Origin of the sequence: Mesorhizobium escarrei, from assembly GCF_935825525.1 — a bacterium.
GTDB lineage: Bacteria > Pseudomonadota > Alphaproteobacteria > Rhizobiales > Rhizobiaceae > Mesorhizobium > Mesorhizobium escarrei.
Map to the genome: position 1 here is coordinate 1 of NZ_CAKXZT010000126.1, position 94,497 is coordinate 94,497.

Sequence of the window (94,497 nt, forward strand, 5' to 3'; positions counted from 1 at the left end):
ACCACGCACCATGCCTGGCGCACAACAAGAAGCGCCGCGCCAAGCTCGACGCCATCCGAGACGCCTGCCGTGCGTATATCACAGGGCCGCTGAGAGACTTCCTCACCGCTCAACTAGCGGACGGTACCAACGGGGTCGGCCGCGTGGAAGTCGATGAAGCCGATCCTGATGGGCAGACGCTGCTGCTCTGGTACCCCGAGGTGGAGCCGCGTGACAGCGCCTATGTGCGACCGGCCATACGCCTCGAGTCCGGGGCGAAATCGGCGCTCGATCCCAATCGCCCCATCACGATCACGCCCTATGTCGCGGAGGAAGTGGCAGGCATTGATCTCACCGTCGCCAACGTGACCACGATCGAGGCGACCCGCACCTTTTGGGACAAGGTAGTGATCGCCCATGGATTGCGCGCCGCTGGCACGAGCGGCGCGGCGAACTGCGGCAGGAAGGCCAGCGGGTGTCTCGGCACTACTATGACTTGCACTGTCTTCTCGGATCCGAGACCGGAAAGGCCGCGCTCGGCGATCTCGATCTTGGTGCCGATTGTGTCCGGCACGCACGAATGTTTTTCGACCGTCCCGACTATGACCTCGCCTCAGCAGTCCCGGGCAGCTTCGCGATCGCGCCCGCTCCAAAGATGGTGGACGCGCTCACGCGCGACTATGCCAATACCGCGGCCATGATCTTCGGCACTCCGCCGAGTTTCGATGACATTCTGGAATCAGCACGGCAGATTGAGCAGGACATCAACACCCATTCCTAGTCGCCTGGCCACGTCGCCGGGGCATCATCAATCCGTTGTCGAGCAAATGGTCTGCTATTTCAAACCCGAGAACATCGAAAAACTTCACGCTGGCCGAGAAGCGACGATCGCGGCAGCGGCTGTTGGGTTTCGAGCCGCTGCTCGTCCGCCGATCGTTGAACCAGCTCGCGCCTGCCGTCCACCACGAAGACGCCGCAATCAACACCGTTGTCCTGCTGTGTCGGACTGTACTTAAACGTAAGAAGGCCGCCCTGGCCTCGTTGCCGCTATGCGCCGGCAAGGCCGCCAACGTCCATGCGCAACTGCGCGCCCCAGGCCGACGCCATCTTGCGCGGCGCGAACTGCTCGATCCGATTGTTGAGGTACTTGCTCTTGCGGATGCGGATCGGCTTCAGCGCTCGTCGCGATCGATTCCGCAGACGGTGTTCGGCGTCGCAGGAAATGATCGCCTCATGATTGGTCGGGCTGCCGTCGATGACGATGCGATCCGGTCTGCCGTGGCGCTCCAGGGCCTTCCGGAAGAAGCGCTTGGCTGCCGGCAGGTCGCGGTGTTCGCTGAAGAAGAACTCGGACCATGTCGCCGACGCCGTCGACGGCACGATAGATCCATTGACCGCGTATCTTGATGTATGTCTCGTCCATGTGCCACTTGCCGGTGAGGGCGCGCGCTTGCGCCCGTTGAAGCGCTCCCGAAGCTGGGGCGAGAAGTGAACGACCCAGCGGTGCACAGTCGGGTGCTGGCAGGAAGACCGATGCGCGGGCGTGGATGGATCAAGGCGTTGCGACACGACAGGCTCGGCAGGTGCGTGCGCGCATTGCGGAACTGGAGCGCGACCTCATAGCGCCCACACCTCAAGGACGCCATCGACGTTCCGAAGCCGGACATGAACTTCGCAATGCGAAGTTCCGCCTGGCGCGTCTCGAGGAATGCATCTCCGAAATACCGGAGAAACATAGGCGTTAGCGGGAAGCTTCGCCGCTCTCAATGCTTGTAGCCGAACATCATCTCTCTGCTGAGGTCAAATCGATCCTCAGAAAATGCGGAAGGGAAGGCGGTCCAGCCGGGCGCGATGGCTGGCCACAGCACCAAGTTCAGTCGGCTTTGCAGTCTTGTACAAGGATTCCGAAAGCCACCTGTCGCTCGCGTCTCCTGTGTTTTCACACTGCCCGTCGATAGGTCCAGAGTTGTGCGGGGGGAACATTGCGAACGACGAAATCATAGTGAGAAACGATGTACCGGTCGGGCATTTTGAGCACCGGTGACAGAAGACCGTAGGTGATTTGGATCACAGGTCGCCCGGCGGGGATTCGTGCAAGCAAATCCTCGAGTAGTGTGAGGCGCTGTTGCATCGGAAAGCTCAACATCGGCACTGCGCTTATGACACAATCGAACTTTTCCCGGCGCTCCCCCAGAATTTCTTCCAAGGCAAACGCATTGCCCAAGCGGAAATCCACTCCCGGAAAGCGTCGCACCAGGCCGTCATAGAAATCCTTGGAATATTCGACCGAAGTCAACCGATGCGGTTTGATGCCTCTTTCCAGGATGGCCCTGGTGATGACACCAGTCCCGGCACCAATCTCCAAAACCGGCAATCCAGAATGCGGGTTGACCACACTGGCCATGCGGCGCGCCGCATGGATCGACGTGGGCATGAGTGCGCCCACACCTTTCTTATCCTTCTGCCAACATTTGAAGAATTGCACTTCTTCCTCAAGTTTCTTGCCAAGTCGCTCTTTCAATCGAAAGACCATATCTGCTCCCTTCTCCCGATCCGAGTCGGAGCGACTTTTTGTCGAAGTTTCGCTATATAAACAAGCCTGACTCACAGGGATGAATGCCGCGCTGGAGGCGCGAAACGCCCGCGCCGGCTGACACGCCTTTCCATGATGACGTTTTCTCGCTCAGATGCGCCAGCTCTTCCTGTATGGAAATCATGGTCATGGCCTCGAGAGCCCCTCGCGGCTCGTCGAGCAGCCGTATCTCGGGCTGCACCATCAGCGCCCGCGGGACCCACGCAGGTTCTCATCTGCTGCGCGCTTCGCCAAGCGCACAGCAGACAGCGAGGCCGCTACGGCCGCGAAAAACCCGCGACGGCGGCTCGATTCCGGGACCGGTCCGCCATTTTTGGCAGGTGATCCGTGCAAGTGCGTGGCGTGGATCACCCCAGCTATCTCGTGGCCGTCCCATTGCCAACGTCCTCTTTTCAACCGGCCGAGCCTCCCAGTCGCCGGATCAATGATGACGATCCCCTCTGAATAGTTTTTTGAAGAGCCTGACGGTCTACGCCGTCTTACTGTGGTTCCGGCTTTGCCATAGCCTTCTCTGCCGCGCAGGCGGCAAAGTGCTATGACTCTACCGTGCATTGGCCTTAGAAAATACGACGGCTGGACCACAATAATGAGGTTTAGGCTGAAGACTTTTCAGAGAAACCCCCAAAAAGGAAACAGCAGCTCTTCCGGTCCTTACGAGCCCGGCCGTTCCTATCGGCCGGTAATCATCGCAGGCCATAGTGCCTGTCCTTCCACGACCGGAGCCGAAGCGATTTTTCTGCTAGCAGCTTCACGCTGGTCCTGTTCCAAGCCGAACTCGCTGGCAAGGCGCATAGGGCATCAGGAACCGCTTTTGGCGACGACGTGAGTTGGCGCCGGTCAGAACGCGACCTGCTCTGCAGCGCCCTAAGCCGCCTGTTGTTGGGCGGCGCGTGCTCCGAATGAGCATTCGAGGCGAACAGCGTTTCCTTTGGGTGGCAAAGAACAGCACCTCATACTTTATAGTCTACCAAATCGCTGGACATACTAGCAGCGAAATTCGGAGCCTTCCCAAAACTGGAGCAAGACGATGGTGTTAGCTGTGAAGAGATTTTCAAGAAGGAGGTTTGGTGGGTTCGTGACCGCGTTCGCGGTAGGCTTGGTCGCTTCTTTCTCCCCCCTCATTGCCCACGCGGGTAGCCCGGACGCTGGCAAACTGCCGACCAAAATCCCGGCGGGCATTGTGCTTCGTATCGGCGATCCCGAGACGCAAAGGGCCCTGGAATTATCGGGGCTGATCGATCAACTGCCGTTTGAGGTCGAATGGGCCAATATCAGCGGCGGTCCACAGACAATCGAAGCTTTTCGCGCCAACGCATTGGACGTCGGATCCGTTGCCGACATTCCACCCATCCACGCGACCTGGACGGGGCTCAAGGTCAAGATCATTGCCGCGAAGTTCCGCAAGGAACCGGTTGCGCACCCGATTTATCAACTCGGCATTGCACCGGGAGTCGAGGTCAAGACACTCGCGGATTTGCGCGGCAAACGGATTGCTTTCAGCCCCGGTCAGGCACAAGGCGCGCTGGTGTTGAGGATCCTGCAGGCCGCCAGCCTGGAAAAGGAGGATGTAGATCTCATCGAACTGCCCAGCAAAGGCGATGCCTATCCGGTGGCACTTGCCGGCAAGCAAGTCGACGTCGCGCCGATCTCGGGCGTCCTCATCAAGCGCTATCTCCGCCAGTATGGCGCCAACGGCGCTGCCACCATCCCGCACGGCTTGCGCGATGATCCAGCCCATCTCTATGCCCCACAAGCCGTGCTTGACGACCCGGCCAAAGCAGCCGCTCTCGGCGAATATGTGCGCTACTGGGCGCTAGCCGCCCGTTGGGTGGAAGAGCATCCCAAGGAGTGGATCGAGGGATACTACGTCGCCACCCAGGGCCTCAACACAGAAGATGGCCAGTATCTGGTCGACGCTGATGGTCGGTTCGACATCCCCTCCGACTGGAACGACGTGATCGTGCGCCAGCAGGCGACGATCGATCTCCTGGCCAAGGAGTTGAACAAGCCCGCGATCAAGGCCGAGGACCTGTTCGACAGGCGCTTCGAGGCGATCGCCACAAACGCGCTGAACGCTTCCTGACGCCTCCTTTCCGAGACCGGAGACGACACCGATGAACGCATTCTCCAACACCGCCGCAGTTGCCGCCGCCTTTCCTGCCGCATCGGATGAAAGGTTGTTGATCCCGCCAGCCGTGGAGCCCCGCAAGACCGGGACGAGGCGACTCGCGCTTGGGCGAACGATCCCGTTTGGCGCGCTGATTGGGCCTGTACTTCTTCTTGTGATCTGGTCCATCGGCAGTATCGCCGGCCTGATCGATCCAAGAACGCTGCCGGCGCCTTGGTCGGTTGTCGGCACCGCCATCGATCTCATCGCCGAAGGGAAGCTTCAGCATCATTTGATGACGTCTACCTGGCGGGCAGCACAGGGGCTGGTGTTCGGAATCCTGATCGGGACCATCCTTGCTCTCATTTCAGGTTTGTCGCGGCTTGGTGAGGCCATCATCGACGGCCCTGTTCAGATCAAGCGGGCGATACCGACGCTCGCTCTGATCCCGCTGCTGATGCTGTGGTTCGGCATCGGCGAGGGCATGAAAGTAACGACCATCGCGCTGGCTGTCCTGATCCCAATCTATATCCAGACCCACAGCAGCTTGCGCAGCATAGACAGCCGTTATGTCGAACTGGCCCAGACCTTGCGAATGGGCTACGGCGAATTCATCCGCCAGGTCATCCTGCCCGGCGCCCTTCCAGGGTTCTTCCTTGGCCTGCGTTTTGCGGTGACCTATGCCTGGCTGTCTCTGGTGGTGGTGGAACAGGTCAATGCCACCAGCGGCATCGGCTACATGATCGATCTCGCACGCAACTACGGCCAGACCGACATCATCATCGTCGGCCTCGTCGTCTACGCATCGCTCGGTCTAGCCTCCGACGGCATCGTCCGCTTCTTCCAGGAAAGGTCCCTGTCATGGCGTCGCACCTTGGCGGATTGAGCGGCGCGCCGGTGGTGCGGGTCGAGAGCCTTGTGAGAAGTTTCGGGCCGCGAACCATCCTCGACGGCCTCAGCCTCGACATCGAGAAGGGGGAGTTCGTCGCCCTTCTCGGCCGTAGCGGGTCGGGCAAGAGTACATTGTTGCGCGCGCTCGCCGATCTCGACGACAAAGTCTCCGGCTCCGGCCGACTCGAAACACCCGACAAGAAATCGGTGGTGTTCCAGGATGCCCGGCTGTTGCCATGGAAACGAGTGCTGGAGAATGTGGTTCTTGGCCTCGACCTGCCGGAAGCCGCCGAACGCGGACGGGTAGCTCTCGAAGAGGTTGGCCTGAGCGGCCGCGAGAACGCGTGGCCGGTCGAACTCTCTGGTGGCGAGCAGCAGCGGGTGGCATTGGCGCGCTCGCTGGTTCGTGATCCTGAGCTGCTGCTAGCGGACGAGCCGTTTGGCGCGCTCGACGCGCTGACCCGCCGCCGCATGCACGATCTGCTGCGCCAGCTCTGCGCCCGTCACCAGCCGGCCGTGCTGCTGGTTACCCATGATGTGGACGAAGCCGTAACGCTGGCGGACCGGGTTTTGGTGCTCGACAACGGCGCGATCGCCGCCGACATCGCGATCGATATCCCCACGCCACGCGATCACGGCGATCGCCGGTTCGGCGAGATCCGCTCCCAACTTCTGCGTCATCTCGGCGTCGAGACAAAGCCTGTGTTGCCCGTCTGAACGGCCCCCCAAGACCTGTCGCTCAGCATCACCAGCCCAGGAAGACGAACTATGCCCGCCGAAAAACGACAATTGAATCTCAACCTTTTCATCTATCCTGGCGGCCATCATGAAGCCGGCTGGCGCTACAAGGATTCCGCCCCTGAGAGAGTGCTCGATATCTCCTATTATCAGGAACTGGCGAAAAAGGCCGAGGCGAGCAAATTCGACGCGCTGTTCTTTGCCGATGGGCCCGCGCTTGCCGACAACATTCGCTACGCAAGCCGCTTCAGACTGGAGCCGCTGACATGGATTTCGGCTCTCGCTGCTGTGACGGAACGCATCGGCTTCATCGCCACGGCTTCGACCACCTACAACGAACCCTACAACCTGGCCCGGCTGTTTGCTTCTTTCGATCATTTGAGCGGCGGGCGCGCCGGCTGGAACATCGTCACGACGGGCGATGCGTCCGCAGCTTTGAATTTCGGCTTTGACCGACATCCAACCCACGCCGATCGTTACGAGCGCGCCGGCGAGTTCGTTGATGTGGTGACGAAGCTCTGGGACAGTTGGGAGGACGACGCGCTCGTCTCGGACAGGGAGTCCGGAATCTTTGCCGACACCGACAAGATCCACCCAATCAACCACATCGGCAAATACCATCGGGTGAAGGGACCGCTCACGCTTCCGCGCTCGCCGCAGGGGCGTCCGGTCTACGTCCAGGCAGGTTCGTCGCAAGACGGACGGTCATTCGCAAGCCGCTATGCCGAGGCGATATTCACAGCCCATCAGACACTCGGCAACGCGCAGGAATTTTACGCTGACATCAAAGCGCGCGTGAAGTCGGTTGGCCGCAACCCTGACCACGTCAAGGTCTTGCCCGGCATCAGCCCCTTCATCGGTTCCACCGAGGCGGAAGCCCGCGCGCTGCATGACGAGTTCAATGAGCTGACGCAGCCGGAATATTCTCTTCACCAGCTACGCCGCATCGTAGACGCCGACCTTTCCAGCTACGATCTGGACGGGCCATTTCCGCGTGAGCTTACCCACGTAGAGGGCGAGCGCGGTGCGAGCAGCCGCTTCCACGTCGTCCTCGACATCATCGAGCGCGAAAATCCAACTATCCGCCAGTTGCTCCACCGCCTCGCCGGGGCGCGCGGCCATTGGGTCCAGGCCGGGACGCCCGAACAGATTGCCGACAAGATCCAGGAATGGTTCGACAATGGTGCCGCGGACGGCTTCAATATCATGCCACCCTATCTGCAAGGCGGGTTCGCTATATTCGCCGAAGAGGTGGTACCGATCTTGCGCAAGCGCGGACTTTTCCGGCACGACTATGACGGGGCAACGCTGAGAGATCATTTCGGTTTGCCGCGCCCGGAAAATACGTTCAGCCGGCCGCAAAAGGCGACCGCCTGAGCTACCTTCGCATCGGGCATTCAACCTAAAAGCGTTACGCCAACACCATTATGGCTTGCTGCCGGGCCATCGTCCCAATCTGTCGCGATGCGTGAGTAAGGCGGTGTTCATCGCCTTTCGCCAGGGGGCCGTTGGAAGTCGCTGACGCGACATCCCCGTGGCAGAAATCGAACTTAAGCGGCGGCCTCCCGGCGGTGCTGTTCGACGGCAGAGCCATCGGACGAGCTGCATAGGCTGAGAGTTGGCGCGTGGCCATCGCCGAACCGTCGGCCGGGGTGACCTGGCTCGGCCGCCCTGCGGCCACAACCGACGCTTTCCGTCCCTGCTGCCCAGACATAGCCCTCCGAAATGAGTTGGTCGAATGCGGCGGTCACAGTCTCCTCGAAACACCCAGTTCTTCCGCAAGCGAGCGACTTGAAGGTAGAGCGTCACCGACACCGTCCTCACGCCTCGATCTGCTTGACCAAGGATTGATAAATTCGACGCGTCGCTCCCGTCCTGCGAGAACCCTCCTTATACTGGACCAATGAAAATCTCCAAAAGTGGCAGTTTAATTTGGGCCAGCCAACTGCAATGTTAGCTTGTAGTCAAGGAAGCGATCGTCACTGGTCGCGCGGCTCATGGATTGCTTGCGCTTGAATTGATGGAGTTGCCTGGATGTTTGAGGGTCCCATCATCGATGGTCGAATTCAGAATATTGCATCGGGATTTAGGGCGTTGGTAACCATGCCCGACGAAGCGCTGCCGGAGGCGACGGATGCCCTGGTCGAAGGGCTGAACGCGTTGATGCCGGGCTACAGGATCGTCAGCCAAGCTATCGCCATCACCAAATGACGTTTCCGGTCGGTCGCATTTATTGATTTGAATGAGAATTTCAAGGGCTCCGAGAATGAATGTCGATCTCCATCTGTTGCTCATTGTCTTTGCTGCATATGTCATTGCCGCGGGAAGCCCGGGCCCCAGCAACATGCGCATCATGGGCGTGGCGTATGTAGTTTCGAAAAGATAGATGATGACTTTGTTTCGTGGCCTGTCGGCGTTCCCCCTCACGCCAACCGATACGGAAGGGCATGTCGACACCGAGGCACTGGCTCGTTTTCTCGAGCGCATTCACCACGCGGGAGCAGACTCCATCGGGCTGCTCGGAAGCACGGGCAACGGTATTCCGATAACCTTGGTGGCGTTGTATCTGCGAAGTGGGCAGGTTCGGGTCTCGCTGCAGAAATGCTGGAAGGTCGGAGTGCTCGGGGGCATGATTTCTCTGTTGGCGTATAGAGGTGAGACCAGAAAGTGTAGCTTTCTGCGCTTTCGGCAAGACGGGCGCCTAAACCATCTACGACCGTATATCCGGCGATAAATACGCCCGTGCCCACCGTATACAGCATTGCTTTTGGTTCCCGGAAGCCTCCCGCGCCACGCGTCAGAGTTAGGCTCATGATACCCAGTGCGATAACAAGAACCGAAAAGCCAGCCTGCATGGTCAGTGTTTCACCCACGATCGCGACGGAGATGAACGCTACGACCAGCGGTGAGCAACCCCGAGAAATGGGGTAAACGTGGCTCAGACCTCCATAACGATATGCATTGATCAGAAATACGCAGTAGGCAGTATTAAGCACACATGAAGCCCAAATATATGGCCAGCTTTCTTGCGTCGGGAACGCCACAAATGGGACAACCACCATACCGACGGCAACCTGGCTCATCATCATGACTGCTATCATGACTAGCCTGTCGGCATTCACCTTGACCAAGACGTTCCATGCCGGATGCAAAACAGCCGCGCCAAACACCATCGCAAACACTCCCGTCGTCATATCAAACTCCGTGTTTGGTAGTGTCCCACCCTAGTGTCCATCTCAGCTCGTCTCGGTTTTAGCCACTAACTCCTGCAACGTAGCGGGTTGTAGGAGGTTTGCGACAAAGCCTTGTTCGACCTGGATTGCCGGCCATGACGACGCGGATCGCCACTACAACGTCGGCGCCAACTCGTCCGCTCGGCCGAGGCGCGCGGCGGCCACTGGCGCGACGTCGTCGATGAGTTGCGGCCACACAAACAATCGATCTGGCAGAGTTGGTCGATTGCCCAAAGGTTCTTCCGTCACCTGAAGGCCTGATGGGATATCCACGGGCATCGTATGGCGCCTCAGGTAAGCGAGCGCCTGTCGGAGGCAAACGCCAAGGGCCACGTCGGAAATGCTCGCTACGCCGGTCGACTGATGCCCAGTCGCCTCATTTCCCGATAGACAGTCGATCGGCCGAGACCCAATGCCTGCGCTATACAGGCGGCGTGGCCGTTGCACGGGCGAAACGGAAACGCTTTGCGAACTCTCGATCTGGGGAACTTCAAGGGCAAATCGTGACCCTGAGTTGCCCTTCATATTTCGCTGCCTTATAGCTGCCATTCACGGCAAGCAGTACGATTGACTCAAACGAAATTGACTGAACGAAGATCCTTCACGCCTTGATTGAAGATTGGCAGTTTTGCGTGCAAAGACGACGTCGGAGTCGTCCAAGAACCCAGCTGTGGCTATCGCCAAAATTTAGCCCGCTACCGACAAAACGGGCTAAGGTTTTAGCGAAATGGATGGCTGGTTGAAGAATAAGAAGCTGGAGAAGCGAGCGCGCCGTGGTACGCCCATCGCACAGGTTGCCGCATTGCCTTATCGCCGTACTGCAGACGGAGACGATGAAATCTTGCTGCTAACGTCTCGGCAAACAGGCCGCTTCATCTTGCCCAAGGGGTGGCCGATGAAGGGTCGACAAGACTGCGAGGCTGCAGCTCAAGAGGCGGGTGAGGAAGCCGGCGTAGTGGGTACTTTGCATGAGCAATCCGTTGGCAGCTTCCATTATTGGAAGCGATTGAAGGACACGTTTGTCCCGGTAAGTGTTGAAGTATACCCGCTTTATGTGCAGCAGGAGCTGGATGAATGGAAGGAGCAGAAGTATAGAAGACGGGCCTGGCTTAAGCCGGATCAAGCAGCACTCCTGGTCGATGAACCTGAGTTGGCTGCCCTATTGGAATCTATAGCGCCTGAACTGGCTCATTTCTGAACGCTAGGATAAAACATGCTCAATTACCTGGCTCACCCGCATCGCTCTCAACGAGGCGCTCCGGCGAGCGTGAAAGCGTTGGCCTTCCGCTGAACTGGCGGAACTGAATGACGGAGGCTCGGTGTTTCTGTCGCAAACGGAATGGCAGCCATATCTGGGACGAAGCCCTCTCTTTTTCGGGGAGCCCGCTTGTTATGTTCAAAGGGTGTCATTTCGACCGATCAGTGATCTTGCTGTGCGTGCGCTGGTATCTGGCCTACAATCTCGGCCTGCGCGTCCGGAGGAGATGATGGCCGAACGCGGCCTGAACGTCGACCATTCGACTGTGCACCGCTGGGTCGTCCACTTCTCGCCCCTGCTTCTGGAGCGCTTCAACGGGCGCAAGCGCGCCGTCACCGGCAAGTGGCACATGGACGAGACATACATCAAGGTACGCTGCCAATGGATCTATCGTGCCGTCGACGGCGTCGGCGACATGGTCCGAGTTTTTCTTCAGCGAACACCGCGACCTGCCGGCAGCCAAGCGCTTCTTCCGGAAGGCCCCTGGAGCGCCACGGCAGACCGGATCGCATCGTCATCGACGGCAGCCCGGCCAATCATGAGGCGATCATTTCCTGCGACGCCGAACACCGTCTGCGGAATCGATCGCGACGAGCGCTGAAGCCGATCCGCATCCGCAAGAGCAAGTACCTCAACAATCGGATCGAGCAGGACCATCGGCGCATCAAGCGCCGCACGTCTAGGCAGCGGTCTTGATCTCGGCCATGACGCCGACGATGTCGTTCACCACCGTCTCGACCAGCTTCTGGTCGTTGCCCTCGGCCATAACCCGAATCAGGGGCTCGGTGCCGGAAGGCCGGATCACTAGGCGGCCGGACTTGCCGAGCCGGTTGCGGGCATCCTCGATCGCGGCCTTGACGGGTGCTGTCTCCAGGGGCTCGCCGCCGGAAAAGCGCACATTCTTCATGAGCTGCGGCACCGGCTCGAACTTTTTGCAGATCTCGCTGACCGGCTTGTTCTGGCGCTTGACGCAGGCCAGCACCTGCAGCGCCGAGACCAGCCCGTCGCCGGTGGTGGAGAAATCAGACAGCACGATATGGCCGGACTGCTCGCCGCCGACATTCAGCCCATGCGCGCGCATGTGCTCGACCACGTAACGGTCGCCGACCTGGGTTCGGTGAAGTTGCAGGCCGGCTTCACCGAGGAAGCGTTCGAGGCCGAGATTGGACATGACGGTGGCGACGACGCCGCCGCCTGCCAGGCGGCCGCTCTGATGCCAGGATTCGGCGATCAGCGCCATGATCTGGTCGCCGTCGACGACAGCGCCGTTCTCGTCGACGATGACCATGCGGTCGGCGTCGCCATCGAGCGCTATGCCGATGTCGGCGCGCACTTCATGAACCTTCTTGGAAAGGCCCACCGGGTGCGTCGAACCGCATTCCTCGTTGATGTTGAAGCCGTTCGGCTCGTTGTTGATGGTGATGACCTCGGCGCCGAGTTCCCAAAGCGCTGCCGGCGCCACCTTGTAGGCGGCGCCGTTGGCGCAATCGACCACGATGCGCAGGCCCGCCAGCGACATGGACCGCGGCAGAGTGCGTTTGGCGAATTCGATATAGCGGTCGTGCACGCCGTCCACGCGCTTGGCGCGCCCGAGCCCATCCGCGTCGGCCAGCGAAATGTCGACATCCTGGTCGAGCTGCGCCTCGATGCGCATCTCGATCTCGTCCGACAGCTTGTAGCCGTCGGGGCCGAACAGCTTGATGCCGTTATCGTAATAGGGATTGTGCGAGGCCGAGATCATCACGCCGATATCGGCGCGCAGCGACCGCGCCAGCATGGCGACCGCCGGCGTCGGAATCGGCCCCAGCAGGAACACATCCATGCCGGCGGCACAGAAGCCCGCGACCAGCGCGTTCTCGATCATATAGCCCGACAGCCGCGTATCCTTGCCGAGCACGACGCGATGGCGATGGTGGCCGCGCTGGAACGACAGGCCGGCAGCCATGCCGACCTTCATCGCAACCTCGGCGGTCATCGGAAATTTGTTGGCCCCTCCCCGGATCCCGTCCGTTCCGAAATATCGTCTCGTCATCTTACTCGACGTGCCCATATATGATTCACCCAAGTGTCGCCTCGTGGACATTCCCACAGGCAGCCAGTGTCCGAGTGACTGGCCGCTTGCCACTCCGCATCTTCTTTGCAGGATACCATGATTGTCAGGACGAAAGGTGTCCTTAGCTCACAATCTGGGGTGAGGACAAGAGCTGTACAAAATCTTGCGCTAAGCCCGAACGGATCGTGAAACTCATGCGGCTCGCCGGGTTGGGGTCGGTAGCCTAAGGGTTCGAAAGCCTTCGGGCATCTGATGCTCGGTGTCCCAGATGTAGATGCCTGTCAGGTTGATATGTTCCCAACTCAGCGGCGAGATATGCTTCAACAGCGTATCTGGAATGTTTCGCCCTGGCCTGCCGGCCATCTCCCCCGCAAGGAGGGAGATTGGCAGCTTCGCCGCTGCGCCCATCTCTGCAACATTGATGATTGGCGAAAGCATTAGTGACATATAAATGCCGGTGCTGCCGAGCAGGCCGATGGAATCGACCTCAGCCGCGATCAGCCGGCTGACCAGTTTCCGTAGCGCGTCAACGTCGACCCGGCCGGAACGATCGGCGGGGGTGATCGGAAAAGCAGACAGGCCGTTCGCGAAAAATCATGGTTCAATTCCTCGATCGGTGGGGACGAAACCCGGCCAGTAGTGGCCGTCAGGCGTCGGCCGCTTGCCGAAGATGGCCTGACCGACGCGCACGACAGTGGCGCCTTCCTCGATGGCTTCCTCGAAGTCTCCGGTCATACCCATGGAGAGCCCGGTGAGCGCGGCGTTGTGCTTCACGGCTTTGTCCCGCAGCCGGCGCAGCAGAATGAAGCAAGGCCGCACCTTGGCCATGTCGGAGGAAAACAGCGCAAGTGTCATCAACCCGCATGGCCGGAGACGGGGAACCTGATCGAAGGTCTCCACGAAGGGCAGCAGTGCGTTCGGATGGAGGCCGAACTTGCTGTCCTCGCCAGACGTGTTGACCTGCACATAGACGTCGAGGAAGCGATCTTCGCGCTCCAGCCTCGTGTTCAGAAGGTCGGCGAGCCGCAGGCTGTCGAGCGCATGAAACTCACGCGCGAAGCGGGTCAGATATTTGGCCTTGTTGGTCTGCAGATGTCCGACGATGCTCCAGTCGATGGCGAGATCGTGAAGCGCCTCGCACTTTGTCATTGCCTCCTGGATCTTGTTCTCGCCGAAGGTGCTGATGCCGACGTCGAAGGCATATCGCAGGATATGGGCCGGCACCGTCTTGGTGATCGGCAGCAACCGCACGGAGGCACGGTCGCGCCCGGCCCTTGCGCAAGCAAGCGTGATGCGCTCTTCAACCGACGCCAGATTGGTGCGGAAGCTGGTAAGGGGATCAGGCCCGAAGCGTTCGACGTCCTCGGGCGAAAGCGGCGGATTGTTCGTGCCCATTGTGATCTGCCCCTGTCGTAGACAAGCTCGTCGGCCTTGAGCCACGTGTAGCCGACGCCACTAAGAAACACGAGGCTCTTGTCGGGCGCTGCATAGATGGTCCGATCCGCCGCCGTAGCCACGGCAGACAATGTGCAGACGGTGGCGAAAGCAAGAATTGCAACTGATGAGGTGCAGCGATTCATGGGGCGGCCTCCTTGGCCCCCCAGGGATCGGGATAGCCCGTTTGTGATTTTCCGTTAAACGTCGGCGGCTCTCAGCGCCTGTACGCGGGGAGTTGTTTGTCGCGTCGACCATTCCTGGGCATTGGTGCAAAGACGTTGAACTCCGATGCGATGTCGAGGACGGCTTTGGTCATTGCCCTTTGTCTGGTGCGCACCGCGCTCGTTGCCCGTTCTACATGGGTAGCGGTGGGCTGCCTTGAGCTGGATCAGTTTTAGGGCGAACGGCCTGGTTGAATTCCGGCTCGCGACCGCGTTGCGGGGCCAATTGCAGCGGCGTCGGCAAACGAGCCACCCCCCGGCCTTGCCGGTCATGCGTTCGCTGACCCCAATTCCCGAAGCTCGTCGAGCATGGCGACGTCGAGCCGGCTGGGGCAATCTGCCATGCGCCCCTGCTCCTCGGCGTGTTGCCCGCGCCGTTGCGGACCAGAGGCCGCGATAGCACCGGCGCAATTAACCAGCGGTGTTGCGCCACCCAACTCTTGTACCACGCCTTGTGACCCGGTCCGGATTGCACCAGACGGAGTTTCCAATGCGTTTTTCGACTCGGCTCACCCCTCGTATCGTAAGCTTCTGTGTCCTTGCACGTTCGGGCACCGCCTCAGCAACACGCTTTGTGTCCCGCGTCCAATCGTCGACGACAGTGTGGAACGGTCGGAGACGAAGTCGAGCGATCACTACTGCTTAAGACTCGGCAGTACCAGCATCGGCACGGCGGCGGGCGGTCAGCTTCTCGCGATAGAACCGAAGAGCTCTTGTGGCATCTCGTCGCCCATTCCCACACATTTGCGACGGAGGCGGCGAAAGCCGAGATTTGTCTAACGCGAACATGCCCGCTCTCTACGACAACAGCCAAGCATTGCGAGCAGCGCGGAGCCGTGACGAACGATCTTCCAGTCGGCTTATCTCTCCTCGGAACTGTCGGCAATGTGGCCGCCGGTCTGCCGCCGCCACAGGCGGGCATACAGGCCGTCGCGTTTGAGTAGCTCCGAGGGGGAGCCCTCCTCAACGATGCGCCCTTTGTCCAGCACGACGATCCTGTCCATGCTGGCAATCGTCGACAGGCGGTGGGCAATGGCGATCACCGTCTTGCCCTCCATTATAAGCTCGAGTTTTTCTTGGACCGCCGCCTCGGCTTCACTGTCCAGGGCAGAAGTCGCCTCGTCTAGAAGGAGGATTGGCGCGTCCTTAAGCAGCACCCGAGCGATGGCGACCCGCTGACGCTGGCCGCCAGAAAGCTTCACCCCGCGGTCACCGACGAAAGCATCGTAGCCGGTGCGGTTTTCGCTGTCCTTGAGATCGGCCACGAAACCGTCCGCATCGGCCAGCATTGCGGCGCGTTCGACCTCCTCCGGCGAGGCATCCGGCCGGCCGTAACGGATATTGTCCCCGACAGAGCGATGGAGCAACGAGACATCCTGGGTCACGACCCCGATATTCTGACGCAGGCTTGCCTGCGTCACCGAACGGATATCCTGGCCGTCGACGACGATTGCGCCATCGTTTACGTCGAAGAACCGCAGAAGCAGGCTGACAAGCGTTGACTTGCCGGACCCCGACATGCCGACGAGCCCGACCTTCTCGCCGGCGCGGACCCTGAGCGATAGATTCTCGATTACCCCTTTTCCTTGCCGGTATTCGAACCGGATATCCCTGAACTCGACCGTGCCGGCGACAACGGCCAGCGGCCTGGCTCCGGAGACATCGGTTACCGTTGAAGGCGTGGTGATGACCGGCATCGCGTCGCGTATCGTGCCCACAGCCTGGAATATCTGCTGTCCTAGCTGGAGAAAGGCCAGGGAGTTGGCGTTGAGCCGCTGAACGAGTGCGATTGAAGCAACAAATTGGCCGGTGGTGACAAAACCGGCCACGAGTCCCCAGAGCCCGACGGCGATGTTGGTCAGCGAAAGAAGGACGTTCAGCAGGACGACGCTGGTGTCGGTTGTTAAGTGGATGCGCCGTTCAAGCTGTTGCGTCTCGATGGCATCTCCCATGATGGTGCGCATTGCGTCCGCCTCGCTGTCTTCGGCCGCAAACAGCTTGACCACGTGGATGTTGCTGTAGAGGTCGGTCATGGCGCCGACGACGAGGCTGCGCGCGCGGGCAGAGTGGCGGGACCGCACGGCAAAATATGGCACTGCCACAACCGCGACTGCGACGTTCGCCATGATCCAAAAAAATACCGGAAGGGCCAGCGGCCAGGACAGCGTGGCAAGCAGCAAAAGCGAACCGAGAAACTGCACGAGAAAATACGGTATGCTGGAAGACGCTACGACGATCTGCTGCTGCACGGCGGCGGCGAGTTGCGAAATGCGCGACGCCACCTGGCCGGCGAAGAGATCGTGGAAGAATGCAAGGTCCTGACGTTCGACCGCCTTGTAGCCATGCCATTGCATAGCCGCGGGCATGCATACGGACACTGCCTGGGAACCCAATGTCTTGGCGATGAACATCAGCAGCGGTTGCACGGGGAACATCAGCAGGCCGAGGAACGTGAGCATAGGCCAAGCTTCCTCAAGGAAAACCGCCGCACCGTTCGTGCTCACCCCGTCCACAATGATATACATGCCCCAGATCACCGCGAGGTTGATTCCCTCGACCGCCATCATGAAGACGGCGATGGCCGCCAGCACGCCACGGAACATGCGTGCGAAATGCAGAAGCAGCGCAAACGGACCTGTTGCCGGCAAAGGCGCGTAGGGGATATCCAGCGGGCGGATAAGCGTCTCAAAGGGACGATAGATGAAATGCAAAGGCGACATGGCGGGTCAAACCGGCTGATCAGAAGAATGGGTGCGGCGCATCGGAGGAGTGCGAGAGCGCTCGCCCCCTGAACTGCCAAGCGCACGTTCCTCGTCCACACACAATGCGTTCCTGGCGCGCTTCGAGCGGACCACGCAAGGCTGAGGGGCGCACTTGAATGTACATGCGCGCTGTGGCCACGTTCGAGAGCTGCATAGGGTGGCCCTCGTAGTGCTGGTGGACGGCTTGGCTGAAGGAGGCGCGATCTACGAGGAGGCGCCGCGGCTGGCTATAGCGGTCCAGCTCCCCACGTGTGGCTGGGTTCATCGTCCTGTTCTGGCCGTCTCATTGCGGGCATCGAGCACGCTCCTGGTTGATTTCTCGGTCCTCCACGACGCCCTGCCGACGTCTCACTTACGAGATCAAAGCAATTTGCGTGCCGGATTTGCGCTCCGTTTCGTTCCACCGCTTGCTCGCCAGCCGGTGCCTGGCTGTAACGGCCAGCGGGTGGGGCTCCGACATTCTTGTTCAGTTTCGGACACAAAAAGGTCGCTATAGACACGCTCGGGAAGACCGAATGGAACCTCGAGCATGTAATCGTCGCACCCGAGCCGAATTTCATCCTCACTGGCTCCCGACCAGGGCGCTTGCTGAAAAGAGCGCTTGCTGCGCCAGCCATGGGTTCGCGGTAACCGCCGCAACCTTTTTACTTCTGATATCGACCTGCTGGTTCACGGAAGAAGCCGATCCCGCGCGTCGCGCGATCGAGCGACTGCCGATCATCTGCGGGGAAGGGACATTCCCTCACGACCTGATCTTTGCATCGGACATTTCGGTCGAACGAGTGCAGGAGCTACTCCATGACGGCGTTTAGGAGCCGGGGTCGCTAGGCTGTCGCTGAAGATCGACCACGTTGCGAAAGAGCGGCAGTTTCGCCAGATCGAACTCGTCGAAGGTCGGGCCGTCGTGCTTGCTCACCGCGCAACGCACCGGTCCGATATTCTCCTCCAGCACGAAGATGCCGGTCGCCTCGCCAGGGAGTTCAGCACCACTGCAAGCGGAATTCCGGTTTATAAAATTAAAAGGGTTCATGACCTTCACACTGATCCGATTGCAGTTAAAATGGAGAATCCGAGCTACGCCACTCTCGCAATCAACTGCCAAACCTGACCGAACGACTGCGTTCTCACTATTAACTGCCAAGCGACACTTCGTGGATTTCGCGCCGGAAGGCTTCCGAGCCGAGATAGCGGTGAGAAAAATGGTCTTGATTGCCTTGCCGAGTTGGGCCAGCGCCTTGTAGCTCGGGCGCTGCACGCTCGCCCGCGCAAAGCGGCGCAGGATCGATTCCGCATCGGCCGTGCGGTGCTGCAGGGCCGCCGCATATTTGATCAACTCGTCATACTGATGCTCGATAGGTTCCAGTCGATCGCCCGTGTCAGGATCGGCAGAAGGTTCGGGAGCTCGCGCGCCATTTCGGTGTCGGGCACCCCGCACTTCATCGGCAAGAGAACGGGCGACGGTTCCGGCGACGGTCGCCAACCATCTGGTGGCGCACCGCGACGGTCCGGCTCTTATGCTACGGCGAACTGGGGAGCACATGCGCCCCCTGCCATGACGCAAGCATCCAGAAGGAAGAAGTGAGAGGTTACGCGAACGGGTGTGATGGAGTGGGAGGCGCATCGCGTCCGACCATCCGTGGAATCGGCAGCCTTGATTAAGGTCTGCGACGTCTGACCAAGGCCATCCATGGCGGAGTGCTCTCGCTGAGGTTAAAGGCAGCCTCTTCGGCCTCGTACCGGGTCATCCCGGTGAGCGGCCGACCGTATCTCTCGGCGGGAAGCCCTGTCAGGCTATCGATCACAGACCACAGCCCTGATTCCGACGGCAGAATCTTGTAGCGCCTCATCGAGCCCTCGCTTGCTAGAAGCACAGAGAACTCCCGCCTTACCGCAAAGTTCCGCAGTGCAGCATCAAAATGTTGCGACGCACTACGAAGGATGCAGTACATATGACGGGCGGGGTCCTTTTGGCGCGCTGCCCGGCTGCCGGGTGCTGGTCGCCGGCCCGGCCGGCCTTGATAGGGACAGCCCTGGGATGGGACGCCTCACGCACCTCCAGCGTTCCGGCACGAGCGGCACGGCCAGCTCGTGTATGCGCGCATTGGGGCAAACCCGCCGGGCGATATCGCAAAGATGCTGGTGATGCGTCAGATAGATTACCTGCCCCACTTTCGCGATGTCGGCGAACAGCCGGAAGGCGTTCACGGCACGGAAGTCGTCGAACGTCTTCATGATGTCGTCGGCGATGAAGGGAACAGGAGTTCGAGATTGGGCGAACTCGTGGTAGCCGGCAACCCTGAGCGCGAGATACAGTTGGAAGCGCGTCCCCTTTGACATTTCCTGAGCCAGCTTGGAACTCCCATCAGCCCCGATGCCAATAAGGACTTCGGTGTCCATGTCGGGCTGGGTCGCCAGACCACGATAGGCGCCCCAGTTGATAACCTGAAAAGCCGCCGAGGCGCGAAGCATCATCGAACTGCGGTGCTTGCGATAGAGGTGCAAGGCCTGCTCGGCCGCGACGATGCCGGCCCTGAGGCGGAAGTAGCTGAACGCCTTATCCTCGATTTCCAGGAGAACGGTGCGCCTTTGCTCATCAAGAGCAGCTACGGCACTATCGCCGTCGACGGCTTCCACCTCGTCGGACGCTTTGCTGTATGCCGTAAACAACTCTCGTACGCGCCGATCCTGATCCTCGATCCGGGGCCCTGAGTTCTACCTGCTCGGCCTCCAGCTCCGGCCGATCCGCGGCGTCAAGCATCGCTTCGACATCGCCCATGTCCTGGATTGATAGCGCCTCTCGGATTTCATGTTCGATGGTATTGCAACGCCGTCGCAAGTCTCTCCTTTGCTCGATCATGCGCAGCTTTTTTCTACGTCCTGCAAGGAAGATACACCGAACAGCTGCGTCATTTCAGATTTGCGTCGCTCGCAAATCGCGATTTCCGCCTCCAGGTCCCGGATTTTGAGACTCTGATCCTAGAGAGAAAGCTGCTTGGATTCCCTTTCTGCCTTTTTCGTCCGGGCCTCTTCCACTCTGGCGTACATCAGTGCCCAAAGTCTCAGGGCACTGTCTGCTGGTCGCTCCAATCCGAGTTCTGCAGCCATGACGGCAAGCTCGCGCAAGAAGCGAGCCTGATCTTCTTCCATATTGGCGATGCGATCTGCCAGACCGGCTGGACGATGCGCAGCCGGACCGAGTTCGGCAAGTCTGTCCATGACCTCCTTGACGGTCGCGAGGCTGGGGATAGTCCCTCCAGCGCCGAGCCAGCAGCTCCTGCAAACCTCAGCCCATGACGCGTCCCATTGCGCCTCATACGGCGGTCCGCCTCTTTTGCCGCCAAGATTCCCGCGTATGCCAGGCTGCCGGTCGCCTTGTTGGGAAGGGACAACGACTAAAGACGGCGGCAGGATAACACCAGCCTGCGCCGGATGCGGCTGATCTCCGAGGAGAATGACGAGCGTGCAATCACGGAAACGGCTAGGCTGCGCAGGGCGAAGGTCGCGGCCATGTGGGCAGATAGGAGGGTCAACTTGTAAGGGAGCGCGGCGGTGTCTCAGGCTTGGCCATTAGGATCAACATCGAGATACCGTGCTAATCGAATTTTTTCAATTTTTCCGCCAACGCAGCCATCTGTTGCGGTTCCAGGCCCGATATAGATCGAGATTACCGCCAAACACCCGAGCGCCCCTCCTACTAACGCCAAAGGAGCGTATGGCCGATGCCGCCAAATGGCGGCGAGGGAGCTCCCACGGGCCAAAGCCAGGTGCATAGAGCGAACGGGCTTCCGGGCTCCAGTCGGAGGCGAGAACCTCACGGCACGGCGCTGACAGAAGCTACGCAACAGCCGCTTTACTCCTACGATTGCCGAGGGAGTCGGTTATTTCAGCTAGCGATTTTGGTGGGCTGAATAGATATCCCTGAACCTCGTCGCAACCTGTAGCGCGAACAATTTCTAGCTGGTCCTCAGTTTCTATTCCTTCAGCCGTGGTCTTCATGCCCAAAGCATGGGCCAAACTGACAATCGCGTGCACGATCGCCATGTGATCCTGATTTGTGGAGATTTGCTCCACGAAGGAACGGTCTATTTTGATCTTGTCCACGGTATATTTTCTGAGATAGCCGAGCGAGGAATAACCGGTGCCAAAATCGTCGAGTGATATGCGGACACCCAGCGCACGCAAGTCCCGCAGCGCACAGCACGACCGTTGGCTGTCCTCAAGCAACAACGTTTCTGTCACTTCCAGTTCAAGGCGATTAGCAGGAAATCCCGTAGCGGCGAGTACTCTGGAGACCATCTCGACGACATCGCCTCGCATGAACTGCGTTGGTGATAGATTAACGGCGAAATTGAGCTCGCCCGGCAATTTTACAGCTGCTCGACAGGCTTTTTCCAACACCCACTCGCCCAGGTTGACGATCAAGCCCGTGTCTTCGGCGATGGCGATGATTTCCTCCGTTTCGACCGGTCCGTGTCTGCAGCCCGGCCACCGCAACAGTGCTTCAAGTGTGGTGACTTGCAGCGTGTGAATGTTCACTATCGGCTGGAATACTACATCGAACTCCTGGTCAAAATCGGCGGCACGCAAATCGAGTTCAATCGTCCGACGGCGCTGAAGACGCGCATCCATCTCGGGCTCGAAAAAGCGATATGTGCCACGCCCGTGTTCTTTGGCCCGGTAGAGCGCCAAGTCGGCATTTTTCAGAAGCGTGTCAGGGTCGTCGACAATCCCTGACGTCACGGCTACGCCGACGCTCACCCCGATAAGGACCTGATGCCCATCGAGCTGGTATGGTTCGCTAAGAACCTCGAGTATACGTTGGGCAAGTTGGTCAACATCCGCTGGCTGTGTGACATCCACCTGCAGGATCACGAATTCATCGCCTCCCAGCCTAGCCACAGTGTCCTCTCGGCGAACGAGGGTTGAGATGCGGGCAGCAACCTGGCGGAGTAGCCGATCGCCTATGGAATGTCCGAGCGTGTCATTGACGTTCTTAAAATGATCGAGATCCAAGCAGAAAACCGCGGCAGAGCGCTGATGCCTTTGGCACCGAGCCAGCTCACTCACCATCCGCTCACGAAGCAGAATTCGATTAGGTAAGTCAGTGAGAGCGTCATGGCGCGCCATGTGCACCATTTGGGCCTCAGCGTGATGGCGTTCGGTAATATCGTCGTAAGTAGCCAGCCAGCCTTCATTGTTCATCGGTTGATGCAAGATTGAAATCACGCGACCATCGCTCAGCTCCTGCAGTAACGTACCCCGCTTCTTTCGAGCAATCAGGCTAAGTTGTTCCGAATGGATATTCTCGGCGTTGTCCCGGGAGCAGATACCCGTCTGGACCGTGAGCCGTATGATATCCTCAAGGGTACTCCCCGGCCGCAGCGATTCCGGAGACAGACCATACATGGCGGCCAACCTGCGATTGCTAACGATAAGCCGGCGGTCTTCGCCGAACATGCAAAGCCCCTGCGACATGTTGTGTAGTGCAGTATCGAATAGACGGTTTTGCGTAATCAACTCATCATTTGCAGCGAGCGCTGCAGAATTGGCCTTCTCGAGGTCCTCGCTCGTTTGCACCAATGTCGCATTGAGCGCGTGGAGTTTTTGCTGAGCCTGGATAAGAAGTCGGTGCCGTCTTTCCAAAAGTACAATAAGCACAAACGTGCAGAGCACGAGGCCCCAAGCCAGGGCAGAGAACGTCCAATGCAGTTGCAGAAGTTCTTGTTGGTCGCGCGCGACCTGTTGACCGCCGTAATTATTGGCCTCCGCGGCGAGACCGATGAGGTCTCCTTCCAGAGGGACCATTTCTGATAGGATGGCTCTCGCAGTTGCGGGAATCTCAACCTGCTCGATCAGCATCTCGGCGCGATGGAGGAAGTTGGATAGTGATTCAACCGTCCTTTGCCGGTCGTCCGCTTCCAGCACAAACGGCTGAAACTCGCCGCTGCGAAACAGCTCAAGCCGATTCTTGACAATTTCAAACCGAAGCTGCGCCTCTTGCTTCGAGCCTTCACCGGCCGCCAATTCGCTGACGCGCTGACGCAGCCGCAAAAACTCGTTCACGCCCTGACCTGCGCTCCAGGCCACATTGTAGCGCGAGACCTTGGCGAGCATCTCCTGACGCTCGAAAATGAGCGTCGAAAGATAAACTGCGCCAACGCTGAGAACAATGATCGCGGTGCTGAGACCTATCTTTAAGGGGTGAAAAGCGCCCACTGGAGGACCCCGCAACAACGCATAAATTATCTCTTGTTCATCGCACAATCAGGCGTGAAAGTTGCCAAATCGAACGTGCATAGTATTTTTGGGCATGCAATTCTGGAGCGCTGTCGTAAGGATACACTACGAAGAGGGGCCCCTTATCGCTAACCGGCATGTATTGCTTATCGCGCTTCAGCGCCAATAACACATCGAAGTCGTCAAAATCCTTAAGAGGAATTGTCGTACGGTAGTCGTTCAGAGCTATGCCGACTACTTCCGTGCCGTGCGCTCCGACAAGCGCCATAATCCGTTTGAGTGAGACGCCCTCAAACTCGACCGGTCCGGAAAACCAAGGGGTGGTGGTGGTCAACGTGGTCATACCGAGCTTCTCGAGCATCCCACGATCGAACTGCGCCATACCATCGGCGTTAGTCACTCGGATCTTGCCCTCGATCGACAGGATTGGCGTCTCCTTTGGCGGCAACAGCTGTTGATCCTGAACGTGCCCCGGAGATATGGTCAGCAGCATAAGCGCAACAGCTAAGGCAAGTGCGCCGCGAATCCTTGACATCATTTTATCCTTTGCCTCACTGCACTACCCGCTTTCAATGCGTCGCGATCCTTGAACGCCGCGTTAACTGCGCGCGTAAAAATCACGGGCTAATGCCTCTTTCCATTGAGCCAGGGGCCGGCTCAGCCCGTTTGACACTGATCAATCACAATGTCAGAAGCTTTGCCCTCGGCATTTTAAGGAGTGAATTTTGGAACGTTCTGCCAGCGTCGCCATGGTCGAGACATACAAAGAGTTCACATTCGAGGCCGCCCACCAGCTACAACCATTTTCCGGGTTACACGGCCACACCTTCAGGGTTCGAGTCCACTTTAAGGGCTCACCTGATGCAGTGTTCGGCTGGCCGGCCAATCTTTACGAGGTAGAACCGAGAATTAGTTCGGTGCAAAAAATCCTGGACCATACATACCTGAACGACATTGACGGTTTGGCGGTGCCATCCTTGGAAAACATCGCCAAATGGATCTGGGAGAAGCTGGCGCCTCATTCCCCGCGAATTGATCGCATCACCGTCTCGCGCGGCCCGGATGGGCAGGCCGAAGGCTGCATATATTCGAAGAGCCCGTGATTGCCGGGTGTCTATCGGCCGTTTAATTGCGGGTGATGGTCAAGCCATTTCTCCGTTCTTTCATGGACGAGATCTGTGGCGGAGGTGTTTGGCGGTGTTCCGTTTGAGTGCCTCAGCTATGCAACGAGGCCCCGGACAAGCCAACCTCAGCCGAATTCGACGAGGTCATCGCAGCAGGCCGGGCAGAAGCATTGTGTCAGCCTTCAGTCCGGTTTGTCGTCGCCGGGGTCACCCGAACCGCGGCAACAGGCGCTGAGCGCCGCGCGGACACAATCTGATGGCGCGACCATCTCACCAAGCCGATCCCGCCCACCGTCGACAGGTTGAAGCGTTGGCCGGCTATGGCGTTCCCGAACTCGGCTTCGCCAGGTTGATCGGCGTCGACCCGAAGACGCTGCGCAAGCACTACCGCTCCGAGCTGGATCTCGGTCACCTCAAGGCAAACTCGGCGGTGGCGTTCCACACTGCCAATTATGCGACTTTTCGAGCACAAATGGCGAACATACAGCAGGCTGAACGTCAACCTTTTGGCGCGTTCAATAGCGTTTCCAACTGTCCGACGCTTTCGAGCACCAAGTTGAAATTCGGCACAGGCCCAAAGATCATCGCGGCCATGGCAACATAATCTCGCCGCAGGGCGTCACCATTTCGTCATGTGGCAGCAAGGCGAAGGTCGGCGGTTCGGCCGATGCAAGGTCGTAGTCCTTGCGGTTGAAAAACATGCGAGCATGAGCGACGCAGTCGGTGCCAAGATCCCTATTCGCGATTGCCCGGCGGCCGGTTTCGGACTCCATGAGCCGATGAATGTCATAGTAGTGGCGCGAGATCCGTTGGCCGTCACCACGCAGTTCGCCCCGACGCTCAAACCAGCGACGCAGACCATGAAGGATCACGACCTTATCCCAAAAGGTCCGCTCTGGATCGACCGTAGTGACGTTGGGCACGCTCAGATCGAGACCTGGCGCATCTTCATCGACATAAGGTCGAATGGTCTGCGGCGTGTTTGGGTCGAGTGCCGACTTCGCGCCTGACTCAATCTTCACTGCCGGACGGACATACGTCTCAACAGGCGTTGCGGTCGGATACCAAAGCAGGAGAGTCTGCTTGTCATCGTCGTCAGCTCGTACCTGAAAGTCTTCGAGCGACAGTCCCGTGCGCTCTGCGGCGGCAGCTACCAATTCAGTCAAGGCCGCCGCTATCGGTCCTTGGATATAGACCGTACAGGCGTCCTTGATGGCATCGAGTTTCGCCTCCCGCTTGGTGCGACTGAGATTCTGAAGTTCGGCGACCGATGCCCTTTCCCCTAAATCACCGCGAAACACAGTAACGTCGATGTCCTCGGAAAACCGGCTGATAAGGCCGAACCCCTTGGAAAGGGAAGTGCCGCCCTTGAAGAGTAGCCTTGGACTGTCGGTAGGCAGGCCATTGAACAGGGCGTCCAAGGTCCAGCAGACCCAGAAGTCCTTTTCGATATTCTGCGGCGTGGAGTTAAGACGCTGAGCTGTTGTTGTAAACAAGCCCATTCTTGTCTCGGTGTCGGCGCTCAGGACCCGGTCGTAAGCAGAATTCATTGGCTCGGCATTCTCGGAGGCGTAATCCCGCTCGGTTGGAGCCGGCCTTGGGATACCTCAGCGGCTTCCTGCAGTAGGGGCTTCAACAGAACTTGCATCCAGGCGGGAAGGGTTGGCAGGCCGTCGGCCAAGTCGGCACGGAGGCGGTCACCTTGGTCGGGATCGTTCAGCAGTCGGCGCAGGCGCCGTAACAGTTTCTGGTTCCCTTCATCTTGGCCTAGCATATCGCGCATCCAATGCAGCGCCTGGACGACGCGCATTGCCGGACGCCCAGCCCAGTAGAGTTTGCTGGCCGACGTGGGCCGGAAGGTGATGTCGAGGTTGCCAAGGCGAATCGGCCGCAACCGTGCGTCGGCGTGTACGACAATGCGGGCTGGCACTGCGTCAGTCAGGCCGAGGTCATTTGCCGCGGTCATGCCGTCAACGAGAACCCGGATCTGATCGCGCCGCGCCACGGCGTCGATGACGCCACGTGGGTCTGGTGGGCTTTTCTGCTGGGTCAAGGTGTTGAATGTCGGTCGATCGTAGAGCCCGCGATCAATCCGCCGCAGTTCAGCCGCCTTGACCATCCGCTGCAGCACCTTATCCACCGCATCGCGATTGCCGAGGTCAAGAAAATCCGCAGGCGTCCAGACCGTGCGGGGTGAACTTACCGCCATGCGATCTTGGATTAGAGCCTTCAGGTCTGATCGAGTCTCACCCATGTCCGAAATATGTATACGTATTTCGGACAAATGTCAACCTTCGAGTGTCCGAAAACTGTCCACATATTTCGGACCAGCATGGCTCTGGCTAACTTGCTACTAACAATCCAAGTAGCTGCCGAGCTCGACGTCGTCATCAAATGTTTGGTAGGGCAAAAAGCCCTCATCGACGTGGAGCGGTACGACACAATCTCCCATCGCTATCCAAGTTCGTGAATCGCTACGCCCGGCACTACAGCCTTGGCGATCTCACAGAGGTGCTGGTGATGCGTCAGGTAAATTACCTGTCCTGCACTCGCCATTTCGCCAAACAACCTGAAGACCTCCTCGGAACGGACATGGTCGAAGGTTTCCATGATGTCGTCTGCGATGAAGGGCACGGAGGGCCGAAACTGCGCAAACTCGAAGTACCCGGCAAGCCTCAGGGCCAGATAGAGCTGAAAGCGCGCGCCCTTTGACAGCGCGTCGGCGACCTTGGATCGCCCATCGCGCTGCAATGCGATGAGCACTTCCCCACCCTTCACAGGTTGAGTTGTCAGGCCTGAGTACTGGCCGCGCGTCATGAGGGCGAATGCGTCTGATGCGCGCTCCATCATCCCGGAGCGGTGACGCTCGCGGTAGAGACGCAGAGCATTTCCAGCCGACATTATTCCCAATTTCAGCTCGATATAGCGGACGGCCTTTTCCTCGATTTCGAGAAGGACGGTGCGCCGTTCGGCATCTATGCGGGCAACAGCGCTGTCGCCGCCAATGGCGTCCAGCTTGTCGGTCGCGCGCGTCTGCCGAATAAGCTGGTGCTGTATTGCCTCGTCAGAAGCGCGAAGCCGTTGTTCGGCCTCAGCCTTCTCGATTGCGAGACTGTCGAGATCGACAGCATCCAATATCGAACGCGCCTGCTCGAACCCTTCCACCGCGAGCTCGGACGATGCCTGCTCTTCAAGCTCGGCCACGGCTGTGCGCAGGCGATCTCGGTCGCGCAGCAGTTCGTCGCGTTGCACGACGTCCGCTAGCGTGGCCACGCCAAAGACGCTCAGGACCTCGTTCTTGCGGCGCTCATGTGCCGAAATCTCAGCATCGAGCATTTCACGCGCATCCTGTAGGCGCTGCAGGTCATTGACGAGACTTGCCTTGGCCTCGCGCGTGCGCTCGCCGCGCTCCAGGCGCTCGGTAAGCCGGGTCGCCAGCTGTTCCGGTTCGTCGTCGTCGGCCGCCTCGCCCGCTTCGGCTGCAACGGCGGAAACCTCGACCAGAAAATTGTCCCTGTCGGCCTCCATCTTCGCGATGCGGAGCTGCATGGCGTCCCGGTCCTGAAGGCTCTTGGAGAGTTCAGCCAGTTGATCAAGGACACCGCCCATGCCGGACGCCGAGATGCCGCTCTCGAGCCAGGTGCCCTTGAGCGCTTCGGCAATACCGGCCTGCCATTCATCCTCACGCCGCTCCGCGACTTCGACAGCTCGGCGCCTGGCGGCTAGATCCTCTAGCCTTGTGCTAACCGTCTTAAGCGCCTCGGTACGCTCTGCGTCCACCTTGAATTGGTCTCTCAAGGAACAGCTCTGCCACGGCCATGACCCTCTCCAGGCTTTCACCAGGACCCGAACCAACACCAACGCTCGCCAGCGCCCCGCTCAACTCCAGGCGTATTCGCCCTTCCTCATCAACCGCCCGCTCGGCCTTCTTGCGGGAAAGCTCGATCTCTTCCCAGGCCGCGAGCGCATCGATCCGGGCAGCGATGCGATTCTCGATCAGCTCGATCAGCTGCTCGGGGGATGTTTCCTGGCACGGTCCGAGCAGCTCTCTTGCCGCTGCGCGAATTTCAAAGAGCACAGCCTCCCGATCTGAGCCGTTGCGTGCAAGTTGATCACGCGCATGCGCGATGGTGGCCGCGGTTTCTGCGAGGTTGCGGTTTGTGCTGCGAATCTCGACCAGTTCCCGGGCGTTGGCCAAACGGCCTGCTCCGACACTGTCGTCTCGGGCCAGTGCTGCCGCGAAATCATCCGCCGTATCGCCAGTCAGGTCACCGCGATGCCTTGCCCAGGCCTCGTCGCGGGCGCGCCGAATGACGTCCGCCGCATGATCGTCGGTGACATCGACCGAGGCACGAAGGGCTATCAGCCGCGCCGAAAGCAAATCGTGATTGCCTTGGTGCTCGGCAAGACGTTCGCAAAGGACACCCCTGCTCTTCCCAAGCTCTGCTGCCAGCGCCTTCCATGCGCCAAGTTGTCCGGCATTCGGAATGGCGAGCCTGGCCAATGCCTGAGCATCGCCCGACCAGGGATGCAAGCGCGTGATCGCGGCCTCCCATCGAACTGCACCTGCATCCGTGGCCTCGAGTGCCGCCTTGGTCTCCCTCATGTACCCGCTGGCTTTTGCCGTAGACAAAGCCGAAACCAGCCTTGCCCTGGCAGGCTCTGGGACAGCCCGTTCTTCTCCGACCCGCTCGCGTGCCGTCTGGAGCGCATCAGCAGCTGCCGCGGCCTCCCCGCGCGCAACGCGCACGCTGGTCACAATCCCGGATCGCTGCTCGACCATGGTGCGCACAGCGCCAATGGTTGCAGCAGGCAAGAGCAGTTTGGCAGGATCTGGCTCGGAGGACCTTCCCAGTGCGGCAAGGCAGGTCGCCATGGCATTGTCGAGGATTTGCAGCTCCGTCCTGCGGCTTGGCAGGTCCAGGCCGGCCGAGACGTGGCGCACCTTTCTGTCGGCCAGGCCGCGAACCCGTTCGGAAATCGCAAGGATCACCGCGTCCACGTCGACCGAGGCGATTTTCGTCGTCACCCGTTCGAGCTCTTCCACACTCGCGGAAAGCCGCGTTCTCAGACTGGCGTCGGCCTCGATCATGTCGGCGACACTGCCGGTCCAGGTCCGTGCCGGTGACGCGATCTCAGGCAACTCGGCCAGTTGCGCTTGCTTGCGCCGGATATCGGCAAGAATCGGGATCGCGCGAAGATACTTCGCGATGGTATCGAGCCGAGCCGACAGCACCGACCGTTCGGCGATGCTGCGGTTGTATTTTTCCGTCGCGTCGAGGCGCTCGGCTTCAAGGCTCTCATAAGTCGATGCCAAGGTGTCGACCGCGTCCTTATCGGCCTTAAGTTCCGCAAGCCGCTTCTTGAGCAGCGCAAGTTCGGTTCCGTGTGCCTGCTTGCGATAGAGCCTGTCTGCTTCGGCCTCGAGCACGCTCAATATTTCGCTTGCGTGCCCGAGGCCGGCGCTGGCCGTGAACAGCAGCTTGCCCAAGTCGCCGCGCGATTCCAGGATTGATTTTCCACCTGCTTCCAGCGTTTCGTCGTCCAACGAGAACATGGTCTCGTATGAGTCGCGAGACAGCCCGGCCAGATGCGCTGATATCGCCATTTCGCTGACCGGTTGGCCAGTCTCGTCCAACAATGAGTTGGTGCGCTGTTTCGTGCGTGTGAAGGTGTGCTCCGCGCCGCCGAGTTCGAGCACCCCGCCAATGCGCATCGCACTGTACTCGTGCAGGAAATTGTAGCGGCTGCGTTCCTCGATGCCAAACAGCAGATCGAGGTAACCGGAAAGTGCTGTCGACTTGCCGGCCTCGTTCAGGCCGAAGACGATATGCAGGTCGGGTCCCGACTCGGGTTTCTGTCCGAAGTCGATCGTCCTGTCGGTAAACTTGCCATAGCGAATGAGGTCAAGGCGGCGCAGCCTCATTGTGATCCACCGGCCTTGAGGCGGGCGGTGACCAGGTCTGCGCCGTTGGCAAGCACCCTATCGAGGAACAACTCCAGCTCAGCCTCGTCCTTGCCGGCGAAATCGCGCCCATCGGGCGGAAGATCCGCGATCATCTTCTGGACCAACGCCCTCGCCTCAGCTCGGAACGCTTCCGAGCCGGCATCGGCGCGCATGGATTGAGCGAGTTCGAAAATCGGATCAGCGATGCCGTCGGATGTTTCAGCTGAGGGTGGAGAGACGTTAAGCTCGAGCTTCTCCACCCATGTGTCCCCCACCTGTTCCGCGACCTGCTCAGCTTCTGCGAGCAGCAGGTCGCGGTCACGGATCAGCGCCCAGGATAAAGGTGAAGCCCCGGTCAGGCCGAGGCGAACCACGGCATGGCGGGATCTGACGGAGGCGCGCACATCTTCGAGCGCGGAGCGGACTCGCCCGACGACTTCGGACCATTCCACCGTTTCGGTCACGTCGACGTTCACCCGCTCGAATTGCGCGACACTGGTCAGCCTCTCCTCGATCTCGACGGTGCGGTCGTCGCGTACCGTCACCAGGGTGACGGATTTCTCCCCGGCCTCGTTGATGTCCCTGCCCTGCGGAATTCCTGGCATCACAACGGTGCTCGCGCCGGGATGGACTTGGCGGACATGGATGTGCCCGAGCGCCCAGTAATCGAACCCATGGCTGTGCAGATCTGCGACGCTGCAGGGGGCGTAGACGTCGTGGCCGGGCGATCCGGACAGGCTGGTATGCATGATGCCAACATTGACCGCGCCTTCACGCGCAGCTGAATATTTGGGGAGCAGACTGTCCGGTGCCTTGGGGCTGGCAAAGCTCAAGCCATGGAACATGACGTCGAGCCCGCCGGTGGTCTGCAGCACTGACTGAGGACGGCCACCGAAGATCGTGACCGTGACCGGGAACACGAGCTGTTTCGAGATCCGCGACATGGCGTCATGATTGCCACGGATCTTGAAAACCTTGATGCCGGCCTGGTGAAGTCGTGTCATCTGTGACGCCAGAAACCGCGCCGTTTTCATCGACGTCTGATCGCCATCATAGAGATCGCCGGCAATGATCAGGGCATCGACACGTTCCGCAAGGCAGAGATCCACTATCGAGACAAATGCCTGACGGCTGGCGTCTCCGACAAGTTCGGCAAGGTCGGGGTTTCGCATCGCCAGCGAACGCAGCGGCGAGTCGAGATGGATGTCGGCCGTGTGTACGAATCGAAATGCCATTGAGCGGTCTCCGGCTGTGAACATACCGGTGTTCGACCGAGGCTCGATAGAAGAATTTCATAGCAGCGGTGTTGGCTTTCTATCACGTTGGACGGTGTGATTGTTGAAACTCAGCCGAGCCCGGCAAGGGGGAAACGTGAGGTTGGGTTCAGGGCGTCACAAAAAACCACAGTCGGCATTTACTGGGCGTTCAAGTGTTGGACACAAGAAATAGTACCCGCCTGTTTCGTTGGAGATTGACTTTGTACCCGATTACTTATCGGAATGGCGGCTGATCGGGGGGAGACAAATTGACAGTTCAGGACGTGCAGGCGGCACCGCCCTCTCAGGCGACGGTTTGGGATGAGCTGGAGATTTGGGCGAAGGATTTCTCGCCCTGGCAAAAGCTGACACTTGCTTGGGCGGTGCGCTATGGCGCTCTTACTGGAGAGCAAATCGGGCAGGTCTATAGTGTCTTCCTGCATGGATTTGGACTGGCGGATGAACCAAGTCCAAAGATTGAGATTCCGGCAACAATAACCGGCAAAGCGAGCGGGCTCGCCTCCCAAAAACCCCGGCTCTTGCGAATTCATGACGTCAGCGGCGTAAATGCCCTGACCCCAACTGCCGAGCTGGTTTTTTCGCCCCAACTGACGCTCATCTATGGTGGAAATGGTGCCGGAAAAAGCGGCTTTGCGCGCATCCTGACGAATGTGTGTTTCAGCAGAACTCGGCACGCGATCATTCCCGACATTTACGACGATACCGCTCCAAGAAAAGCCTCGGCCACCATTGTCTTGGTCGATCACGCTGGCAACGAAATCCCTCTCGTCTTCGATGGAACGACGGAGCATGCCGAACTGAAGAGGTCTTTTGCAGTTTTCGACAGTTCAGTGGCGGGAAAGCATTTGACGGACTCGGGGCCTCTCGGCTTTAAGCCGGCTGGCTTTGACGTATTTCCCGAGATGGCGAGGGTGTATGGTCTGTTGGCTCAGAGGCTGGCCGCCGCCATCGATGCGCGACCAAAGCAAAATCGCTTCGTAAACGCTTTCATTGGAAACGTAACGGCCGCTTCGGCGGCTGTAGCTGAACTCGGGCCAAAGACCGACCTGGCGGCTCTACGGAAGCTAGCGGAGTACGGCAAGGACGAACATGCCCGAGTTGAGGAAATCCAGCGTTTAACGTTGGAATTGCAGTCCACCTCGCCGGAGGAGAGCATTCGACGGCTCACAGAAGCGCGTATGCCAGTCGAGGTTCTGCGTGACACCTTAAAGCAGCTGCGCGCGGGTCTATCGCAGACTGAGCGGGATGGGGCGAAAAGCCTACTTGCGGAATTCAACGACACCGCCAGGAAGGTAGCGGCAACCGGTACGGCATCGTTCAAGTCGGAAAAGTTGAAGGGTGCCGGTGGGCTGGAATGGGAAAAACTCATTACAGCCGCTTACAAGTCGGCTGCCCTTGAACACGATCATTATCCAAACGACGGCGACAGTTGTTTGCTTTGTCAGCAGCCATTAGGCGACCAGGCCGTTGAACTTTTTGGCCGATATTGGGAATTCCTCACCAGTACGGACCGGACGGCGCTGGTGGCCTTGGACGACCAGATCACGGCCAAGATCAAGGGTTTCGAGAGCCTAACCCTCGATATTTTCGGCGAAGACACGGTTGCCCGAACATATCTCAAGACTGCGCATCCCTCGCTCAATGACCAGATTGTTCAGCTCCTTGCCACCCTCAAGCTTGACCGGGATGCCATCGTAGTAGCCTTGCAAAAGGCAGGAGAGACGTTTCGAGGCGACGGCACCATGGATTTGACACCGGCTTTTGAGGCTGTGATTACAAAGATTGACGCGGATATAGCAGATTTGAAGCTTCTCAGCGTGGCGGATGCCATCGCCAAGCTCGACGCCGAGAGGGTGGAGCTTCGTCATCGCGAAGTTCTAAGCAAGAATCTCGATGACATCGAAAAATTCGTAGCGGATCTCAAATGGTGTGAGGTCGCTGACTCTAAGGCCAAGCCGGCTTTGAGCCCCCGCCGCCTCACCGAGAAAGAGGGGGAACTGTTTTCAAGGGTCATTGCAGAAACCTACAGATCGCGACTCGGACATGAATGCTCCGGACTCGAATGTGCCATCCCGGTTGAGTTTCGCACCAAAGGCCAGAAGGGGCAGACGATCCGCTCGCTCGCCATCAAGGAATTCGCTTTGGATCAAATCCTGAGTGAGGGTGAGCAAAGGGCCGTTGCCTTGGCAGACTTTCTGACCGAGGCCGCTCTCAATGAGCTCAATGCCGGGCTAATTTTTGATGATCCGGTCAACTCCCAGGACCATCAGCGCAAGGAACGTATCGCTGGCCGGCTGGTTGAGGAGGCCAAGAGCCGGCAGGTCATCATATTCACACACGATCTCTTGTTCTTCACCAAGATTTGCGGCGCAGCGGAAAAAGCCCAGATCGAACCAATGATGCACTGGGTTCAAAGAGGCATCAACGACAAGCCTGGATTCGTCAGCCTCAACGACGCCCCGATTTCCACGCCCCAGTATCTCAAAACCAAGCTGGCGGAAGAAACGTTGGCCCAAGCGCAACAGCTCCTCGGCTCGGCTCGGGTAGATCTGGTGCGCAAGGGCGCCAACCAGCTACGGCGCACAATCGAGGAGGTGGTGCCGCACCTATTGCTCAAGCAGGTTGTGAAACGTTGGGACGACCGCATCATGGTGACGGCGCTTCGACGCGTGATGTGGGATCAGGATCTGATTGAGGAAATCATTGATGTGTTCGAGATGTGTTCTGCCATCATGGAAGGCCATAGTCACACTGAGGCAGGTACAGAAGCGCCCCCGACCATCGAAAGGTTGGGGCAGCTTGTCGAGCGCGCCAAGGCAATCATCACCAAGGCAAAACCGGATAAGCCTAAGAACTAGAAATTTGGATGCAACGCGCTCAGCAATCAAGGTCGCCTTCGAGAAGCCCTCATACGCTCTCAACGACGTGAATGGCAGCTTTGTGCCTCGATTTCGGTCCTCCCCATCACCCGCTTTTGTTCCTGAACGCAGTCGGTCTGGTTCGCCATTGACCACGTCCGTAACCCTTCACAGGAGCGGACGTTACAACAGAAAGCAGCACCGCAATACTCCGCGATCAGGTGATTTGATACTTCAGTCGACGTTGTACGAAGGCGGGCCGCGAACCTTCGAGCACCCTTACGATATGGCCGTTGGTATTCGGGTTCTCGATCGCGCCGCAATCATAGCTGAACCTGTAACCGTTCACCTTGTCCAACCGGACATAGACGATTTGTTCGGCGTCGGCTCCGATCGCGAGGTTTGGGTTATGCGTCACCAATATGACCTGCCGGGTTTTCTTTGCGTCGCGAATACACCTTGCGAGTACCGCGAATATGCTGTCGTTGTCGAGATTGTCCTCGGGTTGGTCGATGATGAGGGGTGAGCTGTCGGTGTCCAGGTGTAGGTAGAAGACCAGCAGCAGAAGCCCCTTCTCTCCGGGGGAAAGCTGGTTCAGGTCTTTGCCTCCCAGTCTCAACTCGTACCGGGGTTCGAAGTATTCGAGGGAATAAAGGAAGTCGTGGAATTTCTTGACGTCTTTGGTCTGCCGTCTGATGCCACCCGATTTCATCGATCTGACCACATCGTCCACAAAGGAAAAGATGCTTTCGAAGGAGTTCCAGTCGACTATCGATAGCTTCTGTTGAAGAGCGCGCGCGCCTTCCGCGACTCCGCGGAAGGGACCGCTCACGTTTTGGTTCAGGTGGTTGAAGAATTCTTCACCGAACTTGGGAGACGGTACAAAAGACGCGTCGATCGACACCTTGAAATCCCCGGTACTCACCGCGGTGAGCCGCGACTCGACCTTGCTTTTCAAACCCCCGTAGAACGTTCTTATCTTGTGCTTGCTTTCGAAGAGGGCCAAGCACAGCGCCCTACGGTCTTCATACGCCTTGGACAACTCACCCGGCAGATCGTTGTCGATCCGGGCAATGCGGGCCTCTAGTTCTGCGATCGTCCCTAGTTTCGGCGAGTCCTTTTGACCGACGATATTGCTGATCTGCTCGGATATCTCGCGGACGGCCTGCACATACCTTTGATAGCGCTGTTGAGGTGCCGAGAGAGCGGCGCGCGTCTCGGCGATGCGATCGGCAATATATTTCTGCGCAGCACGCAGTTCGGGTATACTGGCGACTTTGGAAAGATCGGTCTTTGAATCGAAAACCATGGCGCTCTCGCGCTCAATCGCCACGATTTCTTCGTTCACAGCCTCAATCTTCTTCGTGACCTCTTCGAGATTAACGGTAAGACTAATGACCTGGTCAACATCTAAGCCGAGACCGCTATACTTGGTTTTGAAAACTTCCTTGTCGCCTTGCACACGGCTTTTCAGGGCATTTACGGCGTCCTTGAATTCGCTGGCCTCTTGCAAGGTAGTCTTGTGCCGACCGAGCCGCGTGACGGCGCTCTTTTCACGCGCAGCAAGGTCGTCCAGCAACCGGGTTTGTGACGCGATTTCTTCTGTCGCCGCTTTCTGTTCCGCACTCTGAGCAGCCGGGGCAGCTTCCTCCGGAGGCTTCGACGCTTCGAGTGTGGATACCTGCTTCTGAAGGACCCCTAGTTCCGCCTGCAGTTTGGTTTTGAATTCAGGTTCGCTCTGGTCCTCGAGTTCGAGAATCCTGATGTTGAGTTCCCGCAGCTTCGTTTTGATCTGGCTAGCTTCCTGTCGACTGTTCAACGTCTTCCGTTCTTCGAGATCGTGGAAGCTCTTGGCGTCCATCTTGTCGCTGATGTCGACGTGCGAAAAAACGACGTCTTCGATTTCCCGACGCAGCGCCTGGACTTCGATTTCGTTCGTCAGGCTCTCGAAGTAGTTTTGTGGCAGGTATTTGACCGCCTCCGGCGAAAGTTCATCGACATCATCGTTCAGAGTCCGTTCGACAATGCTCCCGCTCTTCCATACCAGACGACCCGAAAAATTCTCGGCGAACCCGGGCCGCTTGAATTTCCTGTTCGCCTGACTGTCGGTTAGAAACGAGAAATATTTAGCTTGGCGAGTATTTCCGAGCAGTGCGACAATATCCGCGACAGCGCTTTTGCCGCTTCCCTTGTTCCCAATTATGGCAGTCAGCTCAGGGTTGAACGGGATTTCGACGTTCCGAAACCAGGTGCCGTTATGACCGGCATAGGCGGCGAGGGGATTGATCTCCAGCCTGTCAATGAACTGCGTCGCCTCGCGCTCGAGCCGGACGAGAACGGTTGGACGGTCTCCGACAAAGACGCGATGTTCCGGTTCGAAGATCGTCTGACGGAGACCTCGGAAAGTCAGATTGGCCTTGATCCAGGTCGATTGATAGCTCGGTTCGTCCCCTGTCAAACGTCCGAGGTCCTCGAAGGAATGAGCGTCACTGGCGTCATAGAGGGGCTTAGGCTCCGACTTCGACGCGTCCTCGTACCGGGAGTCACTCAGGAAGAATGCCGTGCTATTCGACTTCCCAAAGAAGGCGCTACTGATCCTGTCGAGTTCATCGGAAATGGATTTGCTACGCTGGGAATTTTTGGCGGTACCGCGCAGGCCATCGTTTCCGGCGGCGGTGACGATAATGTATTGCTCCGGCGCGAAACATCCTTTTAGCGAGTCCTTGACATCATGTACGCTGACGGTGGCCGCCGCGTAATTCGCAGACGTCAGTTCACTGCAGCGTAACCGTCTGCCACCAACGGATATGTGCGTTTCCAGGTCGTTGAGGAACTTGCTCAAGGCTTCGGGCGTCGCGACAGCCGGGTCTATCAGCACATGTGTGTTGACGTTTTTGCCGTCGATGCTGACCGTCTCGGTCAAACGCAGCTCCAGGTTCGGGATCACCAGCTTGGCCGAGTCCGGATACGATTGGCGATACCACTTGACGGTGTTCAGGTAGCCGTCGAACGAAAAATAGTCCGTTATGCCAAAGGCCTGGACCTCGGATTGTTCGAGAATAGCCACGAAGCGTTTCCACGTCGCTTCGTCCGGTTTACCATATCCGCAAGAGAGCTTCGTACCGGGCGCGTGTAAATGCAGGTCCCACTTAAGCCACTGCGATCCTCGATGAGCCTCTCGTTTGGTAGCACGCGGCGTCGGGGACTCGCTCATCCGAAGCACTCCAGGTAACGGTTTTCCGATCCGAAGAAGCCATACCTGTCGTCCGGCAGGATCACGAATCTGCGACTAGATGAAAGCGCGGGTGCAATTTAGCCGGGTGAAAAAAGCAATCAAGGCGTGTTCTCACCACCTTAAAGCACAATGCACCGCCTGTCGCCGAAAGATGAAAATCTGTGGTCGAGCAAGCCTCGCCAATTTGGACAAGGCTCCATAAGTAGTGAAGCTTCGAAGGATCGGTGTCGCAAACGGCGAGGCGACGCTCCTCCTCCGCCCGACGAGCGTCTGCCCACCTCATCTTGTCCCATTCGGTCCAATACCGTGCCATAGACTTCCGGCCTGATCGGCACTGGAAGGAACACGTCTGGTAACAGGCTCCGGAAGGCGAAGGCCAACGTCCCTTCGCCTTAGCTACCTGGCGTCGGGCTCGCTGTGGCAGCTTTCAGAGCTGCCGGGCCGAAAAAATCGCCATCTCAGCCGTGTCCAGATCATTTCTGTAATCACCGCTTAGTGCCGACCGCAGACCTTGACGCTTAACTCCATGGTGTCCGCGTCGCGTGCCCCGTCAGCGGACGGTCTGCCGTCGGCCCAAACGAGACGCTCTTGTGTGGCGCTGAGTGTCTGCAATTGGCGCACGCAGACCCGGTCAATTGCCGATGCGTCCTCTATAGCAGCCTTCGACATATGCGAGGGCTGCCAGCGCAGAGAGCGAGCAACCGATCCCGGCGGTTATGCGACTTCATGCGTCGTATGGATTCCCAGTGCGTTGGCGGCGATCAGTGGCAAGTCCTTGGCGCTGATTCTCTCCACCATTGTGACCAATGTCATCAGGTGATCGCTCAGGAACGTGTCGAACTTTGCCAATGCCGGTTGCGCCAGTCGTGCAGCAAGTTCTTTACCGTCTGGCGCCGGCGAACCAGCTATGTCCTGCAGAGTTTCGATGGCTTTCTCGGCCTCGCATTCCTGAAGTTCAATCCCATGCCCGAAATGCGATGCTTTGAACTCGCGCGACAGCAATGCCAGGGTTAGCGTCTGTAATTTCCTGGTTCCGACCCAGGGCAAAATCAGGACGCCCTGCCCATGCGCTATGATTGAACGGCTATCCAGCTGCAGGTCGAGGAAACAACTGCGGGCCTCATCCAGCAGCCGGTTGGCGGCAGGATCGAGATAGGGGTACGCCTCATCGGATGCGAGAACCGCGCGCATTGTTGCCACCACGTGATCGTGGATGGCCGCCCCCTTGCCATTGAAATGCGGTGGCTTTCCAGCCCGTGTCTGCTTGACCATGATGACCCGAGCGCGATCGTCGATTTCGCTGACTTGCCAGCGGCGCCCCGCAAAAATGATGGTTTCGCCCCGTGCAAGCGGAGAGCTCAGCGGATAGGTGCCGAGCGTGCGTGCATCGTGAATGATCCGGTATTCTCGTTCCGTAGCGAAAACAGCATAGAATTCGTACGATTCCGTGATCTTTTCGCCGGTCTCTCCGATCATGAGCAAGCCTTCTGGGGCCTGCTCTATCAACTGGTTTTCAGGCGTGGCCATACACCGAAGCAATTCGGCAAACAGCGTCCTGCCCACGGCTCGGAAGGGGCCGCGCTCGCACAACAGTTTCCAGGCGACTATCGGGCTTACGCCGCCGGTCTGCACGATCAGTGCCATCACTTGATGGAGGAGCGTCGAAAGATGCAATCCAGCTGGCAATGGCGGCTCACACCATCCCGCCCGCAGGCACTCGACCATCGCGATCGACTGAACCAGATCCAGGCGAAGCCGGTCGATTGGGTGTCGTCCCCTACCAATGGGAGGCTCGATGACGAACATACGCAGCGTTGCAGGCTTTCCGGCCCTGCGGCCGGATCGGCCGAGGCGCTGGCGCAGTGACGCGACCGAAAAACCCGGCCCGATCTGCGCGATGGTCTCCACCTCGCCAATGTCGATTCCGAGCTCCAGTGTGGTGGTCGCGACCGCCGTGGTCGGGCGCGGATCGTCTCGAAGCCGCGCTTCGATCTCCTCGCGCATGGCTCTTGCCAGATTGCCATGATGCGGGAAAAACTCATTTGGAAAGCTCGCTTCGTCGCACATCGAACGCAGCATGTCGGCATAAACCTCGACATTGGCGCGAGATCCGGCAAACAGCAGATTGCTCTGGCCGCGCAGCAGACGAAACAAGTCGGCCGCAAGCGCCGCTGGCACCGTCGATTGTTCAAAAGGTTCGGCCGGCTTTCCCGTCGGATCGCCATCGTCTGTGGTGGGCGTGAGATCGCCTGGTGCGGTGCCGTCCAGCAGATAACCCCGGATCTGCAAACGGACCCCGTTTCCCTCGTCCTTGCCTTCCACGATCGTGACGCTGGCCCCTTTGCCGGGTCGCAGCGCTTCGGCAGCCAGGCTCATGTCACCAAGTGTTGCCGAAAGACCAATTCGATCGATCCGGTCCCGCACGGTCGCCACTTCGATCCTGTTCAGGATCGACTGCAGCTGCATGCCTCGCTCGGTGCCTATGAAGGCGTGCAACTCGTCGATAACCACCGCATCGAGGCGCGAAAACATCTGCGCAACCTCCCCGCCCCTGCGGACGAGCAACGCCTCAAGCGATTCCGGAGTGATCAGCACGATACCCGAAGGTCGTTTTCGTGCACGGGTTTTGGCATCCGCCGACACGTCGCCATGCCATTTGTGCAGGAGGACGCCGCTGCCTTCGCACAGGCTTTCCAGCCGCCGGTGCTGATCGTTGATCAGCGCCTTCAGCGGGCTGACATAGAGGATGGCGAACCCATCGGCGCTGCCTGCGTGTTCGGCATGTCGGGTCAACAATGGCAGGAAGGCGGCTTCGGTCTTGCCGGCGGCAGTGCGTGCGGAGATCACGACATCGCCACCCGCGAGGATGACCGGGATAGCTTTTTCCTGAACGTCCCGTAGCGACGGCCATTTCCGCTGCCAAATCCAGCGCCTAACGGGCTCGGAAAGCGTGTCAAATGCGGAGGGTTGCAAGCTCGTCGTCCGCTTTCCCTTCGACGTCGTCGATGGGCTGGTCGCCTGCACCGCCTCGATCTTCCGCGACGTCCAATGCGCCGAGCATGTCCTTCCAATCTGTGCCGGGGTTTTGCTGGAGAATCGCGAGCAGATCGACGAAGGCTTTCACCGTGTTGCGCGGAGTCCGAAAATAGGCCTCGCCGATCCGGTTGGCGCAATGGTCCATGAAGGCGTGGAGTGCGGCGTCTGGTACGAGCCATTTCTCCTGATCGCCCGCCGCGAAGACGTCGCGTAGCCGCTCCAGGAGATGGTAGAGTTCCTCCGGCGTCAAGTTCGGCAGATTGACCACCGGGCCGGAATAGTCGGTCAGGCCATTGCCGGCAAAACTGTTTCCCGCAAGGCGGGACTGCAAGGCCTCGTAGGAGTAGAGCCCGCGCCGCGTGTCGAGCAGAAATTCCGGTGTACCGCCCAGAATGAAACCGATGCCCTGCGTTGTGCCCTGCAGGACATCGTTGAAGATGCGCAGGATCTGCTCGTAATTCTGTTTACGGGCCTGGGCGCTCTGCAGCTTGTAGAGATTGACGAGTTCGTCGAGGCAGACCAACAGACCGCCAAAACCAGCGAGCCTTGTGAAACGGGCGAGCAGTCTCAAGCCATCGTAGAAGGACGCGTCGTCGATGATGGTACGCACGCCCAGATCGCCTCGCGCCTCTGTCTTGGTCGAGTATTCGCCGCGCAACCAACGTAGCGCAGCGTCCTGCAAATTACTGTTTCCTTCCTCGTAGCCCCGCGCATAGGCAACGATGACGTTTGCGAAGTCATAGCCACCGACCATCTCGCGAAGATCGCCAAGGCCTTCCTTGATGGCGATTTCAATAGTCGTCCCGGTTGAGGAAGCGCGTTCCGATGCTTTTTGTATGTAGCTTTCCAGAATGTTTCTGAGCGCCCCTCCGTCTGGAGCGGTACGGGTCGCAAGACTGGTGGCGAGCTCGGCATAAAGCGTACGCGCCTGCCCGCCGGTGGCGTGGATGCGGCGATCCGGAGAAAGGTCGGCCTGACAGACGGAGAGCTTGCGCTGAAGTGCGATCTGCCTGATGAGAAACAGGAAGAAGGTCTTGCCGGCACCATAGGCGCCTATGACGAGACGGATACTCGACCCGCCGTTGCCGATCCGCTCTATGTCCTGGATCAGCGCTTCGATCTCGCGCTGGCGCCCCACCTGAATATGCTGGAGGCCGATGCGCGGCACGACACCGGCACGCAAGGCGCTGATGATGGTGTCTCGATCTCTTGGTTTGATAGGTGGAGGTTTTGTCGTCATGCTGACATTCCTTCGGCAGAGACGGTAAGCGATGGAGACTGGAGAGTAGCCTCGGAAAACAGGCTGGCGGTGACGATGACAGGGTCCTCGCCGTCCAGGACCAGTTCGTCGAAGCGGTCGAGCGACCAATCGTTGAGTGCTTGCTTCGCCGCGCCGGGCATCAGATCGGCAACGCGCACCAAACGCTCAAAATCCGAAGCCGTCCAGGTTTCCCGCTCGATCAGTTGCGACAGAAGCCACGCATAGCGTCGCTCCAGCCCGTCGAAGCGCGAATCCCCATTGGGCGCCGCGATTTCCTCGATCGCGGGCTGAAGCTCGATCGGCGGCTCTGCTTCGTCCACGAAGATATCGGCAAGGACGCTGGACGTGCTGCGGGTTTCACGTCGGATCGCTTCGAGACGAGAGATGTCGACACGCGTCGTAGGCGCCCTGGGAGGCGCCGGCGACACCGAAATGCCGGGCGGCTGGATCCACATAGGGATAACAAGGGGGAGGTCGTCGTTTCCGTCGCGCGGCCTGTTTTGCGGCGCGACACTCCCCTGCAGTCGCAAATACAGGGAGTTTTGGTCCAGATCCATCTGTCTAAACAGCTTCTCGAGCTGCGACACTTCCCGTGCGTGAAGGGTTCCGTCTGCCACGGCGACTGCCACCAATTCATCGGCAAGATCTTCGCGGCGGTGTTTTGGCACGTCGCTTATGCGTTTAGTCCAGTCCACTACGCGGCTGGCATCGGCGGCGCAGACCTTGATCTCGGCTTTGAGGCGTACACGTTCGTGCATCGAGAGGCCGGGCGCCTCGTCGACCTTGTCGAAGAGCCTGCGTTCTTCCAAGGGGTGGAGGAGACCGTCAGCGAAAGCGATCACCATGCCCAGCATGATCGACAGTTGCATGGGGCGGTAATGCTGGCTCGGTTCGGGATCAGCTTCAGCTTCACGTTCCAGGCCAAAGACCATCGCCGGTTCGTCTGGTTTTGCCGACCTTAGGGAAAAGGAAGGGTCGGCGGTATGACCATAGCCAAAGGCTGCCAGAATTGCGGCCAGTTCCTTCTGCTTTGCCCGCGGGGAAATTTTATTGGGCTCCATCCCAGCCAACTCAGCGAGCTGTTGGATCGATATCAGCGCATCATGACTCGACAGTTCTCGCAGCCGCCTCAACGGCAGACCAGGCAGCCCTTCACCATTCTTCACGCGCAAACCCAACGGTAGCTGGGCAACAGCCGCAAGGCTAGGCCTTAGTCCTTCCGAACGGCCGAGCATGCGACTGTAGTCGTCGAGCCGATCCGTGCAGTCGTCGAAGATGCGGCGTGCACCGCCTATCGGTTCGCTGCGGTTTGTGATATCCGGCAGGTCACCGCCAAAGGGGCGGATTGCAAGATCGAACGTCCCGCTGCAGGCACGGTAGTTGACCTTCAGTTTTCGCACTCCGGCGGCCGGAACGCGCACGCCATTTGGATATTGCTTCTCCACCGCTTCCGCGAACAGCTCTCGCAAGAGAGTCTGTGCCCGTCGCGCCGGCGTTCGCACCCTCGTTTCGGGGTCGGCAAGAACGTAAGCCAACAAAAGGTCCGGCTCGATCGCCTCTCCGCTGCGCACCCGCATCCCGAGGGCGACCTTCAGCTTTATCGGGATCTCCTAACTATTTTCCTCGACCTCCAGATCAAACTTTTCCGGCAACTGAGCCGACTTTAGCTGGTAAGCCGAAAGCAACTCACCAGCGTAACGCTTGAACGAACCATTCCCTCCATACACCTGCAATAGCCGGCAAACCTCGGCAACGATACCATCGGCGTCGGGTGGGCTTTCCTCCAACATGAGGCGGCGTTCGAGACCGTAGAAATAGAGGAACACGTATCCGATATAGGCGTCGGGATCGGATCGCGATCCGGCAAGCCAGTCCAGATAGGATTTTCGCGCCGTGGGCGAAATGCTTGAGTAAGACGGCCAGTAGCCCATCGTTTGCCCCAGCGGATCGCCGTGAATGGCCACGGACAATCTTGGGTCGATCAGGCAGTTTTCCGCGTCGATTGAACTGCCCTGCCTCGGCAGGTGCTCACCTACGTAGATCATGCCGCCGGAAATGTTATGGCTTCCCACCATTGCTGCTGTATTCGCAGGAATCCAATGTGCCGACTGGCGCGCGGCAGGGCTCGCTCGCACTGCGGGTAGCCGGTCGAACCACCGCGGCTGGTCCGACCCGGCGGTGTTGGGAACAATAATAGGGCCGCGCTGCCGAATGAGATCCGAAACCTGAGCATTATGCGATGCGAGCGATCCTTCGGTTGTCGGCGCTGCGGAAGCGACCTTGGTGTCCTCAATGCTTTGCCAACCCGCTTCTGCGGCTGAAGGATTGGGCACTGGTGTGGGCGGTCTAATGGCTCCGCGTTGTCTGATGAAGTCGTGGACAGCTCTATTATGTGCCGCGACAGAACTCGCAATATCTGATGCTAAGGCTTGTTTCTGTTCGACCGGTTGTCTTTCAACTACAGTATTGGCTGGAACGATCGGATCGTTCCGAACCAAGAGGTGCCTGTTGCTTCTGTCCGATTGGTCGACACCGGTATCAAGTTGGCTGCCCTTGCTTTCGGAATCCGACGGCTGCGTCTGATCCGTTGCGGCCGTAGGTAGAATGAGAACAGGACCGCGATGTCGAATGGATTCCGCTATCTGAGCATTACGCGATGCGAGCGATCCGTCGCTTGTTGTCGTTCCCGGGTTGACCTTGGTAGCCTCTAAGCTTTCCCAACTCGTTTTTGCGGGAGTTGCCGGCTGCCTGGCTGAAAGATTGGCCCCTGATTTGGGCCCTCGGATTGCTCCTCTCTGACGGATGAAATCGTGGACAGCGGCGTTGTGTGCCGCGATTGAAGCCGCCATGTTCGGCGACAGGATCGGCGTTTGTTCGACTGGCTGCCTTCTATCAGCAATGCTGGCTGGCACCACGCGATCGTTCGGAATACGCAGGCGGTGCCTGCTACTTCTGATCGACAGGTCGAGACCGTGATCAGGTTCGCTGCTCTTGCTTCCGGACCGTGCTGGAACCGGGTCCGCGCCCGGCTTTCTTCGCCGTCTCCGCAAGAAGAAGAACGCGGTTGCGACCGCTAGCAGGCCCAAATAGATCAAACGCGGTCTGGGGGTGGTTGGCGCCTCGCCGACCTTGTTGGGCTCGGGCTCCAAACGATCGGATTTAGCTGACGCCCCCTCAGTGTGCGCCGCCAAAGGCGGCGCCTGGTGGACATCGCCATCAGCTTGCCGGGCTTCACCCTGACTTGTTTGTGGAGTTGTCTTCTTTGGAACACCAGGCTTCTCTAAGCGACGGGTGCGAGTGCGTGGCTATGGGCGTCAACGGGCCACGCGTCACCTGGGGTTGCGGAAAAAGTGCGGCTGACGTCGCTTCGTCCAAAGTACCGGTCTGACGAAGATTGTTCGCTTTCTGGAAAGCCTTGAGCGCACTGATGGACCGACGTCCCCAAATTCCGTCCGCGGTCCCGAGATCGTAGCCATGGTCGGCAAGCGCTTGTTGAATCTGCCGAGCGGAATGTTGAGATTCCTGTGAAGTTGCGGGGTCTGTGACGCTCAGTGCTGTCGCCAAGGCGACCACCACAGTCCAAGAAAATGGCAACCTCATCGCTTTTGCCCCGCCGTCCCAGTTTAAGCATAGCTGGGATGAGTTCCTTTGAGAACTCGCGCTATTACATTTCCTCCGAATGAGGGCGGACGTTCAACAGCAGAAACTGCCGGTCTCATTTGATTGCACTCTTCCCCCTCGAACTCGTCCTCGTTCAGCCCGAACAGGATCTCCATTCACAATAGCCGATCCTGCGATTACAACGATGGGCCCTAAGGCCGGGCCAAACGAGGCCGGGCCAAACGAGGCCGGGCTAAATTTCGACCCATGTCCGAAATACGCCGCAAATTTCGGACAATGCGCCACCTGTCGGTCTGCCCACTGCTTATCGCCGATCGATCTCTTGATCAGGTACAAGCAGACGCAGCGGTGGTTCCGTCGTCAGGGTCCAGCTATTCGTCGGCCTCGACTTCAACGGCCTCCTGGCCGAGGAGGGAAAGGCAGACAAGCTGAAGTCGCCGCCAATCGAACAGCCGACGCTGCCGCCCGCAACCCAGCCAATCCAGATACGTTCGATTTCTTAAAGTTCGCCAATCGCCAAGTGACCTTCGCTGGCAGCACTTGGCAACTCGAGTCCGGTCATCATTTTGACAGTGAGAAAGCTCCAACTTGGGACAGCGCTTGGTGCTACACGCGGAGGCTGGCAAACACCGGAGTCGAGGTTCAGGTAAGTCTTGTCAACAGAGCCTCACCTCGAAGCCGCAGGCACCGTTGTCATCAATCGAGACACTTGCGTCGGTGGGCCTTGACGACAATTCGGCGCGAGAACTCGCCAGCCGTTGCCTCTGGCTCGACGAGGCCAATTTCGCGCCAAACGATTTCGACATGGACCATGAGCGGAAAGAAGCAGCTGCGGCGGCCCAAGAACTGTCTGTGCAGGACGGATGGGACGCGATCGGTAACGATTTGCCGGGTATGCCCGCTTGGAATGTCTCGCTTGAACAGTGTCGGGCCCAATGCGAAGCAGATCAGCGCTGCTTAGCACTCACCTAGGATAAGAAGCACGCCGCCTGTTTCATGAAAGACAATGGTTCGATTCTGGTTAGGAGTCCTGACGCAGTGATGGCGGCGAAGGGGGCCATCCAGGCGAATCTCCAGTACTCCAGCCTCGTTTTCGCCAAGGACACAGTAGTCGTTGGGGCGCTTACCCGAATGTGCGGAGCAGCTATGCCGACTGCATACTGGCCTGCGCCGCTGATCAGAGATGTCTAGGCTTCAATTTTGATGGTCCGAACAAGATGTGTGCCATGCTTGACAACGTGACATCATCCTCTCCTTTCAGGGGCGTGACGTCGGGCGTTAAAGCCACCCGCAGTTAGGGTCTTTGATGTCATCCAAACGGCTGCGTGAACGAAGGCGTATGGCGCCTTCTTGTTCTTGGGCACGCCGGCGATCCAACGATCCAACTCGGATAGTCTGGATTTCTGCGGCGTTAGTATCGAGTAAGCCACGGCGGCGACCTGCATGTGCCCGCCGTCCCACCAGGCCAGCGCAGGAGCCGATGATAGGATCAACGAAAGAACGGAACCAACGACGAGCGCACCACGCATGTATTCCTCCCCGACGCCGATACTTTGCTGATCTATCAACTGTAGACGACGCGGCAATGACGGCAATGGTGCCTTCAGGAAAAGTCGAACCTCTTCTGGATTCGACAACAAAAGACAAATGGCGCATGATCTTGCCTGGGTTGGGGAAATTCATTCATGGGCGTGCGTGAATTTTCGTGCGTGTTGTGCGCTGTGCTCTTCTCGGGCTGCGCAACCGACTACTTGAACCATTACGATACAGTGACACTCGCGGCTGGCGACGTCGGCCATATAAATCTGCTTCTCCTAACGGCCGATCCGTTCAATCCGAACAGTCAGAATACGCATATCGAGGGCGACGGCGTGGACGCTGCCGCAGTCGTCAATAGATATCGAGGGGTGTCGGCAGCGCCCTCGCAATCGTCACGGGCGGGCGGCGGCGATTTGGATTGCGCAGGCGGCAGGGGAAATAATCCCGTCGTGGTTGGTCCGGTGAAGATCACCAACGGCGATCGCAACAAGCTGGACCGCGATCACGACGGCGTCGGGTGCGAGTAGGGGCGACGGACGTTGGACAGCTCTCGCTACGACAATCGATCTGCCCAATGGCGCAAACGAAGTGGCGCCAAGCTGCGGCGTGTGCGCCAATTGGCCGGCATTCCAAAGCGACTGGTCATCGTAACCGTGGCTGCGATGGCGGCCTATGCAACGCAGTTCGTCATGCAGCACTTTGACGGCATGCCTGAGCTCAATCTGGCGAACTGGACCAACACGAGCCCGGCGCCGATCGCCGGTGTTGCGTCGGTGATCGATGGCGACACGATCGAAATTCACGGACAGCGGATCCGCTTTAACGGAATCGACGCGCCAGAAAGCCGGCAGTATTGCGACGACGCCAAGGGCTTCGAATATGCCTGCGGGCGCCAAGCCGCCGAAGCACTGGACAAGTTCCTGGCGGCCTCGAGGCCAGTGCATTGCAGCTTCGTCACCTGGGACCGTTACGGCCGTTTTGTCGGCGACTGCCGGCGCGCCGACGGCGCCGGTGTCGCCGCCTGGATGGTCGAGCACGGCCAGGCGCTCGACTGGTTTCGCTACAGCCACGGCGCGTATGCAGCGCAGCAGACCAAAGCCGAGAAGGCGAAGGTCGGCCTGTGGGTCGGAACGTTTCAGGAGCCATGGAATTGGCGCGCTGAGCATGCGGATGGTCAGCAGCCGGCCGTCAGTCAACCGCTCGGCATCATCAGCCGCCGGCAGGTGGCGCAAAGCTACTCATGCCAGCCGCGGCGGACTTGTTCGCAAATCGGCTCCTGCGACGAAGCCCAATGGCATCTCAGCAATTGCCCATGGGGCCGCAAGTTGGATCGTGATGGCGACGGCGTTGCATGCGAAACGCTCTGTTAAGGAACGACAAACGGCAACTGAATCTTGGCGGATTGAATAATTTGGGTGGGAGGGTAAATGGAAATCGGCCGGCGTGCCGCAGCTTCGGCCGCAGTAATTTTTGCGCTTGCAAACGCATCATGCACAACGTCCCAAGAGGCGCTGAACAAGAACCCTCAGGCAGTGAGCACTTCCGCCCTTTGCAGATCACATGCATCGGCGAGTAGTCAAGGCTTCCGTGACGATCTCTATACGGAGCTTGCTCGGCGGTCGGTGACGCCACAACAATGCGCCGACATGATCAGAAAGCAGAACCAGGCGATCGCCGCGGGCGTGGCGATCGCCGTGGTAGGCGCTGCCATCGCGGTTTGCTCGAACAACAACTGCGGCGGCGGCGGATATGCAAAGCCGAACTATTACCAAGGTGCCGATTGGGATGAATTCTACAACCAGTACGGCCAATTGGTTTGGGCGTGCCGTGACATCTCTAGCGGACAGTTCGTCAAGTACAGCAACTGCTACGGCAAGGCGCAAACGGATTGGCGTTGGCCTGCAAAGTACGCATGAGTACTGGGTTTCTTGAAAGAGGGAGGTCTTAGTGGACGACAAATTTTACAATCGCGTTGGCGGTGATCGCATCTCATCGCGTCAAGTCGACGAACTCATAGGACTTGCGCGCGGCCTAGCCGCGGATGGAACCATCAACAAGGCCGAGGTCGAATTCCTTCAAAAATGGTTGGCGGCGAATGCGGAGATCAGCAACCAGCCACTCATCCGAACCTTGTATCGGCGCATCAACGATATTCTCGCAGACGGCGTGCTCGATACGGATGAACACGCCGAACTTCTGGACACGCTAAACAGCTTTTCGAATCGAGATTTCGAACTTGGGGAAGTGCTAAAGCCTACAACGCTGCCACTCTGCAGGCCGGCCCCAACTTTGACCTTCGCCGGCCGGCTGTACTGCTTCACAGGTACATTCAATTTCGGTCAGCGAAAACACTGCGAACAGGCCATTGCAGATCGTGGTGGCTTCGCGGGAGGTCTGAGCCAGAAGACAGAGATCTTGGTGATAGGGGCCTATGCCACCGAATCTTGGAAACACTCGTCATTTGGCGACAAGATCGTTAAGGCGACCGAGTGGCGCGACCAGGGATTGCCAATCTCGATTGTGGCCGAGAGCCATTGGGCTAGCTTTCTCTGAGAGCGGGAGTTCACACGGCACGAACCTTAGACGAGGGTTCTCCCGGCTATGGCGGGCCTTCCCCGAGCGGCGTGTCGCCACCATCATCTCCCAGTCGACCTCCTCCGCTCCCTCGGCTGAACGCTGCGTGTTCGCGTCTGCTCTGATGAGGCTGGCATCGACGGCGGGTCCTCGTTGCCGACGAGACCTTCGTCGATGCAGCGGCGCACCGTAGTCTCGAACAATTCGCGCAGCAGACCGCTGTCCCGAACGCGGCCGTGCCGGTTCTTGGAGAAGGTGGAATGGTCCGGGACATCACCCTCCAGGCCAAGCCGGCAAAACCAGCGATAGGCAAGATTGAGATGCACTTCTTCGCAGAGGCGGCGCTCGGGGCGGATACCCAAGCAGTAGCCGACGATCAGCATCGGGATCATCAGTTCCGGATCGAACCAGGTTGCCTGCTACCCATCCGAAACAAGGGCGACTTGCAGTTACCCGTATTTTGTGAGGTGTATTCGCCGGCGTGTCGTAAACTGATGTTTACTTTATGCGAGCGCATGAGTAATATTTCGATTGAAGTACATTGCCAAGTGTAGATTTCGGCTGAGTGGTTGCGGCCGTTATGGAGCTACGAAAGATATTACGTCCTGGCGTGTCCTCAGGTCGATGGTCGCATGCTCGACGCGTGATGCCCTATTGACTTGTCTGGAGTAGTCGAATCCCATTTGATGTTTGGATATTTTCTAGGGAGACGAGAGTGGCAAGCACGTCGGCCGGCAGCAACCTCATCCCTGAACCGCTCTCGCGCAAGCTGCGCGTCTTCGCCTTCGACCCCAGTGTGGCGGCGCAGTTCGATATGGCCGGCATCAGCGAGATGACGATCGACGTGCCCTGGGAGCGCAATCTGCAGCCCGGACCGGTTGGCGATTACATCGAGGTCATCGATGCCGATCCGGCGAGCGGTGCCTTCTATCGTCCGGTGGACCTCAACGATCCGCGCGTGCTCGCGCAGCAGGGCTTGCCCCCGTCCGAGACCAACCCGCAATTCCATCAGCAGATGGTCTACGCCGTCGCGATGGCCACCATCGTCCATTTCGAGCGGGCGCTGGGGCGTGTAGCCCTTTGGTCGTCGCACCACGACAAGGGCAGCCCTGAAGAAAGTTTCGTACGCCGGCTGCGCATCTATCCGCACGCCTTGCGCGACCGAAATGCCTTCTACAGCCCGGAAAAGAAGGCACTGCTGTTCGGCTATTTTCCGGTCGGTATCAAGGACGCGAACAACACCCCAGGCACGCTGGTTTTCACCTGCCTGTCGCACGACATCATCGCCCACGAGACCACGCATGCGCTGCTCGACGGCGTGCATCCACGCTTCAACGAGCCGATCAATCAGGACGTCCTGGCCTTCCACGAGGCCTTTGCCGACATCGTTGCGCTTTTCCAGCACTTTTCCTATCCCGGAGTGCTGCGCGACCAGATTTCGCGCACCCGAGGCAACCTCGCCAACGAGAACCTGCTCGGCCAGTTGGCGCAGCAGTTCGGCCGCGCCAGCGGGCGCGGCAATGCGCTGCGCGACGCGCTCGGGGACATCGACCCCAAGACCGGCAAATGGAAGCCCAAGGAGCCCGACGTTCGCATCCTCGAGCGCACCGCCGAGCCGCACGCACGCGGCGCCATTCTTGTCGCAGCGGTGTTCGGCGCCTTCCTCAAGGTCTATCGCAGCCGCACGCTGGACCTTTACCGCATCGCCACCGAGGGTACCGGCGTGCTTCGGGAGGGCGATATCCACCCGGACCTGACCCGGCGGCTGGCCGATGAGGCCGCGCGCACGGCGAGCTACGTGCTTCAGATGTGCATCCGCGGCATCGATTATTGTCCGCCGGTGGGGGTAACGTTCAGCGATTATCTGCGTGGCGTGATCACCGCCGACTACGACCTCAATCCCGACGATTCCTCCGGTTACCGCCTGGCCTTCGTGGAAAGCTTCCGGCAGTGGGGCATTCACGCCCATGGTGCGCGCAGCACATCGGTCGATACGCTGTTCTGGCCGACGGGCGAGACGGCCTTCGCCGAAATGCCAGAGCGTGACAGTGCGCCGGTCGCAGTGCCCGGTCAGGCTGCGCCGATTGATGACCTCACCGTCGAGGACTACCAGCGTGCGGAGACGCAGGCGATTCTATCGCTGCTCAACGACCAGGAATCGACGGCCGGGCCGGACCAGATGAGCCCTAAACGGCAGTCCGCGCGCACAGCCCGCAAGCTCGGTCAGGCAAGCGTCGAACTCGACCGCTACGAGGCCTGGGCGGAGATCGACACCAATGCTGCCATTGTCTGGAACTGGCTGATCGAAGGCGACGGGCGGCAGTTCGCCCGCAGCTTCGGCCTTGTGCTGGAGGAAGATGATCCCCCGCCCACCGTCTTTCGCTCGGCAACCAACCCCAACCGCGTCGCGGTGGAGGTGCATTCCGTGCGCTTGGCGCTGCGGCGCGGCTTTCGCGACGTGATGGACACCAATCTGCTGATCGAGGTGACGCAGCGCCGTCGTGGCTATTTCGACGCGGCTGAGCAGAAGCGCATGGACCGGTGCGGCAACACCGAATTCGCCAGGGCTGGCGACTTCAGTTACCGTGCCGGCTGCACGCTTATCATCAACCCATCCGACCTTTCGGTACGCCGGGTCATAAAGACAGCGGGCACAATCGCCGACAACAAGGAACTCGATCGCATTCGGAGCTATCTGGGCGGCGGTCTGGAGCCAGCGAACGCCTTCGACAGCGCTCGCCAGTTGCTCAAGGCGCGCGAGCCCTTTGCCCTTTTGCATCGCGACGGGGAGGGCTGACACGTGGCCAAGACGACAGCCAAGAAGAAGGCTGCGGCCGTTGGAGAGGTTGCGGCGCGGCTCTTGCCCAAGCCGGGCGAGGTCATCGTGCGCATGTACCGCATCGGCCATGGCGACTGCTTCCTGCTCGCTTTCGAGGGCGATGCTCCCGATAAGCCGGTCTATGTGCTGATCGACTGCGGCTACAAGCCCGGTTCGTCGAAGCTGGTGCATTTCAAGGAAGAACAGGCTCGCAATGTCGTCATCGGCCCCAACAAGATCAAGGACATCACCCAGAACATCCGCGACGCCACCGGTGGCCATATCGATGTCGCGGTGATCACCCACGAGCACCAGGACCACGTCAACGGCATCACCGCCAAGAATTTCGCTGGGATTTCCATCAGCGAAACCTGGTTCGCATGGACAGAGAATCCAGAGGACGAGCTCGCCAATGCTTTGCGCGTAAAGTTCAAGGATCAACTGATCGGGCTTATGGGCGCCCGCAACCGCCTTGCGGCGGTTGATCCCGACGCCACCGAGAAGATCGACCGGCTGATCGAATTCGAACTTGGGGGCGAGGACGAGCAGTTCAACGCTGTTAACGCAGTGCACGCGCTCGGAGCAGCCGCGGCCGGTCTGGAAAACTCTGCTAACAAGCAGTCGATGAAGCTGTTCAAGGATCTCGCCCGCAAGGAGGGCGGGATAAAGTATCTCAGGCCGCATGAGAAGGTCATCGCCGTCCCTCGCGCCAAGGCGCTGCGAGCCTTCGCGCTCGGCCCGCCCCGGGACGAGGCTTTGCTCGAAAGCCTCGACCCGAAAGGCCGGGAAGAATTTCACGGCGTGGGCCTGGCCTCGTCTGGCAACTATTTGGCGGCGGCGGTGGCCGGCGGCGCAGCGGGCGGCGACTCGCCCTTCGCCAAGCGCTACCGGCTCGACACCGATAAGGCATTCGCCGACCCGCAGCATGGCGCGTTCTTCATCACCAACTACGGCCAGGACGCTCCCGTTGGCGCTGGTGTCCAGCCGTCACCCTCGTCTTCTGCGCCTGAGTGGCGGCGCATTGACAAGGAGTGGCTGTATTCGGCCGAGCAGCTGGCGCTCGACATGAACAACGCCACCAATAATGCCAGCCTGGTGCTGGCCTTTGAGCTCGGCAAGGGCGGCAAGGTTCTACTGTTCGCCGCCGACGCGCAGCGCGGCAACTGGCTGTCATGGGGGCGGAAGAACTGGCGCGACGGCAATGACGTCATAACCACGAAGGACCTGCTGTCGCGGGCCGTACTCTACAAGGTCGGGCACCATTGCAGCCACAACGCCACGCTGAATGGCAAGATCAGCGACGAATGGGCCAATCTGTCTTGGATGGCGACCGGCGACGCCGCCGGTGAGTTTACCGCCATGATCACCGCGGTGCGCGCTTGGGCGGAAACCCAGAAGGGCTGGGATCATCCGCTGAAGGCGATCAAGGATGAACTTTTAATGAAGGCCTCCGGCCGCGTGTTTCAAACCGACACCGCCTTTGCCGCAATGAAGCCGGATGACGCGGTCGAGGCCGACTGGACCACCTTCGAGCAGCGCCTAACCGAGACTAAACTGTATTTCGACTACCGCATCAGGTGTGAGGGCTGCGAATGGCAGCCGGCGCGGCGACCCTGAACGCCAATGCGACGGCTGTTGAAGCCTGACCAACATACGATGAGCTTGAACGAATGGCGAAGAAGGTGAAACCGGAAAACTGGGACAGTCCCGCGCTAGCGCTTTCGGGCGGCGGCTTCCGGGCGACGCTCTACCATTGCGGGGCGCTGATGCGGCTGAACGAGCTTGGCTATCTCACCAAAATCACCCGCTTCTCCAGCGTCTCCGGCGGCTCCATCACCAGCGGCATGCTCGCCGCCGCCTGGCCCCGGCTGAAAGTTGAAAACGGCATGGTAACCAATCTCGATGCCGAGGTGATCGCGCCACTACGCGCCTTTTGCCGCCGCTCCATCGACACGATGGCCGTTGGCTGGGGCGCCGTGCTGCCGGGCAAGTCGATCGGTGACGTGCTCGCCGATGCCTATGACGACATGTTCAAGAAAATCACGCTGCAAGATTTGCCGGACAGCCCGCAATTCGTGTTCGACGCGACCAACCTGCAGACAGGCCGGCTGGTGCGGCTGATGAAGAAGCGGCTTGCCGACTTCACCATTGGTGAAATCCGCAATCCCCAGGTCCGGGTAGCCGTCGCCGTCGCGGCGTCCAGCGCCTTTCCGCCGGTGCTGTCGCCAGTCGACATCAAGGTCGATCCGAAGAGCTGGGTGGAGCTGGATGGCGCGATCCACCATGGCGATCCCGCCTATACTCGCACCCTGTCGCTGACCGGCGGCGGCGCCTACGACAATCTCGGGCTGGAGTCGATCGACGACTTCAGCACGGTGATCGTCAGCGACGCCGGCGCGCCCTTCGGGACTGAGGAGACGGCCTCGACGCTTTGGCCACAGCAGGCCATGCGCGCGCTGGACATCGCCACCGACCAGGCTCGAGCGCTGCGCAAGCGCCTGCTGTTCGCGCAATGCGCGGCGGAAGACCGCCTCGCCGTCTACAGCGGCATCGACAGCAACCCGGCCGAATATCCGGCCGCGCAGACGCTGAACCCGGATTTAGCGTTCACGACCAAGCTGGCGCGCATGCGCACCCGGCTCGACCCTTTCTCGGACCAGGAGCAGGGTCGCCTGATCAACTGGGGCTGGCTGATGATGGACGTTGCGATGCGCAGCTACGTGACCAAACAAGCACCGCCGCCGTCCAGCCTGCCGCTGCCGAAATACCCGCTTCGATGATCGGCTGTTGAATCTCAAGACCCGCGGTATCCACCCGGCGTTAGTCCGCAAGATTCTGCGATCAATCCACGAGAACGCCCGACCTGGCTGCCGCCGGTGCGTCCGTTATCTCACGCCGCAAGCAGCGTGCCATGACTATCTACTAAGGCAACATTGGACCGACGCGTTACATTCGCGCGCCGAAAACCGGTCCCTTCCCGCACGATTCCCGGAATAGTCACGATCACGGCAACACTCTGCCACCCGACCGGCGTCGACCCCCATCAGCCTCGCAACTACACTCGTGCCGGTCTCGAACCAACGTTTCGGCCACATGAGGGAAAGCGCAAGGACCCGAAGCAGGTTCATGCCGACAGGAAAAGCTTCTCGGCAAGACGCAAAGGGTCTTATGAAGGATGAACTGAGGCGCGATGCGTGGAAATGGGAGAATTGTCTCCACACGTCCGTTTCATTCCTGGGCAAAACGCTACACAACCCCGTGCTCGACACTCACTACAATGCGCGAATGGGTGGCCGCAACTTCACCCCGCAGGTCTAGCTCCCCTACGCTCTGGTCGTTAGTGTCCAAGCCAGGCAGCTCACCAACCTCTATGATCGCGTTGTGACAAAAGACGCTCAGCAGCTTGAGGCGTTCCAGCCGATGATCGAAATCCCAGTGGCCGTCTGAAATCAGCGTACCCAACCATCGGCTGACTTCAGTCCAACAATTGGCGTCTAACAGGATATCCAAAGTGGCGAGCTGTCAGGTAAATCGATGAGCGGCAGCCCTGCGAGTAACGTGTTCTCTGGGGTCGGGCGGCTTTCCTGCCGTTCCGGCTATCGCCGTGGGTCGTCTCAATGGCCGTTTCTAAGCGTAACCGCAACCTCCAGCTGGTCGTCGGTTCCGCCTTCAGGCGATGGCGAAGCCACCCCAACGGCCAAGATCAGGCGCAGCAGCCATCCGTTCCCACGACTCTTTTTTGATCAGACGCGGTCCTGGGCGGATGCTTCGCATCCGAACAACCCCTCGCCTGAACTCGCGCTGAGTCACCTTCTGACCCGGCCCCCCCAAAGATACTCAGGCGGGAGTGTCTACACTACTCAAGACCGAGAGCTTGGCGCGATTGTGGTTCGTGGTTGTAGCGGGGTAACAAACTGTGTAACAAAAAGCGCGAAAAGACCAATTTTTTCATGGTCATAGGCGTTAGATCGAAAGACGCTGGGTCCGCCAAACCATGTGTGGGCCTGTTGCACAGGCTAGGAACCAGACGACCAAGAGGTTCAAGCATCTAGTGGCTAACAACGCCCCATTTTTTCAGCGTGGCATGATTCTCCAAGGCCTACCAGCCCCCCTGACGTCCGGTCCACCGCTCCCGAGCTCGCGTGCTTTGGCGTGAAATGCGCGGGAAAGGCTTTCGGGACCAGATCGGTGTCATCCCTGAATGGGCGCGGCGGCGACGTCTGGCCGAAAAGGCCGATCAAAGCGTACTTCCCCGCACGCCGTCGGCACGAAGCATTGCCAGGCTCATCAGAGCCAATTTTGCACGCCGGTTCACACCCAGAATGATCGTCGTGAAGGCTGTCCAGGAAGATCAGCCGGATGTCACCGAGGCGTCGATTGAATGAATCTATGCGGATCAACGAGCGCATCTGCAAAGACCCGCTGAATTCATGATTGCCCAGCCGAAGACGGTATGGGAATCTTGAGTTCTCACGATGTCGCGAAATGGCCGGTAGGCTGAGCCGACGGACACTGAAGGCGATGGGGGTGGCGCGAACGCGGCAGGATCTCTTCGTGCCGGCGCTTGCCAAGCTGGCCTGCTGCCTACCGCGTCGGCGTGAAGCCGGTGATCGGAATGGAGGAAGGCCGACAATCGGCCTGTGCTCGTCCGGTGTATAACTTCCAGTGAGATGATGCCGCTCGAGTTCTTGGGTCGAGCTTGCGACGTCTCGGTGATGATAATCTGGCGTGTGGCGACGTCAACACCGAGGGCAACGATGCATGGGGACGATGTCATGCAGCGTGTGGCACGCGCTCTCATGGCCCCGGCACTTCGGGACCGTGCGGATGGCCACGCTTTTTTTGGCGGCGCAAAGCGCGTGATCCGTGTCCAAAACCCGACAAGCGGCAGAAAACACGTCAGGTGCATTACAACCGGCCATCTTGGGACTGCGGAGGTTTTCCGGATATTCACGCGCTTACTGGGGCGCTGACCGCGCTGGCACGGCCTTTGCTGATTGAGCCGCGGCAACACTGAGTGAGGTGACTGCACGCAGACGCGCAAAACGAGCGATGACCTCTTCCATGAAGTCCCGCATCCTTTGGCAATAGCTTTGGAGATCAGCATGGTATTGCAGATGGAGTCCCCGGCTCCTTCGATTCAAGTGGAAACCTGGCTGCGTGGCGAGGCCCTGACGAGCTTTCAGCCCGGCAAAGTGTACATCGTCGAATTTTGGGCAACGTGGTGCGAGCCATGTGTGAACGCGATGCACCATCTGATGCAGCTGCAGGAGAGATATAAGGACAGCGGAGTTGAGATCGTCGCAGTCGCGGCGCATGAACACGCTCCAACGGCCGTTGAGGCCCGAACCAAGTTGGACGCGTGGTTGACCGAAAAGTGCTCGAATCTGAGCTATCGGATCGCCTTCGACCACACAGGGGCAATGAACAAGCTTTGGATGGAGCCCAGCCTTTCTGTCGTGATTCCGACCTCGTTCGTGGTCGACCGAGACGGCCACATTGCCTTTATCGGTTATCCGATGCACCTCGATGAGGTTTTGCCGAAAGTGCTTAACGGCAGCTGGCGCACGAGCGATCAAGCAAAATCCGTCGATCCCAAGCGCATCGCCACAAACCAACCCATAGCTCGCGAACAAGCTTAAGAAGCCGGTCGCCCGGTACTTTCATGAGGGCGGCAACAAGGATCGCGCGATCGAGTTGACGACTGGCAGTGAAGTCGCTGGAACGCCCGGAGCCTATGGCGGACTGAAACCTGCTACCGCCTTAGGCCTTGGCTAACTGCAACGGTGAGAAGGTCGTTGCGGCGCTCTCTGTAGACCCCACCCAGGCCACGGAATATCCTGCACTGGTAAACAGACGGCATGTGACTATCCCTTTCGCGGATACCGCGCTGGGATGTGCCGAAGCCCCATATGGCGCGACACCTGACCCTTTTGTCCGCCGAGGGAGAGACGCGGCTTTACGCCGTTCCACCCTTCAAAGGGTGGAACCGCTCGTCTTTTCCGATGTCCCGTACAGCGTCGAGGATCACGCCCGCCACACCTGCTTCCGTTCGGACCTGAAAGGGTTCTTCATGAACGAGATCCGTCAGGCCGACGGCAGCTCGCGCTTTAAGGTTTCCGATAGCGGCCTCGGAACAAAGGCCGTCCCGCGCGCCGGCGAAGACCGTCCGCATCGGAGCAACTTGGTAACGCGAAGGGAGAGGCGATGAACCTGATCGATAGCCCCTCATTAAACGCGAGCTCGACAAGCCTCGCCTTAGACGCACCGAGCCGGTCGTGGCGATGCCCGGCGTATCCCATAGCTTCGGGCCGACCAGGGCCTTGATTGGTGTCGATGTCTACGTCTATCCAGGTGAGGTTCTCGGCATTGTCGGGGAGTCCGGGTCCGGCAAGTCCACGCTGCTCAAAATGATGAATTTGGAAGATACTCCGAACGAGGGCAGCTATCTCCTCGCGATACCTGGAGCAGGCGACAACGTCTTCGAGCTCACTCTTGTCTCGCAGAGTCTCGCTAACTCGTGAGGGTGATCGCTTGCAGTCGGTATTCGAAAGGCAAATCGCCTTCGACAGATGATCACTGGTGCAATTAAGGAACCGTGTCCCGGTGATCCCGAACCCCCACGGTTGCAAGGAAGTCGTTCTTGTAATCCGACAGTGGGCGATCGGGCCTTGGCAGTTTTCCGAAGCTCTGGAGACCGCACCGGATCTCGAAAAACGCGGGGACCGTGTGACTAGCGACTTCCTCCAGCGCGGATTTGAGGTATCGTTCGTTCGTGACCCTTTTACACCATGCGTATCCCATTCCCTCCGCGATCTTCGCCAGATCGGCAGAAGCCGAGCAAGTGGGAAAGCCACCGACCGAATTATGGCAACCATTGTTCAGCACGATGTGTTTGAAGCGTCCGCCCTGACCAGGGATGACCGCATTGCTGATACCGTGCATCAGAAATGCTCCGTCGCCATCAATGCAATACACGTCGCGGCTCCCGTCCGCTCCCGACGCGCCTGCTGCAAAGCTTGAGGCGAAACCCATGCCGCCGACGCATGGAATATGGGTAAATCTCCGCTCTCCGCCACGCTCGCTTTCGAACAGCATGACCTCGCGAGCGGTGTAGCCCGTGCTGCTGAAGACGACGCTTCCTTCGCGGATCGATTCCAGTATCGCAGTAACCGCTACCACGCGATCAACGCTTTCCTCGAAGTTCGAGATACAAGGGGCGGTCTCGGCTGCAGTCTCGCGCGGAGCGACAAACGCACTGCGCCGTACAAGCAGCGCGGCGTGCCGCCTTTTTTGATGGCTCTCCAGGATGTGTCGGCGAACTCGATCTTGTGCCGTTCTGGCGTCCACAATCAGCGGATCTATCCCCAACAGGTCGAGCATGGATTCGGTAATTCTGCCCATGACCATGTGTTGTGGCTCGTCTTTTGTTCCAGGCTCACCCCGCCATCCCACGATCAAGGTGAGCGGAATATCGTAGACGATTGGCGAGAACATCGACACGAGCGGGTTGAGCGCATTCGGAAGCCCGGAATTCTGCATATAAACTCCGGACGGCTGCTTTGACGCCATCGACCTACCTGCGGCCATCGCCACCGCGCTGCCTTCACACGCGGCAATCTGGTGCACGATGTTGGGGTGGTCGTTCAGCTCAACGATGAATGGTATGAGGGCGGAATCCGGCACGCCAGAAATGTAATCAATGCCGACCGCTGATAATGCATCGACTAATACCGCCATATTGAAACCTCCAAAAACAGAGAAACCGTACCACTCGCGGTTCCCTCCGAATTACCGTTTGCAGGTCTCGTTTAAGCCCAGACCCGAAGAAGCACGACGCCAACTAGCGTCACTGCAAGAGCCACCCGGCGGGTCCGGTTGAAATGTTCGCCGAGCACCAGAGCGCCGAACAATGCAGCGAACACCATGCTGGTCTCGCGTATCGCTGAGACGAGCGCGATGGGCGCTACCGTCGAAGCCCAGATCACGATCACATACGCCGACGTAGCGACAGCGCCGGCGACGGCGCCCGTTTTCCAAGCTGTTATCATTTGCGTTCCAAGCGCGCGTCCACGTTCACCGATCGCGAGCAAAAGTGTCGGAAGACCGCCAACAAGCATCAGCCAAACGATGTAGGTCCACGCAGTATCCGAACTCCGAGCCCCAATCCCGTCCATGAGCGTGTAACCGGCGGTACAAATCCCAGTGCCGACGGCAGATTTAAGCGCGTGTCTTTCGGTTATTGGTTTGGCTTTCATCGTCAGCGATAAACTCATTATTCCCAGCGCGATAAGTCCGACCGAGATCGCCGCAGGAATTGATATCGTTTCACCAATAAGCGTCATCGAACCGAGCGCCACGAGAAGAGGGGATGTTCCCCGGGCAATCGGATAAACGTAGCTGAGTTCACCGAACCGGTATGATCGAATCAAGAACCAGTAGTAGCCCGTGTGGATCGCGGTCGATGCGAGCAGATATGGCCACGCGGCGGGCGGAAGGACACCTACTAAAGCAACGGCCGCAAGTGCGAATATGATCTGAGTCGTCTTAATCACCGCGACGACGGCCAGCTTATCCCCATTGATCTTCACCAAGGCGTTCCACGTCGCATGAAATATTGCAGCGCTTAATACGAGGCTGAAAACACCGGGCGACATCTCTTCAGATCTCCCGCCGTCGTTCATCAGTGTAATAGAGGAGACCTTTGTTCAGGCCGGTCAATGCTGTGCGAATTAGTCCAATCTTAAAGCGGTGCCTCGACATCTTGCACTCGAGAAGGCGACCACTGAGCGCTGCGTCGCGGACGAGGGACCCGTCCACAACGATGCCGTCCCGCCAACTGGTGACGGAAATTAGCGAGTCCTTGTCATAATCTGAGAGGATTGCTGGGATGAACCGGGCTCGTATCCGCTTGGAAAGAACCCAAGGTTGATTGTGGCCATCCAACAAGATGTGGTTTCGACTGTCGACGAGGATCGGCGTCGTGAAGTGTCCGCAAGCGACGATGTCATCGCCCAGTTGGCAGGCGTGCACCGGGTAGACCTGCTCGTGCGGCTTTGTCGTGCCTAGTGGCAGGATATCTGCTAAAAGGCCCGTGCTTGTCGGAATTCCGCCAATGAATGAATGAGCGGCGGTTCGGGGTGAAATCACAGTAGACATCATCGTACATTAAGTAAGCTTGCCCAGAGGTACGCATTCCTCCAGAATTTTGTTGAGGTGCCGGCTTGGCCGCATGCACGCTTCTACAAGCTGTCCATTTGGATAGTAGTACCCTCCAAGATCTACTGGGCCTTCGGACGTGCCGCGCAATTCGGCCAATATTTCGGCTTCTCCTTCCGAAAGGGCGGAGTGAATTGCATCAACTCCGGCTAACCCGGCTTGGTGCCGCGAGAACCAGCCTGTCCAATGCTTGGCAAGCCAGAAATGCACCTCCCGGGTGTCGACGCACGCGGCAGGTGTGCTGTGCCGCACTTGTTCGATTGCAGCCTCTAGCCCCTCTGCGAGCATGCTTAGCTGGTCGTCGTGCTGGTAGCGGGCGCAGCAGCGAAAGGCTTCCGCGAAAGCTACCCACTCGTAGACCGGGTCCCACCGCAGTATGCCTGACGCAATGAAACGGTGAAATGTACTGGGCGCAGTGCCGCCGGTGCCGACCTCGAAGACATGCCCGCCGCCGGGAAGCACGGAGTATGACCGAACAAGCCGCTTCCGTTCCCCGGCGAGCGCAAGAATCAGTTCTGAAAGAAAGTCGCGCAAAAGGTTTCCGACCGCGAGCACGATGCCGTTTCCGCCCCTGAGTTCTTGGAAGGCGAATCTCGTTCCATCGGCGATGTTCATGAATTTCGCTTCCCGCGCTGCCCTTCCTCGACTGACGAGATGGTCTGTCACCGCACGTCTGATCAGTTGATGAAAGGGTCTGTCGAGATCCAGCAAGAAGATCGCCTGAGTTCCTGTTTCGTCGGCCTTTTGCAACGCAGCCTCGCACCAAACCTCAAGTGCCGACGCAGAAACTTTCATCATTCGCCAGATGTCACCAGTGTACGCGCGTTCGATGTAAATCTCGGCCCCGTGGTCAGGTAGCACCCGGACGCAGCCATCAGCCGAGACCCGAAAAGTCGTTGAGTTTGCTCCATATTCTTCGGCGCCGTCCTTCGTTAACCCGACGATCGTTACGGCGCCTATTTGACCCGGCCGGAGGGCTCCGAAGATTCTGAAGTCGTCGAGTACCGCCTGATAGAGATGGCCGTATGTGCTATCCGGTATCACGAACTTTGCAGGTCCCTCCGAGCCATCCACAAGAGGAACACGGCCGCCGCGCAGTATTGCATCTGCCATCAACCTCGCGGTGCTCGGCTGCACCGAGGGGGCAAATGACTCCATCTTGTTTGGGGGACCCGATTGGGATGCGCTCGATTGCCCGGAACGGGCGCTAACGTTCGTCCCTCGGGTGACCTCGACTCGCGACGACGATCGGGTGGCGGGACTAGTGTCGTCAAGATTGAGCGAAGATGGGTCCAAGGCTCGTTGATCATTGATCTCGCTGGCCTCGACCGAAATGTACTCGTCCGCCTTAAGCACGGTCCGTTTGAGTTGTAGCGAAACAGCCAGTCCGCGCCCCTCAGCGTCGTCAAACTCCTCGCGCAGAAACGATCGAAGGCATTCCTTCCGGATAAAGGAGAACGAGCATATGTCTCCAGCCAGGAGCTCGATATGCGCAGCAAGTACACGACCTTTCCCACCCGGTCCGAACAACTCAATGTTAACGAATTGCTTATCCGAGATCGAAACCGATTGCTCCGTTTCAGCAAAACCGCCCTCGTCCATCGAGACCACGACTGTGTTCGGATCGATGAAAGGTGAGGCACCGCCCATCTCTGATGGCGCGTAACGAGTTGGTTTGTGATTCCGCAACTCGCGAATCATGGCGCCTTGACGCAATTGGCGATTTATCACGCTTCCAAGCACTGGCAAGCTTGGAATGACCTCGCCAATTTCGAGGGCGTTTCGAACGTCGGCGTCCGCAATTGCTCCGGCGCGCAGCAACTCCGCGACAGCCGCGCGCGCCTGATTGGCATTCGCACCGATGCAAGGTGGCTTGATTATGATGGCGTTTGGTTCCGCTATAGCTGCCGCCAGGCAGGTTTGCGGGTGATACGCGCTCCCTGCTGCCGACGGGCCGGCAACCGAGAGGACTAGAGCAGCCAAAGACACATCGAGCTCGTCGATCTCAATGCCAAACTGGCGTGCAATGGCTCTTACGATCGGCGACCAAGAGTACCAACTTAATCTCGGCGACTCATCCGTTTTGCAGTAGAGCAATCTCATCGCTTGGCTCGCTCGAACGACTCCATCGCCTGCCGCACCTTGGGAATGAAAGGAGCCAAAGACGCCTCGACAACTGCTACCCTCATATCGTCGGGAGATGCGACTGGCCGCAAGTGGTCAGCGGGGAGACTGGAGAAGTCCTGCTTCGCATAGGACCCAGTCACATGGATCAAAAGCTCGCTCGCCGAGGGCACCAGATCCCGATCGATCGCGTTTAACGCCCCCGTCAACACCATCGTCATCGACCATTCTCGCAAATCTCGCGGATCATGCGGCAAGCTCAAATCTGTGTTCCTCAGGAGATGTCGCAGCTTTGGGTATTGCTGGAGGCATTCGTACAGCGATACGACGATACCCTCGCCTCCTTGGCCGGACATGATTTCTCGCACCAGCTCGTTGGTTGCAGGGTTTCGGCTATAGAAGGTGGAGTCGATCACCTCCTCGACGTCATATGTCCGGACTGGGAAGAACGGCTGCTCGTTCTGCACGTAGAGGCCTGTCTCTTCCTGCAAGGTATATGCCGGGAGATTCTCCCGGGAAAACGAGCCGTAGTGGAGGTCCAGGACAAGGTCGGGCGTTCCGAGATGCTGAATAAGCAGCCACCGCCGGTTGTCACCCACGTCCACCCCGTTCTTTGAAAGGAACTCGAGACCGAACTGGTGGCCGAGCAAGCCAAACGCACTTGAGACTGCTTGGGCCTGAATACGCGGTGTATCGTGGTGGGCAGGACCCAATTGATCTATCTCGAAGAACGCGCGAACGGCATCAGCCATCCGATAATTGTTGAGATCGTATGTATGCCATACGTTCAGATTGTACCGGTCCTTCAGATCCTGCGAGGTTTGCCGCACGAACTCCCTAGTCATTGCTTTGACGATCGATCCGTCTTCTGCGTCGCAGATAAAAACCGGGTTCAGCCTGCGGAGCTCCGCGTCCTCCGAGAGTGTGCTCGACCAGAGCTTGGAGATGCTGTCCTTGGGCACAACAATCGCGATACGAAGTTGATCTGGCACCACAAGCCCACATTCGAGCGCGCGCAAGACGGCGTCACGCAGGGCACCGCCCTTGTTACCGGAGGTCGGCGTCACAATCAGAATCGACTCGCCGGTCGCCCGAATATGCTGGATCGCCCGCGCGACCATTACGAGTGAAGCAAACGTCTTTGTCGTACGCGTGCGTGGGTTTCCTACTAAGTTAAGGACGTTCACCTGCCGGCCCCGATAGTCACCCAGCCGGTGAAGCGCGATGGTCGCCGGTTCGAAGAATGAAACGAGCTTCTCATCTAGAGGTGGAAGCTCGTACCCCGGTTTGAAGCCTGGCTCCTGCGTTCCCAGTCCCGGATTGGACGAACAGATGGAGCCGACCGTCGCGATCTTATCGTAATATGTTACCAGAGCCGATTCCTTAGACACCTCATCCTCCTCTATTGTCGAAGCCTTAGCGGGAGAAGCGCATTCAACAGCTCTACGCCGCTCAGCAATTCGCGAACCGACCGCCTGCAGCTCGACGAGCCGCTGCTGAGGGGCTTGTTTTCGATGCGCCGATTGGCCTGTGCTAACACCCCCGGACAGGCGTGATCCAAACCCGGCGCGCGCCACCGTTCCACGTTGCAGGCGCCACATAGACAGCGATACTGCGTCCGTAAGATACCGCCGTGCAAAGAGAGAAAAACAAGAGTGGCGCCAACTGCGCAGGAAGATCCCAGAGAAACCTTTCTGCATTTATTCAACGGCTTTTAACTGAGACTGCGGCGGGACGCCGACCGGCCATCACCTTGTCCTCTGCCCGCGGAAGGTACTTCTCTTTTGCCGCTGAGAGCTCGCCGTAGTTCATCAGTTCGAACAGCTCGTCGAGCGTCGCGACTTCACCTTCGATACCGGCAATGCTCTCTTCTTGGATGATGCGGTCGCACACCTGACGCATCGCCAAGATCGCGGCGCGCATGTTGTGGTTGGCCCAGATGACCGTGGAAATACCGACCGCCCGATAATCGGCGACGGGCGTGCGGTGGTATTTTGTCGGTACGATCACGACGGGCAGTCGGTTCTGCCAGGCTCGCGCGAAAGCGAAAATCTCCTCCGCGTCGGACTTGCGGGAGTGGATCAGGATCGCATCGGCGCCGGCGTCCGCATAGGCGTGCGCTCGTGCAAGCGCCTCCTGCTGACTGTGTCCGGCGATCAGCGCCTCGGTTCGAGCGACGAGAACAAACTCCGGATCCGGAACTTGGTCCTTGACGGCCTTCAGGCGACCGCAGAACTCGCCGATGTCCGCTAGTGGATGGCGATCGCCTACGAAGGAGTTCATCTTCGGGAACGTTTTGTCTTCGAGGCAAACGCCACTCGCGCCGTGCTGTCGCAGCTTGCGAGCGACCAGACGCGCATTGTTGAAATTGCCGAACCCGCTCTCTCCGTCGACGAGGATTGGAATTTCTGCTGCGTCCGCCATCCGTTCCACCACGTCGACCACCTCGGTCCAAGAGGCCTCGTTCGCATCACGGTAACCTAGGCTGGAGGAGATCGAGAGGCCGGACGCCCAAAGCGCCTTGAAACCTGCCCGCTGCGCGATCGCCGCGGAGAGCGCGTCATGGGCTTCCATAAGGAATGACGGCCTGTCACGGATGCAAATGAGGTCACGAAGCGGAGATATACGTTCGCTTGCATTGCGACCCGAATTCCGGACGTGACGCCCATTTTCGGACGGTATACGCACCCGACGCAGATCTGCCATGCTGCTTTCCTCCCTTCGTCCCCTCGATCCCGACATCAACCACGAACATGAAATCGGTCGGCAGCTCCTGCCGCCTTTCTAGAAGGAAGCTTCACACCTCGTGCCAACTGCGCAGGAAAAGTCTCAGAAAAAGTGTTCTCGATACTATTCAATGACTTGATGGTGGTGCGAGGAGGAGCCAAGCCGAACAACCCGTGTCGCTCATTCAACAAACCCGGCAGTAGTGTCGGTTGCCCGCCATCTTCCCCAAGGATAGCGGTTTCCTAAGTGGGAGCGGAATTCACGCGTCATTCGACTGCTATCCGCGCTTTCCGATGTCCAACGATGTCGTGGCTTCTGCTAGATTTTTGTTGTGATCAGTCCGGTTGCAGCGACTGCATCCGCATCGGCTGTTCTCGGGCGCCGGTGCGTGTTGCTGATATCAAAGCACGCGCGACCAAAGCGGAGAAGGAACTTTGATCACCGCACCGGTCCATTCCGGGAGACAGGCAAACGCCTGAAATATGCAAACGAAGAGCTCAAGAAGGCACGGGAGACTAGCGACTGCGAGGCAATCGCAGCAGCGATGAAGCGTTTCGCGAAAAACCATCAGGAGGAATTGCTCGAGCCCGCACCTAAGTATGTGGGACGGACATTAAGAAGCTCTCGCCAGAAATCCGAGGGATTGTTCTGGTGCTGGCAAGCGTGAGCGGCGAGACGTGTTTGAGTAGGTCGTTCGGGATAATCCGATCCGTCATGCGCAGGTGCGTGGCTGCGCGGTCAAGATAGACGGTGTTCCAATGGACGATGGCGCTGACGACGAGATTGAGACCGGAAGCGCTGAATGCCTGGCTCTCGAATGACCGGTCGCGGATTTCTCCGCGCTCGCGGAAGAACACCGGGCGTTTGAGCTTATGCGCTGCATCACCCTTATCGAGGCGGCTTGGCAGCGCCGGCGCAAGGCTGTGCTCGAATACCATTCGATCATGAACAGTGATCGCTCGATCCGGCCGAGTTCCGCAGCGGCTTGGCTAACTGGCTTTCCTCGAACACGCCGAGAGCTTTCTTAACGATCGTCGAAGGACGACGGCGCGCGTCGTGATCGAGGCTGCCAGATGAGGCGCGACGCGTTTGTTGATAAAGGCGAACAGCCCGAAGGCCTGACCGCTCGCACCGCTAGTGTCGGTAAAATGCTCCTGGATATCAGGATCGTATGTTGGTCAAACAGGCCATCAGTACGTAGGCCGCTTCGCTTTCAGTAGGGCTGATGGGCAAGATACTGAAATAGCCGTACTGGTCCGACGGGTGGCTGTAGAATTTGTGAGGCCGCGGTCTCACGAGGGTGGTCAGGCGTCAGCGCGGGGCAAGATGACCTGAAAATGCAACTTGATGAATTATGACAGTAATATTCTCCATCTTGCAGCAACCTTAGCTATGTGCAAGTATTATCGTCGACCGGCATAAATGGGGGGGGGGCATTCATGGTCAGGCGTTCGCCCGAATTCCGCCGTCTGCGCGTCTACGCCATAGATCCTGGCCTTGCCGCCCGGCACGAAACGGTTGGACTCAATGAACTGACCCTAATGGTGCCGTGGGAAAGCAATCCGGAAATCGAGGGCGTGCTCAGCAGCACGCAGATGTTGGGGCCGGTCGGCAATTACCTGGAGGTGGTGGACTACGACCCGGCGAGCGGCTGCTACTATGCTCCCGTCGATCTCAACGAGACTTTCGTTCTCGCACAGGACGGGCTCAACCCCTCCGAGCTCAATCCACAATTCCATCAGCAAATGGTCTACGCCGTGGCGATGACCACGATCGACAAGTTTGAGCGTGCGCTGGGGCGCTCGGCGTTGTGGGCGCCGCGCCGTCTCCCGGACAAGAGTTATGAGTACGTGCCTCGGCTGCGGCTTTATCCGCATGCCCTGCGCGAGGCCAATGCCTACTACAACCCGGACAAGAAGGCCGTATTGTTCGGCTATTTTCAGGTCCCTCCTGACTCCACCGCCGTCGCGCCCGGGACCACGGTCTTCACCTGCCTGTCGCATGACGTCATCGCACATGAGGTCACACACGCTTTGCTCGACGGCTTGCACCGGCGCTTTGCTGAGTCAACCAATATCGATGTGCTAGGCCTCCATGAGGGGTTTGCCGACATCGTGGCGATTTTCCAGCATTTCTCCAATCCAGACGTGTTGAAGGACCAGATCGGGCGCACGCGCGGCGACCTCGACAAGCAAAACATGCTGGGGCAATTGGCGCAGCAGTTTGGCCGTGCCACGCGCCGCGGCGAGGCATTGCGCGATGCGCTGGGCTATGTCGACGACGAGGGCAATTGGCAGCGCTACAGGCCTAACCCCACCTACCTGCGCGATGCCACGGAAGCCCATGAACGAGGCGCGATCCTGGTCGCCGCGGTGTTCGACGCCTTCCTCAAGATGTACAAATCCCGGGTCGTCGACCTGTTGCGCATTGCCTCGCAGGGGACGGGCCAGTTGCCGGCTGGGGAGCTCAATATCGACCTGGTCAATCGCCTGGCGGACGAAGCGGCCAAGACCTCGGAGCATGTGCTGCAGATGTGCATCCGAGCACTCGACTATTGTCCGCCCGTCAACGTCACCTTCGGCGATTACCTCCAGGCCATCATCACGGCCGACGCAGATCTCTATCCGGTGGACGAGCACCACTATCGCACTGCGATGATGCAGTCGTTCTCGCTGTTCGGAATCCGACCGCGGGCGGTACGCAACGTCTCGCTTGAAGGCTTGCTGCTGCAAGCGGGTGATGCCTCCCTGGGAGAGGCGGTGCCGCCAGGGATGGAGGCCGATCTCGACAACGAGATTGACCGCAAGGCCGCCTATGATCGGATGGAAGAGAACGCCAGGAAGGCTCACGAATGGCTGGCGCGGCCAGAACGTGCCGGGTTGCTCGAGGCAATGGGTATCGTCACCGGCACGAAGGAAAAGGTGCCGGGCACGGTCAACCAGAAGAAGGGACGGCCGGTCTTCGAGGTGCACTCGGTGCGGGCTGCGCTGCGGCGCGGCAGTAAGACTAACCTCGTGCCCGACCTGGTCATCGAAATCACACAGCGCCGGGCCGGCTATTTCGACAAGAAGGACCAGACGGCAGCCGACGAAGCCAAGCCAACCGGCGACGCAGCGGGCAAGGGGGATTTCACCTTCCGCCGCGGCTGCACCCTGGTGGTCAATCAGCAGACCCGCAATTTTCGCTGGGTGGCGCGAACCGACAAGAATATCTGCGACAATGGCGAACTCGATGCGTTGCGGCAATTCCTGCTGAGCAACCCAGTCTCGGTGCAGAATGCCTTTCAAGGGCCGGTCGCGCCCGGACGGGTGAGCAATCCGTTCGCTGCCGTGCACCGGGATTAGGGGACGAAGATGCCAGCACCGCAATTGCATGCGCCGCCGAGCGGGGTTACCATCAGGATGTATCGCCAAGGACATGGCGACTGTTTCCTTCTGGCCATGCCCGACGATGCCGGCGATCCCTTCTATCTGCTGATCGATTGCGGACTGAAGCCGGGCTCGGAGATCAAGGCCACCATCGAGGATGTCATCGGCGATATCCGAGACGCCACCGACGGGCACATCCATGCCGTACTGATCACGCACGAGCACCAGGATCACACCAACATGTTTCTCGCAAAGCTTGGCGGGAAATCGATGTTCGACGACATCACGTTCGGCGACGTACTTCTGGGCTGGACCGCCAATCCGGACGATACCGAGGCACAGCAATTGCGCCAGATGAAGCTTCGGGCGCTGATGCGGCTGCTCGCGGCCCGACGGCGACTGGCGGGGCTCGCCGCCGCGGGCGAGGACGTAAAACAGACTTTGGATTTCGTTGACGCGATGCTCGCATTCGAGGGGGCCGACGCGGACTTTCTGAAGGCGCTGGGTCCGACGGACGACAGCGTGTTCAGCGCCGCCGACAGCGCAGCCATCGTCCAGGGCCTCAGCGTCGCCAAGTGCATGGATTATGTGACCGGCAAGGTCGGGAAACCACGCTATTTTTCGCCGCACGAAACCCCTTTCGCCTTGAATGGAGTGAGCGGCGTCAGGCTCTATCCGTTGGGGCCCCCGCGCGACGACCGTCTCAACGAAGACGAGCCCGCAAAAAGCGATGCGGCAGGTCAGGCGCGGATGTATGAAAAGACGGATCGCGGCCACGGCTTGGGCTTTGGCTTCAGCAGCGGCCTGGACGGGATGTTCGTGGGAGCGGATCACGGCTTCCTGGGGGAAGATGCCGAAAGCCACGACCCGTTCGCGCCCGGTCTGAAGCTGCTGGAAAACGGGCCGGACTGGAGCAGCGAGATTGCCGAATTCTTTGGCTATTTCGCGCCGCCGACGGGCGAGGAATGGCGGCGCATCAATATCGAGTGGCTGGCGGCGGCTGGCTGGTTTGCGGACAAGATCAACACCGAACTCAACAATTCGAGCCTAGTCGTGGCCATCGAGCTGGTCAACAGCCACAAGGTGTTGCTGTTCCCGGGCGACGCCCAGTACGGCTCATGGATGTCATGGGCTGTTGCGCCTTTCGAGATTCCCGCACAGGGTGGTGCCCAGGCCAGGACCGTGACGGTACAGGATCTGCTGGCGCGGACGATCTTCTACAAGGTCGGGCACCATGGCAGCCATAATGCTACTCTGAAAGGCGAGGCGGACAGCGACTACGCCAATCTCGACTGGATGGCTCTGGGCGCACACGCCAAGGAGTTCGTCGCCGTTATTCCCGCCAACACCCAATGGGCCTGGGACGAAAACGACCAACACTGGGAGCATCCGCTCAAGGCCATCCGCGAGGATCTGGAGGCCAAGACCAGCGGACGGCTGTTCAAGTCGGACACCGATTTCGACCCGAAGCCGCCGGCGAGCGCGGTCAAGGCTGACTGGCAGAAATTCGTCGCCAACGTGACCGCAACCGATCTCTATTTCGAATATACCGTTCTCGATCAATAGGCGCGACGCGGAGCGGGCGGCCGGGGAACGCGCCCATAAGTCGTGAGGCGGTCGAGTTTCCTGACGCCGATTCTTGGAGGATGTCCGATGCCGATACCTTATGCAGTACTCAAGGGGCGGCCGACCAACAACCGCTTAGGGACGAAGAAGAACAAGCATTACCAGGTGCTGATATCCGCCAATGGCGAACAGTACCGGATCGCCATCAATGTCGAATCGGGCGACGGCAGCGAGGTCGCGTTCCTGGTGCGCGCGCCGTTCGAACACCCGGTTATCGACGGGCTCGCCGGACTGGAACCAGGGCTGCACAAGCTGCCATCCGCCCCGGGCGGTATGGCGATTGACTTCATCCGCGGCAATATCGGCCAACCATGGGAATTCCAGCCGCTGCCCTTCGATGCGGCGGGACCCGACAACGATCTGAACGAGAAGATCGATGCCTATGTGCAGCGTGCCATGTCCGATGAGAACGCCATGGTCTATGCTTTCGGCGCGCCGTGGGGGCCCGAGCCCACCACCGCCGACAAGTTTTTCGGCTTCAAGCCCGGCCGGGGCATTCACGACATTCACATGAACCAGGGCAATCCGCCGGGCAAGTTCGAGAAGGACAACGGTGTCTACCAGGATGGCGCACTGTTGTTCAACTTCCCCGACGAGGGGCAGTGGATGGCCATCTTCTTGAAGTTCCAAACGCAGGCTTGGCATACCGACGACGAGACGGGAAACGTCATCCTGGCGCCCGACGCAGACCATCCGACGGCGCCGCATATCCCAATTGAGCGTGATCAAATCCCGACATTCGAGGTGCCGGACGGTCTGGTGCGGATCATTGCCGCCTATGTCAACGACACCAAAACGCCGGAGCACGAGACCGTGACCCTGCTCAACACGGCCGATGTCTCTGTCGACCTGGAGGGTTGGGCGATCGCCGACAAGCGGAAGCAGCGCATGAAGCTGGCAGGCACCATCGACGCCGGCGCGACGCGAGTCGTCGAGATCGTCACGCCCGTGGCGCTGTCGAACAAGGGCGGCATCATCACCTTGCTCGACGAGCGGGGCATCAAGGTGCATGGCGTTTCCTATACAAAGGGACAGGCTCAGCAGCCTGGCCGCACCATTCCGTTTCAGAACTGAAGGGCGCAATGGCGAAGAACCCGGCACAGCGCGTACGGCTCGACTATGCGGCGGTCGCCTCGGAGGATCTTCTGCACAATCTGTCCGGGTTGGCGGCCGACGGGAGCTTGCTGTGGACTGTTTCTGACGAAGGGCGGACCGTCGAGTGTCTGGCGGCGCACGAAGCCGGGTATGTGCTGACCCGACAATATCGAATTGACGACTTGATCGCGCGCTGGCCCGGCGCCGGGGAAAGCAAGGGTGGTGCGGAGCTCGACCTAGAAGCGGTCGATGTCGCGCAGGGGGCGCTCTGGCTTTGCGGCTCGCATTGCCACGTCCGCCTGGCCTCTGACAATGACGACAAGGACCTACTTCGGTCAAAAATCCGCGCTCGGCCGAGCCGGCATCTGCTGGCGCGCATCGCCCTCAAGGACAATGCATCGCGCCTGGGCAAGGTGAAAGTCGCGCCGCGAAAGGGCGTGGGTTCTATTCGCGGCGTGCTGGCTAGCGATCCCTATCTCAAGCCGTTCCTCGATCTGCCGAGCAAGGAGAACGGCCTCGATATTGAAGGTCTGTTGGTAACCGAAAACGAGGTGCTTCTGGGGCTTCGCGGTCCGCGGCTCGACAACAGCGCCGTCGTCGTTCACCTCAGGCTCAACAAGGACCTGGACGTGAAGAGCTACAGGCTGTCCTTTCTCGATCTCGGCAGCCTGGCGATCCGTGACCTTAGTCGGAATGGCGGCGCTATCTTTATCATCGCCGGCCCCGTGGGCGACGCCATGGAGCCGTTTCGCCTCTATCGCTGGCATCCGGCAGCAACCCCGCTGATCCAGCACCCCGAAAAGCTCTACGATTGGCCGACCGGCAGCGAAAAACCGGAAGGGTTGTGCTTTCTCGAGCGTAACGGGAAGCCCGGCCACTTGATCGTCTACGACCGGCCCGACAAGAGCAGGATCAAGGGTAGTGCCTATGAGGCAGACTGGATGGCGATCGACTAGGCCGCGTTGAGTTTGATCGCGAGTCTGGAACACCAGCGGCGATGGCGAGTGAACAGAGCATGGAGGAGCGCGACAATGGGAATTAGACTGGTCACGGCATGCCTCTGGATGATCGTTGGACTGTTGCCGGGATACGCCAAAAGCGTCGAGCTGCCGGCTACCGTCATTTCCAAAACCATCGAAGGGATCGAGATCAAATTCCCAGTTGGCATCACCGCTAGCAAAAATGATCCCGCGCAGCCCGTCGCCATCACGTTGACGATTGACCTGTCCGACCTTGTGGCCAAGGTCAATCCGTTGATCGGGGCCGTTTGGACAAAGCGAAACATCGACCTCGGTGGCAAGCTGACACACAACGGCACCCTCCTTTCGATCGAAGGTCCGGCGCTTCGTGCCAAGGTGCATTTTCACGTGCGCCCGGAAGTGGTGCCAAGCTCTGATGGCAGCGTTGTGGCTCATTTTGTGCCCACGGTGGTCGACAATCGTGTCGCACTCACCGGTCGTATCGTCGAGCTCAACATCTCGAACGATTTCACGCGAAACGCCGCTCAGGCATTGAATCTCGACGACTTGGTCAGGGACAAGTTGAGCGCACTGCTGAACGAGGCACTTTCTGCGCCTGGTGCGGGCCTCGCATTGCCGTCGGCGGTGCAGGCCCTTGGCGTGAGCCTCGCTACCGCCCGCTGCGTCATGATCGGCGCCAAGCCAAGTCTGGTTGTCGAAGGCACGTTGCCAGCGGTGGCCGGACTATTGCTCAACCTGTGAAGAGAGAGACGCAGATGAATTCGAAGCCTGACGCAGCGAAGACGCATCCGAGCGATGATCCCGCGATCAATGGGATTACGCTTGCGACAACACAGAAGCTCTGGCTCTCGCTCGCGCTTGCGACAAACCTGTTCGCCATTGTCGCACATGGCCAGACACAAGGGTCGGACATCGATCCGAAGCTGGGTGTCGTCGTCGGTTTTTCGTTCGTGCCAGGTCTGCTGGACTCCATCGTTGCGATGTGGGCCATCCTGATCCTGTCGATCCTGCTCATCCTCAATGCAGCAGTCATGCGCGAGCATGCCCATCGCTCGGGCCCGACCTGGTACGAACGATATCCGTTCCGGATTTGGGATGCTTCGCCGTCGATCGGTCTGGGGCGAAAGGGCCAGGTTATGGCCTATGTCTTCTTTTCGATCCTGCCTCTTTTTGCGCTGGGGCATTTCTGGCACGTGTTCCTTGGCGAGGGCAAGCTTTGCAGCGAAATCACCAATGACAATTGGTCTCCCCTGGCCGTCGGCGCGCATGATTTCTTCCGGTTTCCAGCAGATGCCACCTTCGGACGCATCTTCGGCGACTACTATCGGCTGGCCGGCGAAGTCGTCGACAAAGATGCCTGCAACGATGCGACAACCTTCTTTCCGTTCGTTCAGCCTGTTGTCATGTTGCTGTTGAGCGTGTTCGCGGTGTTCGTGACGTTCCGCGCCCTGCACGTCGTGTGGCGGGGAAAGTAGCCGCAACATCGGCGCTGCGACTCGCATCGCAATGCGATCAGATTGGCGTACCCGCTATCTCCGAGTTTTGTCCTTTCGACGGCTACTCGCGGTACGCTTGGGATCATCGGGCCTGATCTCATACAGCGCAGAAGTTCCGGCAGATCGTCGACTTGAAGTCTCTAACCGACCGATATTTTTGGAAAAGTCCGCGTCGCTGCTGCCCATGGCATGTGCATACAATGGCGTTCCTCGAAGACCCTAAAGTGAATCCTGATTGCTTTAAAAGTGCCGCCCTTGAACGAGATTCTATGGTCGGCGCCGACTTTGCGGCGCGTCGGCCTTTTTCAACAATATCGACCCTTCTCGGACGTTCCCCGATCCGTAATTTAATTTTGATGCCGGACACTGGAGGTTCCAGTGTACCGGCCGTTGTGGAGATTCCCCCATACAGAGCGACACAAGTGGCCTACTCGAAATGAGATCTTCCGGCCGATATCGAAGTAGGTCACATGACGTCCGGCTCAGCGGTCGCCGGCGCAATCGCCTAGACTCACGGCGAATCCATGTTCTCAGAATGTTTTAATTTACTCTCGTGAAGCCTGGCCTTCAGTTTCAGACTTTGTCAGTATCACGACCTTATAACCTTGCCGGTCGAGCATCTCGAGCGTGCGAGGTCGGCCTGGCCGGGAGCAGGCAGTTCAAGCAGGGTTTCGAACATCGCGCGCAGGACCGGGACGATCTCCGCGGTCTCGTTTATCCGGCTGGGCGCAAAAGGACGAAGCGGGTGTGCCCTTGCGTTGACCATGGACTCACGCCCTTACGAATTCTGAGCCAAGGCGTTGAGCAACTGACTGGTGTTGTCGATCGAGAACTGGACACGCTCTCCTGCCCACACGGACTCCGAAAATGAAACCGGCGTGCCCTTCATATCCACGTCGACCTTTTTCTGAAGCAGGATCGGCTGCGTCTCGGCCTGCATCAACTGACGCGCTTCTTCTTTAGTCGGCAGGCGCACAATAAAGTCAGTACGCAGACGAATGTAGTCGGTAACGCCGTAATCGGCTAGAATGCTGCTGACAGTTTGTCCTTCGCGTCTCGACTTATCGAAGCCCGGAAAGCGGCGAACTGGAAAAAATGCGTTCGAAAAATTGACCGGCTCCTCATCGGCATATTCGAGGCGAACGATATGGTAGACCTGCTCGTCGAGCGGAAGCCTTAGCGCCTCGGCGACTCGCCGAGGAGCCTCGATCACACGCTCCTTGATCGCTTTGCCAAACGGCTCACGCCCTTGATCGAGGAGGTTTTGGGAAAAACGGGTTCGCTCGGAGAGCCGGTAGTTCAGACGCCCGTCGCGAACAAACGTCCCTTTCCCATGCTCGACTTGGATAAGCCCGCGATTCTGAAGCTGAGCGATCGCACGTCGGACGCTATGTCGCCCGACGCCAAAGCGTCCCATCAATTCCGCTTCCTTGGGAAGCGGCGCCCCTTTGGCAAACCGCCCCGCAGTGATGTCGGCGGCGAGTTCCTCTTCGACGTCTTGCCACTGGCCGTGCATCAGTTTCTTCGGCATTGTCGCTTCATTCCGTTGCTTGTCACGTGCGGTCGATGATCGACCAAGATATTCGAATAAGTATAAGCAGCGACGTCTTCATTGGCAATGTCTGCGGCTGATCCGCAAGCGCGCTGTTTTACAATGCCAAACCTTGGACGCGCGCTGAAATCTGGGTGCCCTGACCCACCGCTGATATTCGAATCTCATCTTGTCATCCGAATGTCGTGAAACTGAGGCATGTTTCGCCTGCCTCACACACAGGCGGCCCGCAAGAAGCGCGACCTCAAGCACCGTCAGCGCTGCACCGCCACCAGGATCCCGGAGAGCCGAATGAACCAGAGCAGATTGAAAGCCAAGAGCTTGGTACTGATTGTAATACTGAGCGCCGGCGTCGCGGCCCTGTCCGGCAACACGCCAGTCTTTGCGCGTGACCTGACCATCGCCGTTCCGAAGAACCCGGATAACCTCGATCCGGCCACCGAGAACTCCAATCCCAATCTGCGGGTGGTGCTTTCGCTTTATGACACGCTTGTCAGATTCGACTACCGCAACGACGGAAAGATCGTGCCGGGGCTGGCGACCGAGTGGAAGGCCCTCGATCCGAAAACCCTTGAGTTCAAGCTGAGGCCGGGGGTCGTCTTCCACAACGGCGACACTTTCGACGCCAACGATGTCATCGCGACGTTCTCGGATGTGCGATTGGGGCGCGATAAAAGCGTGCCCACTGAATCCGAGGAGTTTCTCGGCGGCATCGAGAGGATCAAGGCCGTCGACAACATGACGGTCCGGATCCACATCAAGGCTGTTGATCCGATTGCGCTCGATCGCTTCGCCACCTTCCCTGCCCAGATCATTTCCGAAACGGCGCTGAAGCAGGCTCGATCCTACAATGATTTCACGAAGCTCGATGCGGGCTCCGGCCCCTACGCGCTCGTCAGCCACGAGATCGGCGGCGCGACCGTGCTGAAGAAGTTCGATGCATATTGGGGTGAAGCGCAGGCGGCTGCTGACAAGGTAACGTTCGTCACGGTTCCTGAACTTTCTACCCGGGTTGCGGGACTTCTCTCCGGCCAGTTCGACATGATCACGGAAATCGGCACCGACGAATTTCTGCAGATCGAGGGCAACCCGAACGGTGCCGTCGCCGGCGGTCCGATCGAAACACTTCGTGGTGTGATCTTTGACAGCATCGACAGCCCCATCGCCGATCCGCGCATCAGGCACGCAATGAACCTTGCCGTCGATCGCCGAGCGCTGGTGAAAGGTCTCTACGATGGCCGCACGGATGTACCGCGTGGCTGGCAGGTGAAAACGTTCGGCGACATGTATCTGCAGGACCGTCCGATGGATGCCTATGATCCGCAGAAGGCAAGAGAGCTTCTCAAGGAAGCAAGCTACGACGGCAAGGAGATCGTCTGGCGCACCCAGCACAACTACTACACCAAGCAGGGCGAAACGGCCCAGATCGTGCAGTCGATGTGGAAAGCTGTCGGCCTGAACGTCAAGCTGGAGTTCAAGGAAAACTGGACGCAGGTCCTCGCCGACACGCCCGACAGAGCGATCATCGACGCGTCTTCCGGCGCCTACTATCCGGATCCTATTGGTCAGTTCTGGCGTCGGCTTGGGCCGGGCGGCTCGTTTACAAAACAGAAGTTCTTCACCGTCTCTGCTGACATGGCAGCACTCGGCGAGGAGTTGTCGACATCGGTCGATACGGGGCATCGGCGGGCGGTCTTTGCTCAGATGCTGGACAAGTTTGACGAGGATCCGCATTCCGCGAACTTCTACACTGCCGCCCATTTCATTGGGGTACGCAAGGATCGCCTGACCTATCGCGCGCTTCCGACGGAATACCTGGACCTCACGACAACGGGCGTGAGCTTCAGGTAACATGAACTTGCAACCCCAAAGTCAATGTCGCGCTCACCCTCTGATCTCGGTTCAGGGGGTGAGTGTGGTCTTCGCCTCGGGGCAGAGCGGCTCTGCATTGCGCGACCTCAGCTTTGATCTGATGGCAGGAGAAATTCTCGGCATCGTCGGAGAAAGCGGATCCGGCAAGAGCGTCATGTGCCGGGCCATTGCAGGCCTGCTGCCGCCGAGCGCCAAGATCAAAGGACAGATGAATTTCGAAGGGCGGCCGTACCCCCTGTCGGACCGGCGATTGCTGGCTGGCCTCAGGGGACATGGAATCGCCATGATATTCCAGGATCCGATGAGTGCACTCGATCCCCTGATGACGGTCAGGCGGCACCTTGCGTTACGGACCCCTGGTGATCCAGGCCCACTGCTGACGACGGCCGGTTTTGGCGACCCCGGAAAGATTCTCGATTCCTACCCGCATCAGATGTCTGGTGGACAATGCCAGCGGGTGGCGATCGCCTGCGCACTCGCGCGTGAACCCCGGCTGCTCATCGCCGATGAACCGACCTCGGCGCTCGATGTCACTGTCCAGGCCAGCATCCTCAAGCACCTGAAGGCGGTTGCCGCGGAACGCGGCATGTCGATCATATTCGTCACGCACGACCTGGCGGTGGCCTATCAGCTGTGCAACCAGATCATTGTCATGAGAAACGGAGTAATCCTGGAGACCGGCTCTGCGGCCGCCGTTCTCGCGGCTCCCCGCGCCGACTACACCAAGCACCTGATTGCATCCATGCCACGGTCACGGCCGCACGCCTCAGGGATCATGCCGCAAACCTCGCCTCCGGCCGGCTTGCGACCCATTGGCGTGCCCAGCGCCAGACACCCGGCACTGCGTCTTGACAATATCTCGGTGGGCTACAAAACGCCTGACGGACGTCGCTTCGACGCCGTCCGAAACGTGAGCGTTGACGTCGGCGAAGGCGAAATCGTCGGCCTGGTCGGCGAGAGCGCTTCGGGCAAAAGCACATTGGCCAAAGCTGCCGTCGGCCTGGTGACACCTAGCGCCGGGCGTATCTCCATGAATGGTCGGGTGGTTGACTGGAGCAGGCCGGAACCATCGTGGCGGCGAGAAATCCAGTATATTTTTCAGGATCCGCGCGGTGCACTCGACCCTCTCGGCAGGATCGTTCATCAGGTCCGCCAGCCACTCGATATCCATCGGCTTGGAGATAAGGGCGAACGCGAAGCTGTGGCCCGCGCCCGGCTCCTTGAAACCCACCTCGACGACAAGCTATTCGGGCGCAAGCCCGGCAGCCTTTCCGGCGGCCAGCGACAGAGGGCGACAATCGCACGCGCGCTCACGGTTCGCCCCCGCGTCTTGATCTGCGACGAAAGCGTCTCGGCGCTCGATGTGTCCATCCAGGCCAAGATACTGGATCTGCTACTCGGCCTTCGCGACAAGTACGCGCTCGCGATCCTCTTCATCAGCCATGACCTGTCCGTCATCCAGCATATCTGCGACCGGGTCGTGGTCATGCGGCATGGCAAGCTGATCGAGGAAGGCCCAACGTTCGAGTTGTTTCGCAACCCGACTGAGAGCTACACTCGGGATCTGATTGCGGCCCTCCCAAGGCTCCCCGATGCTCCGCCGAGCCACCTATCCGAGCAGGAGGCCGCGGTATGAACTGGTATCTCTTCCGCCTGGGGCGGGCTTGCATAACGATCCTTCTGCTTTTGATTCTTGCGTTCTTCGCACTCGCCGCGAGTGGCGATCCCGCTCAAATATTGCTGGGTCCAGACACCAGTCAGGCCGCCATTGATGCCTTCCGCGAGAAATGGGGTCTTACTCTTCCTTTGTGGCAGCAGTTCCTGATTTATCTCAATGGACTGCTGCACATGAATTTCGGTCTCTCCTATCGAACCGGAGAGTCGGCTCTTGCGCTGGTTCTGGATCGAATTCCTGTGACACTGTCCCTGGTGCTCCCGACTATCCTGCTGTCGATCGCTCTGGGCGTGCCGCTTGGGATTCTCTCGGCGATGCATCGGGGGCGCTTCATCGACAGGTTGGCCATCACGCTGTCGGTTGTCGGCCTTTCGGTTCCCTCGTTCCTGTTGGGCGTGCTGGCGATGTATCTGTTCTCGGTGAAGCTCGGCTGGCTTGCCCCCAGCGGCTATGTAGACTGGAGCTCCTACATTATGCCGGTCGCGACGCTGTCGACCGTGGGGATAGGGACCTATGCGCGTTTCACGCGCTCGGCAATGGTCGAGGTAATGTCGCGCCCGATGATCGAGACCGCAAGAGCAAGCGGTCTATCCGAGGGGATCATCCATCGTGTTCACGCGCTGCCAAACGCGCTGACGCCGCTGATCACCATCACGGCCTTGGAGTTCGGGCACTTCGTCACTTACGCCGCCGTGGTCGAGAATGTGTTCGGCTGGCAAGGCACAGGATCTTTGTTGATAGAAAGTGTGAGCGCCCGTGACTTCGCCGTCGTGCAGGCGATCATGATCATCACCGGCGTGACGATGATCCTCGCTAACCTCCTGGCAGACCTGTCCTACGGCTTCATCGATCCGAGAATAGCCGATCTGCGCCACCGGTCCGCACGCCGCCTTCGCACAGTCTGCGAGAGCTAAGAAATGATTTTACGACAAAACCTTTCCCCCGCCATCGTCGGCTGCTTCTGCGTCCTTTCCTTTTTGACAGTGCTGGTCATGGCAGCTCCGTGGCTATCGCCAAGCGATCTCTCAGAGGTTAACCTGCTGGACCGCTTCAGGCCGCCGGTCTTCATGGGCGGAACATGGCAGTATCCGCTCGGTACCGATGCGTTGGGGCGGGACATGCTCTCGCTCATTCTGCGCGCCATCCAGGTCTCCTTGACCATCGCGGTAATCGGCACGATCGGAGGAGCAATCGTCGGAACAACGCTTGGTCTTGTGGCTGCCTGGATAGGCGGCATTCTCGATGCCATCGTTGGCACGCTCGTCGATTTTCAGGCGACGATACCGACCCTGATCCTCATCCTCGCCCTGATCACCGTGCTTCCGAGTGCAGACTTCACGGTGTTCGTGGCCATCATGATCTTTCATGGCTGGGATCGCTACGCTCGCCTCGCCCGGGCGATCGCGCTTTCGGCCAAAAGCCAGCCCTATGTTCAGGCTCAGCAGATCATGGGCGCCTCAACCTTCCGGATAATAACCAGATCAGTTTTGCCAAACGCGATGGCAGTGCTTCTGGTCAACATGTCGATCAACTTCCCGCAGACGATCCTGGCGGAGACGACCCTCAGTTTTCTGGGGGTCGGAATTCAGCCTCCTGACGTCTCGCTGGGGCTTCTGATCGGGATCGGCCGCGACCAGCTGTTCAATGCTCCGTGGGTCGCGCTGATGCCCGGCTTCCTGATCTTGATCACGACGATCTCCATTTCGGTTCTGGGGGACTGGGCGCGCGACCTCGTCGAGGCGGACTGACCACCCCAGAAACGCTTATCGCCCCAGTACGAAAATCGCCTCTCGGACGAGAGGATTTTCTTCCAGGTCGAGTTAGAAAGGCCAACAATGACCAGCAATATCAGTGCAATCGGGTTCTATAACCGCCCAAGCTTAGGCGACCTGGAACTGTTCAATGCCTCGCTTCAAAAGGTTGCCGAGACCGGCGCGGACGCCTGCGAAATCCCGATCTACGCCGAGGAAGTCGTGTCGCGGGGCCGGATCATGAAGGATCGGGCAGCCCGCATCACAACGATCGTCCGTAGATACGGGTTCAAGAGGCTCTCCCTGCATGGACCGTTGATTTCGAACTTCATGGACCCCGAACATCTCGATCTTCACAAGCATGTCATGCGGGCCAATCTCGAATTGTGCGACCGCCTCGGTGCCGGATTGCTGGTCCAACACGGCGGTCATGCCTATCCGGCTCCAGGCGAAGACTGCGCGGACTATGACGCCATGGAGCGGGAGGCGCTGGCCGAAATGGCGATCGTCGCAGCCGGCTACGGCGTTCGCATTGGCCTTGAGAACATCTTCGCCTCGGCCGACGGTGAGTATGTGCAGAGCCCGAGTGACGTGGCAGCAGCCGTGCGCGCGATCGGCTCGGACCACGTGGTTGCCGTTCTCGATCTGTCGCACGCCTATATCGCATCGACCGCACGACGACTGAACTTCCGAGAAGAGCTGCGCGCCATGGCGCCGGTGACCGGTCATCTCCACGTTCACGACAGCTACGGCTTGCCCAACACCATGCGCAAGTTCCACCGTCCGGTCGAAGCCACCAGCTATGGCCTCGGCGATCTGCATCTTCCGATTGGCTGGGGCGACATCCCGTGGGAGCCGATCTTCTCGGAACTGCAATTCCTGCCGGACACGATGCTGATCATGGAGATCGAAAGTGACCGCTTCGCCGATGAACAGCCGGCTTCGCTCGAGCGCGCAAGGCGGCTTGTCCAGCTGAACCCTGCCCGCTGACCTTTCGTCACCAATTTTAAGGCTTGGGCGGGACGCTTTTCTGAAGGCAGAGAATGAGGCTGACGGTTCCATCGCCAACGATCTCGCGACCGAGCCCGCGCCACTATGGATTTCACGCCACCCTTGCGCGATTTCGCAGACGGCGCCCTGCCCTGCCCGAGCGGCCGTCTGCGGATCGGCATGATCGGCGGCTTCTTCGCCCTCGTTCCTGCCGGTCCCATGGCATTCCTGCGCGGCTTCGCCTCACGGATCGTGCGCGAGTTCGATGGCTTCAGAGCGCCGATGAACCAGTCGGAGCCCCAACGGCGCATGCGTCGATTAACGCCGGTTGCGGCAGCGAGGCTCCGGTCGCGGAATTCGAAAAGGAGCGGATCCCAGGCTGCGACCGGAATGGTGCTAGACATGATATTCGAATAGCAGTAGAAGATATTCGAATATCTGAAGAGAGGCGCCACTCTGCGTTCGATAACCTCAATGGTGGAAGAAAAGAGACCACAATGGATGAAGTGAGAACCGGTGACGCGGTCATCGGACAATACGACCACGGCCAAGCGCTTGGCATCCTCGCATCCGCTCGGCCAGCTGCGATCAAGGCTCTGGCGGAGCGGGTTCTGGATGGATTCGGTGACGTTACGGTCATCAGCAACCGGACGGGACTTGCGATGCTTCCCTATCAGGACACGGTGAAGGGCACCGCATTCCACCTGGGGGAAGTCCTCGTTGCCGAGGCCCAGATCGAAGTGCCTACCCGCGACCTCGAAGGATATGGGGCTGTCGTTGGGCGCGACCTCGAACACGCTATGGCCATGGCCGTCATCGACGCAGCCATTGCCGCCCGACACCAGGCCAGCGTCATACTCGAGTTCCTCGATGCCGAGCGCCGGCACCAGGAAGAGAGCGATCGGCAGCGGCTGACACTGGTCGAGGCCACCCGCGTGCAGATGGAGACCTTCTGATGCCTCTCTCCCTTGCTCCGACTGCGGACGACAGCCGCACGAACGCCGCCTTCGAGGAATTGATGTGGGCGCTCAGCCGCCCGGGGGTCATCCGTACGCTCCCTGCCAGCGGGTTGGCGTCGATCGCCGAAAGCCTGCTGGACCGCGAATGCTCGTTCTGTGTGCTGGATGACCTCGATATTCAGCAAGCCGTGGCGCGCACCGGCGCTCGCGCTGTTTCGCAGGGCAACGCCGACTACATCTTCTCGAAAATAGACACGACCGAAAAGGTCGTCGCACTGTCAGGCATGCGTCTCGGCACGCTGGCTTACCCCGACGACGCGGCCACCTTGTTTGCTCCCGCTCGCCTCGGTGCTGGGCAGGAACTGCGGCTGACCGGCCCCGGCATCAAGACAAGCCTGACGATCACGGTCGACCGCGTCGCGCCGACCTTCTGGGAGATGCGCCAGCGGGCTATCCGCTACCCGCTTGGCTTCGATGTCTACCTTGTCGATGACGACCGTGTCATCGGCATCCCCCGTTCCACAACAGTCGAGGTGCTCTAATGGCCTATGTAGCAACCCGCGGTGGCGAGCAGGCCATCGAACATGCCGAGCGGCTGTTTCGAAGTGATCTCGGAACGATCAGCCGCGATCGCGTCGATGCCGTCCGAAAGACCATGCCCTACCTCGTCGATCGCCTGATGGGAGAGGCCTCGCTTTACGAACCGGATTTGGCGGCATTGGCGCTTGCCCAAGCCGGTGGCGATCTCTACGAGGCCGTGCTGCTCCTGCGCGCCTATCGCACCACGCAGCCGCGCATCGCCTTCGCCCAGCCGGTGACGCAGCCAGACCTGTTCACGGTTCGTCGTATCTCCGCGGCATTCAAGGATATCCCCGGCGGCCAAATCCTCGGCCCCACGCTCGATTATTCTCATCGACTGCTGCAAGTTGGCGTTCTGATGGGCGAGGATTTCACGCCGGAAGCCGTGCCGCCTGCAGCGCAGCCTGCGCCCGCCACGCAACCATCGCTGATCGATTGGCAGAAAGCGCAGGGAATAGTCCTCGATCATCCGGTGGAAACCGTCGCCCCGGAAGACATTCCGGATCTGACCCGCGAGCCGCTGCTCTTTCCCGTACCGCGGGCACACAAGCTGCAGAGTTTGGCAAGGGCCGATACCGGCGGCACATTGGCACTCGGCTACGCCACGATGCGTGGTTATGGCGACGTTCACCCCACCGTCAATGAATTGCGGCTCGCCGAAGCACCTGTCCGTCTCCGCCATCCGCGTGGCACGATCTTCAGCGCCGGCCGGGTCCGTGTGAGCCAGGCCGAGATCATCTCCAAATCCAAGAATCTGGAGCTCGGCTTTTCGGCCACCTTCGGCTGGAACGAAATCAAGGTGATCGCCGCTGCCACGCTGGACATTGCTTCCAGCCAACCGAACCCTGCTTCCGCCGCAACGGAAGAGTTCATCCTGTATCATACCGAGCCGGTCGAAAGCTCCGGCTTCTGCATTCACTTCAAACTCCCCCACTACGTTACCTTCCAGTCTGCTCTCGATGCCTACCGAAGGGTCAAGGCCGACCGCGAGGCACCCGCCTCGACGGCCGTCGAGAAAGAGCTGACACAAGCACTGCAGGATGATGCGCCATGAAATTGCAGGAACTGACCAGGCCCTGGGCGGCCTTCAACTATGGCTTCCTCGACGAGTCAGCCAAGCGGGAAATTCGCCGTCGCATTTTGAAGGCGATCGCGGTACCCGGCTATCAGGTCCCCTACGCCAGTCGCGAAGTGCCCATGGCGCGTGGCTGGGGCACCGGCGGATTGCAGGTATCGCTCACCCTCCTGAAGCCAACTGCGGTCGTCAAGGTCATCGACCAGGGGGCTGACGATTCCGTCAACGCCTGCAGCATCCGCAAATTCTTTGGCCGCGTCGGCGGCGTGATCGAGACTCAAGATACCCAAGAGGCAACGATCATCCAGTCTCGTCACCGCATCCCTGAAGAGAAGCTGCGCGGCGACCAGGTTCTGGTGTTGCAGGTACCTGATCCCGAACCATTGCGGACCGTGCAATCGGATATGTCGGTCGCACGCGAAATGCACGGTGACGCCGACTACGGGCAGCTTTGGCTCATTTTGTATGAACAACTCGTCAAGTCAGGACGGATCATGCAGTATACGGAGTACCCCAGCCTCGTGAACGGCCGGCACGTTATCTCCCCCTCACCGATCCCGCGCTGGGACGTGCTGAAGCTCAATGAAGCCGACCACCTGACCATTCTTTCGGCCGGGCGGGAGAAGCGAATTTACGCCGTACCGCCGCATACACGCGTGGAACCGCTGGTGTTCGATGATGTCCCCTATCGGGTCGAGGATCATCAGGACAAGACTTGTTATCGCACCAATGTCACCGGCTTCTTCATGAACGAATTGCCGCAAGATGACGGCTCCGCCAAATTCGAGCTCTCCGACAGCCATTTCGGCGTCAAGCACATGCGCAAGGCTGAAGGTGAGCCGGTCGAGATCGGCGACACCTGGTACAAGAACGGGAAGATGAACCGATGACCGCTCTCAATCTCGCTGCGGCGACGCAGATTACCCACCAGCCACCGCGTCTGATGCTCGCCGAGCCGATGCTTACCATGCGCGGCATCTCCAAGAACTTCGGTGACGTCAAAGCCGTCAGCGATGTCGACGTCACGGTTTATCCGGGCGAGGTTCTTGGCATCGTCGGCGAATCCGGCTCCGGCAAGTCGACTCTGCTCAGAATGATGAACCTCGAAGAAACGCCGCAAGCCGGCAGCTATCACCTGGCTCTGCCAGGCCGCGAGGATCGCGACCTGTTCACGCTCGACCGCTTCGAGCGGCGGTCGCTGCGAGCGCAGCATATCGGCATCGTCTACCAGAATCCGCACCTTGGGCTGTTGATGGGCCACACGAACAGCGGCAATGTTGCCGAGCGCCTGCTGATTGCCGGCAAGCGCAATTTCGCGGAACTGCGTGAACAGGCACGGCAGTCGCTTGACGCATCAGAGTTTCCGGTCGAGCGGATGGATGCGACGCCACGAGAACTCTCTGGCGGGATGCAACAGCGTGTGCAACTCGCGAAGGCGATCGCGCTCGAACCGGCGGTGCTGCTTCTCGACGAACCGACCACCGGTCTGGACGTTAGTGTTCAAGCACTGGTGCTCGATACGCTGAAGCGGTTGCAGCGGGACCGCGCCATCACCATGGTTCTCGTCTCCCACGATCTCGGTGTGATCCGGACCATGGCCGATCGCGTCATGGTTATGCGTCGCGGCAAGGTCGTGGAACAGGGGTTGGCGGATCAGATCTTCCAGGACCCCCAGCACGCCTACACCCAGCAGCTCGTCCACGCCAAGCTTTGAGAGTGTCAGACATGAATATCGAGGTTTCTATCCCCACGACGCCGGCGCCCGTGTTGCGCGTCGAGGGTCTTACCAAGCAGTTTAAAATGCACCACCTCAAGCGCACGCTGTTTGCCTTCGACAACATTGATTTTGAACTTCGCGAAGGCGAGTTCATTCTGCTCAAGGGTGAGAACGGCGCCGGCAAGTCAACGCTGCTGCGGACCCTCTACCGCTCTTACCTGCCACGAGGGGGTCATGCTTACTATCACACGCGGGAGGGCGTGATCGACCTCGCCTCGGCCGCCGATGTCGATATTGCCGTCCTTCGCCGCCGCGAGATCGGGTTCGTCACCCAGTTTCTCAATGCCAGGCCTCGCGTTGCCGCTGAGGAGGTTGTTGCAGAACCCCTGCGGCTCGCCGGCACTTACCATGCCGAGGCTCTCGTCGAGGCCCGCCGCTGGCTCGGCGCGTTCGGGGTGAAGAAACAGCTCTGGGCGGCCTATCCATCGACCTTCTCCGGCGGCGAGCAGCAGAAGGTCAACCTGGCGCGGGCTCTCATTCTGCCGCAGCGGCTTCTGCTTCTCGACGAGCCGACGGCTTCGCTCGACCGCGACGCCCGCAACGCGTTGGTCGAACGCCTGACGCAGCTTAAGGCATCTGGTGTCGCAATGATCGGGGTGTTCCATCATCCGGAAGATGTGACCGGTCTCATCGACCAGGAGATCGCCCTAAAGGCGGTCAAGATCGAGGACCAATGACACCCGCGAAGTGGTCGTGGAACCCAAGCTCCATCCATGGTGATAGCCTCTGCGATGCTAAACGCGTTTGTGGCACTGGGCTTTGTCAGTCCGTGGATGATCCTCGGCTTCAGCTTCTTGATCGCATGCGGCGGCGCTCTCAACGATCCCGCCAGGCAAACTTCGGTTTGAGATATCGTCGACCGGCACGTGTCCCCGGTGCCGTGACCATGCTCTCCGCCCGAACTGTGGGCCCGGCACTCGGCGGCATCGTGGTTGCCTCGTTTGGACTTTTTGGCGGCTTTTACCTTGATTACCCTCACCTATTTGGTACACTTTGGCACCATATGGCGCTGTAAGTGGTGTCTCTCACACTCGCATGGATCGCTTCTGGTCATCTCCGAGCGTACCGACTCGGAGACCGGAGACCAGGTCGACTAGCCAGTTATCGGCGTCATCGAAGTCCGACGACGGCTTCTGCTCTAGCTGTAATCACAAGGTCGCCCGTTTGACGCCGCCCGGTCAAGAGCATCTTTTCAAGCGATGCGGCGTGGCAGACGCGCAGGCCTCCGTACGACTCTGCCTGGAGCCAACCCGCAAGTGGTTCCCTGCGGGCGAGCTCAGAAGCCGAGAGCTTAAATCCTCGTTGTAGCCGTGTAACAAACCGTGCATACATCGCGCCCAATGTTTTCAGGGTTTGTAGGCGTGAAATCGAAAGACGCTCTCTCCGCATCTTCAATTGGTTGAGCGAGCAGAGGTCCGGGAAATCGGAGGCAGCGGACCTGCGATTTGCTCACGCACTATGGAACGCGGTCGAGAGCCCTTATCTGGACCAAACTCGCATAACGACAGCAATGGGCTCTTGGGGTAAGGTGGGGCGCGATGGCATTGAGCGAATGGAGCGATATCCGGGAACCGAACCAATCCACAGAAATATTTTGTTGGTATTTTTGTTGGCTAGTCCTGCTATAGCGTGAGTCCTAACCATTTGGAAACAGGGCGAGTTTTCCATCGTTTGGATTCCGCCTCTGGGCACCATCACTTTTTCCAACAAAATCAAGGCTTTATGCTGTCGCCAACTTGGCGTCTCCAGCCTTTTCATGTCGCGCCATGTTGCAACCTGCTACCGTTGATTTCCAAGGGTTTCCTGCGACTATCGGGCAGGTCCACGCGACATGCGCGCGACATGGGGAGGGGATCATGGGCTGGCTCGGCAATAAGGTTCTAGGGTGGTCGACCAATGTTCAGAAGCGTGAGTTGGAGGAGTTTGTGGCTAGGCTCAGGGCGATGGATGGGTCTGAACTCGGAATGGTCGTAGCGTGCGCGACCAATCACCGGCATTTGGTTGCAAAGACGAGAGGGTGGAACCTGCTGGAGCCAGCTCTCTGCGAAATGCAAGAGCCCGCGCTTGCGCTTAAGATCGGGCAACTGATCAAGGATTTGCAGGCCAAAAATCGCCCCGAGCTTGCTGTCGGATTTTTTGTGTGGCTGCATTCTGTTCGGGCCGCCAACAATCCAGATCTCCGGCAGCTCGGCCGAGACATGTGGAAAGAACTGGGCCGCGGCTTCGAGCACGTTGAGGATTCAGCCGAGGGCTTCGAGACAGTCACTGGCGTCGAGTTTAACACAGGCGGTTACGACGCTTATCCCGCGGGCCTTACTCCTATCCCTGTGTAATGGGTGCGTTGGATCCGGGCTTCCGAAATGAAGAATTTCACTAGAAGGGCAGCAGTCGACTTCACATGAGAGAGAGGCGCCCCTTCTTCCGTGTCTTCACAGTCACCCGACAGGAGGCTGCCGCTCAACAGATTGAGGCGGCGATTGCTGCTTTCCACGCAGGCCAATTTGCAGTCACAATCACCTTGGCGGGGGCGGCTGAAGATATGGCGCCAGACAAAGAGAATGGCCTTTGGGCAAGCATTCGAGACAATCCGAATCGTCACATTGGCGAAAGGAAGACGTGGGTCGCTAGTCTTAATGAAACAAGGAACTGGCTGAAGCACGAGAAAGCCGAATCGTCCAGGGCCTTAGTAGCCTTCGAGGCAGGGGTGTTCATCCTGCGTGCGATGGACAAGTGGGAGCCATGGACGCCGCCAATGATCGCGTTCCACGATCTATGGTTCTCTTCGCCAAAATTGATGCGTCCCGAGGATTACGTTCCCGAAACAGAAAGCCCGCCACCGTGAGGCAACGGGCCATGTTGGACAAAGCTTGATCAGTGCCGCCCAGCGGGGGCATCGAGAAATTCAAGAAACGCGTTTGCTACTTCAGTGCCGCTCGCGTCGGTGCGGGTTGTGTCGCATCCCCGAACTATCGCCGCGGCGATCTTCAGCATGTCCGATCGACTCCCGACAAGCTTGGCCACCAGCGAGTTCTCCGGAGATTTGTCGTGGATTGACCGGCCAGAGACTACGAGCAGCAGGCGCATATTGTCGCCAATTGCTTGGAGCGGGAGTGCGCTGGTGACAACGTGTCGACAAGAGCCAGTGGCTCGACGGTGGGAATTTCCACGCCAGGGAACGGTGCGGTGCTCATATTCCCCGTTCCCTCTTCCAGTCCATCTCGTTTTGCTGACACCGGGTTCTGACAAAATTCCTGATCGTTGGGAAATCGTCGCCTCGGGCGCACATTACTTTGACAGCGGCGATGATCGCTAGAATTTCTATCCTTAAGCGGTGCGCCTCTTCCGGCGGCAGATCCAGCAGCATTGCATCGAGACTGGTTTTCTTCCGCGAATTTTCTACGGCGAAAACTTTTCCGCTGTAGCTGGGATCGCGTCGGCGACAGACGGTGCTGCGGTCGCGTCGATGATCGTTGAAGCGGCAGCCAAGGCCGCCGCCACGGCAGCAGCGGTTGAAGTAGCCGCGAGGCCAAGCAGAAGGCGGCGGCGGTTGACATCGGGCATGCCTTCGGCGGCTGCCCGAACTGTGGTGTTCGGCATTTGGAATTCTCCCTGAACTGTGCTATTTGCACACTGTGCAATTTACACATGCGGAATTAGCACACAGGAGACTATGTGACAAGCGCACAGATGAGAGCCGCCCGCGCCCTAGTGAATTGGAGCGTCCGCGACCTTTCAGAACGGTCGGGCGTTCACCGGAATACGATCACCAATTTCGAGACCGGCAAGTCCGGAGGCGATCCAGATACGCTTACTAAACTTCAACGAGCGCTCGAAGCTGCCGGCGTCGAGTTCATCCCCGAAAACGGCAGCGGCGCCGGCGTGAGGCTGAGGAAGAAATGACACTGCGCGTCGAGGATGCTGGCGGTCACTGAGCGTCGGGTCCGCTGTCGACGGCTCCAAAAGCGCGAACGTTGCGCAGCTGAACACTTCCGGGAGACAGCGGACTCAAACTCGGGCCAAGAGGGGACAAGGCCCTTTATGATCCCTATGCGGGGATCATGGCAATAACGGCGGGCGGGTACAAACGTTCCGTCGGCTGAAAGATATATCCGGCCCCTTAGCACTTCTTCACCTTCGGCGTGATCTCTCCGATCTGCGCGCCCTCGCCGATCTCTTTTGCCATGGCTTCTCCCCAACGCCCCCCCCCAAGTGGCGCCGGCCACTTTCCCACAAGGCGAGCGCTTCAGTTCCTCGGCAGCTTGTGGACCTCCAGCCTGATCGATCGCCGCCCGCTTTGGCGGCTGATTCATTTCGCGACATCGGCCCGGCAACAGTGTATAGACCCTCAAGAGGGGCAAAATCCCCGGATCGGCTGCAAGCCTTGTTTCATCCCATTGCCAATATCGAAGATGCGCAGACGCTGGCGCAGGCCATCGTCAACACGATCGCCGAGCCCTTCGTCGTCCTTGACGAGAAGTTTCGCGTGCTGGCGGCCAGCCGCTCCTTCTACCAGACCTTCAAGGTCGACCCCGAGCAGACGCGCGGCTCGCTGCTCTATGCGCTCGGCGACGGCCAGTGGGACATTCCGGCACTGCGCCTGCTCCTGGAGACGATCATCCCCGAGAAGGCCGCCATGGACGGTTTTGAGGTCGAGCATGATTTCCCGAATATCGGACCGCGAACAATGCTGCTCAACGCCCGAAAGGTTCTCTACGACCACAGTTCAGCCGTGACCATCCTGCTCGCCTTCAACGACATCACGGCCCGCCGTGCCATCGAGAGGGAAAAGGAAGAGCTTCTCGGCCGCACCGAAGACCTGCTGCGGCAAAAGGATGTGCTGCTGCGCGAAATGGAGCACCGGGTCGCCAACAGCCTGCAGATCATCGCCAGCATCCTTTTGTTGAAGGCCCGCTCCGTCACATCAGAGGAAACTCGTCAGCATTTGAAGGATGCCCATCAGCGGGTTCTGTCGGTCGCCGAAGTGCAGCGCCACCTCCACACCACGACCGGCGTCGAAGAGATCGACGTCGTGTCCTATCTGTCGAAGCTGTGCAGCAGCCTGGCCGTCTCGATGGTTGGTGAAGACCAGCCGATCGCGGTTAACGTCACGGCACATGGCGGCAGGATAGACTCGCAGAAGGCGGTGAGCCTCGGCCTGATCGTCACCGAGCTCGTTCTGAACGCGATCAAATATGCCTTTCCGATGGAGAAGGCCAAGGCGCTGATCCAGGTGTCTTACGAAACCGACGGCGGCGACTGGAAGCTGACAGTGTCGGACAACGGCACCGGCAAACTAACCAGCGAGCCGTCGAGCGCGCGCTTGGGGACAGCCATCGTCGAGGCGCTGGTCAAGCAGCTGGAGGCCAGGATCGAGGTCATCAGCGACACCAAGGGCACCAGCGTGTCGGTGACCAGGTCGACGTTCACCTCGCGTGTGCCACGGGCGGCGTGGACGATCGACCTGGGACCACTGGTGACTCGACATCAGGCTAGTCGAGAAGTACAGGCCACCGAAGCGCAAAAAGCCGTTGCGTGACATGGTGGACTAGCATGGAAACGGGCATTGCTCTCGCAGCAAACATGCGGCACCGCTCCACAGTGGCGCCGGCCACTTTCAGCCCTTCGTTTCGAAGTTAGCTTCCAGTCGCGATTGCGCGCCCGCTGCTGGCCTTCGTAGCTCCGCAGCGGCTGTCGGGCCGACCATCTCAGCGAGGATACAGTGGAAGCGACGCGCTGGACTTGATTGTGCGCAAGTAGGTCTCCAATCAGGATACCCTGCGCTACCCACGCGAAGCAGCAGTGAGCCCGTGACCGAACGTCAGAATGACTTAGGCGGCACGTACAGGCAGATCGTAATGTCAGGGTTGCCAGATGGGAATTCACGATGCCGGCCTGCCGTTACTTTTTGGGCATGGCACCAATGAAAACGCATGTCATGTGACTGACGCACCCTGCCGTCCGCGTAAGGCAGCAATTCGCCTGACGGCACCTTGAAGCCCTTGCTTGTTTCGCGGACGGCACCGTCTGCCATCGGCTCGCAATGCTCGTCGTGGCAGCACTGTTTTTCGTACCAGTCATCATGTGCCGATGCCAAAGGAGTTCCGAAAGCGCAGGCTGCGGCGATGCTAGCGCCCAACCCGAATGCGCAGCCGCGCCCCCTCAATGGCCAGATCATGAATTACATTAGGCCTATCTGATATGACGGCGCAAGCGCAGCGCAGCGGGAGCGGGCGCGTAGAGCCCGCCAGCGCGCGTTTCGGATAGCCGCCGTCTGGCGCTCAGCGCGTCCTGGCGAGCGCTTGTGCCAGCGCTGCGATGATGCTGCGAGCCCCCTATTGCGAACGCTCGACCGCAAAGGTTGGCGCGTCATCTCCCTTGCCGGCCTGGAGAAATTCAACGACGGCAAAAAGAAGTTGTTCGGCCAAGGTCCTGTTCATCGCCAGTTCGATCGTGCCGGTGTCGGTCTCCAGTTCGAGGAGTCCGATCAAGGGCTCGGCTGATAGGAGTGTGGTGTCGACGTCGAGAAGTTTGTTGAATCCCGATTTACTGGGCTTGCGTTTCATAGGGCCTCCCTTCTAGCGCCCGTCCCTTGCCTCGCGATAGGCGCTCGGGCGGAGCGCACTAGATTCCTCATCCCAGAAATCCTGCAGCGATGCGTGGCGAAGGTCTTCCTCGCCCCTGAGGTGTTTCACACGGGCCTTGATACCCGGCTTGACCCACTGCGTTGCCGGCCGCTTTGGCCCGGCATGTTCCTGGACACGCTTCCAAAGCCGCTCCCGCATCTCGCGATTGACGCTCACAAACGCACTGCCGACATATTTGCGGGTCCCCGG

General features: G+C 59.3%; 73 protein-coding genes and 13 pseudogenes. 49 read left to right on the top strand and 37 right to left on the bottom strand.

Translation table 11 applies throughout. The features are described from left to right. Positions 1-89: 89 nt before the first annotated feature. Together NMG80_RS37850 and NMG80_RS37855 are read left to right on the top strand one after the other, a co-directional pair. A pseudogene (locus tag NMG80_RS37850) lies at positions 90-332 on the top strand (nucleotidyl transferase AbiEii/AbiGii toxin family protein); the annotation flags it as partial. A 122-nt stretch (positions 333-454) separates the two neighbouring features. Further along, positions 455-760 (top strand): nucleotidyl transferase AbiEii/AbiGii toxin family protein, encoded by a 306-nt coding sequence (locus NMG80_RS37855; protein WP_436798624.1) that lies wholly within the window; start codon positions 455-457, stop codon positions 758-760. A gap of 341 nt (positions 761-1,101) precedes the next feature. On the opposite strand, the pseudogene NMG80_RS15875 reads toward NMG80_RS37855, so the two are convergent. The 3 genes and pseudogenes from NMG80_RS15875 to NMG80_RS15885 form a co-directional block, all read right to left on the bottom strand. After that, positions 1,102-1,506, bottom strand: a pseudogene (locus NMG80_RS15875) (IS6 family transposase); the annotation flags it as partial. 412 nt (positions 1,507-1,918) lie between these two features. Then, a complete protein-coding gene (pmtA, locus tag NMG80_RS15880) occupies positions 1,919-2,512 on the bottom strand; it encodes a phospholipid N-methyltransferase PmtA (RefSeq protein ID WP_008872025.1) in 594 nt (197 codons plus the stop codon). 151 nt (positions 2,513-2,663) lie between these two features. After that, positions 2,664-2,771 (bottom strand): annotated as a pseudogene (locus tag NMG80_RS15885) (ABC transporter ATP-binding protein); the annotation flags it as partial. An 831-nt stretch (positions 2,772-3,602) separates the two neighbouring features. Here NMG80_RS15885 and NMG80_RS15890 point away from each other — a divergent pair. From NMG80_RS15890 to NMG80_RS15930, 9 genes and pseudogenes are all read left to right on the top strand, one after another. After that, positions 3,603-4,655 carry an ABC transporter substrate-binding protein gene (locus NMG80_RS15890; RefSeq protein ID WP_254019204.1) on the top strand — a complete coding sequence of 351 codons (1,053 nt, stop codon included), beginning with the start codon at positions 3,603-3,605 and terminating at the stop codon, positions 4,653-4,655. Between the two features lie 31 nt (positions 4,656-4,686). Beyond that, positions 4,687-5,565 carry an ABC transporter permease gene (locus NMG80_RS15895; RefSeq protein ID WP_254018966.1) on the top strand — a complete coding sequence of 293 codons (879 nt, stop codon included), beginning with the start codon at positions 4,687-4,689 and terminating at the stop codon, positions 5,563-5,565. Continuing rightward, positions 5,541-6,287 carry an ABC transporter ATP-binding protein gene (locus NMG80_RS15900; protein WP_123149422.1) on the top strand — a complete coding sequence of 249 codons (747 nt, stop codon included), beginning with the start codon at positions 5,541-5,543 and terminating at the stop codon, positions 6,285-6,287. The genes NMG80_RS15895 and NMG80_RS15900 overlap by 25 nt, the downstream gene beginning before the upstream one ends. A 51-nt stretch (positions 6,288-6,338) precedes the next feature. After that, a complete protein-coding gene (locus NMG80_RS15905; RefSeq protein ID WP_123149423.1) occupies positions 6,339-7,685 on the top strand; it encodes an LLM class flavin-dependent oxidoreductase in 1,347 nt (448 codons plus the stop codon). A 657-nt stretch (positions 7,686-8,342) separates the two neighbouring features. After that, positions 8,343-8,519, top strand: coding sequence for a hypothetical protein (locus NMG80_RS15910; RefSeq protein ID WP_165848651.1), 177 nt, complete (start codon positions 8,343-8,345; stop codon positions 8,517-8,519). A gap of 55 nt (positions 8,520-8,574) precedes the next feature. Continuing rightward, positions 8,575-8,673, top strand: a pseudogene (locus tag NMG80_RS15915) (LysE family translocator); the annotation flags it as partial. A gap of 24 nt (positions 8,674-8,697) precedes the next feature. After that, positions 8,698-8,841 (top strand): annotated as a pseudogene (locus NMG80_RS15920) (dihydrodipicolinate synthase family protein); the annotation flags it as partial. A 1,439-nt stretch (positions 8,842-10,280) separates the two neighbouring features. Next, positions 10,281-10,739, top strand: a complete 459-nt coding sequence (locus tag NMG80_RS15925; protein ID WP_342188137.1) for an NUDIX hydrolase — start codon at positions 10,281-10,283, stop codon at positions 10,737-10,739. Between the two features lie 194 nt (positions 10,740-10,933). Continuing rightward, positions 10,934-11,474: pseudogene (locus tag NMG80_RS15930) on the top strand (IS6 family transposase); the annotation flags it as partial. A 4-nt stretch (positions 11,475-11,478) separates the two neighbouring features. On the opposite strand, the gene glmM reads toward NMG80_RS15930, so the two are convergent. The 10 genes and pseudogenes from glmM to NMG80_RS15985 all read right to left on the bottom strand — a co-directional run bounded on the left by glmM (position 11,479) and on the right by NMG80_RS15985 (position 24,044). Then, entirely contained in the window at positions 11,479-12,831 is a 1,353-nt protein-coding gene (gene glmM / locus NMG80_RS15935; protein WP_123149483.1) for a phosphoglucosamine mutase, read from the bottom strand. Between the two features lie 483 nt (positions 12,832-13,314). Further along, positions 13,315-13,431 (bottom strand): annotated as a pseudogene (locus NMG80_RS37860) (dihydrodipicolinate synthase family protein); the annotation flags it as partial. 15 nt (positions 13,432-13,446) lie between these two features. Then, positions 13,447-14,247 carry a YggS family pyridoxal phosphate-dependent enzyme gene (locus tag NMG80_RS15950; RefSeq protein ID WP_123149427.1) on the bottom strand — a complete coding sequence of 267 codons (801 nt, stop codon included), beginning with the start codon at positions 14,245-14,247 and terminating at the stop codon, positions 13,447-13,449. A gap of 1,123 nt (positions 14,248-15,370) precedes the next feature. After that, on the bottom strand, positions 15,371-17,230 hold the full coding sequence (locus NMG80_RS15955) for an ABC transporter ATP-binding protein (protein WP_123149428.1): 1,860 nt from the start codon (positions 17,228-17,230) through the stop codon (positions 15,371-15,373). 904 nt (positions 17,231-18,134) lie between these two features. Continuing rightward, positions 18,135-18,272, bottom strand: a pseudogene (locus NMG80_RS37865) (phenazine biosynthesis protein PhzF); the annotation flags it as partial. A 151-nt stretch (positions 18,273-18,423) separates the two neighbouring features. Next, positions 18,424-18,709 (bottom strand): annotated as a pseudogene (locus NMG80_RS15965) (Tn3 family transposase); the annotation flags it as partial. A gap of 492 nt (positions 18,710-19,201) precedes the next feature. Further along, positions 19,202-19,939, bottom strand: coding sequence for an ATP-binding protein (locus NMG80_RS15970; protein ID WP_254018967.1), 738 nt, complete (start codon positions 19,937-19,939; stop codon positions 19,202-19,204). 309 nt (positions 19,940-20,248) lie between these two features. Continuing rightward, the gene (locus tag NMG80_RS15975) at positions 20,249-20,488 is read right to left on the bottom strand and encodes a hypothetical protein (protein WP_254018968.1); all 240 of its coding nucleotides are present in this window, start codon (positions 20,486-20,488) and stop codon (positions 20,249-20,251) included. A gap of 618 nt (positions 20,489-21,106) precedes the next feature. Then, entirely contained in the window at positions 21,107-23,488 is a 2,382-nt protein-coding gene (locus NMG80_RS15980; protein WP_254018969.1) for a putative bifunctional diguanylate cyclase/phosphodiesterase, read from the bottom strand. Positions 23,489-23,525: 37 nt separating this feature from the next. After that, on the bottom strand, positions 23,526-24,044 hold the full coding sequence (locus tag NMG80_RS15985) for a putative pterin-binding protein (RefSeq protein ID WP_254018970.1): 519 nt from the start codon (positions 24,042-24,044) through the stop codon (positions 23,526-23,528). Positions 24,045-24,234: 190 nt separating this feature from the next. On the opposite strand from NMG80_RS15985, the gene NMG80_RS15990 reads away from it, so the two are divergent. Further along, positions 24,235-24,612 carry a 6-carboxytetrahydropterin synthase gene (locus tag NMG80_RS15990; protein WP_254018971.1) on the top strand — a complete coding sequence of 126 codons (378 nt, stop codon included), beginning with the start codon at positions 24,235-24,237 and terminating at the stop codon, positions 24,610-24,612. 331 nt (positions 24,613-24,943) lie between these two features. Beyond that, entirely contained in the window at positions 24,944-25,237 is a 294-nt protein-coding gene (locus NMG80_RS15995) for a hypothetical protein (RefSeq protein ID WP_436798625.1), read from the top strand. On the opposite strand, the gene NMG80_RS16000 is transcribed toward NMG80_RS15995, so the two are convergent. The 5 genes from NMG80_RS16000 to NMG80_RS16020 all read right to left on the bottom strand — a co-directional run bounded on the left by NMG80_RS16000 (position 25,215) and on the right by NMG80_RS16020 (position 31,815). Beyond that, positions 25,215-26,183 carry a nucleotidyl transferase AbiEii/AbiGii toxin family protein gene (locus NMG80_RS16000; protein WP_436798626.1) on the bottom strand — a complete coding sequence of 323 codons (969 nt, stop codon included), beginning with the start codon at positions 26,181-26,183 and terminating at the stop codon, positions 25,215-25,217. The genes NMG80_RS15995 and NMG80_RS16000 overlap by 23 nt on opposite strands. Next, the gene (locus NMG80_RS16005; RefSeq protein WP_254018973.1) at positions 26,180-26,842 is read right to left on the bottom strand and encodes a DUF6088 family protein; all 663 of its coding nucleotides are present in this window, start codon (positions 26,840-26,842) and stop codon (positions 26,180-26,182) included. The genes NMG80_RS16000 and NMG80_RS16005 overlap by 4 nt, the downstream gene beginning before the upstream one ends. A gap of 245 nt (positions 26,843-27,087) precedes the next feature. Continuing rightward, on the bottom strand, positions 27,088-28,431 hold the full coding sequence (locus NMG80_RS16010; protein ID WP_254018974.1) for an ATP-binding protein: 1,344 nt from the start codon (positions 28,429-28,431) through the stop codon (positions 27,088-27,090). Continuing rightward, the gene (locus NMG80_RS16015) at positions 28,385-30,559 is read right to left on the bottom strand and encodes an ATP-binding protein (protein ID WP_254018975.1); all 2,175 of its coding nucleotides are present in this window, start codon (positions 30,557-30,559) and stop codon (positions 28,385-28,387) included. The genes NMG80_RS16010 and NMG80_RS16015 overlap by 47 nt, the downstream gene beginning before the upstream one ends. Continuing rightward, the gene (locus NMG80_RS16020) at positions 30,556-31,815 is read right to left on the bottom strand and encodes a metallophosphoesterase family protein (protein WP_254018976.1); all 1,260 of its coding nucleotides are present in this window, start codon (positions 31,813-31,815) and stop codon (positions 30,556-30,558) included. Before NMG80_RS16020 ends, NMG80_RS16015 begins: the two co-directional genes overlap by 4 nt. Positions 31,816-32,105: 290 nt before the next feature. On the opposite strand from NMG80_RS16020, the gene NMG80_RS16025 reads away from it, so the two are divergent. Further along, positions 32,106-34,715 (top strand): AAA family ATPase, encoded by a 2,610-nt coding sequence (locus NMG80_RS16025; protein WP_254018977.1) that lies wholly within the window; start codon positions 32,106-32,108, stop codon positions 34,713-34,715. Positions 34,716-34,932: 217 nt separating this feature from the next. Here the strand turns inward: NMG80_RS16025 and NMG80_RS16030 are convergent, their stop codons facing one another. The 6 genes from NMG80_RS16030 to NMG80_RS37325 form a co-directional block, all read right to left on the bottom strand. Next, the gene (locus NMG80_RS16030; protein ID WP_367185958.1) at positions 34,933-37,929 is read right to left on the bottom strand and encodes a TrlF family AAA-like ATPase; all 2,997 of its coding nucleotides are present in this window, start codon (positions 37,927-37,929) and stop codon (positions 34,933-34,935) included. Positions 37,930-38,664: 735 nt separating this feature from the next. Beyond that, complete coding sequence (locus NMG80_RS16035) at positions 38,665-40,974, bottom strand: DEAD/DEAH box helicase (protein ID WP_254018979.1); 2,310 nt, start codon at positions 40,972-40,974, stop codon at positions 38,665-38,667. Beyond that, a complete protein-coding gene (locus tag NMG80_RS16040) occupies positions 40,904-42,226 on the bottom strand; it encodes an ATP-binding protein (RefSeq protein WP_254018980.1) in 1,323 nt (440 codons plus the stop codon). Before NMG80_RS16040 ends, NMG80_RS16035 begins: the two co-directional genes overlap by 71 nt. Further along, positions 42,223-43,824, bottom strand: coding sequence for a tellurite resistance TerB family protein (locus NMG80_RS16045; RefSeq protein WP_254018981.1), 1,602 nt, complete (start codon positions 43,822-43,824; stop codon positions 42,223-42,225). The genes NMG80_RS16040 and NMG80_RS16045 overlap by 4 nt, the downstream gene beginning before the upstream one ends. A gap of 33 nt (positions 43,825-43,857) precedes the next feature. After that, positions 43,858-45,342: a TerB N-terminal domain-containing protein gene (locus NMG80_RS16050; protein WP_254018982.1), complete on the bottom strand. Its 1,485-nt coding sequence runs from the start codon at positions 45,340-45,342 to the stop codon at positions 43,858-43,860. Positions 45,343-45,478: 136 nt separating this feature from the next. Then, positions 45,479-45,847 carry a peptidoglycan-binding domain-containing protein gene (locus tag NMG80_RS37325; RefSeq protein WP_367185959.1) on the bottom strand — a complete coding sequence of 123 codons (369 nt, stop codon included), beginning with the start codon at positions 45,845-45,847 and terminating at the stop codon, positions 45,479-45,481. Positions 45,848-46,558: 711 nt separating this feature from the next. Between NMG80_RS37325 and NMG80_RS16055 the strand changes: the two genes are divergently transcribed. From NMG80_RS16055 to NMG80_RS16075, 6 genes are all read left to right on the top strand, one after another. Next, the gene (locus NMG80_RS16055) at positions 46,559-46,840 is read left to right on the top strand and encodes a PAN/Apple domain-containing protein (protein ID WP_254018983.1); all 282 of its coding nucleotides are present in this window, start codon (positions 46,559-46,561) and stop codon (positions 46,838-46,840) included. Between the two features lie 161 nt (positions 46,841-47,001). Continuing rightward, a complete protein-coding gene (locus NMG80_RS37330) occupies positions 47,002-47,166 on the top strand; it encodes a PAN domain-containing protein (RefSeq protein WP_367185960.1) in 165 nt (54 codons plus the stop codon). A 387-nt stretch (positions 47,167-47,553) separates the two neighbouring features. Next, positions 47,554-47,934, top strand: a complete 381-nt coding sequence (locus tag NMG80_RS16060) for an excalibur calcium-binding domain-containing protein (protein ID WP_254018984.1) — start codon at positions 47,554-47,556, stop codon at positions 47,932-47,934. A 12-nt stretch (positions 47,935-47,946) separates the two neighbouring features. Further along, positions 47,947-48,777, top strand: coding sequence for a thermonuclease family protein (locus NMG80_RS16065; protein WP_254018985.1), 831 nt, complete (start codon positions 47,947-47,949; stop codon positions 48,775-48,777). 57 nt (positions 48,778-48,834) lie between these two features. After that, positions 48,835-49,323, top strand: a complete 489-nt coding sequence (locus NMG80_RS16070; protein WP_254018986.1) for a hypothetical protein — start codon at positions 48,835-48,837, stop codon at positions 49,321-49,323. Between the two features lie 31 nt (positions 49,324-49,354). Next, a complete protein-coding gene (locus NMG80_RS16075) occupies positions 49,355-49,960 on the top strand; it encodes a BRCT domain-containing protein (RefSeq protein ID WP_254018987.1) in 606 nt (201 codons plus the stop codon). A 90-nt stretch (positions 49,961-50,050) separates the two neighbouring features. On the opposite strand, the pseudogene NMG80_RS16080 reads toward NMG80_RS16075, so the two are convergent. After that, positions 50,051-50,385 (bottom strand): annotated as a pseudogene (locus NMG80_RS16080) (transposase); the annotation flags it as partial. Between the two features lie 311 nt (positions 50,386-50,696). On the opposite strand from NMG80_RS16080, the gene NMG80_RS16085 reads away from it, so the two are divergent. The 6 genes and pseudogenes from NMG80_RS16085 (at position 50,697) to NMG80_RS16110 (ending at position 59,323) form a co-directional block, all read left to right on the top strand. Further along, entirely contained in the window at positions 50,697-52,778 is a 2,082-nt protein-coding gene (locus NMG80_RS16085) for a gluzincin family metallopeptidase (protein WP_254018988.1), read from the top strand. Between the two features lie 3 nt (positions 52,779-52,781). After that, positions 52,782-54,416, top strand: coding sequence for a ComEC/Rec2 family competence protein (locus NMG80_RS16090; RefSeq protein WP_254018989.1), 1,635 nt, complete (start codon positions 52,782-52,784; stop codon positions 54,414-54,416). A gap of 53 nt (positions 54,417-54,469) precedes the next feature. Beyond that, positions 54,470-55,579: a patatin-like phospholipase family protein gene (locus NMG80_RS16095; protein WP_254018990.1), complete on the top strand. Its 1,110-nt coding sequence runs from the start codon at positions 54,470-54,472 to the stop codon at positions 55,577-55,579. Between the two features lie 2,325 nt (positions 55,580-57,904). Next, positions 57,905-58,438: pseudogene (locus NMG80_RS16100) on the top strand (TlpA disulfide reductase family protein); the annotation flags it as partial. Between the two features lie 273 nt (positions 58,439-58,711). Further along, the gene (locus tag NMG80_RS16105) at positions 58,712-58,861 is read left to right on the top strand and encodes a hypothetical protein (protein ID WP_254018991.1); all 150 of its coding nucleotides are present in this window, start codon (positions 58,712-58,714) and stop codon (positions 58,859-58,861) included. Between the two features lie 222 nt (positions 58,862-59,083). Then, on the top strand, positions 59,084-59,323 hold the full coding sequence (locus tag NMG80_RS16110) for an ATP-binding cassette domain-containing protein (RefSeq protein WP_301943366.1): 240 nt from the start codon (positions 59,084-59,086) through the stop codon (positions 59,321-59,323). A gap of 64 nt (positions 59,324-59,387) precedes the next feature. Here NMG80_RS16110 and aepY read toward each other — a convergent pair whose 3' ends face one another. The 7 genes and pseudogenes from aepY to NMG80_RS16140 all read right to left on the bottom strand — a co-directional run. After that, on the bottom strand, positions 59,388-60,539 hold the full coding sequence (aepY, locus tag NMG80_RS16115; RefSeq protein ID WP_254018992.1) for a phosphonopyruvate decarboxylase: 1,152 nt from the start codon (positions 60,537-60,539) through the stop codon (positions 59,388-59,390). Between the two features lie 71 nt (positions 60,540-60,610). Beyond that, the gene (locus NMG80_RS16120; protein WP_254018993.1) at positions 60,611-61,456 is read right to left on the bottom strand and encodes an EamA family transporter; all 846 of its coding nucleotides are present in this window, start codon (positions 61,454-61,456) and stop codon (positions 60,611-60,613) included. 4 nt (positions 61,457-61,460) lie between these two features. Further along, positions 61,461-61,961 carry a ParB N-terminal domain-containing protein gene (locus tag NMG80_RS37870; RefSeq protein WP_436798627.1) on the bottom strand — a complete coding sequence of 167 codons (501 nt, stop codon included), beginning with the start codon at positions 61,959-61,961 and terminating at the stop codon, positions 61,461-61,463. Positions 61,962-61,967: 6 nt separating this feature from the next. Beyond that, positions 61,968-64,121, bottom strand: coding sequence for an NADP-dependent isocitrate dehydrogenase (locus NMG80_RS16125; RefSeq protein ID WP_254018994.1), 2,154 nt, complete (start codon positions 64,119-64,121; stop codon positions 61,968-61,970). Next, positions 64,118-65,533 carry a DUF6002 family protein gene (locus NMG80_RS16130; protein ID WP_254018995.1) on the bottom strand — a complete coding sequence of 472 codons (1,416 nt, stop codon included), beginning with the start codon at positions 65,531-65,533 and terminating at the stop codon, positions 64,118-64,120. Before NMG80_RS16130 ends, NMG80_RS16125 begins: the two co-directional genes overlap by 4 nt. 313 nt (positions 65,534-65,846) lie before the next feature. Further along, entirely contained in the window at positions 65,847-66,848 is a 1,002-nt protein-coding gene (gene aepX, locus NMG80_RS16135; RefSeq protein WP_301943363.1) for a phosphoenolpyruvate mutase, read from the bottom strand. Between the two features lie 683 nt (positions 66,849-67,531). After that, a pseudogene (locus NMG80_RS16140) lies at positions 67,532-68,147 on the bottom strand (Tn3 family transposase); the annotation flags it as partial. Between the two features lie 263 nt (positions 68,148-68,410). Here NMG80_RS16140 and NMG80_RS16145 point away from each other — a divergent pair. From NMG80_RS16145 to NMG80_RS16170, 6 genes are all read left to right on the top strand, one after another. Further along, on the top strand, positions 68,411-70,213 hold the full coding sequence (locus tag NMG80_RS16145; protein WP_254018997.1) for a gluzincin family metallopeptidase: 1,803 nt from the start codon (positions 68,411-68,413) through the stop codon (positions 70,211-70,213). A 294-nt stretch (positions 70,214-70,507) separates the two neighbouring features. After that, on the top strand, positions 70,508-71,803 hold the full coding sequence (locus tag NMG80_RS16150) for a ComEC/Rec2 family competence protein (protein ID WP_254018998.1): 1,296 nt from the start codon (positions 70,508-70,510) through the stop codon (positions 71,801-71,803). Positions 71,804-71,890: 87 nt separating this feature from the next. Beyond that, positions 71,891-72,937: a DUF2278 family protein gene (locus NMG80_RS16155; protein ID WP_254018999.1), complete on the top strand. Its 1,047-nt coding sequence runs from the start codon at positions 71,891-71,893 to the stop codon at positions 72,935-72,937. 8 nt (positions 72,938-72,945) lie between these two features. Continuing rightward, complete coding sequence (locus tag NMG80_RS16160; RefSeq protein ID WP_254019000.1) at positions 72,946-73,914, top strand: DUF3616 domain-containing protein; 969 nt, start codon at positions 72,946-72,948, stop codon at positions 73,912-73,914. Positions 73,915-73,989: 75 nt separating this feature from the next. Then, positions 73,990-74,679, top strand: a complete 690-nt coding sequence (locus NMG80_RS16165) for a hypothetical protein (RefSeq protein ID WP_254019001.1) — start codon at positions 73,990-73,992, stop codon at positions 74,677-74,679. A gap of 14 nt (positions 74,680-74,693) precedes the next feature. Beyond that, positions 74,694-75,413: a hypothetical protein gene (locus tag NMG80_RS16170; RefSeq protein WP_254019002.1), complete on the top strand. Its 720-nt coding sequence runs from the start codon at positions 74,694-74,696 to the stop codon at positions 75,411-75,413. Positions 75,414-76,212: 799 nt separating this feature from the next. Here NMG80_RS16170 and phnF read toward each other — a convergent pair. Beyond that, positions 76,213-76,965 (bottom strand): phosphonate metabolism transcriptional regulator PhnF, encoded by a 753-nt coding sequence (gene phnF, locus NMG80_RS16180; protein ID WP_254019003.1) that lies wholly within the window; start codon positions 76,963-76,965, stop codon positions 76,213-76,215. 312 nt (positions 76,966-77,277) lie between these two features. Between phnF and NMG80_RS16185 the strand changes: the two genes are divergently transcribed. From NMG80_RS16185 to NMG80_RS16250, 15 genes are all read left to right on the top strand, one after another. Next, positions 77,278-78,837, top strand: coding sequence for an ABC transporter substrate-binding protein (locus tag NMG80_RS16185; protein ID WP_254019004.1), 1,560 nt, complete (start codon positions 77,278-77,280; stop codon positions 78,835-78,837). Between the two features lies 1 nt (position 78,838). After that, positions 78,839-80,494, top strand: coding sequence for an ATP-binding cassette domain-containing protein (locus tag NMG80_RS16190; protein ID WP_301943364.1), 1,656 nt, complete (start codon positions 78,839-78,841; stop codon positions 80,492-80,494). Further along, positions 80,491-81,447 carry an ABC transporter permease gene (locus NMG80_RS16195; protein ID WP_254019005.1) on the top strand — a complete coding sequence of 319 codons (957 nt, stop codon included), beginning with the start codon at positions 80,491-80,493 and terminating at the stop codon, positions 81,445-81,447. The genes NMG80_RS16190 and NMG80_RS16195 overlap by 4 nt, the downstream gene beginning before the upstream one ends. A gap of 3 nt (positions 81,448-81,450) precedes the next feature. Then, positions 81,451-82,281 carry an ABC transporter permease gene (locus NMG80_RS16200; RefSeq protein WP_254019006.1) on the top strand — a complete coding sequence of 277 codons (831 nt, stop codon included), beginning with the start codon at positions 81,451-81,453 and terminating at the stop codon, positions 82,279-82,281. An 87-nt stretch (positions 82,282-82,368) separates the two neighbouring features. Next, the gene (locus NMG80_RS16205; RefSeq protein WP_254019007.1) at positions 82,369-83,274 is read left to right on the top strand and encodes a sugar phosphate isomerase/epimerase family protein; all 906 of its coding nucleotides are present in this window, start codon (positions 82,369-82,371) and stop codon (positions 83,272-83,274) included. 105 nt (positions 83,275-83,379) lie between these two features. Then, positions 83,380-83,691 (top strand): DUF1045 domain-containing protein, encoded by a 312-nt coding sequence (locus NMG80_RS37335; protein WP_367185961.1) that lies wholly within the window; start codon positions 83,380-83,382, stop codon positions 83,689-83,691. A gap of 80 nt (positions 83,692-83,771) precedes the next feature. Beyond that, a complete protein-coding gene (locus NMG80_RS16210; RefSeq protein ID WP_254019008.1) occupies positions 83,772-84,230 on the top strand; it encodes a phosphonate C-P lyase system protein PhnG in 459 nt (152 codons plus the stop codon). After that, on the top strand, positions 84,230-84,775 hold the full coding sequence (gene phnH, locus NMG80_RS16215) for a phosphonate C-P lyase system protein PhnH (protein WP_254019009.1): 546 nt from the start codon (positions 84,230-84,232) through the stop codon (positions 84,773-84,775). Before NMG80_RS16210 ends, phnH begins: the two co-directional genes overlap by 1 nt. Next, entirely contained in the window at positions 84,775-85,866 is a 1,092-nt protein-coding gene (locus NMG80_RS16220) for a carbon-phosphorus lyase complex subunit PhnI (protein WP_254019010.1), read from the top strand. The genes phnH and NMG80_RS16220 overlap by 1 nt, the downstream gene beginning before the upstream one ends. After that, positions 85,863-86,777 (top strand): alpha-D-ribose 1-methylphosphonate 5-phosphate C-P-lyase PhnJ, encoded by a 915-nt coding sequence (locus NMG80_RS16225; protein WP_254019011.1) that lies wholly within the window; start codon positions 85,863-85,865, stop codon positions 86,775-86,777. The genes NMG80_RS16220 and NMG80_RS16225 overlap by 4 nt, the downstream gene beginning before the upstream one ends. After that, a complete protein-coding gene (locus NMG80_RS16230) occupies positions 86,774-87,601 on the top strand; it encodes an ATP-binding cassette domain-containing protein (RefSeq protein ID WP_254019012.1) in 828 nt (275 codons plus the stop codon). The genes NMG80_RS16225 and NMG80_RS16230 overlap by 4 nt, the downstream gene beginning before the upstream one ends. Before the next feature lie 11 nt (positions 87,602-87,612). Then, on the top strand, positions 87,613-88,341 hold the full coding sequence (locus tag NMG80_RS16235) for a phosphonate C-P lyase system protein PhnL (RefSeq protein ID WP_254019013.1): 729 nt from the start codon (positions 87,613-87,615) through the stop codon (positions 88,339-88,341). Between the two features lie 36 nt (positions 88,342-88,377). Next, positions 88,378-88,512, top strand: coding sequence for an MFS transporter (locus NMG80_RS37875; RefSeq protein WP_436798628.1), 135 nt, complete (start codon positions 88,378-88,380; stop codon positions 88,510-88,512). A 1,008-nt stretch (positions 88,513-89,520) separates the two neighbouring features. Beyond that, a complete protein-coding gene (locus NMG80_RS16245; protein WP_254019014.1) occupies positions 89,521-89,997 on the top strand; it encodes a hypothetical protein in 477 nt (158 codons plus the stop codon). A 65-nt stretch (positions 89,998-90,062) separates the two neighbouring features. Beyond that, complete coding sequence (locus NMG80_RS16250; RefSeq protein ID WP_254019015.1) at positions 90,063-90,506, top strand: hypothetical protein; 444 nt, start codon at positions 90,063-90,065, stop codon at positions 90,504-90,506. Positions 90,507-91,060: 554 nt separating this feature from the next. On the opposite strand, the gene NMG80_RS16255 is transcribed toward NMG80_RS16250, so the two are convergent. Then, positions 91,061-91,261 carry a hypothetical protein gene (locus NMG80_RS16255; RefSeq protein WP_254019016.1) on the bottom strand — a complete coding sequence of 67 codons (201 nt, stop codon included), beginning with the start codon at positions 91,259-91,261 and terminating at the stop codon, positions 91,061-91,063. A gap of 75 nt (positions 91,262-91,336) precedes the next feature. On the opposite strand from NMG80_RS16255, the gene NMG80_RS16260 reads away from it, so the two are divergent. Next, positions 91,337-91,564 (top strand): helix-turn-helix domain-containing protein, encoded by a 228-nt coding sequence (locus NMG80_RS16260; RefSeq protein WP_254019017.1) that lies wholly within the window; start codon positions 91,337-91,339, stop codon positions 91,562-91,564. Between the two features lie 481 nt (positions 91,565-92,045). Continuing rightward, a complete protein-coding gene (locus tag NMG80_RS16265) occupies positions 92,046-93,200 on the top strand; it encodes a sensor histidine kinase (RefSeq protein WP_254019018.1) in 1,155 nt (384 codons plus the stop codon). A 282-nt stretch (positions 93,201-93,482) separates the two neighbouring features. Here the strand turns inward: NMG80_RS16265 and NMG80_RS16270 are convergent, their stop codons facing one another. From NMG80_RS16270 to NMG80_RS37880, 3 genes and pseudogenes are all read right to left on the bottom strand, one after another. Continuing rightward, positions 93,483-93,758, bottom strand: coding sequence for a hypothetical protein (locus NMG80_RS16270; protein ID WP_254019019.1), 276 nt, complete (start codon positions 93,756-93,758; stop codon positions 93,483-93,485). A 238-nt stretch (positions 93,759-93,996) separates the two neighbouring features. Then, on the bottom strand, positions 93,997-94,227 hold the full coding sequence (locus NMG80_RS16275) for a hypothetical protein (protein WP_254019020.1): 231 nt from the start codon (positions 94,225-94,227) through the stop codon (positions 93,997-93,999). Positions 94,228-94,239: 12 nt separating this feature from the next. Continuing rightward, a pseudogene (locus tag NMG80_RS37880) lies at positions 94,240-94,497 on the bottom strand (hypothetical protein); the annotation flags it as partial.

Excerpts from the sequence above, each read along its gene's own strand:
- pmtA (WP_008872025.1), bottom strand. The coding sequence starts at position 2,512 with ATGGTCTTTCGATTGAAAGAGCGACTTGGCAAGAAACTTGAGGAAGAA.
- NMG80_RS15895 (WP_254018966.1), top strand. The coding sequence starts at position 4,687 with ATGAACGCATTCTCCAACACCGCCGCAGTTGCCGCCGCCTTTCCTGCC.
- NMG80_RS15900 (WP_123149422.1), top strand. The coding sequence starts at position 5,541 with ATGGCGTCGCACCTTGGCGGATTGAGCGGCGCGCCGGTGGTGCGGGTC.
- NMG80_RS15905 (WP_123149423.1), top strand. The coding sequence starts at position 6,339 with ATGCCCGCCGAAAAACGACAATTGAATCTCAACCTTTTCATCTATCCT.
- NMG80_RS15910 (WP_165848651.1), top strand. The coding sequence starts at position 8,343 with ATGTTTGAGGGTCCCATCATCGATGGTCGAATTCAGAATATTGCATCG.
- glmM (WP_123149483.1), bottom strand. The coding sequence starts at position 12,831 with ATGACGAGACGATATTTCGGAACGGACGGGATCCGGGGAGGGGCCAAC.
- NMG80_RS15950 (WP_123149427.1), bottom strand. The coding sequence starts at position 14,247 with ATGGGCACGAACAATCCGCCGCTTTCGCCCGAGGACGTCGAACGCTTC.
- NMG80_RS15955 (WP_123149428.1), bottom strand. The coding sequence starts at position 17,230 with ATGTCGCCTTTGCATTTCATCTATCGTCCCTTTGAGACGCTTATCCGC.
- NMG80_RS15975 (WP_254018968.1), bottom strand. The coding sequence starts at position 20,488 with ATGGACAGACTTGCCGAACTCGGTCCGGCTGCGCATCGTCCAGCCGGT.
- NMG80_RS15985 (WP_254018970.1), bottom strand. The coding sequence starts at position 24,044 with ATGTCAAGGATTCGCGGCGCACTTGCCTTAGCTGTTGCGCTTATGCTG.
- NMG80_RS16000 (WP_436798626.1), bottom strand. The coding sequence starts at position 26,183 with ATGAATTCTGCTTACGACCGGGTCCTGAGCGCCGACACCGAGACAAGA.
- NMG80_RS16005 (WP_254018973.1), bottom strand. The coding sequence starts at position 26,842 with ATGGCGGTAAGTTCACCCCGCACGGTCTGGACGCCTGCGGATTTTCTT.
- NMG80_RS16015 (WP_254018975.1), bottom strand. The coding sequence starts at position 30,559 with ATGAGGCTGCGCCGCCTTGACCTCATTCGCTATGGCAAGTTTACCGAC.
- NMG80_RS16020 (WP_254018976.1), bottom strand. The coding sequence starts at position 31,815 with ATGGCATTTCGATTCGTACACACGGCCGACATCCATCTCGACTCGCCG.
- NMG80_RS16030 (WP_367185958.1), bottom strand. The coding sequence starts at position 37,929 with ATGAGCGAGTCCCCGACGCCGCGTGCTACCAAACGAGAGGCTCATCGA.
- NMG80_RS16040 (WP_254018980.1), bottom strand. The coding sequence starts at position 42,226 with ATGACGACAAAACCTCCACCTATCAAACCAAGAGATCGAGACACCATC.
- NMG80_RS16045 (WP_254018981.1), bottom strand. The coding sequence starts at position 43,824 with ATGCGGGTGCGCAGCGGAGAGGCGATCGAGCCGGACCTTTTGTTGGCT.
- NMG80_RS37325 (WP_367185959.1), bottom strand. The coding sequence starts at position 45,847 with ATGAGGTTGCCATTTTCTTGGACTGTGGTGGTCGCCTTGGCGACAGCA.
- NMG80_RS16060 (WP_254018984.1), top strand. The coding sequence starts at position 47,554 with ATGGGCGTGCGTGAATTTTCGTGCGTGTTGTGCGCTGTGCTCTTCTCG.
- NMG80_RS16070 (WP_254018986.1), top strand. The coding sequence starts at position 48,835 with ATGGAAATCGGCCGGCGTGCCGCAGCTTCGGCCGCAGTAATTTTTGCG.
- NMG80_RS16095 (WP_254018990.1), top strand. The coding sequence starts at position 54,470 with ATGGCGAAGAAGGTGAAACCGGAAAACTGGGACAGTCCCGCGCTAGCG.
- NMG80_RS16105 (WP_254018991.1), top strand. The coding sequence starts at position 58,712 with ATGGCGCGACACCTGACCCTTTTGTCCGCCGAGGGAGAGACGCGGCTT.
- NMG80_RS16110 (WP_301943366.1), top strand. The coding sequence starts at position 59,084 with ATGCCCGGCGTATCCCATAGCTTCGGGCCGACCAGGGCCTTGATTGGT.
- aepY (WP_254018992.1), bottom strand. The coding sequence starts at position 60,539 with ATGGCGGTATTAGTCGATGCATTATCAGCGGTCGGCATTGATTACATT.
- NMG80_RS16120 (WP_254018993.1), bottom strand. The coding sequence starts at position 61,456 with ATGTCGCCCGGTGTTTTCAGCCTCGTATTAAGCGCTGCAATATTTCAT.
- NMG80_RS37870 (WP_436798627.1), bottom strand. The coding sequence starts at position 61,961 with ATGATGTCTACTGTGATTTCACCCCGAACCGCCGCTCATTCATTCATT.
- NMG80_RS16125 (WP_254018994.1), bottom strand. The coding sequence starts at position 64,121 with ATGAGATTGCTCTACTGCAAAACGGATGAGTCGCCGAGATTAAGTTGG.
- aepX (WP_301943363.1), bottom strand. The coding sequence starts at position 66,848 with ATGGCAGATCTGCGTCGGGTGCGTATACCGTCCGAAAATGGGCGTCAC.
- NMG80_RS16145 (WP_254018997.1), top strand. The coding sequence starts at position 68,411 with ATGGTGCCGTGGGAAAGCAATCCGGAAATCGAGGGCGTGCTCAGCAGC.
- NMG80_RS16150 (WP_254018998.1), top strand. The coding sequence starts at position 70,508 with ATGTTCGACGACATCACGTTCGGCGACGTACTTCTGGGCTGGACCGCC.
- NMG80_RS16155 (WP_254018999.1), top strand. The coding sequence starts at position 71,891 with ATGCCGATACCTTATGCAGTACTCAAGGGGCGGCCGACCAACAACCGC.
- NMG80_RS16160 (WP_254019000.1), top strand. The coding sequence starts at position 72,946 with ATGGCGAAGAACCCGGCACAGCGCGTACGGCTCGACTATGCGGCGGTC.
- NMG80_RS16165 (WP_254019001.1), top strand. The coding sequence starts at position 73,990 with ATGGGAATTAGACTGGTCACGGCATGCCTCTGGATGATCGTTGGACTG.
- NMG80_RS16170 (WP_254019002.1), top strand. The coding sequence starts at position 74,694 with ATGAATTCGAAGCCTGACGCAGCGAAGACGCATCCGAGCGATGATCCC.
- phnF (WP_254019003.1), bottom strand. The coding sequence starts at position 76,965 with ATGCCGAAGAAACTGATGCACGGCCAGTGGCAAGACGTCGAAGAGGAA.
- NMG80_RS16185 (WP_254019004.1), top strand. The coding sequence starts at position 77,278 with ATGAACCAGAGCAGATTGAAAGCCAAGAGCTTGGTACTGATTGTAATA.
- NMG80_RS16190 (WP_301943364.1), top strand. The coding sequence starts at position 78,839 with ATGAACTTGCAACCCCAAAGTCAATGTCGCGCTCACCCTCTGATCTCG.
- NMG80_RS16195 (WP_254019005.1), top strand. The coding sequence starts at position 80,491 with ATGAACTGGTATCTCTTCCGCCTGGGGCGGGCTTGCATAACGATCCTT.
- NMG80_RS16200 (WP_254019006.1), top strand. The coding sequence starts at position 81,451 with ATGATTTTACGACAAAACCTTTCCCCCGCCATCGTCGGCTGCTTCTGC.
- NMG80_RS16205 (WP_254019007.1), top strand. The coding sequence starts at position 82,369 with ATGACCAGCAATATCAGTGCAATCGGGTTCTATAACCGCCCAAGCTTA.
- NMG80_RS37335 (WP_367185961.1), top strand. The coding sequence starts at position 83,380 with ATGGATTTCACGCCACCCTTGCGCGATTTCGCAGACGGCGCCCTGCCC.
- NMG80_RS16210 (WP_254019008.1), top strand. The coding sequence starts at position 83,772 with ATGGATGAAGTGAGAACCGGTGACGCGGTCATCGGACAATACGACCAC.
- phnH (WP_254019009.1), top strand. The coding sequence starts at position 84,230 with ATGCCTCTCTCCCTTGCTCCGACTGCGGACGACAGCCGCACGAACGCC.
- NMG80_RS16220 (WP_254019010.1), top strand. The coding sequence starts at position 84,775 with ATGGCCTATGTAGCAACCCGCGGTGGCGAGCAGGCCATCGAACATGCC.
- NMG80_RS16225 (WP_254019011.1), top strand. The coding sequence starts at position 85,863 with ATGAAATTGCAGGAACTGACCAGGCCCTGGGCGGCCTTCAACTATGGC.
- NMG80_RS16230 (WP_254019012.1), top strand. The coding sequence starts at position 86,774 with ATGACCGCTCTCAATCTCGCTGCGGCGACGCAGATTACCCACCAGCCA.
- NMG80_RS16235 (WP_254019013.1), top strand. The coding sequence starts at position 87,613 with ATGAATATCGAGGTTTCTATCCCCACGACGCCGGCGCCCGTGTTGCGC.
- NMG80_RS37875 (WP_436798628.1), top strand. The coding sequence starts at position 88,378 with ATGGTGATAGCCTCTGCGATGCTAAACGCGTTTGTGGCACTGGGCTTT.
- NMG80_RS16245 (WP_254019014.1), top strand. The coding sequence starts at position 89,521 with ATGGGCTGGCTCGGCAATAAGGTTCTAGGGTGGTCGACCAATGTTCAG.
- NMG80_RS16250 (WP_254019015.1), top strand. The coding sequence starts at position 90,063 with ATGAGAGAGAGGCGCCCCTTCTTCCGTGTCTTCACAGTCACCCGACAG.
- NMG80_RS16255 (WP_254019016.1), bottom strand. The coding sequence starts at position 91,261 with ATGCCGAACACCACAGTTCGGGCAGCCGCCGAAGGCATGCCCGATGTC.
- NMG80_RS16275 (WP_254019020.1), bottom strand. The coding sequence starts at position 94,227 with ATGAAACGCAAGCCCAGTAAATCGGGATTCAACAAACTTCTCGACGTC.